Origin of the sequence: Microbacterium enclense, from assembly GCF_001456955.1 — a bacterium.
GTDB classification, from domain to species: domain Bacteria; phylum Actinomycetota; class Actinomycetes; order Actinomycetales; family Microbacteriaceae; genus Microbacterium; species Microbacterium enclense.
In genome coordinates, this window is sequence record NZ_KQ758473.1 from 1 (window position 1) to 115343 (window position 115343).

Genomic DNA, 115343 nt, shown 5'->3' on the forward strand with positions numbered 1-115343 from the left:
CCGATGACTTGATAACACACCTGTTTTTGGTGCTTGCGTCCACTGAGTGGTTCTCGATGTACGGTCGAGAACAACAACAATGAAACAATCGTTGTTGGTTTACGAACACATCAATAGTGTTTCGGCGGCCATAGCGAGAGGGAAACGCCCGGTCACATTCCGAACCCGGAAGCTAAGCCTCTCAGCGCCGATGGTACTGCAGGGGGGACCCTGTGGGAGAGTAGGACACCGCCGGACTTCCTTTAACGAAATGGCCACCCAACGCTGGGTGGCCATTTCGCATTTACGGACACAATCGCCGGGCAGCGGACACCCGGCACAACCCCCGCGCGCGAGGGTGGGTGGGCCCTCCGCCCCACCCGCCGCGAAGTACTGTCGAACGGTGAGCGACTTCTCTGGACACCTCCCGGGGAGCCGCGCATACCGGCGACTGCTGATCGGACTCTTCTTCGGCGGTGTCGCGACTTTCGCGCAGCTGTACGCGACCCAGGCCGTGCTGCCGGTCATCGCCGCAGACGTCGGAGCCTCTCCGTCGGGCGCGGCGCTGACGGTGTCGGCATCCACCCTCGGTCTGGCCGTGGCCGTCATCCCCTGGTCGATCGTCGCCGACCGGGTCGGCCGGGTGCCGGCCATGGCCATCGGCCTGATAGCCGCGACCCTTCTCGGCGGCATCACGCCGTTCGCGCACGATCTCGGCATCCTGCTCGCCCTTCGTCTGCTCGAGGGCGCGGCGCTCGGGGCGGTACCCGCCGTCGCGCTCGCGTATCTGAGCGAAGAGGTCGACGCGCGCCACGTCGCCGCGGCCGCGGGGTCCTACATCGCGGGCACCACGGTGGGCGGGCTGACCGGCCGCGTCGTCTCGGGGTGGGTCGCGGAGCTGGCCGGATGGCGGTGGGGCGTGGCATCCGTCGTCTTCGTGTGCGTGGTGGCGGCGGCGCTCTTCCTGGCGCTCGTGCCGGCCGCCCGGGGTTTCGTGCCGGGCAGACTCCAGTCCGCACCGGGACCGTCGGTGCGGCGTCGGCTGTGGCTGAACCTCCGGTCACCGGTGCAGCTCGCTCTCTACGCGCAGGGCTTCCTGCTCATGGGGGCGTTCGTCGCGGTCTACAACTACCTCGGCTTCCATCTGAGCGAACCGCCCTTCTCCCTTCCGCCCGTGGTGATCACGCTGCTGTTCCTGGCCTACCTGGCGGGAACGGTGTCCTCCCCGCGCGCGGGAGCGCTGGCGGTCAGGCACGGTCGGCTCCCGGTCCTGCTGGCCTGCGCTGGGGTGATGACGGGTGGTGTCGCTCTGATGTTCGTCCCGGCCACGGCGGCGGCGGTCGTGGGACTGGTCGCCTTCACGGCGGGATTCTTCGGCGCGCACGCCGTGGCATCCGGATGGACGCCGGTCGCGGCGGACCCGCGGGCTCGCGCCCAGGCGTCGTCGCTGTACTACTTGGGCTACTACGCCGGTTCGAGCGTCTTCGGGTGGGCGCTGGGCCTGGTCTTCGGCGCGGCGGGGTGGGGATGGTTCCTCGGGGCTGTGCTCGCGATGTGCGTCGTGGCGATGGGGCTCGCCTTCGCCGCCCTGCGGCCCGTCTCACCCTGAGCGGAACAGTCCCGGTTTTCGTCGTTCAGGTCAATGCCTCCGTGCGTTGTCGGTGCGACCGACTAGCGTCGATGAAGACGTGAGGGAGGTCGGGAGTGGACGATGCCGGCGAGCGCAGCATGACGGACGACGAGAGGGCGGAGTCGGTAGCGGTCGATGCCGAAGAGGCGGTCGAGACGGTGACCGAGATCAGTTACGACGAGCAGCGCTATCCGGCACGTCCGCGGCGATTGCGCCCGCGCGACCAGTTCCGCGGCGGCACGCTGCGTCGTTTTCTCACCGACCCGCGCAATGCCAACGGTCTGAACCCGTCGTACGTCGAGTGGCTCGTCCGGCAGTCGATGCTGAAGGACGCCGACGTCTTGAGCCGGCAGTTGTCGGGGCAGCCGTCGATGTGGCGGAACCCGTACGCGCGTCCCGATGCCCGGCGGGCGATCGAATCCACCGACGTGTGGTTCACCGCGTACCCCATCTCGCTCATCACCCGGCCGGGAGAGTCCTTCCTCGACGCCCTCGGTGACGAGGCGCTGTGGGAGGCTTTCGAGTGGGTCGGCATCAACGGCATCCACACCGGTCCGGTCAAGCGGGCGGGCGGGATCACGGGATGGCAGGAGACTCCGAGCGTCGACGGGCACTTCGACCGCATCAGCACCCAGATCGACCCCGAGTTCGGCGACGAGAATGCCTTCCGGCGCGTGGCGGATATGGCGGAGGCGCACGGTGGCAGCGTGATCGACGACATCGTGCCCGGTCACACGGGCAAGGGGGCGGACTTCCGCCTCGCGGAGATGGCCTTTAAGGATTACCCCGGCATCTACCACATGGTCGAGATCCCTCGCGAGGACTGGGAGTTGCTGCCCGACGTGCCCGCGGGACGAGACTCGGTCAACCTCGATGCCGAGACCGAGCGTGAGCTCAGCGCCCGTGGGTACATCATCGGCGAGTTGCAGCGCGTGATCTTCTACACGCCCGGGGTGAAAGAGACCAACTGGAGCGTGACGGCGCCCGTCGTCGGTGTCGACGGTCTCGAGCGCCGGTGGGTCTACCTGCACTACTTCAAGGAGGGTCAGCCGTCGATCAACTGGCTCGACCCGACCTTCGCGGGCATGCGTCTCGTCATCGGCGACGCCTTGCACTCCCTCGGCGATCTGGGGACGAGTGCACTCCGCCTGGACGCGAACGGCTTCCTCGGGGTGGAGAAGAGCGCGGAGGGGCTGCCGGCGTGGTCGGAGGGTCACCCCCTCTCGCACGCCGCGAATCACATCATCGCGGGCATGGTGAGAAAGGTCGGCGGCTTCACGTTCCAGGAGCTCAACCTGACGATGGAGGACATCCGCGACACCGGTGCGGTCGGGGCCGATCTGTCGTACGACTTCGTCACGCGTCCGGGCTATCACCACGCTCTCGCCACGGCGAACACGGAGTTCCTGCGGCTCGCGCTGAACACCGCGCTCGAGACCGGGGTCGAGCCCGTGCAACTCGTGCACGGCATGCAGAACCACGACGAGCTGACCTACGAGCTCGTGCACTGGGCGACGACGCACCGCGACACGGTCTATCCCTTCCGTCACGCCGAGCACACGGGAGGGGAGATCGCCGAGATGGTGCGCGCGGACCTGACCGAGAAGCTCACCGTCGAGGCCGATTACAACCTCGTCTTTACACAGAACGGGATCGCCTGCACGACGGCATCCCTCATCGCCGCCACCCAGGGGAAGGCGACGCTCGGCGACATCACCGACGCCGACGTCCCCGCCATCCGCGACGCGCACCTGCTGCTGGCGAAGTACAACTCGTGGCAGCCCGGGGTGTTCGCCCTGTCGGGGTGGGATCTCACCGGCTCGCTGACGCTTCCCGCCGACGAGGTGCGCCACCTCATCTCGTCGGGTGACACGCGTTGGATCGAGCGAGGCGCCCACGACCTGCTCGACGTCGCTCCCGAGGCGGCGTCATCGGTCTCGGGGATGCCGCGTGCGCGGTCGCTCTACGGATCTCTCGGTGATCAGCAGGCGGACCCGGAATCGTTCCTGTCGGGGCTGCGGGACGTGCTCCGCATCCGCGGCGAGCACGGTATCGCCATCGCCTCGCAGGTCGACATCCCGCAGGTGGGTCACCCCAGCATGCTCGTTCTGGTGCACCGACTCGACGGAGGCGATCGTCGCGCGGACGACGCGCCGCTGCAGATCACGGTGCTGAATTTCTCGGGCGAGACCATCGAGGGCACGGTGCGCTCGGAGTATCTCGTGCCGCAGAGCACCGCGGTGGATGCCGCGACGCGCGAGGTCGTCGGTCGTGTCGACGAGCTGCAGAGCTTCTCGCTCGAACTCGGCCCGTACGCGGGACTGTTCCTTCTGCTGGAGGCCCCCGAGAGCGACGACTGAGCCGATGTCGGGGGTCGGGCGTAGCGTGAACGCATGCCCGCCCCCGTCTGTCTCGTCGACGAGTGCGCCGGAGCGGTGATGCCCTTCGCGCCCGTGGCGCTGTGCGCGTGGCACGCTGCGGTGAGCGCGGACTGGGTGACCGCGCACGACGGGGTGACCGACGTCCTCCCGGCACCCTGCCGACTGTGCGGATCGCGGCTGGGGGTGCGATGGCCGAGCGGGTGGCTCTGCGCGGTCTGCGAGTGGCGGATCGGCGACCCGGTCGACGACGAACTGCCCCCGCCCCGCGTCGATGTCGTGTACTACCTCCGGTACGGCGACCGTATCAAAATCGGCACGACGGCGCAGCCCCGCCGGCGACTCGCCGCCATCTGGCACGATGAGCTGCTCGCCTTCGAACGCGGCGACCGCATGGTCGAGAGGCGACGGCATGCGCTCTTCGCCGAAGAACGGTTCGAGCGCACGGAATGGTTCCGGCGATCGCCGGCCCTCGACGCGCACGTGGCTTCCCTGGCTGCCGGAGTCGATGATCCGTGGGCGCTCTTCGCCCGATGGACGAGTGAGGCGATCGCGAGGCGGGGCTGAGGAACACTCCCTCCCACCGGCGGCAAGCCCCCGTCCCCGGTCCCGCGTCGCGTCTACCGTGGGAGGACACGACGCGGAAGGTGATGCAGCATGGGCTTTCTCGACCGACTCTTCGGCTCCGGTGACGACACGCCGCCGCGCACGTCGGCGGCACCTCGACCGACCGCGAGCGACTCGCGCGACGCCGACGGGCGCTACGCGCCGCCGCCGGCCGGGGGCGGTGCGCCCGTGGCATCCGGGTCGGACGAGGACCGGCAGGCGGTCGAGCGCTATCGGTACCTCTTGCGGACGGCCCCGCCGGAGACCGTGGAGCAGGTGCACGCCGAGGCGTTCGGCAAGCTGACGCCGGCACAGCGTCAGCAGGTGCTCCAGGATCTGTCATCGGGGCTGGCGCCGTCCGAGCGCCCCGCGAACGACGATCCCGCGACGCTCGCCCGCGCGGCGACCCGCGCGGAGTACTCGCAGCCGGGCTTCATGGAGCGCACGTTCGGCGGGAGATCCTTCGCGGGCGGCCCGGGCTTCGGTTCGGTGCTGGGCGCGTCGATGCTCGGCACCATCGGCGGCTACGTGGTCGGATCGGCGCTGGTCGGGGCGATGTTCGACCCCGGCTACGACGCCGGCTACGCCGACGGCGCGGCGGCCGAGGCCGGGGCGGGGGACATGGGGGCGACGGATGCCGGCGCGGTCGACCCGGGCGCCGGCGGCGACGTCGGGGCGGACTTCGGCGGCGATTTCGGCGGGGACTTCGGGTTCTGATCCGCCGGGAGCGCCCGTGCGGGGTCCGCCGCGGACGGGCGGGGATGTGGCATCCTCGACGGGTGCCTCTTCTCGCGCTGACGGGTGGGATCGCCTCGGGCAAGTCCACCATCGCGACCGCCCTCGCCGACCACGGAGCCGTCGTCGTCGACGCCGACGCCATCGTGCGGGAGGTGCAGTCGCCCGGATCGGATGTCCTCGAGGCGATCGCCGGCGAGTTCGGTGCCGACGTCGTCCGCGCCGACGGTTCGCTCGACCGACCCGCGCTCGGCGCACGGGTCTTCGGCCGGCCCGACCGGCTCGCGGCGCTGAACGCCCTCGTGCACCCCGCCGTCCGGACGGAGTCGCAGCGGCGCTTCGACGCCGCGCTCGCCGCGAATCCGGATGCCGTCGTCGTGTACGACGTGCCCCTGCTCGCCGAAGCGCGTGCCGGTGACGCGTGGGACCTCGTCGTGGTCGCGCATGCGCCCGTCGAGGAGCGCGTGCGACGGCTCGTCTCGATCCGTGGCCTCAGCGAGGCCGACGCGCGCGCTCGCATCGGCTCTCAGGCGAGCGACGAGGAGCGCCTGGCGCTCGCCGACGTCGTGATCGACACGAGCACGACACTGGAGGCCACGCGGCGGCAGGTCGACGAGCTCTGGGAGCGTGTCGCCCGCTCGTCGTGAGGCTGCCCGGGCGCCTTCCGCTCGCGCACGGCGAACGCAACCCGACCCCGATGTCGGAGGCCCCGCCTACGCTGGAATCATGCAGGCAACGCGTTCCGTCCGCCCCTTCGAGGTCGTCAGCGAATACTCGCCGTCCGGCGATCAACCCCAGGCGATCGCCGATCTCGCGGCGCGCATCAACGCCGGTGAGACCGACGTGGTTCTGCTCGGCGCGACCGGTACCGGAAAGTCGGCGACGACGGCCTGGCTGGTCGAGCAGGTGCAGCGCCCCACGCTCGTGCTCGCGCACAACAAGACCCTCGCCGCCCAGCTGGCGAACGAGTTCCGCGAGCTGATGCCGAACAACGCGGTGGAGTACTTCGTCTCGTACTACGACTACTACCAACCCGAGGCGTACGTGCCGCAGACCGACACCTTCATCGAGAAGGACTCCTCGATCAACGCCGAGGTCGAGCGCCTGCGCCACTCGACCACGAACTCGCTGCTGTCGCGGCGCGACGTCGTGGTGGTGTCGACGGTGTCGTGCATCTACGGTCTCGGTGCGCCCGAAGAGTACCTGCGCGCCATGGTCGCCCTGCAGGTGGGGGAGCGCTACGACCGCGACGCGCTCATCCGCAAGTTCATCTCGATGCAGTACAACCGCAACGACGTCGACTTCTCGCGCGGCAACTTCCGCGTGCGCGGCGACACGATCGAGATCATCCCCGTGTACGAGGAGTACGCGATCCGCATCGAGATGTTCGGCGACGAGATCGAGGCGCTGTACACGCTGCATCCTCTGACCGGAGACGTCATCGAGAAGATGGACTCCGTGCCGATCTTCCCGGCCTCTCACTACGTCGCCGGCACAGAGACGGTGCAGCGCGCCATCGGCACCATCGAGCACGAGCTCGAGGAGCGCCTGAAGGAGTTCGAGTCGCAGGGCAAACTGCTCGAGGCGCAGCGCCTCCGCATGCGCACGACCTTCGACCTCGAGATGCTGCAGCAGCTCGGGTTCTGCTCGGGTATCGAGAACTACTCGCGGCACATGGACGGACGCATGCCCGGCGACCCCCCGCACACCCTGCTCGACTTCTTCCCCGACGACTTCCTGCTCGTGATCGACGAGTCGCACGTGACCGTCCCGCAGATCGGCGCGATGTACGAGGGAGACGCCTCGCGCAAGCGCACGCTGGTCGAGCACGGCTTCCGGCTGCCCAGCGCCATGGACAACCGCCCGCTGCGGTGGGACGAGTTCAAGGAGCGCGTCGGACAGACCGTCTACCTCTCGGCGACCCCGGGACGCTACGAGATGGGTATCGCAGACGGGGTGGTCGAGCAGATCATCCGCCCGACCGGCTTGGTCGATCCCGAGATCATCGTGAAGCCTTCCAAGGGGCAGATCGACGACCTGCTCGAGGAGATCCGCGTGCGCGTGGAGCGCGACGAGCGCGTGCTCGTCACGACCCTCACGAAGAAGATGGCCGAAGAGCTGACCGACTTCCTCGGCGAGCACGGTGTGCGCGTGCGCTACCTGCACTCCGACGTCGACACCCTGCGCCGCGTCGAGCTGCTGACCGAGCTGCGCGCGGGCGTCTACGACGTGCTCGTCGGCATCAACCTGCTGCGAGAAGGACTCGACCTGCCCGAGGTGTCGCTCGTGGCGATCCTGGATGCCGACAAAGAGGGGTTCCTGCGCAGCGGTACCTCTCTCATCCAGACCATCGGCCGCGCCGCGCGAAACGTGTCGGGTCAGGTGCACATGTACGCCGACAAGATCACCGACTCCATGCGCAACGCGATCGACGAGACCGAACGCCGCCGCGAGAAGCAGATCGCGTACAACACCGAGAACGGCATCGATCCGCAGCCCCTGCGCAAGAAGATCGCCGACATCACCGAGGTGCTGAACCGGGAAGCCACCGACACGAAGAAGCTCCTCGCTCGCAACGACAAGGCGAGCAAGGGCAAGGCGCCGACACCGTCGCTGCGGCGCACGGGCATCGCCGCCGAGGGCGCCGATCAGCTGGAGTCGACGATCGCCGATCTGACGCAGCAGATGCTGGCCGCGGCGGCCGAGCTCAAGTTCGAACTGGCCGGGCGGCTTCGCGACGAGGTGCAGGACATGAAGAAGGAACTGCGGGCGATGGAGCGGGCCGGGCACGCCTGAGCCGGGGCGCGATCATGGACCAGCGGCTGACTCTCGTCACCCTCGGCGTGCACGATCTCTCACGCGCGCTCGCGTTCTACGAAGCCCTCGGCTGGAAAGCGCACGCGGCATCCGTCGACGGCGAGGTGGCGTTCTTCGACACCGGGGGAATGGTGGTCGCGCTCTGGGGCCGCGCGAAGCTCGCCGACGACTCCGGCGTCGACGACCGCGGCGGGTGGGGTGGCGTGACGCTCGCGCACAACGTCGCAGAGCCCGCACAGGTCGACGCGATCCTGGCCGCCGCCCGCGCGGCGGGTGCAGTGGTGGCGCGGCCGGCGGCGCCGACCCCGTGGGGCGGATACTCGGGGGTCTTCCTCGACCCCGACGGGCACCCGTGGGAGGTCGCCGTCAATCCCGGGTGGCCTCTGGATGCGGACGGGCGGCCGCACCTGGGTTGAGGGCGCGCGTCGAGTGATGTGCCCGATTCGACCTGAGACGACCGGTGAACAAGCGCTCTCCGCGGGACCGCGAGACCGGCGAGGCGGGTCCGCTCAGGGGCAGTGCAGCAGCGGCTTGGGGCCGGACCGGTCGACGCTGTGCTCGGTCATCGGGTGACCGCACAGGGGGCAGGGGCGCCCCGTGCGCACGGGCTCGGGGGTCGTCTCGTAAGGGCCGACGGAGGCGGGGCCGGCCACGCGGATCAGTCGGGTGTTGAGGTACTGGTACCAGCCGCCGGCTTCGCGTACACGCTCTCGGAGCGGCGGGCGATCGGCATCCTTTCGTGTCATGATCATTAGTGTACTAACGATTTAGAGGAGGGGCGCATGCAGGATCCGCTCGCGCTCGAGAACCAGGTCTGCTTCGCCCTGGTCACCGCGGCGCGCAACGTCGTATCGATCTATCGACCCGTGCTGGAGCCGCTCGGCCTCACGCACCCGCAGTACCTCGTGATGCTCGCCCTCTGGGAGCGGTCGCCGCGATCGCTCAGCGCCCTCGCGACGGAGCTCGCCATGGAGCCCGCCACCCTGTCGCCGCTCGTCAAGCGCCTCGAAGCCCAGGGGCGAGTGGTCCGCTCCCGTCGCGCCGACGACGAGCGGGTGCTCGACATCGGCCTCACCGACGAGGGCCGCGCGCTGCGCGAGGCCGCACTCGCCGTGCCCGGACAGATCATGGCGCGGGTCGGCGTCGACGAGGCCGCGCTGATCGCCCTGCGAGACGGGCTCGCGCCGTTCGCGGGCAGCCTCCGCGCCGGGGAGTGACGCCGCTCTCGTGCGCCGCACTCTCGCACATCCGTGCGCTCGCGGCGAACCCGGGACCGATGTCGGAGGCCCGACCTAGACTTAACACGTGCCGATCGTTCCTGTTGATACCCCCTCGTCGTCCGCCGTTTCCGGTGCCAGCGCAAAGCCCGGCGCCAATGGAAAACTCACCGTGCGGGGTGCGCGCGTGCACAACCTCAAAGACGTCGATCTCGACATCCCGCGCGACTCTCTCGTCGTCTTCACGGGACTGTCGGGATCCGGCAAATCGAGTCTCGCGTTCGACACGATCTTCGCCGAGGGGCAGCGACGCTACGTCGAATCCCTCAGCGCGTACGCGCGCCAGTTCCTCGGGCAGGTCGACCGCCCCGACGTCGACTTCATCGAGGGACTGAGCCCCGCCGTCTCGATCGACCAGAAGTCGACGAACCGCAACCCGCGCTCGACGGTCGGCACGATCACCGAGATCCACGACTACATGCGTCTGCTGTGGGCACGCATCGGCGTACCGCACTGTCCCGACTGCGGCGCGCGCATCCAGCGACAGACGATCCAGCAGATCGCCGATCAGCTGATGGAGCTCCCCGAGCGCACCCGCTACCAGATCGTCGCTCCCGTCGTCACGCAGAAGAAGGGCGAGTTCGTCGACCTCTTCAAAGAGCTCAGCGCGAAGGGGTACGCCCGCGCGGTCGTCGACGGCGAGCTCATCCAGCTGGCCGAGCCGCCGACGCTGAAGAAGAGCTACAAGCACGACATCGCCGTGGTGGTCGACCGGCTGGTGGCATCCGGAGACAACCTCAGCCGCGTGACCGACTCCGTCGAGACGGCGATGGGTCTGGCCGGTGGGATCATGCAGGTCAACTACGTCGACGAAGAGGGCGACGACGCGTGGCAGTCCTTCTCCGAGAAATTGGCGTGCCCGAACGGTCACCCGCTCCAGCTCACCGAGATCGAGCCGCGCACCTTCTCGTTCAACGCCCCCTTCGGTGCCTGCCCGGTGTGCTCGGGCCTCGGAACGCGCATGTCGGTCGATGTCGACCTCATGCTCGGCGACGAAGAGCTGTCGATCCGCGACGGGGCGATCCTGCCCTGGACCACGCAGGGGAAGGGGCTGTTCCAGTACTACGAACGACTGCTCGAAGGACTCGCCCGCGACCTCGACTTCTCGCTCGACACACCGTGGAACAAGCTCTCGAAAGACGTTCAGCAGGCGGTGCTGCGCGGCGAGAACTACAAGGTCACGGTCAAGTGGAAGAACCGCTACGGCCGTGAGATGCGGTATTCCTCCGGCTTCGAGGGCGTCGTCCCGTACATCGAACGTCAGTACCTGCAGGCCGAGTCCGACACGCAGCGTCAGCGCTGGTCGGAGTACCTGCGCGAGGTTCCGTGCGCGGTGTGCGACGGAGACCGCCTCAAGCCCGAGGTGCTCGCCGTGCTGGTCGACGGCACCTCGATCGCCGCGGCCTCGCGCATGAGCCTGGCCGACGCGCGCGACTTCTTCTCGCAGCTCACCCTCACCGACCGCGAGGCGACCATCGCCGCGGCCGTGCTGCGCGAGATCCGCGCGCGCCTCGACTTCCTCCTGCAGGTCGGGCTGAACTACCTCAGCCTCGGGCGTGCGGCCGGAACGCTGTCGGGCGGTGAAGCCCAGCGCATCCGTCTCGCGACGCAGATCGGATCCGGCCTGACGGGCGTGCTCTACGTGCTCGACGAGCCGTCGATCGGACTCCACCAGCGTGACAACCGTCGTCTCATCCAGACGCTCGAGACGCTGCGCGACCTCGGCAACACGCTGATCGTCGTCGAGCACGACGAAGAGACCATCCACGCGGCCGACTGGATCGTCGACATCGGCCCCCGTGCCGGCGTCGACGGCGGGAACGTCGTGCACTCCGGACCTCTCGCCGAGCTTCTCGATGACGAGCGATCGCTCACCGGCGCCTACCTGTCGGGTCGTCGAGCGATCGAGGCGCCGAAGAAGCGACGCAAGATCGACAAGAAGCGACAGATCACGGTCGTCGGCGCGCGCGAGAACAACCTCCAGAACGTCACGGTCGACTTCCCCCTCGGCGTCCTGACGTCGGTGACCGGCGTGAGCGGGTCGGGCAAATCGACGCTGGTGAACGGCATCCTGTACGAAGTGCTCGCGTCGAAGCTGAACGGTGCGCGTCGCGTCCCGGGCAAGCACACGCGCGTGACCGGTCTCGACAACCTCGACAAGGTCGTGCACGTCGACCAGGCGCCCATCGGTCGCACCCCGCGCTCGAACCCCGCCACTTACACGGGCGTCTTCGACCGCATCCGCACCCTGTTCAGCGAGACGCCCGAGGCGAAGGTGCGCGGCTACCAGGCCGGCCGTTTCAGCTTCAACGTCAAGGGCGGCCGCTGCGAGGCCTGCTCCGGAGACGGCACGCTGAAGATCGAGATGAACTTCCTGCCCGACGTGTACGTCGACTGCGAGGTGTGCCACGGCAAGCGGTACAACCGCGACACCCTGTCGGTGCACTACAAGGGCAAGAACATCGCCGAGGTGCTCGAGATGCCGATCTCGGAGGCCGCGGAGTTCTTCGAACCCATCCAGGCGATCCACCGTTACCTCAAGACGCTGGTCGACGTGGGGCTCGGCTATGTGCGACTCGGTCAGTCGGCGACGACTCTCTCGGGCGGCGAGGCCCAGCGCGTCAAGCTCGCCACCGAGTTGCAGCGGCGAAGCAACGGCCGCTCGATCTACGTGCTCGACGAGCCGACGACGGGTCTGCACTTCGAGGACGTGTCGCTCCTGCTGAAGGTGCTCAACGGTCTCGTCGACAAGGGCAACTCGGTCATCGTCATCGAGCACAACCTCGACGTCATCAAGAGCAGCGACTGGGTGATCGACCTCGGGCCCGAGGGCGGCGCCGGCGGCGGCACGATCGTGGCCACCGGCACGCCGGAGCAGGTCGCGAAGGTCGAGGGCAGCCACACCGGCGCCTTCCTCGCCGAGCTGCTCGAGACCGGCCGCACGGGTACCCCGCGCAACGCGCCCCCGCTCGACGCGGACGACGCCGAGCGGGAGCTCGTGAGCGCGGCGGGCTGAGCCATGGCATCCCGAGAACGGATGTCGCAGCTTCCCTACCGCCCGAAGGCCGGCGAGATCCCCACCAACCCGGGGGTCTACCGGTTCCGCGACGCCGAGGGTCGAGTGCTGTACGTCGGCAAGGCGAAGAATCTGCGTGCGCGGCTGTCGAACTACTTCGCGCCGCTGTATTCGCTGCACGAGCGCACCCGTCGCATGGTGACCACGGCCGCCAGCGTGGAGTGGACGGTCGTCCCGAGCGACATCGACTCGCTGCAGCTGGAGTACATGTGGATCAAAGAGTTCGATCCACCCTTCAATGTGCGCTACAAAGACGACAAGTCGTACCCCTTCATGGCCATCACCCTGGCCGATGAGGCGCCGCGGGTCATCGTCACGCGCAACCCCAAGATCCGCGGGGCGAAATACTTCGGGCCGTATCCCAAGGTGTGGGCGGTGCACGACACGATCGACCTGATGATCAAGGTGTTCCCGATCCGCACGTGCAGCGATTCCTCGTACAAGAAGGCGATGGCATCGGGCCGTCCCTGCTTCCCGGGGCAGATCGGGCGCTGCGGCGGGCCGTGCTCGATGAAGGTCACGATCGAGGAGCATCGGGCGATCGTCAACGATTTCGTCGCCTTCATGTCGGGAGGCGACCAGCGCTTCGCGAAAGAACTGACCTCGCGCATGAAAGAGGCGTCCGCCGCGATGGACTACGAGTCGGCCGCGCACTACCGCGACCGCCTGCAGGCCATCGACGCGGTGTTGGGCAAGAGCGCCCTGGTGCTGGCTTCCGACACGGATGCCGACCTGTTCGGTATCGCCGAAGACGAGCTCGCCGCGACCGTGCAGCACTTCGTCGTGCGCGGGGGCCGCGTGCGCGGGGTGCGGGCCACGACCATCGAGAAGGAGATCGACATCTCGGGCGCCGAGCTCGTCGACCAGGTGCTGCAGCGCACGTACGGCGATGCGGATGCCGGCGACATCCCGCGTCAGGTGCTCGTGCCCGAACTGCCGGATGACGCCGACCAGCTGGAGGCGTGGCTGCGCGAGCGCCGCGGTCGCCCGGTGACCCTGCAGGTCGCCCAGCGCGGACGCAAGTCCGACCTGTTGAAGACGGCCACGTTGAACGCGCAGCAGGCGCTCATGCTCCACAAGACGCGCCGCACGAGCGACTACGTCGCCCGGTCGCAGGCCCTCACTGACCTGCAGGAAGCCCTCGGCATGACCGAGGCGCCGCTGCGCATCGAGTGCTTCGACGTCTCGCACCTCTCGGGCACCAACGTCGTGGCATCCATGGTCGTCTTCGAAGACGGACTGCCCCGCAAAGATCAGTACCGCTCTTTCGGCGTCGCGGAGACCACCGACGACACCGACTCGATGTATCAAGTGCTCACGCGGCGCCTGGCGTACCTCGACCGCCCCGACGAGATCGAGCCCGAGACCGTGGGCGGCGCCATCGTCGCGGCACCCGACTCCGACGAGGCCACGGCCGACGGCGAAGTCGTGACGGCACGGAAGCGTCCGCGTTTCGCGTATCGACCGCAACTCCTCGTCGTGGACGGCGGTCAGCCGCAGGTTGCGGCGGCAGCGCGCGCCCTCGCCGATGCGGGCCACGAGGAGATCGCGCTCTGCGGGATCGCCAAGCGCCTCGAAGAGGTCTGGTTGCCGGGGGAGGAGTACCCGGTGATCCTCCCGCGGACGTCGGAGGCGCTCTACCTGCTGCAGCGGCTCCGCGACGAGGCGCACCGGTTCGCCATCGTGCACCAGCGCAAGCGCCGGAAGCGCGACATCAACAGCGTGCTCGCCGAGGTCCCGGGGTTGGGCGACGCCCGTATCAAGGCTCTGCTGCGGCACTTCGGGTCGGTCTCGGCGCTGAAGGAGGCGAGCCCTGACGAGATCACGGCCCTGCCCGGCATCGGCCCGACCCTGGCCGAGGCCATCCACGCACACCTCGCTCGGTAGGCTGGCATGAGACGACGGGAGGCGAACGCTCATGGAGCCGGGACGCGACGAGCCAGGTGAGGTGTTGATCGTCACCGGCATGTCGGGGGCGGGCCGGTCCACGGTGGCCAACGCCCTCGAAGACCTCGACTGGTACGTCGTCGACAACCTCCCCCCGCAGATGCTGCGCCCCCTGCTCGAGCTCACCGAACTCGCCGGTGGGGCCGTGCCACGGGTCGCGGTGGTCGTCGACGTCCGCGGCCGTTCGCTGTTCAGCGACCTGCCCGAGGCCATGCGCACGCTGCAGGCGGGCCGTCAGGTGCGCGTCGTCTTCCTGGATGCCAGTGACGCGGTGCTCGTGCGCCGGTTCGAGGCCGTGCGCCGACCGCACCCGCTGCAGGGCGACGGCACCATCCTCGACGGCATCCGTCGGGAACGGGAGCGGCTCGCACCGCTGCGCGAGGCCGCCGACGTGGTCATTGACACCTCGGCGCTCAACGTGCACCAATTGTCGTTGCGCACCGTGGCGCTGTTCGGCGAAGAAGGCGCTGCCCGTCACACGATCACCCTGATGAGCTTCGGTTTCAAGTACGGCCTCCCGCCCGATGTCGACCTCGTCGCCGACATGCGGTTCCTGCCCAACCCGTTCTGGAACGAGGGGCTGCGCCCGCTCACCGGGGAGGACCCCCAGGTGCGGGAATACGTGCTGGGCCAGACGGGAGCGTCGGAGTTCCTCGACGCCTACGGCGCGGCCCTGCGACCGGTGCTCGAGGGCTATCAGCGCGAGAACAAGCGCCACTCCGTGGTGGCGGTGGGCTGCACGGGTGGCAAGCACCGTTCGGTCGTGATGGCACGCGAGCTCGCTGCACGTCTGGCCGATGTGCCGGGGGTGGCCGTGCGCGTGGCTCATCGCGACCTCGGTCGCGAGTAGGCTGTACCGTCGTCCCCGCCGCCCCCCACCCGAGGAGAACCGTGCCGCTGACCGCCGACGTGAAGGCCGAACTCATCACCGTTCGCGACCCGCGCCCGACCGCGCGCGTCGCCGAGCTCACGGCCCTCCTGCGCTTCTCCGGTGGTCTGCACTCCATCGCCAACCGTGTCGCCGTCGAGGCCGAACTCGACTCCGACATCCTCGCGCGCCGCGTCGCCCGCGACCTCGTCGAGCTGTACGGGGTGCGTCCCGAGCTGCACCACGTGCAGGGCTCCGGCGGTCGCACCGGCGGGCATTTCGCCGTGCGCGTGATCGAGGCCGGCGAGACCCTCGCCCGTCAGACGGGGTTGCTCGACCAGCGTCGCCGGCCCGTGCGGGGACTTCCCAACAAGCTCACGACCGGCTCGCGCCCCGACCTCAGCGCCATCTGGCGCGGGGCGTTCCTTGCGAGCGGATCGCTGAGCGACCCGGGTCGTTCGGCCGCGCTCGAGATCTCGTGCCCCTCGTCGGAGGCCGCGATGGCGCTCGTCGGGGCGGGGCACCGCATCGGCATCCCCGCCAAGGCCCGCGAGGTGCGCGGCGTTCCGCGCGTCGTCGTGCGCGACGGCGAGGCCATCCGCGGAGCGCTGTACGAAATGGGCGCCCGTCGTACCGCGGGGGAGTGGGATCAGATGCGTCAGCGCCGCGAGGTGCGCGCCGGGGTCAACCGTCTCGTCAACTTCGACGACGCCAACCTCCGCCGCTCCGCGCAGGCCGCCGTGGCCGCCTGCGCCCGCGTCGAGCGCGCGCTCGAGATCCTCGGCGACGAGGTTCCCGACCACCTGCAGCAGGCCGGTGAGCTGCGTCTCGCGCACCGCGACGCCAGCCTCGACGAGCTCGGTCACCACGCCGACCCGCCCCTCACCAAGGACGCCGTCGCCGGCCGCATCCGCCGCCTGCTGGCCATGGCCGACAAGAAGGCCGAGGCCGAGGGCATCCCGGGTACCGAAGCCGCCGTGCCCGTGGGCGCGGAGGACTGACGTCCGAGGGGCGGGGCCGCCCGGCATCCTCCCGCCGTCGCGGAGCCCGCGGCGCGCCCGGATGATCTATCCACCGTCATGCGGGGAAGCAACCCCGCTGCGCCGTGGTTAGCCCTCAGTAGGATGAACTCGTCACCCTCGTTGCTCGATTCCTCGGCACGTCGTCACGGCGAAGAGGTCTCGGCAGCGCCCGATTCGGAAGTTGAGATCATGGCGAAGTACACGCTGCCCGAACTGCCCTACGACTACTCGGCGCTGGAGCCGCACATCAGTGCGACCATCATGGAGCTGCATCACAGCAAGCACCACCAGACCTACGTCAACGGCGCCAACACCACTCTCGACCTCCTCGCCGAAGCGCGGGAGAAGGGCGATTTCGCGAACATCAACCGCCTGCAGAAGGACCTCGCGTTCAACCTCGGCGGTCACACGAACCACTCGATCTTCTGGACGAACCTCTCGCCCAACGGTGGCGACAAGCCCACCGGCGACCTCGAGTCGGCCATCGACGACCAGTTCGGCTCGTTCGACGCGTTCCGCGCGCAGTTCACCGCCGCCGCCCTCGGCGTGCAGGGCTCGGGCTGGGCGGGTCTGTTCTGGGACTCGATCGGTGAGAACCTCGTCATCCAGCAGTTCTTCGACCAGCAGGGCCAGATCGTCGCGGGCACCGTGCCGATCCTGCTCCTCGACGTCTGGGAGCACGCGTACTACCTCGACTACAAGAACGTCCGCGCCGACTACGTCAAGGCGTTCTGGAACATCGCGAACTGGGACGACGCCCAGAAGCGCTTCGCCGCCGCCCGTGAGAAGACCGCGGGTCTGCTGGTACTGTCGTAAACGGTGCGGGCGTCCCGGTGGGGCCCCCACCGGGACGCCGTTGTCCGCCAGCGAACACCGCAATCACGCGCATATCGCGCACAACTGATTCAGGAGAAATTCCGTGACCGTCAAGATCGGAATCAACGGCTTCGGCCGTATCGGACGCAACTACCTCCGCGCGGCTCTCGCGCAGGGTGCCGACCTCGAAATCGTGGCGGTGAACGACCTCACCGACAACAAGTCGCTGGCGCACCTCCTCAAGTACGACTCCGTCGGCGGCGTGCTGACCGAGGACGTCTCGTACACCGCAGACTCCATCACCGTCGGCGACAAGACCATCAAGGTCTTCGAAGAGCGCGATCCGGCCAACCTCCCCTGGGGCGAGCTCGGTGTCGACATCGTCATCGAATCGACCGGTCGCTTCACCAAGGCCGAAGACGCCAAAAAGCACATCACGGGCGGCGCGAAGAAGGTCCTCATCTCCGCCCCCGCCACCGGTGACGACGCCACCATCGTCATGGGCGTCAACGAAGAGACCTACAACCCCGAGACCGACGTCATCATCTCGAACGCGTCGTGCACCACGAACTGCCTGGCGCCCCTCGCCCAGGTGTTCCACGAGGCCTTCGGCATCGAGCGCGGCTTCATGATGACCGCCCACGCCTACACCGCAGACCAGAACCTGCAGGACGGCCCGCACAGCGACCTGCGTCGTGCCCGCGGCGCGGCCATCAACATCGTTCCCGCCTCGACCGGCGCTGCCAAGGCCATCGGCCTCGTGCTGCCCGACCTCAACGGCAAGCTCAGCGGCTCGTCGTACCGCGTCCCGGTCCCCACCGGCTCGATCGTCGACCTCACCATCGTGACGCCGACCGACGGTCTGACCGCCGACCAGATCAACGAGGTCTACAAGAAGGCCGCCGCCGAGGGTCGCCTCAACGGCATCCTGCAGTACACCGAGGACCCGATCGTCTCGAGCGACATCCAGGGCAACCCGCACTCCTCGATCTTCGACGCCGAACTGACCAACGTCAGCGGCAACCTGGTCAAGGTGTCGTCGTGGTACGACAACGAGTGGGGCTACTCGAACCGCCTCGTCGACCTCACCGAGTACGTCGCCGAGCGCCTGTAACCCTCCATGGCTCTGCGCACCCTCGATTCGCTGGGGTCGCTGGCCGGCACGCGCGTCATCGTCCGTTGTGACCTGAACGTTCCTCTCAAGGACGGCGTCATCACGGACGATGGCCGCGTGCGCGCGTCGCTGCCGACTCTCAACGCACTGATCAACGCCGGCGCGCGCGTGGTCGTGTGCTCGCACCTGGGCCGTCCCGATGGGGCGCCCGACCCGAAGTACTCCCTCGAGCCGGTCGCGCAGCGCCTGTCCGAGCTGCTCGGCCAGCCGGTCGCGTTCGCGCGCGACACGGTGGGCGAGTCGGCTCAGGATGCCGTGGCCTCGCTCGAGAACGGTGAGGTCGCCGTCATCGAGAACCTCCGCTTCAACGCGGGGGAGACCTCGAAGGACGAGGGCGAGCGCCAGGCCTTCGCGCGGGAGCTCGCCGGCCTCGGCGACGCCCTCGTGTCGGACGGCTTCGGTGTCGTGCACCGCAAGCAGGCGAGCGTCTACGACCTCGCCCAGTTGGTGCCCTCCGCCGCGGGCCTGCTCATCCAGAAGGAGCTCGAGGTCCTCGATCGGCTGACCGAGAACCCCGAGCGTCCGTACACGGTCGTGCTCGGCGGCTCGAAGGTCAGCGACAAGCTCGGCGTCATCGAGCACCTGCTGCCCCGCGTCGACAAGCTCCTCGTCGGCGGCGGCATGATGTTCACCTTCCTCGTGGCCGAGGGTCACGAGGTGGGCTCGAGCCTGCTCGAGCAGGACCAGATCGACACCGTCAAGGGCTACCTCGCCACGGCGAAGGAGCGCGGCGTCGAGATCGTCCTCCCGGTGGATGCCGTCGTCGCGGCGTCGTTCTCGGCGGATGCCGACCACGTCGTCGCCGATGCCGACAAGCTGGAGGACACGTCCTTCGGTGCGTCCGGCCTGGGCCTCGACATCGGCCCCCGCACGGCGGAGCTGTTCGCCGAGGCGATCCGCGGTTCGCGCACCGTCTTCTGGAACGGCCCCATGGGCGTGTTCGAGATGAAGGCGTTCGAGGCCGGTACCAAGACGGTCGCGAAGGCGCTCACCGAGGTCGACGGGCTCAGCGTCGTCGGCGGCGGCGACTCCGCGGCGGCCGTTCGTCAGCTCGGCTTCGCCGACGACGAGTTCGGCCACATCTCCACCGGCGGCGGCGCCAGCCTGGAGTTCCTCGAAGGCAAGAAGCTCCCCGGACTGGAGGTCCTCGGATGGGCGTGAACAGAACCCCCCTGATCGCCGGCAACTGGAAGATGAACCTCGACCACCTGCAGGCGGTCGCGTTCGTCCAGAAGCTGCACTGGACGCTGAAAGAAGCCAAGCACGAGAACGGCAGCGTCGAGGTGGCGGTGTTCCCGCCCTACACCGACCTGCGCACCGTGCAGACGCTGCTCGATGCCGACAAGATCGAGTTCGCCCTCGGCGGGCAGGACCTCTCGGCGCACGACTCCGGTGCCTACACCGGGGAGATCTCGGGCCAGTTCCTCGCCAAGCTCGACGCGAAGTACGTCATCATCGGGCACTCGGAGCGTCGTCAGTTCCACCACGAGACCGACGAGGTCATCGCGGCGAAGACCCAGGCGGCGTTGCGTCACGGCCTCGTGCCCGTGATCTGTGTCGGCGAGACCAGCGAAGACCTCGAGAAGTTCGGCGCGAGCGCCGTTCCCGTGGGGCAGCTCGAGGTCGCCCTCGAGGGCGTGTCGGCGGATGCCGACATCGTCGTCGCGTACGAGCCCGTCTGGGCCATCGGGTCCGGTCAGGCCGCGACGCCCGACCAGGCCCAGGAGGTCTGCGCGAAGCTGCGCGCGGTCGTCGCCGACAAGCTCGGGGCCGATGCCGCGGCGCGCACGCGCGTGCTCTACGGCGGTTCGGTGAAGTCGAGCAACATCGCCGGCTTCATGCGCGAGCCCGATGTCGACGGCGCCCTGGTGGGTGGCGCGAGCCTCGTCGTCGACGAGTTCGCGGCGATCATCCGCTTCCAGAAGCACGTCGGCGTCTGACGCCACCGGATGCCCGCGGCGCCGAGCCGCGGGCATCCGTGCGTCGGGACCCCCGCCCCCTATACTTGACGCTTGTGCGGTCGACAGTGCCGCGCGCGAAAGGCTTTCGACAGTGCAGATTCTCGAGTTCGTCCTGCAGGTGATGCTGAGTCTCACCAGCCTGCTGCTGACCCTGCTCATCCTGCTCCACAAGGGTCGCGGTGGCGGTCTGTCCGACATGTTCGGCGGCGGCATGAGCTCCGCCCTCGGCTCGTCCGGACTCGCGGAGCGCAACCTCAACCGTTTCACGGTCGTCCTGGCTCTGGTGTGGTTCGTCACCATCGTCGGCCTCGGCCTGCTGACCAAGTTCGCGGAGCTCTGACATGGCCACTGGAGGCAATGCGATCCGCGGCTCGCGCGTCGGTGCGGGCCCCATGGGCGAGCAGGACCACGGCTTCCACGCCGACCGCGTCGCCGTGTCGTACTGGGACGCCCTCGGCAACGAGACGGTGCGCTACTTCGCGGCGGGGATCCCCGACGACGAGATCCCCGAGACCATCGACTCCCCGCACTCGGGCCTGCCCGCCGGTCGTGACAAGGCGAACCCGCCGGCTCTCGCCAAGGCGGAGCCGTACAAGACCCACCTGGCCTACGTGAAAGAGCGCCGAAGCGACGAAGAAGCCGCCTCACTGCTCGACGACGCGTTGCAGCAGCTACGCGAGCGCCGCGGTCAGTGACGTCGAAGAGGGCCGGATGCCATGGCATCCGGCCCTCTTCCTTTTCTGCCGTCCCCGGCGCGGGCTCACCGCGCGGGGCTGTCGGTGACCAGCTTCGTCCAGGGGCCCGGCGGGACGTCGCCGTCGTCGACGAACGCCCAGTCGACGCGGTCGCCGTCGCCGTCGAGGTCGGCGAAGCCGAGGCATCCGTTCAGCGCCGGTGAGACGTCCAGCCCCGCCCCGTTGAAGCGCGTGTTTGTGGGACGTCGATCGTCGTCGCCGAACACGTACGCGGCGTCACGGTACTCGCCGGGTCCGGCATCCTGGATCTGCCCGTAGCAGACCCGTCCGTCGCGGTGCAGCACGACCCAGCGGTTCTTCATGAGGCTGATGTCGGGGTCGTCGACCGCGGACGCGTAGAGCGGGTCGGCGGCCCAGGGCACGACCTCACCTCGGGTGGCGAAGCCGGTTTCGTCGTTGAGGTCGTCGAACGGCAGGTCGAGGTAGAAGGGGTTCTCGCGCGGGGTCATGCGCGTCGGGAAGTAGTCCGCCTCCGCCGTGCGCGGCTCCGTCCGGCATTCCCCGTCGGCCTCGATGCCGTCGCATCCGCCGTAAGAGCCCAGCCAGTCGGAATCGTAGGTCGAGACCCGCTGGCTGCCGTCGGGGGCGCCGGGGTCGAACACCTCGCCGACCCAGAACGTGGTGGCGACGATGTCGGTGTGCCAGGGATAGCCCGTGTCGGGACGGGGACGTGGCATCGCGGCGCAGGCGGGCAGCGCGACGGCGACGACCACCGCGAGGGTGATCGTCGCCGTCTGCCGGTGCCGCCGCGTCATCCGGAGACGGTGCTCTCGGTGGGTCGGAAGACCTCGACCGGGCCGGTGGGCGGCTCCGCCGAGGTGTCGGCGGTGGATCGCGTCACCGCGCCGGCCGCCGGCAACGGCGGGGCGCCGGCGCTGTCGTAGAGCTGCAGGTCGTCGGTGCGCAAGGTTCCGTCGGCGAAGATCGTCAGGGCGAAACTGATGCCGTCGTAGCCCGCCGGGATGGCGGGGGTCGTCCAATCCGCCTGCGTCCACGCGGTCGCCGAACCGAACCACGGGCTCGACGTCCAGTACGTCCACGCGCCGCTCGAGGAGCGGAGGTAGACCGCGAACTGGGTGACGCCGCTGGAGAGGTACCACTCGCGCAGGGTGTACGTCCGGCCGGCGGTCACGGTCGGCGCGCACTGCCCGAGATCGAACTGGGGCAGCAGCTTCGCGTCGCCGTCGACGTAGTCCGACATGGTGATGCCGCTGGCAATGGCCCCGGTATGCGCCGGAGACCCGGTGCCGAATGTGGGGGAGTTGCTGCCGTATCCGCCGCGCATCCAGCAGTCCGGCGCGCCGACCTCCAGGCTCGGGTTCACGATGCCGTTGGTCGCCCCGGTGGGCGCGGGGACGGCGGGCCCGCTCACGACCGGTTTCGCCGCGCCGCCGATGACGTCGCCGACGGTGCGCACGACCGTCCCCACCGCCTGGCGCGTCTTGAGCCACGTCAGGAAGCGCGAGAAGACGGCCGGCGTGACGGCCAGGTCGCTGCAGGCGTCGGCGCACACGTCGTGGAAGGTGTACTGCACCCACCCGCCGCCGTTGCGTTCTGCGTTCGTGACGCCCGCCTTGAGATCGTCGAGCGTCCAGGTGGCATCCACCTGATCGAGAGCCCGCAGGGCGAAACGATCGGCGGGCGGGGTCGACTCGGCGAAGGAGCATTCCGGGCAGCCGAAGCGGCTGCGGATGTCGCCGAGGAGCCGTGCGCTGCTGTAGCCGCAGGACGCGGCCGCCTTCTCGACCTCGGGGGTGCTGGATGCGAAGGGGTAGGCGAAGCTGCGTACGGCGAAACCCCACGAGGTCAGGTTCTTGCGGTCGGTGCAGATCTGCCGTTTCGCCTCGTCGACGCTGACCTGGGCGAGGTCGGGGTGGTTCACGGTGTGGCCGCCGATCTCGTGACCGGCGTTCTTCAGCGACGTGAGGTCGGCGCGCGTCATGTGACCCGCGGCACCGATGAAACCGGACGGCACGTAGAACGTGGCCTTCATGCCGTTCGACCGCAGCGCCGGGAGCGCCTGCAGCTGATTGGCGTTGGCATCGTCGAACGTGAGGCTCACGATCGTCCGGGTGGCGGCCGCCGCCGGCGGGGCCGGCGCGACCGCGACGAGACCGCCGAGGACTGCGCCGACCGCCGACACGACGGCCACGCCACGGCGGACGCGTCGCGCCGCGGCCGACATCGGGTGGTGCGGATCCCGGATGCGCATCACACCACGCCCCGGAACGTCGCCGCGCCCGCCAGGGGCATGGCATCCGACCCCAGCCGCTCACGCGAGAGCAGATCGGCGGCGACGCGCATGATCGTGGAGGTCAACGATGTGCGCGGTTCGTAGCCGACGAGCGCGTGGGCCTTGGTGTTGTCGGGGACCCGGCGGCGCATGTCTTCGAAGCCGGGCGCGTACGCGCGCTCGTACGGCACCAGCTCGACCGTGCTGCGACTGTCGAGCGTACGGATGATCTCGTGCGCGAGGTCGAGGATGGAGATCTCGCGGGCGCCCCCGAGGTTGTACGCCTCGCCGCGCGCTCGTGGGTCGCGCTCGATCGCGACCATCGCGGGGACGACGTCTTCGACGGCCGAGAAGCAGCGCGTCTGTCGCCCGTCGCCGAAGACGGTGAGCGGTTGATTGCGCAGGGCCTGACCGACGAGGTTGGGCAGCACCATGCCGTACCGCCCGGTCTGACGCGGGCCGACCGTGTTGAACAGTCGCACGATGGACACGTCGAGGCCCTCTTGATCGCAGTATGCCTTCGCGAAGGCTTCGTCGATCCCCTTCGCACCCGCGTACGTCCAGCGCGAGAGCAGCGGGTCGCCGAGCACCCGATCGGAGTCTTCGCGGAGGCGGTCGGCGGTGTTCTTGCCGTAGACCTCGCTGGTGGACACCAGCAGCACGGATGCCTGGTGCTCGATCGCGGCGGTCAGCACGTTCTCGGTGCCGTGGATGTTGATGCGAAGACCGCGCAGGGGCTGCTCGACGATCAACTTCACCCCGACGGCCGCAGCGAGGTGGAACACCCGGTCGCACGATCGGATCGCCTGCCCGACGGTGGTGGGGTTGAGGATGGAGCCGTGGATCATCGTCAGGCGCGGGTTGTCGGCGACGCCGGCGAGATTGCGCGCCGAGCCGGTGGAGAGGTCGTCGAGCACGACCACCTCGTCGCCGAGGTCGAGCAGATGCTCGACGAGATGGCTGCCGACGAACCCGGCGCCGCCGGTGACCAGGGACGTGCGGCCCGTCCCGCGGCCGGGGTAGATCGGCACGCTCACAGCAGCACCCGCCCCGCGATGTCGGCGCTGCGGTAGGTGCCGTCGACGACGACCGTGTCGGCATCCAGCCATCCGAGGTCGCTGTCGTGGTGCCGGGTGTGCACGAGCACGACGTCGGGGTGGAACGCGCCGGGATCGGCGAGCGAATCGCGCTCCCGCCCGGACACGAGGTGGATGTGCGGCGCGTGCGTGTCGACGTACTGCACCTCGGCGCCGAGGTCGGCGAGCAGATCGATGATCTCCAGCGCGGGGGACTCGCGCAGGTCGGCGACGTCGGGCTTGTACGTCACGCCCACGACGAGGACGCGCGCGCCCAGGGTCCCTTTCCCCGCCCGTCCGAGCACGTCGCGGATGCGCTCGACCACGCGTCGAGGGCGTGCGGCGATGCGCGTCATCGCCTCGGTGATGACGCCGGCATCCACGTGCAGGGCCTTCAACTGCCACAGCAGGTAGTGCGGGTCGCACGGGATGCAGTGGCCGCCCACGCCCGGACCCGGATAGAACGCCATGAACCCGTACGGCTTCGTGCTCGCCGCCTCGATGACCTCGGTGACGGGCACGTCGAGCGCGCCGCAGATGTCGGCGAATTCGTTCGCGAGGGCGATGTTCACCGCACGGAAGGTGTTCTCGAGCAGTTTGGTCATCTCCGCCGTCGCCAGGCTCGACACCCGGTGCACCCGGTCGGCGTAGCGGGCGAGCAGGCGCGCGCCCCGCTCCTCGCACTCCGCGGTGGCCCCGCCCACGACGCGGGGGACGACCTCTTGGGCGAAGCCGACGTTGCCGGGATCGATGCGCTCGGCGCTGAAGGCGACGAAGACGTCGACGCCGACCTCCATCCCCCGTTCGCGCAGCGGGCGTTCGACGAGATCGCGCGTGCAACCGACGTAGGTGGTCGAGGTGAGCATGACGAGTTGCCCGGGCCGCGCGGCGGCCACGACGGTGGCGCACGCCGCGCGGAGCGCCGTGAGATCGGGCACCTGCCGCGCGTCGACGGGTGTCGGGACGCAGACGACGACGGCCGCGGCGCGGGACAGCTCGGTGACGTCGCTCGTCAGGCGGAAGGCGGCGGGAGAGCGCAGGGCGGTGTCGAGCCGCTCGCGGTCGGAGTCGATGAGGTCGGCGCCGCGCGCAGCGATCGTGCGGAGGCGCCGCGATGACGCGTCCAGGGCGATCACCCGGGACCCGCCGGCGTGGTACGCGAGCGCCGTCGGGAGTCCGACGTACCCGAGGCCGACGATGGCGACGTCGTAGTCGAAGGCGGTGGCCGTGGGCCTCGGCGGGGCCGGGGCGTCCCACAGGTCGGTCCGGACATCGAGTGTGGACATCTTCATCCTCCAGAAGGCAGGTGCCGGTGACCCTAGCTGCGGGTGCCGGACGGTTCGGGTGCGGTGCGGGCGGCGCGTGCTGGTCGGCGCCGATCCACCGCCCACCCTCATCCCGCCTCTCTCCGACGGTCAAGGAAGCGGCGCCGATCATGCGGGTCACCGCGAGCGGAGACGTTCCGTGCGGCAAACCGCATCGCGCGTGCGGTTCACGTGGCAGCGCACGGGGAACGAGCCGCGTACGGTCGACATCGCGAACGGGAGGATGCCATGACTCACACCGCCGTAGGCGTACGCATGCCGCCGGCACCGCGGGCATCGCTCACCGTGCCGCCGCGCGAGCGGGGGAAGGGCGCGTGAACACGCTCGTCGTGCTCCTGATCGCGGCGTGCACGATCGGCGTCTCCACACTGGTGTGGGGGACGGCGGCACTGTGCCGTCTCGCCGCCGCGGGACGCGACGAGAGAGGGCTGCTGTCGCCGTCGATGTACTACCGGCCGGAGGAGGTCGCGGTGCTCATCGCCGCCCACGACGAGCAGCTCGTCATCGCGGACGCCGTCCGCGCCGCCCGCGCCCTCGTACCCGCCCGCAACGTCTTCGTGGTGTCGGACGGCTCCCGCGACGACACGGTGGGACGGGCGCGGGAGGCCGGCGCCACGGCGTGGGATCTCGTGCCCAACCGCGGCAAGGCGGGTGCGATCCGCGCAGGCCTCGCTCACTTCCGCATCGCCGAGCGCTTCCCGCTCCTGCTGCTGCTCGACGCCGACTCACGGCCTCGGCCCGATTACCTGCGCACGGGCCTGCCCCTGTTCACCGACGACGAGGTCGTGGCCGTGGCGGGGCGGGCGACCACCGCGACGGATGCCATGACGGGCGGCATGGGACGGTTCCTGACGTCGTACCGCGAGCGCACCTACGTCTTCACCCAGTACGTGCACAAGTTCGGTCAGGCCGCGCGTGCCGCCGACGCCGTGGCGATCGTGCCCGGATTCGCCAGCATGTACCGCACCGACGTGCTCGACCGCATCGACATCGATGCCCCCGGCCTGTCGATCGAGGACTTCAACATGACCTTCGAGGTGCACGCGAAGAGGCTGGGGCGCATCGCGTTCCGTCCGGACTGCGCCATCGCCGAGACCCAGGACCCGGCGATCTTCCGCGACTACTCGGCGCAGATGCGGCGCTGGAGTCTCGGCTTCTGGCAGACCGTCCGACGCCACGGCCCGCGGCGCGGACTGTTCTGGTCGTCGGTGGGCGTGTTCGCTCTCGAGACCGTGGTGTCCAGTCTCGTGCTCGCCGCGATCCTGCCCGTGCTGCTCGTCGGAGCGGTGGCGGCGCTGGCGAGTATCGTGCTCGCCGGCGAGGCGGCCGCGACGGCGGCAGCCGTCGCCGGCTCCCTGCCCGCCATCCCGCTCGCCATCGGCTTCCTGGCGGCGGATACGGCGATGACAATGTTCGTGTGCGCGGTGTCGCGCACGCGTCCGCGCGTCTGGATGCTGCTGTACCCGCTGATGCGCGTGTGGGACGCCCTGCTGTGCCTGCGTGCACTGCTCGCAGCGCTCGGACGTCCCTCCGACGGGCGGTGGCGGAGCCCCGATCGACGGGCGGCGCTGTCACCCGCCTCTCACTCCACCGCCGGCGGTCGCTGAGGCCGGGCGCACGGCATCCCGGCTCTCCACGCGTGACGCGCCGTGCAGAAGCGCGACCAGCTGGACGCGCGAGCTCACGCCCAGCTTGCGATAGATGCCGGTCAGGCGCAGCTCCACGGTGCGGAGCGAGATGAACAGGGATGCCGCGATCTCACGGTTGCGCATGCCACGCCCCACGAGGGCGACGACCTCGCGTTCCTGCGCCGTGAGGGCACGACTCTTCCCGGTCGGCCGCGACGGCGGGGCCGGGAGCGGGGGCTCGTCCGACGGCAGGCACCTCTCGCGCGCCGCCGCCAGGCGGATGCGCTCGTACGGCGCATCGTCGGTGCGCAGGAACGCCTGCGCCGCCCGGAACGCGGCAGCTCCCTCGACATCGCTGCGGCACACCGCTCGCGATCGGGAGACGGCGAGGGCCGTCCAGCGGCGGGGGCTGCGCTGCGACGCCGCCTCGAGACGGGCGAGCCTAGCGCGCGCCTCGCCGCGCATACCGCTCAGCCAGAGCGCCTCGATGAGGTCGGGGTCGGCGCGCAGCAGCGAGGGGTCGTCGCCGGGGACGGCGTCCTTCGCGGCGCGGAGGGCGGCGACGGCCTCGTCGAACCGGCCTTCCGCGAGTGCCGATCCGCCCTCGATCACCGCGAACCACGGCAACAGCGTCGGGGTCCCTTCGCGTCGACACAGGTCGCGCCCCTCTCTCACGAGATCGGTCGGGCCCGGACCGGCCGGATCGAGCGCGGCGGCACTCGCCAGCACGAGGATGTTCGCCAGGTCGGGTGCCCGCCCGGGAACCCATTCGCGCCGCCAGTCCGCGACGGCCTCGCGCGCGGCGGCCGGATCGCCGCCGCGTGCCTCCGTCGTCACGAGGAGGCACCCCAATTGGTCGCGCCAGAACGGCGCGAGACGCGGCGTCTGTTCGAGAAGCGCCCGGATGCGTCGGCGGACGAGCGCGTACTCCTCGCGCATGATGCCGACGCTCAGCTCGACCAGGGTCTCCTCGAGAGAGGCCGGACGAGCGCCGATCGCGGGACCGACCCCGGTGTCCACGGTCACGGGGAGCACGACGTCGGCTCCGAGCTCTTCGAGGAGCCGCGCGAACAGCGTGCTCTCGACGGAGGCCAGACCCTTCTCCAACGCCGATTCGAGCAGTGTCCGCGCTCGGGCCGCTTCGCCGCGCCAGAGATGCAGCCGTGCACTCTCGCAGATGATGCGTTCCGCGGCGCGAGGGTCCTCGAGCTCCGCGGCGACGTGCAGCATCGTCTCGTCGACGACGTGATCGGTGGCCGCCGTCGCGCGCAGCCAGGCGAGCGCCGCCCGCGCGCGCACGGTGGGCTCGCACGACGTTCCGGCACGCCGCAGGTAGTAGCGCGCCTGCACGTCGTCGCCCTGGAGCACGAGCGCTTCGCCGAGATCGACGAGGAGCCGGCAGCGCGCGCCGGCGTCGAGCGGGCCGGCCAGGGCGCGTTCGGCGAACTCGACCGCCGCGGACGGCTCTCCGCTCTGGGCCAGGTCGACCGCGGCGACGAGCAGACGCTCGCGGTCGGCGGTGGGGTCGGCGAAACTCTCATGCCAGAGCACGGTCGCCGGGTAGGCGCCCGCGTGCTCGGCCGCGGCGCGCGCGTGCAGCCGATGACGCTCGTCGACACTCAGGGCGCTGAGATGTCGCAGGCGGCGCGCGGGATCCGAGATGCGGGCGAGTTCGCCGTGGACGTCGACCAGACCGTCGTCGATGAGCGTCTCGACCTCGACACCGAAAGACGCCGCCGCCGCGCGCAAACGGTCATGGCCGAACACGGGAGCCACCGACAGCAGATCCATCACCGTCGCGATCGCCGGGTCGCGCAGGTGCGGCTCCCCGGGTGCACGCCCGCGGGCGTCGTCGTCAGTCAGGCGCAGGGGGAACGGAAGGGGAACGTCGCCCACGGTCTCGCAGGGCGTGAGGCGCACGCGGGAGAGGAGGCCGGGGTGACCTCCGGTGCTCGCCACGACGCTGCGGAGGACGGCGGGGGCTGTATGCGCGCCCAGCACCGCGCGGCCGAGTTCGAGGGATTCCTCGAACGACAGCCGTCCGATCACCTCCCGCCGCATCCCGGCGAAAGGGGCGCGCCCGCCCATCGACCCCGAGGTCGCGATCACGTGCAGACCCGTTCCGCGAAGGCGGCCCACGACATAGGAGATCACCGTGACGCTCGCGCCGTCGAGCTGGTCGATGTCGTCGATGACGACGACATCGGGCTCGTCGCGCACGAGGTGCAGCGTGCGGCTGAGCTGTTCCGCGAGGAGATGCTCGGGCCAATCCCGCCCGCGCTCCAGCAGGGCGTCGACGGCCACCCGGCGTTCTCCGCCCAAGCCCGCCGCAACGGCCGACAGCCCCGAGTACGGCCACATGCGTTCGCTCGGATTGGCCACCACGACGACGGCACCATGATCTTCGGCGATGCGGGAGGCCAGCGCCGACTTCCCCACACCCGGTTCGCCGATGAACAGGCAGGCGCCACCGTCCGCGGACCCGATCACGTCGTCGGCGATCCGGTTCTCGCGTGCGCGACCGAAAAATAGCATCCGGACGCTCCTCTTGCGTCAGCCGGAGCCGGGATACGCGATCCCTCCCCGGTCCAGATGCCCCCCATAGCCAACGTAAGCCGCGATTCCCGTGGTGACAAGGGTGCTGCCCCCGCTCCGCGCAGCACGACAGAGGGGGCCCGGATGCCGTCGGCATCCGGGCCCCCTGGGGATCACTCGATCAGTACTCCCGATCGATGAGTTGCGGTGGCACCTGATCGGCGGCGATCTCGTCGACGAAGAACGCCGTGCGACGGCGCCCCTTGGCGCCGGCGGCGGGCACGCTCTGATAGCTCGCCCCGGCGAGGGCGAGACCGAGGGCGGCGGCCTTGTCGGCACCGGCGATGACCATCCACACGCGCTTGGAACTGTTGATGACGGGGCGCGTCAGCGACACCCGCTCGCTCGGCGGTTTCGGCGACTCGCGCACCGGCACGGTCGCCCGGTCGGTCACCGAGATCTCGGGACGATCGGGGAACAGCGAGGCGATGTGCGCGTCCGGGCCGACGCCCAGGAAGCAGATGTCGAACGACGGCCACGGCCCGGTCTCGCTGCGGTCCGACGGCGCGAACTGCGCGAGTTCGTCGGCGTACGCGATCGCCGCGGCATCCAGGTCGACCCCGTCTTCGCTCGAGGCGACGGCGTGGACGTTCTCGGCGGGTACGGCGAGGTGGTCGAGGAACGCCTCGCGCGCCTGCTTCTCGTTGCGGTCGTCGCTGTCGCGCGGCACGAACCTCTCGTCACCGAACCAGAAGTGCACGAGCGACCAGTCGACGTCGTCGACGCGCTCGTCGCGCGCGGCCGCCCGCAGCACCGCGCCGCCCATCGTGCCGCCGGTGAGGCAGATGTGCATGCGCTTGCCCTCGGCGACCCGCTTGACGATGCGGTTCATGAACCGCGTCGCGACGTACTCGGCCAGCGTGTCCGCGTCGCGCTTGATGATGACGCGCTTGGCGGCGCCGCCGTCGCTCATGACCCGCTCTTCTCGCTCGCCGCGTGCAGCAGGTCGTGCCCGGCGGTGATGACGCGACCGTAGAGCAGGTCGGGGTCGAGCCGGCGCAGCTCCTCGGCCAGGCACTCGCGCAGCGTCCGCCGCGGGAAGGCGAGGTCGTGAGTGGGCTGACCGGGCTGGCTGAGGACCGCCACGCCCGCCTCGGGACGCTCGAGCAACGTGTCACCGCTCGCGCGGGTGAGACGCACCGACTTGATGCCGCTGGCCCACTCGTCAGCGGGGAGGTACGCGTAGTCGACGGGGGCTTCCAGCTTCATCCCGAGCCAGGCCGCCAGCAGCGCCGTCGAGGGCGAATCCGATGCGCCGCGCACCTCGATGGCGGTGACGGGCTCGTACGGCGGCTGATCGAGCACCGCCGCGAGCTGCTCGCGCCAGCGGGTCACGCGGGTCCACGCGAAATCGGTGTCGCCGGGGGAGTAGTGCTCTCCCAGCTGCGAGACCCACGCGGCCGGGTCGGCCTGCGACGAGGCGTCGGTGATGCGACGCTGGGCGATGCGGCCGATGGCGGAGCGCGCCGGGTCGGCCGGAGCCTCGGCGGGCCACCACGCGACGACCGGGGCGTCGGGCAGCAGGAGCCCCGTGACGAGGCTCTCGGCGTTGGAGCCCGCGGCGCCGTGGGCGCGCAGCACCACGACCTCGCTCGCGCCGGCGTCGCCGCCCACGCGGATCTGCGCGTCGAGTCGCGGCGCTTCGTCTTCGTCGCCGAACAGCACGGCGATGACGCGCATCGGGTGCTCGCGCGACGCGTCGTTCGCGGCTTCGATGACCTCTTCTTCGGCACCGTGGTGGGTGACGATGATGAGCGTCAGCACGCGCCCGAGGGCGACCGCGCCGCCCTCTTCGCGGACGCTGACGAGCTTCTTCGAGATCGCGCTGACGGTGGTGTCGGGCAGGTCGATGATCACGGGCGCCTCCACGTGCGGCCATCGCGGGCCAGGAGCTCGTCGGCGGATGCCGGCCCCCACGACCCGGGCGAATACTGTTCGAGCGGACCGCCCTCGGCGGCCCAGAACTCCTCGATCGGGTCGAGGATCTTCCAGCTGAGCTCGACCTCCTCGTGCCGCGGGAACAGCGGCGGGTCGCCGAGCAGCACGTCGAGGATGAGGCGCTCGTAGGCCTCGGGGCTGGCCTCGGTGAAGGCGTGCCCGTAGCCGAAGTCCATGGTCACGTCGCGCACCTGGGTGCCGTCGCCGGGGACCTTCGAGCCGAAGCGGATCGTCACGCCCTCGTCGGGCTGCACGCGGATGACGAGCGCGTTCTGCCCCAGCTCCTGCGTCTGGCTCTGCGAGAACAGCTGCTGCGGCGCACGCTTGAAGACCACGGCCACCTCGGTGACGCGGCGACCGAGGCGCTTTCCACTGCGCACGTAGAAAGGCACACCCGACCAGCGGCGCGTGTTGATCTCGAGCTTGATCGCCGCGTACGTCTCGGTGACCGACTCGGGGTTCATGCCGTCTTCCTCGAGGAAGCCGAGCACCTGCTCGCCGCCCTGCCAGCCGCCGGCGTACTGACCGCGAGCCGTCGCCTCGGCGAGGTTCTCGGGCACGCGTACCGCGGCGAGCACCTTCTCCTTCTCGGCGCGGAGGTCGGCGGCGTTGAAGCTGATGGGCTCCTCCATCGCCGTGAGAGCGAGCAGCTGCAGGAGGTGGTTCTGGATGACGTCGCGCGCCGCCCCGATCCCGTCGTAGTAGCCCGCGCGACCGCCCACGCCGATGTCTTCGGCCATCGTGATCTGCACGTGGTCGACGTAGTTGCGGTTCCAGATCGGCTCGTACAGCTCGTTGGCGAAACGCAGCGCGAGGATGTTCTGCACCGTCTCTTTGCCGAGGTAGTGGTCGATGCGGAAGATCGAGTCGGCGGGGAAGGCGCTCTCGACGACCTCGTTCAGCTCGCGGGCGGAGGCGAGGTCGTGACCGAACGGCTTCTCGATGACGACGCGGCGCCAGCCGGTCGTGTCGTCGGCCGAGTCGCCGACCAGCCCCGACGCCTTGAGCTGGGTCGTGACGAGCGGGAAGGCCTTCGGCGGGATCGACAGGTAGTACGCGTGGTTGCCCATCGTGCCGCGCTCGGTGTCGAGTTTGTCGACCGTGTCGCGCAGGCGCTGGAAGGCCTCGGGGTCGTCGAACTCGCCCTGCACGAAGCGGATGCCCTGCAGCAGCTCCTTCCACGTCTCCTCGCGGAATTCCGTGCGCGCGTACTTCTTGACCGAGTCGTACACGACCTCGGCGAAGTCCTGGTCCTCCCAGTCGCGGCGCGCGAAGCCGACCAGGGCGAACCCCGGGGGCAGCAGACCGCGGTTGGCGAGGTCGTAGACCGCCGGCATGAGCTTTTTGCGCGAGAGGTCGCCGGTGACGCCGAAGATCACGAGGGCGCTGGGCCCCGCGATCCGGCTCAAACGGCGATCCTCGGGATCGCGCAGGGGATTGTGACCCGGTGTGATCTCTACGACCATGTCTTACTGTGCCGCCTCGAAGAGTGAGAGCACCTCGGCCTGCGGGTCGGTCAGCGTCAGCGTGACGACGGGACGGCCGTGACCGTCCGCCAGCACGCTCGCGTCTCCCGCGGCCTGTGCCTGGATGAGTTGTCCGAACGTGAACGGTCGACCGGGGATCTCGAGGTCGACGTCGGTGCGTTCGAGGATCTGAAGGAAGACGCCGGTGGCGGGTCCTCCCTTGTGGTACTGGCCCGTGGAGTGCAGGAACCGGGGACCCCAACCGAAGGTGACGGGGCGACCGGCGTCAGCGGCCACGAGCTCGCGAAGGCCCGCGAGCTGAGGGAGCTCGAGGCGGTTCACGTAGGCCTGGATGCCGACGTAGCCATCGGCCGGGACCCGCGCGTACAGCGCCGCGAGCACGCTCGCGACGGTGCCGCCGGCGGCGAGGGACGGGTCGGATACGCGCACCTCGACGCCGTCGGCGACGAACGCCGGGGCGGTGGGGGCGGGTTGCGCGTCGAGGAGACCGCGGGCGGCCGCCTTCGCCGACTCGACGTCGGGCTGGTTGAAGGGGTCGATGCCGAGCAGTCGTCCCGCGATCGCGGTGGCGTACTCCCACACGACGAACTGCGCGCCCAGCGAACCGCTGACCAGCACCTCGTCGGTGTGACGCTCGAACAGGTGGAACGCGTGCGCGTCGTCGACGAAGCGCACGACCTGCAGGTCGTCGGGCTTCGCCTCCAGTTCGGGCGAGACCGGCAGCAGCACGACGGGCAGGATGCCGGAGCCGTCCTTGCCCGTCGACTCGGCGACGAGCTGTTCGATCCAGTCGGGCAGACCCACGATGTGGGTGCCGTCTGTAACGAGGCCGAGCTTGTCCCGACGCCGCGCACCCCCGCCGGCGATCGCGGCCGCCAAGACCAGCGCGGGGTTGTCCGGCGAATCGATCGCGACCTCGAGCAGGGTGGCATCCGCCTCGTCGAGCAGCTCGTCGATGTCGACGCCCGCGAGACCCGTGGGCACCAGGCCGAAGGCGGTGAGCGCCGAATAGCGGCCGCCCACCTCGGGGTCGGCCGTGAAGACGCGGTAGCCGTCGGCGCGCGCGGACGACTCGAGCGGCGAGCCGGGGTCGGTCACGACGACGATGCGGTCTGCGGGATCGATGCCGAGATCGCGGAACGCGGCCTCGAAGGCGCGCTTCGCGGAATCGGTTTCGATGGTCGAACCGGACTTGCTCGACACGACCAGCACGGTCTGCGCGAGCCCGCCGGTCTCGGCGTCGCCGTCGATTGCGGCGAGCACCTGCGCGGGGGCGGTCGAGTCGAGGATGACCAGCGGCACGCCGGCCGTCTGGGCGATGACCTCGGGCGCGAGCGACGAGCCGCCCATCCCCGCGAGAACGACGCGGGTCACGCCCTGCGCGACCAGCTGGTCGCGCAGGGCGGTGATCTCGGGCACGAGCGGGCGCGAGACGGAGACCGCCCGCACCCACCCGAGACGACGAGACGCCTCGTCTTCTGCGGCCGGGCCCCACAGGCTCGCGTCGCCGGCGGTGATGCCCGACGCGATCAGCGAGCCGGTCAGGCCCGGCAGCTCGGTCTCGACGACCGAGCCGACGTGGCCCGTGACCTTGACCGCGAAGCTCACTTCGCGGCCTGGGCGCTTCCGGCCTCGAGAGCGGTCTTGACCGTGTCCTGCAGCTCGTGCCACGAGGCGATGAACTTCTCGACGCCCTCGTCTTCGAGCGTCTGCGTCGCGTCGGCGACGTCGACGCCCGCGGCGGCGAGGCGGGCGAAGACCTGGTGCGCGTCGGCGTAGGCGCCGGTGACCGTGTCACCCGTGATGACAGCGTGGTCGAACGTGGCCTCGAGCGTCTTCTCCGGCATGGTGTTGACGGTGCCGGGGGCGACGAGCTCGGTCACGTAGAGCGTGTCGGGCAGCGCGGGGTCCTTGACACCGGTCGAGGCCCACAGCGGACGCTGGACGGTGGCGCCGGCATCCAGCAGCTTCTTGGCGCGGTCCTCACCGAACTTCTTCTCGTACAGCTCGTAGGCCAGGCGCGCGTTGGCGATGCCCGCCTTGCCCTTGAGCTCGGCGGCCTCGTCGGTGCCGAGGGCGGCGAGACGCTTGTCGATCTCGGTGTCGACGCGCGACACGAAGAACGAGGCGACCGACTGCAGGGTCGAGATGTCGTGACCGGCGGCCTGCGCCTTCTCGACACCCGCGAGGTACGCGTCGATGACCTCTTCGTAGCGCTCGAGGCTGAAGATGAGTGTGACGTTGACCGAGATGCCCGCACCGATCACCTCGGTGATCGCGGGCAGGCCGGCCTTGGTCGCGGGGATCTTGATGAGGACGTTCTTGCGGTCCACGCGGGCCGAGAGGTCCTTGGCCTGTGCGACGGTGCCCTCGGTGTCGTGCGCGAGGTCGGGGGAGACCTCGATCGACACGCGGCCGTCGACGCCGTTCGTCGCCTCGAAGACGGGCAGGAAGATGTCGCACGCGTCGCGGACGTCGTCGGTAGTGATCGAGAAGATCGCCTCGTCGACATCGGCGCCGGCGGCGGCCAGTTCCTTGACCTGGCCCTCATAGGCCTCGCCCTTCGACAGGGCACCGGCGAAGATCGTCGGGTTGGTGGTGACGCCCGAGACGTCGCGAGCCTCGATGAGCTCGGCGAGGTTGCCGGACTGGATGCGCTGACGCGACAGGTCGTCGAGCCAGATGCTGACGCCGGCGGCGGCGAGGTCGGCGGTGGGAGTGCTCATGTCGTTAATCTCCTCGGGTTACTTCTTCGCCGCGGCGAGCGAGTCGCGCGCAGCCTCGACGACGGCCTCGGCCGTGATGCCGAACTTCTGGAACAGGGTCTTGTAGTCGGCCGACGCACCGAAGTGGTCGATGGCGACCGAGCGGCCGGCGTCGCCGACGATGCCGGCCCAGCTGAGGGCGGAGCCCGCCTCGACCGACACGCGGGCCTTGACCGACGACGGCAGCACCGACTCGCGGTAGGCCTCGTCTTGCTCGGCGAACCACTCGAGCGACGGAGCCGACACCACGCGCGCCTGCACGCCCTCGGCGGCGAGGGTCTCGCGGGCCTGCACGGCCAGCTGCACCTCGGACCCGGTGGCGATCAGGATGACGTCGGGCTCGCCGCCCGCGGCCTCGGCCAGCACGTAGGCGCCCTTGACGGCGCCCTCGGCGGAGGCGAACTCGTCACCGGATGCCGCGCCCTCGCCGCGGGCGAAGACGGGGATGTTCTGACGGGTCAGTGCGATACCGGCGGGGCCGGCGGTGCGACGCAGCATCTCGAGCCACACGACGCTGGTCTCGTTGGCATCCGCGGGACGCACCAGGGCGAAGTTCGGGATGGCGCGGAGGGTGGCCAGCTGCTCGATGGGCTGGTGCGTGGGGCCGTCTTCGCCGAGGGCGACGGAGTCGTGCGTCCAGACGAAGATGGTCGGGATGTTCATCAGGGCGGCCAGACGCACCGGCGGGCGCATGTAGTCGCTGAAGATGAGGAACGTGCCGCCGAACGGACGGGTGGGTCCGTGCAGGACGATGCCGTTGAGGATCGCGCCCATCGCGTGCTCGCGGATGCCGAAGTGCAGCACGCGGCCGTAGGGGTCGCCGGACCACTCGTGCGTCGACCACGACGAGGGGATGAAGCTCTTGGCATCCTTGATCGTCGTGAGGTTCGACTCGGCGAGGTCGGCCGACCCGCCCCAGAGCTCGGGAAGCTCGGCGGCCAGGGCGTTGATGACGGTGCCGCTGGCGGCGCGAGTGGAGACGTCCTTGCCGGCCTCAAAGGCGGGGAGGGCGTCGGCGATGTCGGCGGGGAGCTCGCGGGCCTGCAGACGGTCCCACAGCTGCTTGCGCTCGGGGTGGGCCTCGGCCCACGCGTCGAACTTCTGCTGCCAGGCGGCCTTCTCGGCCTCGCCGCGCTCGACGAGCTGGCGGGTGTGGGCGATGACGTCGTCGGCGACGGCGAAGTGCTGCTCGGGGTCGAAGCCGAGCACCTCCTTGGTGGCCTTGAGCTCGTCGGCGCCGAGGGCGGAGCCGTGGATCTTGCCGGAGTTCTGCTTGCCGGGGGAGGGCCAGCCGATGATCGTCTTGAGGATGATGAGCGAGGGCTTGCTCGTCTCGCCCTTGGCCGCCTCGATCGCGGCGTGCAGCTCGGCGACGTCTTCGACGTACTCGCCGGTCTTCTTCCAGTCGACCGTCTGCACCTGCCAGCCGTACGACTCGTAGCGCTTGGCCACGTCTTCGGTGAAGGCGACGTTGGTGTCGTCTTCGATGGAGATCTGGTTGGAGTCGTAGATCGCGATGAGGTTGCCGAGCTCCTGGTGGCCCGCGAGCGAGGAGGCCTCGCTCGTCACACCCTCCTGGAGGTCGCCGTCACCGGCGATGACGTACACGAAGTGGTCGAACGGGCTCTCGCCGGCAGGGGTCTCGGCGTCGAAGAGGCCGCGCTCGTAGCGGGCGGCGTAGGCGAAGCCGACGGAGGAGGCCAGGCCCTGACCCAGCGGGCCGGTCGTGATCTCGACGCCGTCGGTGTGGCCGTACTCGGGGTGGCCGGGGGTGAGGGAGCCCCACGTGCGCAGCGCCTCGAGGTCCTTCAGCTCGAGGCCGAAGCCGCCGAGGTAGAGCTGGACGTACTGCGTCAGCGAGGAGTGACCCGCCGACAGGATGAAGCGGTCGCGGCCGGGCCAGTGCGTGTCGGCCGGGTCGTGGTGCAGCACCCGCTGGTACAGCAGGTACGCGGCGGGGGCCAGCGACATCGCCGTACCCGGGTGACCATTGCCCACCTTCTCGACGGCATCCGCCGCCAGAATGCGGGCGGTGTCCACCGCGCGCCGATCGATCTCATCCCATTCGAAGTCCGACAAAACGGTGCCTCTCTCGATCTGCGCCCGTTCACGTCCGACGTCCGCGCTCACCACCGTAGGAGTGGGAGGGGGGTGGGGGTGTCGTCGCGGGGCGCGCGTTCATCGTCAGCATAGCGAGATCGCCGCGGCCCCGTGGTGATCGTGACGGGGGTCGACAGGCGGCCGGGCGTGTGGTGCGGATGGCATAGAATCGGTGAGGATCTTTACGCGCTACCCCGGGGGACGATGGACATCTCGACGACGTCGCACGTCACTGCGACGACCGATCGCCGCTCCGTCGGACGCACCGTTCGGGCCTATGTCGCCCTGACGAAGCCGCGCGTCCTCGAACTGCTGCTGGTGACCACCGTTCCGGTGATGATCCTGGCGCAGGGCGGTCTGCCCGACCTGTGGCTCATCTTCGCCACGGTGATCGGCGGTTCGCTGAGCGCCGGTTCGGCGGCGGCGTTCAACATGTACCTCGACCGCGACATCGACGCGCACATGCAGCGCACCGAGAACCGCCCGCTGGTCACCGGCGAGGTCTCGCCGCGCGGCGCCCTCGTCTTCGCGTGGACGCTCGCCGCCGTCTCGACGGTGTGGCTCTGGGCCTTCACGAACCCGCTCGCCGCGGGCCTGTCGGCCGGGGCAATCTTCTTCTACGTCGTGATCTACACGATGATCCTCAAGCGCCGCACCGAGCAGAACATCGTGTGGGGCGGCATCGCGGGCTGCTTCCCGGTGCTCATCGGCTGGTCCGCCGTCACGGGGTCGCTCTCGTGGGCGCCGTTCATCCTCTTCGCGCTCGTCTTCCTGTGGACGCCGCCGCACTACTGGCCGCTGTCGATGAAGTACGCCGCACAGTACGAAGAGGTCGACGTGCCCATGCTCGGCGCGACCCGCAGCGGTTCGCAGGTCGGCCTGCAGGTCATCCTCTACGCGTGGGCGACGGTGGCCTGCTCGCTGCTGCTCATCCCGGTCGCGTCCATGGGCCTCGTGTACAGCGTGTCGGCCCTGGTGTTCGGCGGGTGGTTCATCTACGAATCGCACCGTCTCTATTCTCGCGCGGTGCGCGGTGGGGAGCCCCGCCCGATGCGCGTGTTCCATGCGTCCATCACGTACCTCACGCTGCTCTTCGTCGCGATCGCCGTCGACCCGCTGCTGCCGTTCTGAGCTGATCCGCGAGCGCCCGTCCCCTCCTCGGGGCGGGCGCTTTCCCGTTCGGCGTCGTTTCCTGGCGGTGAGGGTGGACGCCGTCGAGATTCCGGATGCCACGCGCCGCCGCGCGCCGCCTCGGGGAGCGGAGGAGATTTCGTGACGGGAGGGTCGGGGCCGCGGCATCCCTCCTCCGCTCCGCGATTACCCTCCCGCCGACACTGGGTGCGGCGGAACGAGCCTCGGGGCGGCTCGCGCAGAGCGGAGGAGATTTCGTGACGGGAGGACCGGGGCCGCGGCATCCCCCTCCGCTCCGCAGTTTCTCCTCCCGCCGGCCGGTGTCGCGACGCCCCGCGGGGGCACGCTCGGCAGCGGAGGAGATTTCGTGACGGGAGGACCGGGGCCGCGGCATCCCCCCTCCGCTTTGCGATTCCCCTCCCGCCGGAGGGCGCCGCGACCGACGAGCGGGAACGGGAAAGCGCCCGCCCCGACGGATCGGGGCGGGCGCTGTGGCATTCCGGATCAGCGACGCGTGGTGTCGTCTCCCGCGTCGAGCCGGGGCTCGTCGTGGCGCGCGGCGGCCGCCTGCGGCGGGGCCGTCGCGGTCGACGGGGTCTCGATGTCGGCATCCTCCACGGCCAGGGGAGCGGCGGGGGCGAACGGAGCCGCGACGGGCTCGGGAGCCGTCTCGTCGTCGCTGTTCCAGTCGATGGTCTCGACGGCGACGTCGGGGCGGTGGGTCAGCGCGCTGGCGGCGGCGAGGGCCAGCACGGCCACGATGCCGATGGCGCCGGCGCCGAGGACGGCGGCGCCGACGACGACCCAGGACTGGCCGACGTAGACCTGCACGACGGTGGCGTTCGGGTCGTTGAGGACCTGCTCCATCGCGTTGATCCCGTTCAGGACGATCGCGAGTCCGCCGACGATGGCAGCCAGGGATGCGACGACGAGCACCCAGAACGGGATGCTGGTCAGCAGACGGGGACGAGTCTTCATGGGGAGTACTCCTTGTCGTTCCGACCCGGGGGAGTCGGACAGCGTCACCCGACGCGGTGGCATCGGGTGGGTCACGGGCGGTGGTCACCCGGAACATCAGCTTGGCTCACCCGCCCTGACCGCTCCTAGGGGTCGCCGATGAATACTCTATGAGCGTATAAGGGCGTCGCGCGCCGTCCGGGCGCGGGACACGTCGCGTCGTCAGCCGCGGGCCGACGCCGTTTCCCGGGCACGAGCCTGCGTGCTCGCTGCGGTGGGCTGCTTCAGACGCAGCACCACCACGGTCATGGTCGCGGCGGCCAGCGCGGCGAGCACCATGTGCGTGCCGACGGCGATCTCGGGCAGTCCGTTGCGGGCCTGGTAGAGACCGACGGCGATCTGCACGAGCTCGACGGCCAGCAGTGCGGTCGCCCACCGGCGCACCTCGAGGCGAAGCCTCCAGGCCGCGATGACGACGACGAGGGTGAGGGCGAACAGCGCGTACCCGGGCCACGCGTGCACGTGCTCGAGCACCTCGGCATTGAAGCCGTTGCGCACCGACGCCTCGTCGCCGGAGTGGGGGCCGGCGCCCGTGGTGAGCACGCCGAACACGATGGTCAGCGCCAGCACGGCCGTGGTCGCGTGCACGAGACCGGCGAACCAGCGGGGAGCGGCGAGCGAGCGGGGCCCGGCGGGCTGATACATGCGCACAAGGAACGCGGCGCACACCGCCACGAGCGAGACCGAGGCGACGTAGTGGAAGCCGACGATGAAGGGGTTCAGGCCCGTCAGCACGGTGATGCCGCCGACGACGGCCTGCGCGACGATGCCCACCAGCACGACGAGCGAGAGCACGAAGAGCACGCGGCGCTCGTGACGCATGCGCCACACCAGCACGACGACGGCCAGGGCGAGGATGCCCACGAGCCCGGTCAAGGTGCGGTTGCCGAACTCGATGATGCCGTGGATGCCCATCTCGGGGGTGTTCACGAGCGAGTCGGGGGTGCAGCGGGGCCAGGTCGGGCATCCGAGCCCCGACCCGGTCAGACGCACGGCGCCGCCGGTGCCGATGATGAGCACCTCGGCGACGAACGACAGCCAGGCGAACACGCGCACGCGCCGGTCGACGTCGGCGGGCAGCCACGCGGTGACGCGCTGCAGGGGCGCCGGAACACGTGACGGGGCGGTGGGGGACGAGGCGGAGGGCATGCGTGCGGCTTCCTGGCGTCGAGGCGGCCCCGGCGTACCCGGCGTGCGGGGGAGCGGTGCTGCCATGCCGGGAGCGGGTGTTGCCTGTAGAATCGAAGGGTCCGGGTGCAGCGCTCACGCGATCCGCACCACAGACAGTCTAGGCGCGCAGCCAGCGCCTTCGAGCGGGCCCACCAGCGACATTCCTGGGACTTCGTCCGGAGTCCGGAATGCCGGGGCGGATGACACCGTTGGAGCCCGAGAAGGAGAGTGATCACCATGTCCGATGTCCTCATCGACCGACCCGAGCTCGAGAGCCTGGGGCAATACGAGTTCGGCTGGCACGACACCGATGCCGCCGGCGCGATCGCGCAGCGCGGGATCAACGAGGACGTCGTGCGCGGCATCTCCTCGCTGAAGTCCGAGCCGGAGTGGATGCTGAAGACGCGCCTCAAGGGCTACCAGCTCTTCGGCCGCAAGCCCATGCCGACCTGGGGCGCCGATCTCAGCGAGATCGACTTCGACAACATCAAGTACTTCGTGCGGTCCACCGAGAAGCAGGCGCAGACCTGGGAAGACCTCCCGGAAGAGATCCGCAACACCTACGAGAAGCTCGGAATCCCCGAGGCCGAGCGCCAGCGCCTCGTCGCCGGCGTCGCCGCGCAGTACGAGTCCGAGGTGGTCTACCACCAGATCCGCGAAGACCTCGAGCAGCAGGGTGTCATCTTCATGGACACCGACACGGCGCTGCGCGAGCACCCCGAGTTCTTCGAGGAGTACTTCGGCACCGTCATCCCCGCGGGCGACAACAAGTTCGCGGCGCTGAACACGGCGGTGTGGTCGGGCGGCTCGTTCGTCTACGTCCCCAAGGGCGTGCACGTCGAGATCCCGCTGCAGGCGTACTTCCGCATCAACACCGAGAACATGGGCCAGTTCGAGCGGACCCTGATCATCGCCGACGAAGACAGCTACGTGCACTACATCGAGGGCTGCACCGCCCCGATCTACAAGAGCGACTCGCTGCACTCGGCCGTTGTCGAGATCATCGTGAAGAAGAACGCCCGCGTGCGCTACACGACGATCCAGAACTGGTCGAACAACGTCTACAACCTCGTCACCAAGCGCGCGGTCGCCCACGAGGGCGCCACCATGGAGTGGGTCGACGGCAACATCGGCTCCAAGGTGACGATGAAGTACCCCTCCATCTACCTGATGGGCGAGCACGCCAAGGGCGAGACCCTGTCGGTCGCCTTCGCCGGCCCCGGTCAGCACCAGGACGCCGGCGCGAAGATGATCCACATGGCGCCGTACACGCAGTCGTCGATCGTGTCGAAGTCGATCGCCCGCGGCGGCGGTCGCGCCGGGTACCGCGGCGAGGTGCGAGTGGATGCCAACGCGCACCACTCCGCCAACACGGTGCGCTGCGACGCGCTGCTGGTCGACACCATCTCGCGCAGCGACACGTACCCCGCCATCGACATCCGCGTCGACGACGTGCAGCTCGGCCACGAAGCCACCGTCTCGAAGGTCAGCGAGGAGCAGCTCTTCTACCTGCAGTCGCGCGGCCTGCCCGAAGACGAGGCCATGGCCATGATCGTCCGCGGTTTCATCGAGCCCATCGCGCGGGAGCTCCCCATGGAGTACGCGCTCGAACTGAACAAGCTCATCGAGATGGGCATGGAAGGCAGTGTTGGTTAAGTGACGACTGCGACGCAGACCCCCGCAGCCGCCGAAGGTCATATCGACCCGGCCGCCCTCGTGGCATCCGTCGTTCCGGTGCAGACGCGCTCGGAGCGGGCGACCTCGTTCGATCCGGCCGACTTCGGCCTGCCGACCGGCCGTGAGGTCAACTGGAAGCTCAGCCCGATCGACCGGCTCGCGCCGTTGTTCGCCGACGAGGCCGGCCCGACCGGTGTCATGCGCGTCGAGGTCGAGGCCCCGGCCGAGCTCCAGCAGTCGCGCCTCGGCGCCGGTGACGCCCCGCGCGGCGAGCACTTCCGCCCCGAAGACCTGCCCGCCGCCCTGGCCTGGACCCACGAGAGCGAGGCGCCGCTGCTGCGGATCCCCGCGAACGTCGAGCTCGACGCACCCGTCGTCGTGCGGCTCACCGGTACCGGCGGCCTCGCGCACGCCCACGTGGTGATCGAGGCGCAGGCGAACTCGCGGGGCACCGTCGTGCTGCGTCACGAGGGCACGGCCCAGCACGCGCAGAACGTCGAGATCATCGTGCGCGACGGCGCCGACCTCACGGTCGTGTCGGTGCAGAAGTGGGACGACGACGCGATCCACGCCTCCGCCCACCAGGCCCGTGTCGACCGCGACGCCAAGCTGACGCACGTCGTGGTCAGCTTCGGCGGCGGCGTCGTGCGTGTCAACCCGTCGGTGGAGCTCGCGGGCGCCGGATCCGAGGGGCGCCTGTACGGCCTGTCGTTCTCCGACGCCGGCCAGCACCTCGAGTCGCAGGTGTACCTGCACCACAAGGGACCGCACACGGTCGGCGACGTGCTCTACAAGGGCGCCCTGCAGGGCGCCAGCGCGCGCAGCGTCTGGATCGGCGACGTGCTCATCGGGCCGGATGCCACGGGCACCGACTCCTACGAGGCCAACCGCAACCTCGTGCTCACCGACGGCGCTCGCGCCGACTCGATCCCGAACCTCGAGATCGAGACCGGCGACATCCAGGGAGCGGGTCACGCCAGCGCCACGGGGCGCTTCGACGACGAGCAGCTGTTCTACTTGCAGGCCCGCGGCATCGCCGAAGACGAGGCGCGACGCCTGGTTGTGCTCGGCTTCCTGAGCGAGATCGTGCAGCGCATCGGCATCCCCGAGCTCGAGACCGAGCTGACCGAGGCGATCGAGCGCGAGCTGGCCGAGGGGGCAGCCGCGTGAGCGCGTCCCGCGCCTGCGCGCTGAGCGACCTCGTGCAAGACGAAGCGCACCGCGTCGAGATCGACGGTGTTGCGATCGCCGTCGTGCTCGACGGCAACGGCGATGTGCACGCGATCGGCGACGTCTGCACGCACGGCGACATCTCGCTGTCGGACGGCTTCGTCGAGGGCGAGACGCTGGAGTGCTGGGCGCACGGCTCGGCGTTCTCGCTCAAGACCGGTCGCCCCCTCAACCTCCCGGCCTTCGAGCCGGTGCCCGTGTACGAGGTCGTGATCGACGGAGACGACGTGCTCATCGATCCGTCCGTCACCAAGGCGACGGCCTGAGCCTCGCCCCCACGACCCAGACTTACGTAAGGAACCCCATGTCTGTCCTCGAGATCCGCGACCTCCACGTGACGGTCGAGACGGAGAACGGTACGACCCCGATCCTCAACGGTGTGACGCTGACGCTGCGCACCGGCGAGACCCATGCCATCATGGGCCCCAACGGCTCCGGCAAGTCGACCCTGGCGTACACGATCGCCGGCCACCCCAAGTACACCGTCACGAGCGGCTCGATCACCCTCGACGGTGAAGACGTGCTCGAGATGAGCGTCGACGAGCGCGCCCGCGCCGGTCTCTTCCTCGCGATGCAGTACCCGGTCGAGATCCCCGGCGTCACCGTCACGAACTTCCTGCGCACGGCCAAGACGGCGATCGACGGCGAGGCGCCGGCGATCCGCAGCTGGACCAAGGACGTCAAGGGCGCCATGCAGAACCTGCGCATGGACGCGAAGTTCGCCGCGCGCAACGTCAACGAGGGCTTCTCGGGCGGCGAGAAGAAGCGCCACGAGATCCTGCAGCTCGAACTCCTCAAGCCGAAGATCGCCGTGCTCGACGAGACCGACTCGGGTCTCGACGTCGACGCGCTGAAGATCGTGTCGGAGGGCGTGAACCGCGCCAAGGAGCAGACCGACCTCGGTGTGCTGCTGATCACGCACTACACCCGCATCCTGCGCTACATCCGTCCCGACTTCGTTCACGTCGTGGTCAAGGGCAAGATCGTCGAAGAGGGCGGGCCCGAGCTCGCCGACCGTCTCGAGGAAGAGGGTTACGACCGTTTCCTCGAGGCCGGTACGCCGGTCGACGCGTAAGATCGTTACATGACCGCAACCCTCGCGCCCGAGAAGTACGACGAGGTCACCGAGGCCCTGAAAGACGTCATGGACCCCGAACTGGGGATCAACGTCGTCGATCTGGGACTCATCTACGACCTCGCGTGGGATGACGAGAACGACGCCCTCGTCATCCACATGACCTTGACGTCGGCCGGCTGCCCGCTGACCGACGTGCTCGAAGAGCAGACGGCTCAGGCCCTCGACAACGTCGTGGACCGCTTCCGCATCAACTGGGTGTGGATGCCGCCGTGGGGTCCCGAGCGGATCACCGACGACGGCCGCGACATGATGCGCGCCCTCGGCTTCGCGATCTGAGAGCTCTCACCGAACGCCCGCCCCTCGAGGGGCGGGCGTTGGTCGTCCACCGGCGGGGAGACGTGGCATTCTGCGGGGCGGTGACGCAGGGAGTGCCGCCACGTGGCTCTGTCGGGCGTGACTCGCCGCTCGTGTTTCGCTGTCTGACGCCATGATGCGGCGCCATCCGCGGCCCTCAATAGGCTTTGCGGATGAGCGTTTCCCCTCTGCAGGCCCTTCCGCTCGAGCTCCTCCGTCAGCGTACGAGCACGAAGTGGCGCTCGTACGGTGACGACGTCATCCCCATGTTCGTGGCCGAGACCGACTTCGCCCTCGCGCCCGCGATCACCGCGGCGCTGCAGCGCGCCGTCGAGATCGGCGACACGGGATACACCCCGCCGCGGCCGGGAATCGACCTCGACTTCGCCGACTACGCCCAGCGCCGGTGGGGCTGGCGGCCCGATCCGGCGAAGATCCGGTGGACGGGTGACGTCATGATGGGCGTCGTGGAAGTGCTGCGCGCGGTCACATCGCCCGGCGATCGTGTGGTCGTGACACCGCCCGTGTACCCGCCGTTCTACGACACGGTGGAGGAGGCGGGTGCCGTGGTCGAGCGGGTGCCGCTCCTCGACCACGGCGACCGGTGGAGTCTCGACCTCGACGGCATCGAACGGGCGTTGGCCGACGGCGCGCGGTCGGTGCTGCTGTGCAATCCGCACAACCCGACCGGCACGGTGCACGCCCGGGAGTCGCTCGCCGCCCTCGCGCGCCTCGCGCACCGTTACGGTGCCACGGTCGTCAGCGACGAGATCCACGCGCCCCTCACGCACGCGCCCGCCGTGTTCACCCCGTTCCTGGATGCCGCGCCCGAGGCGGCGGCGGTCGGGTACACCGTGACGAGCGCGAGCAAGACCTACAACCTCGCCGGCCTGAAGTGCGCCGTGATCGTGACCGGCTCCGAGGAGACGGCCGCGGTGGTGCGGGCCCTGCCGTGGGAGGTCGAGTGGCGCGCCGGGCTGTTCGGCGTCATCGCGAACCGCGCAGCGTTCGCACCCGACAGCGACCAGTGGCTCGAGGGGCTGCTGGCGGCGCTCGATCACAACCGCCGGTTGCTGGCCGACCTGCTGACCGAGCACCTGCCGCTCGCCCGGTACCGGATTCCGGATGCCGGCTTCCTCGCGTGGGTCGACGTCTCGGCGTACGGGTGGGGCGACAATCCCGCCCCGTTCATCCGCCGCGAGGCGAAGGTCGCGCTGCACCACGGACCGCTCTTCGGCGAAGAAGGCGTGGGACACGTGCGCATCAACGTCGGGTGCGACCCGGAGGTGCTGCGCGACGCGATCGAGCGGATCGGTCGTCTGGCGGTGGCCACCGATGCCGACGCGGGCGGATCGTCCATCGTCGAGACGTCGCTCGTGGCATCCGAAGATAGGTAAGGGTATCCTTATCGAGTGATCACCGCCACGCGCCCCGCCTACCGCCCGTACGTCGCGACGGTGAAGGCCGCGCAGCGGCTGTCGCCGCACTTCGTGCGCGTGACGTTCACGTCGCCCGACTTCGACGTCTTCGGCACCGATCGCCGTGATCAGCGCGTCAAGCTCGTGCTGCCCGGTGCCGACGGGCGCGTCTGCGACATCGGGCAGGACGATCCGGATGCCATCGCGAACGGCGAGTGGTACACCCGGTGGCGCGATCTACCCGATGAGGAGCGCATGCCGTTCCGCACCTACACCGTGCGACGCGTCGATCCCGAGGCCCTCGAGCTCGACATCGACTTCGTCGTGCACCATGACGCGGGTCCCGCGGGATCATGGGCGGAGGCGGCTGCCGCCGGCGATCATCTCGTCGTGGTCGGCCCCGACGCCCGCAGTCCCGAGTCGGCGCAGGGAATCGACTTCCACCCCGGCACGGCGCGCCGCATCCTGCTCGCCGGCGACGAGACCGCTGCTCCGGCGATCTGCGCCGTGCTCGAGGGGCTGGAGCCCGGCCTCGACGTCGATGCGTTCATCGAGGTGCCCACCGTCGACGACGCCCTGCCGGTTCGCAGCGGCGGAGGGCGCGTGCACTGGCTGGCACGTGAAGACCGGCCCCACGGCGAGGCGCTCATCGAGGCGGTCGAGGCGTGGACGACGGCATCCGCAGACGTGCTCGCGCGTGCGGCCGCGCCGCGTCCGCAGGTGCTCGAAGACATCGACCTCGATGTGGAGCTGCTCTGGGACAGCCCCGACGATGCAGAGGGCGAGTTCTACGCGTGGATCGCGGGGGAGTCCTCGACCGTCAAGCTGCTGCGCCGGATGCTGGTCTCGGGGTGCGGTGTCGACCGCGGTCGCGTGGCGTTCATGGGCTACTGGCGCGCGGGCCAGGTCGAACGCACGGCCTGACAGCGGCGCCCTGCAACGCATGACGAGAAGCCCCGGCCGCGGCCGGGGCTTCCGTCGTTGCTCGAGCGTGTCGGCTGGGGCTCCGCTGCGCGTGCAGGAGCGGCTGTGCACGCTCGTCTGGCCTGCGTGTGCACAGCCGTCCGTGCTCGCTCGTCACGGCTGCGTGTGCACAGCAGTCCGCGCTCGCTCGGTGGAGTTACCGGTGGGAGACCGTCTGCGCCTGCTCGGGCTCGGCGACGGTGTGATGGCGGCCGATGGGGATGACCATGGGTCGCCCGGTCAGCGGATCCGGAACCACGCGGCTGTCGAGGCCGAAGACGCGCCGCACCGTGTCTTCGGTGAGGACGTCGCCGGGGTCTCCGGCCGCGATGACCTGACCCTGCGCCATGGCGACGAGGTGGTCGGCGTAGCGGGCGGCGAGGTTGAGGTCGTGCAGCACCATCGCCACGGTGGTGCCCCGCTCGCGGTTGAGGTCGGTCAGCAGATCGAGCACGTCGATCTGGTGGCTGATGTCGAGGAACGTCGTGGGCTCGTCGAGGAGCAGCACGTCGGTCTCCTGCGCGAGCGCCATAGCGATCCACACGCGCTGTCGCTGTCCGCCGCTGAGTTCGTCGACCGGACGATCGGCCAGGTGCGTGACGTCGGTCGCCTCGAGGGCCCGGGCGACCGCGGCGTCGTCGGCGCTCGTCCACCGCGAGAGGGCGCCCTGATGCGGGTGGCGGCCGCGGCTGACGAGGTCGGACACGGCGATACCGTCGGGGGCGATCGGCGACTGCGGCAGCAGACCGAGCACACGGGCCACCTGCTTGGTGGGCAGGCGGTGGATGGCCTTGCCGTCGAGGAGCACCTGACCGGACGAGGGGGTGAGCAGCCGCGCCATCGCCTTCAACAGCGTCGACTTGCCGCAGGCGTTGGCGCCGACGATCGCCGTGACCCGGCCCGCGGGGACGCGGAGGTCGAGGGAGTCGACGATGGTTCGGTCGCCGTACCCGAGGGTGACGCCCTCGGCCGCCAGGGATCGCTCGATGGTCATAGCGTGGTACCTCCGGATCGACTGCTCCGCACGAGCAGGTAGATGAGATAGGGAGCGCCCAGCACGCCCGTGATGACGCCCACCGGCAGCCGCGTGCCGAAGGCGAACTGCGCGCAGTAGTCGGCCACGAGCACGAGGAGCGCTCCGACGAGGCCCGCCGGCAGCACGGGCGAGCCGACCGGGCCGAGAAGGCGCACGGCGATGGGGCCGGCGAGGAACGAGACGAAGGCGATGGGGCCGGCGGCGGCCGTGCCGAAGGCGAGCAGACCGACTGCCGCGACGATGAGCAGCACGCGACTGCGCTCGACCGGGAGGCCGACGGCCGCGGCGGTCTCGTCGCCCATGCGCAGGATCTCGAGGCGTCGGGCGAGCACCAGCAGGACGGGTGCGAGCACGATCACCGCTCCCGCCACGGGCAGGGCGCGGTCCCAGGTGGCGTCGTTGAGGTTGCCGGTGATCCAGCGCATCGCCGCGGGGAGGTCCCACTCGGCCGCGCGCGAGATCACGTACGAGACGACGGCCTGGCACATGGCGGCGACGCCGATGCCCACGAGGATGAGGCGTGCCCCGGAGCCGCCCTTGCGGTAGGCGAGCAGGTAGATGGACAGCGCCACGGTGAGGGCGGCGGCCATGGCCATGACCGACACCGCGGTCTCGCCGACGCCGAGCACGACGATGCCGATGACGGCCGCCGCGCTGGCGCCGGTGTTGATGCCGATGACGTCGGGGCTCGCTAGGGCGTTGCGGAGCATCGACTGGAAGACGACCCCGCCCATTCCGAAGCACAGACCCGTCAGCAGGCCCGTGACGGCGCGCGGCAGGCGCAGCTCGCCGACGGTGAAGGAGGCGCCGGGCACGCGTTGACCGGTCAGCACGCCCCAGACCTCGGCGGGGGAGTAGATGGTTTGCCCGAGCATGAGGGAGAGGGCGAAGGCGGTCACGACCGCCGCGGCCAGGATGCCGGTGACCGTCACCCATCGCGCACGACGGCGGCGGCGACCCGCGCGAACGAGCGCGAGAGCATCGACGGCAGACGTCGAGAGGATGCCGGCGCTCACAGGGCCCTCATCTTCTGACGGCGCACGAGGGCGATGAAGAAGGGCGCCCCGAGGAGCGCGGTGACGATGCCGACCTCGATCTCTTCGGGGCGCGCGATGACGCGGCCGACGACGTCGGAGATCGTCAGCAGGATGGCGCCGCCGGCGGCGGACACGGGCAGCAGCCAGCGGTGATCGACGCCGACGATGAGCCGGCAGATGTGGGGGACGACGAGACCGACGAAACCGATCGGACCGGCGACGGCGGTGGCCGCGCCGCACAGGACGACCGCTCCCGCCGATGCGGTCAGGCGTGCGGTGCGCACGCGGGCCCCCAGACCCGCGGCGAGCTCGTCGCCGAGGGCGAGGGTGTTCAGCGCCGAGGCGCTGAGCAGGCAGATCACGAAGCCCACCACGAGGAAGGGGAGCACCTGACCGATCGTGTCGGGGGTCGCCCCGCCGACGCCGCCCACCTGCCAGAAGCGGAAGACGCTCATCACGTTGATGCGGGGCAGCAGGATGGCGCTGATCAGCGAGCTGAACGCGACCGCGGTGACCGCGCCGGCCAGGGCGAGCCGAAGAGGCGTGGGCCCCCCGCGGCCGAGCGAGCCGATCGCGTAGACGAAGACGGCGGCGGCGCCCGCGCCGATCATGCCGGTCCAGATGTAGCCGGAGGCGGAGCTGAGACCGAAGAAGGCGATGCCGGTGACGATGGCGAGCGACGCCCCGCCGTTGATCCCGAGGATCTGCGGGTCGGCGAGCGGGTTGCGGGTGGCTCCCTGGAGCACGGCCCCGGCGACCGCGAGAGCGGCTCCGACCAGCATGGCCAGGATCGTGCGAGGCACGCGCTTTCCCACGGCCGCGGCCGACGCGGTGTCGGTGGACCCGGTCAGGCCCGCCCAGATGTCGGCCGGGCCGACGTCGCGGGCGCCGAAGGTCACCGAGAGCACTCCGGCCAGGAGGAGGGTGGCCACGAGCACCACGAGCCAGAGCACGCGTCGCCGCCCCCGGGCACGCGAGCGCGTGACGCCGGGGGCGGTCGAGGCCGGAGCGAGAACGGTCATCGCACCGAGGAGTGCCGCTGCGGCATCAGGAGCCGGCCTTCTCCGAGGCGGCGCCGACGAGGTCGATGTACTCGTCGCCGTAGGACGTGCCGATCGACAGCGGGCTGGGGTTGGCGGCCGCGGCGATGGTGGTGTCGTCGGTCAGGGTCGCGAAGGCCCCGGCCTTGATGGCGGGGATGCGCGACCACAGCGGGTCGGCCTGCAGCTGAGCGAGCAGCTCGGGCGTGCCGTAGCCCACGATGACGTCGACGTCGGAGAAGGTCTCGATGTTCTCGGTGCTCTGGGTGAACCAGAAGGTCGCGGCGTCCTTGCTGGACTCCTCGACGGCCGACGACGGGGCGAGCCCGAGCTCGGTGAGGTACGCGGCGCGCGGGTCGAGCGTCGAGTAGTAGCCCAGCGTGCTGAGGTCGGTCGGGTCGAGGTAGGTGAAGAGCGTCTTCTTGCCGGCGAGCGCGGGGTACTTCGCGGACGCGTCGGTGACGTGCTTCTCGAGGTCGGCGATGAGCTGCTCAGCCTGGTCTTCGCGGCCCAGGGCCTTGGCATCCGTCAGGGTCATCTCCTGCCACGAGGTGCCCCAGGCCACCTCGGGGAAGGCCACGACGGGAGCGATCTTGCTGAGGGTGTCGTACTGCTCCTGCGTCATGCCGGAGTAGGCGCCGAGGATGACGTCGGGCTGGGCGTCGGCGATGGCCTCGTAGTCGAAGCCGTCCGTCTCGTCCATGAGCGTGGGGGTCTCGGCGCCGAGCTCGTCGAGCTTGTCCTTGACCCAGGGGAGCAGGCCGTCGCCGTCTTCGTCGCCCCACGTGACCTTGGGCATGGCGACCGGCACGACGCCGAGGGCGAGGGCGGCCTCCTGGTTGCCCCAGCTGACGGTGACGACGCGCTCGGGCTGCGCCTCGATGGTGGTCTCGCCGAAGGCGTGGTCGATCGTCACCGGGAACGAACCCCCGGCGGCATCCGACGAGCCCTCCTGGGCGCCCGGGGCGGCGGAGGTGCCGGCGCAGCCGGTGAGGACGAGGGCGGAACCGACGGCGAGGGCCGCCAGAGCGCGGAATCGGGACACGAAGAGCCTCCTGCGTGTTAGGTAAGGATAGGCTTAGTTTAGGTCAGGCATCGGGTGAGAACGCAAACCCGGATGCTGACCGCCCGGGTGTTCGTCTCGACGCCGAGACAACGGCATCCGGGGTCTTCGGCGACCGTCGGAGGAGGACGAGGGGGCCGTCGAACGGCCCTCTGCGACGAGGCTGTCGGCCGGCTCGCAGGGGCGCCTCTTATACTGGGTGGCTGGCCTTCTGCGGCCGGTTCCCCTTCCCCGACTGAACGGACGTTCGCTGTGCTCGCCGTGCACGACCTCGAGATCCGCGTGGGCGCCCGCGTGCTCATGTCCGACGTGGCCTTCCGCGTCTCCGACGGCGACAAGATCGGCCTCGTCGGGCGCAACGGCGCCGGCAAGACGACCCTGACGAAGGTGCTCGCGGGCGACCTGCTGCCCTCCAACGGCGGCGTCGACCGCTCGGGTGAGCTCGGCTACCTGCCGCAGGACCCCCGCTCGGGCGACCCCGAGATGCTCGCGCGCACGCGCATCCTCGACGCCCGCGGGCTGGGCTCGCTCGCCCTCGGCATGCACGAGGCGTCGCTGGCGATGGCCGACGACGACGCCGCGGTCGCCGCGAAGGCGATGAAGAAGTACGCCAACCTCACCGAGCGCTTCGAGGCGGCCGGCGGCTATGCGGCCGAGGCCGAGGCGGCATCCATCGCCCACAACCTGTCGTTGCCCGACCGGATCCTCGACCAGCCGCTGAAGACCCTCTCGGGTGGTCAGCGGCGCCGCATCGAGCTCGCGCGCATCCTGTTCTCCGACGCGCAGACGATGATCCTCGACGAGCCGACCAACCACCTCGACGCCGACAGCGTCGTGTGGCTGCGCGAGTTCCTCAAGGGCTACAAGGGCGGGCTCATCGTGATCTCGCACGACGTGGAGCTCGTCGGCGAGACGGTCAACCGCGTCTTCTACCTGGATGCCAATCGCCAGGTCATCGACGTCTACAACATGAACTGGAAGAACTACCTGCGCCAGCGGGTGGCCGACGAGGAGCGTCGCAAGAAGGAGCGCGTCAACGTCGAGAAGAAGGCCACGGCGCTGCAGCTGCAGGCCGCGCGCTTCGGGGCGAAGGCGTCGAAGGCCGCCGCCGCGCACCAGATGGTCGCGCGCGCCGAGAAGATGCTCTCCGGTCTCGACGAGGTGCGTCAGGACGAGCGGGTCGCGAAGCTGCGCTTCCCCAAGCCCGCGCCCTGCGGCAAGACGCCTCTCATGGCATCCGGCCTGTCGAAGTCGTACGGGTCGCTCGAGATCTTCACCGACGTCGACCTGGCGATCGATCGCGGTTCGCGCGTCGTCATCCTGGGCCTCAACGGTGCGGGCAAGACGACGCTGCTGCGCATCCTCGCGGGTGTCGACAAGCCCGACACCGGACAACTCGAGCCCGGGCACGGCCTGAAGATCGGCTACTACGCCCAGGAGCACGAGAACCTCGACGTCTCGCGCTCGGTGCTCGACAACATGATGTCGGCCGCTCCCCACATCACCGCCACCGAGGCCCGTAAAGTGCTGGGGTCGTTCCTCTTCGTGGGCGACGACGTGCTGAAGCCCGCCGGGGTGCTCTCGGGTGGCGAGAAGACGCGTCTGTCACTCGCGACGCTCGTGGTGTCGTCGGCGAACATGCTGCTGCTGGACGAGCCGACGAACAACCTCGATCCCGCCTCGCGCGAGGAGATCCTCGGCGCGCTCGCGCACTACGAGGGTGCGGTCGTGCTCGTCTCGCACGACGAGGGCGCGGTGGAGGCCCTCAACCCCGAGCGCGTGCTGATCCTGCCCGACGGGGTGGAAGACATCTGGGGCCGCGACTACGCGGATCTCATCACGCTGGCCTGAGCGCGCGGCCCGGACCGAGCGCAGCCGAGACCGAGATCTCGCTCTGCCCTTGCGGATGATGGAGTCCTGGCATCCGCGAGACTCAGCGGGCGTCGAGCAGCGCGTCCTCGTCGTCGGCGTCGCGGTCGCGCGGGCGTTTGCGCGACCGGTGCAGGGCGACCGGGTCGACCCGTCGGCGCTCGGTCGGCGCCTTCTCGCGAGCCGGGGCCGGGAGCTCCTCATCGTCGTCGTCGCCTTCGCGGCGCAGACGGCGCTCGTTCACGATGACGTAGCCGATGAAGGCGAAGCCCATCACGGCGAACAGGATCCATTGGATCGCGTACGACAGGTACGGGCCCGGGTCGTCGCTGGGGGGATCGACGGGTTGGGGCGCCGTCGCGGGCGCGGGCGACTCGGACACGAGCAGACCGTAGGCGCCGGGCTCGATCGGGCCGGTCTGCTCGGCGACGAGCCCGAGGTTGATCGTGGGGACCTGCCCCGCCTCGGCGGAGCGGCCCGAGGTCGGCGCGGCCTCTTCGGGACGAAGGCGCACCTCGACCGTCACGTCGCCCGGCGGAGGCGCGGGGATCTCGTCGGGCAGGGACTGCCGGTCGCCGGGGGCGAGCCATCCGCGGTCGACGAGGAACGTGCGCCCGTCGTTCAGTTGGAAGGGCACGAGCTGCTCGTAGGCGGCCGATCCTCCGTGCGCGCGGTTGCGCACGAGCAGTTGGTCCTCCGGCAGGTAGCGGCCCTCGAGGCGCACCGGGCGCCATTCGTCGGCCGGGTCCAGCGTCGCCCCGGGGGCGAGCAGCGTCTCCAGCGGCACCGCGGGCTGGTCGTAGTTGTTCGCGACGAGCTCGAGCTGCTCGGTGCGTTCGGCGTTGCGCGAGAACTGCCAGTGCGAGAGGAACCCGCAGGCGATCGCGAAAAGGATCGCGACGCCGATGTACATCGCCCACCGCGCGGCTGCCGGGGTCTCGCGCGCGCTCACGGGCGGTCTGGCGTCGACGCGCGCTCCGCGATCGCTCACGTCGTCTGTCTTCGCCACGTCTTCCAGGGTACGTCGGTCAGGCTGTGCGCAGGCTCACGCCGGATCCGCCGCGAGGGCTCCGACCTCGACGGGGAAGTCGCGCGCCGTCAGGAACTCCCGGAGGTACACGACGTGCTCGTCGCACGCGACCCACGTCTTGCGCCGGTCGCCGGCGTGGATGCGGGGATTCCGCCACCGGAGCGCCCAGACGGCCTCGTCGCGGCATCCCGCGCGGGAGCACTCGGTCTGCTCGGGACTCACGCGTCGTTCTCGCGCGGCGGGTCGATCCGGGGCGTCTCGGCGATGCGGATGACGACGGGAGCATCGGATGCCGCGGGCGCGGTCGGCGCGGTGCGCGGCGCCTCGATGGCGCGCTCGGGGTCGATGCGCGTGGTCTCGGCGGCATCCTGACCCACGTTTGCGACGATCACGGCGATGTAGGGGAGGAAGATCGCACCAGCGGCGAAGACGAAGGTGTACCAGCCGTAGGGCGTGACGACGGCCATCGCGATGAAGCAGGCGATGCGGATGCCCATCATCAGCATGTACTTGGCGAAACGACCGTCGGCGTCCTCCCGAGGAGCGGTGGGGAGCGACGTCGCAGACTGGGCGCGGTTTGTCTTCACAGTGGTCTCAGGGTACGCCCGTCTCGGCGGGGTGCGGCGCGTTCGGGCGATCGTCTTCTCGACGTCATGACACCCCGACCGTAGACGGTGACGCGGGTGCCGCCCGGAGAGGCGACACCCGCGTCTTCACGCGGCGGGATCAGGCGCCGTAGCGCACGTCGGACCCGCCGGTGGTGGCGATGATGATCGCCGTGAGCACGATGAGCAGGATGCCGAGTCCGAGGCTGATGTAGCCGATGAGCACGCCCGACAGCGCCATGCCGCGTCCGCGTTCTCCGGTCGTCTTGACCTGCTTGAGCGAGATGTGGCCGGTGATGATGCCGACGATCTGGCCGATGACGGGGATGACGAACAGGCCCACCAGCGACGAGACGAGTGCCACGATCGCCAGCGGGTTCACCCGGGGAGCCGCGGTGTAGCCGTAGGCGGGGGCGTTGTACCTCTGCTGGCCGTACGGCTGGGGGTAGCCGTTCTGCTGGCCGTAGGGCGGCGCGGCGGCGTCCGACGCCGACGGAGCGGGGGGCGGGGAGGAGGGCGCACCGTACGGCGGAGCTGGCGGCGCGGGGGAGTACGACGGCGGGGTCGAGCTGCCGGAGGCCGTGGGAGCCGCGTACGGGGGCGCCGGGGGCACGCCGTCGTCCGCCGGGCGTGACGGCGCGTCGGAGCCGGTGGCCTCGGGCGTGTGGCCGTACGGAGAGGGGTCGTTGGTGCGGTCGTCGCTCATGGGATGCCTTTCGTCGCGCTCACATTCAGCGTTTCAGCGTCGATCGGCCGCTGTCAAACCGTTCGCCGCCCACCCGCTTCGGCCCGTCGAGGGAGCCGTCACCATCGACGCGCGAGGGCGGCTCGCTAGGCTGGGCCGGTTACGTCCCCCGCACGCACAGGAGTGTCACCATGTCCCAGGACCGCGTCGTCGTCGTCACCGGAGGAAACCGGGGCATCGGTCGTGCCATCGCCGAGCGTTTCGTCGCCGAAGGGTGGAAGGTCGCCGTCACCGCCCGTTCGGGCGAGGGTCCCGAGGGGACGCTGACCGTGCGCGCCGACGTGACCGACGCGGCCGCCGTGGACGCCGCGTTCTCGCAGGTCGAAGCGGAACTCGGACCGATCGCCGTCGTCGTCGCCAACGCCGGTGTGACCAAGGACACGCTTCTGCTGCGCATGAGCGAGGACGACTTCGACAGCGTCGTCAGCACGAACCTCGGAGGCACCTTCCGCGTCGTCAAGCGTGCCTCGAAGGGCATGCTCAAAGCCCGCTGGGGCCGTGTCATCCTCATCTCCAGCGTCGTGGGTCTCTACGGTTCGGCGGGGCAGGTCAATTACGCCGCATCCAAGAGCGCCCTGGTCGGTTTCGCCCGTTCTCTCACGCGCGAGCTCGGTGGCCGCGGGATCACGGCGAACGTCGTCGCCCCCGGCTTCATCGAGACCGACATGACCGCGGAGCTGCCCGCCGACACGCAGGCGGAGTACAAGAAGAACATCCCGGCCGGGCGCTTCGCGTCGCCCGACGAGGTCGCCGGCGTCGTGACCTGGCTGGCCGGAGACGGCGCGGCGTACATCTCGGGCGCCGTCATCCCCGTCGACGGCGGTCTCGGAATGGGCCACTGACCCGGCGGTGACTCCGCGCCGCGGTTCCGTCACGGGTCTCGCCCGGCGCGGCCCCGTTCACCTCACCGCGGCGACCAGCTTCGCCGAGAACTCCGCGGGCTGCGAGAACTGCGGCCAGTGCCCGGAGCCCAGGCGCACCACCTCGACGTCTTCGAGGCGGCCGAACTCGGCGGCGTAAGCACCCCAGTCGGCCAGCACGCGTGGGAGCGAGGCGGCGTCGAGCTGACCCGACAGGATCGTCACCGGTATCGCGAAGCGTCGGTCGTCGCCGAGGGTGACCGGAGACGTCGGCACCCGGCCCGGCACGTCGACCACCTGCGCGGCGGTGCGGTGACGGGTCTCGTCGTCGATGTCGGCGACGTCATCGGCATCGAAGAAGTCCCACCCCGGGAAACGGACGACGCCGTTCTCGACGGGGAACTCCGAGACCATGGCGCCCGGGTGCGGCACGATCGTGTCGACCAGGATGACACGCGCGACGCGGTCGGGTCGTCTGTCGGCCGCGCCCCAGGCGACGTTGCCTCCGCCGGAATGCCCGACGAGGACGACCGGGTGGTCGAACCGGTCGATCTCGGACACGACCGCGTCGACCCAGTCGTCGATCACGAGATCGCCGACCGCCGGGCCGGGCAGGGTGAGGGGGTGAGCACGGTGTCCTGCCGCCTCGAGGGCGGGGACGACGTCGTCCCACGACGACGCGGTGAGCCAGAGTCCGGGTACGAGGATGATGTCCATGCCGGGATGGTAGAGCGGGGTTCCGACATCGGGAAGCGGGGTGTGCGTCGAGACGCCGGCCCGCTTCGACGGGCTCAGGGACCGCGACGCGGGCGTGGGGTCGGGGCTCCCGGTCAGCGGGGGAGCAGCGGGATGACCTCGGCAAGATCGACGGCGCCGATGACGAGGTCGGCGCGCTCGCGCACGGAGGGCTTGGCGTTGAAGGCCAGCCCGAGACCCGCCACCGCCATCATCTCGAGGTCGTTCGCGCCGTCGCCGATCGCGAACGTCAGCTCCCGTGGCACGCCGTACCGGGCCGCCCACTCCCGCAGCGTCTCGGCCTTGGCCGTGGCATCCACGATCCCCCCGTCGACCTCGCCGGTGAGCACGTCTTCCGACGCGGCGAGGCGGTTGGCGCGCCAGAGGTCGACGCCCAGGTCGGGGGCGACGGTGTCGAGCACCTCATGGAAGCCGCCCGACACGACTCCGACGACTCCGCCGCGGTCGTGCACGGCCGCGATGAGCTCGCGCACCCCGGGAGTGGGCTCGATGCGCGCGATGGCGCGGGCGAAGGCGTCGGTGGGGACTCCGGCGAGGGCCTGCACGCGAGAGCGCAGACTGGTGGCGAAGTCGACCTCGCCGCGCATCGCGGCTTCGGTGGCCGCGGCCACCTCGGCGCCGCGACCGGCTTCGTCGGCGAGGAGCTCGATGACCTCGTTGCGGATCAGGGTGGAGTCGGCGTCGAGCACGACGAGGAAACGGGCGGGCGCAGGCACGCGCTCGACCCTAGCGGGTCGCGAGGAGCGACACCGCGCGTTCCCGCGTCGAGCGCGATCGCGGCGGGTGCCGATGACTTCCGAGGTCACCCGCGGCTCCCCCCTCCGTCGTCGCGCGTAGGCTCGTGCGGTACCCCCAGACCTTCAGAAGGGACCCCCTCCATGGCCGATGTCGAGAGCTTCACCCTGGACCACACCGCCGTGCTCGCGCCCTACGTCCGCCTGATCGGCACCGAGGCGGGGCCGCGCGGCGACGTCATCTCGAACTTCGATCTGCGTCTCGTGCAGCCGAACGAGGGCGAGATCCCGACCGCGGGTCTGCACACCATCGAGCACCTGCTCGCCAGCCTCGTGCGCGACCGCATCGACGGCCTGATCGACATCTCGCCCTTCGGATGCCGCACCGGCTTCCACGTCATCATGTGGGGCGAGCCCGACGTGGCAGCCCTCGTCGACGCCATCAGCGATTCGCTGCGCGCCATCGCGGAGGACGTGCAGTGGGAAGACGTGCCCGGAACCGACGCCTACAGCTGCGGCAACTACCGCGACCACAGCCTGCACAGCGCCCGCGAGTGGTCGAAGGCCGTGCTCGAGAAGGGGATCTCCCGCGACGCGTTCGCTCGCGTCGGCGTCTGACCCGCCCCCTCCCGCACGCGAGGCGTGATCGCTCACGTCTCAGGATGCCGAAGAGGCGGTGACCCATCCGGGCACCGCCTCTTCTGGCATCCGCGCATCCTGGCATCCAGGACCCGGCGCGATGTCACGCGTGGACGTGCACGTCCTTTCCGACGACGGTGATGCCCGTCTCGGTGACGGTGAAGCCACGGGCCACGTCGCGGTCACGGTCGACGCCGATGGTGGCGCCGGGCTCGAGCACGACGTTCTTGTCGAGGATCGCGCGGTGGATGCGCGCTCCCGCCCCGACCTGCACACTGTCGAACAGCACCGAGTCGGTGATGGTCGACCCGCCTCCGGCGAGGGCCCACGGGCCGACGACGCTGTGCTCGAGGTGTGTTCCCGAGAGCACCGAACCGAGCGACACGATGGAGTCGATCGCGTTGCCGATGCGACCGACGGAGTCGCGCACGAACTTGGCCGGCGGGGCGTTGAACGTCTGCGAGTAGATGGGCCAGTCGTTGTTGTAGAGGTTGAACACGGGCAGGGTCGAGATCAGGTCCATGTGCGCGTCGTAGAACGACTCGATCGTGCCGACGTCGCGCCAGTACGAGCGGTCTCGCGGCGTCGATCCGGGCACGTCGTTGCGCTGGAAGTCGTAGACGGCCGCCTCGCCGCGGTTCACGAAGTAGGGGACGATGTCGCCGCCCATGTCGTGCGCCGACGTCGGCAGTTCGCCGTCGTGCGTGACGGCCTCGACGAGGGCGTCGGCGTCGAAGATGTAGTTGCCCATCGATGCGAGCACCTCGTGCGGCGCGTCGGACAGGCCGGTGGGGTTCTGCGGCTTCTCGAGGAACTCGCGGATCTTCGTCGGGTCTTCCGGGTCGGTGTCGATGACACCGAACTGGTTGGCCAGACCGATGGGCTGACGGATGCCGGCTACGGTGGCCCGCGCGTCGGACGCGATGTGCGCGTCGAGCATCTGCTTGAAGTCCATGCGGTAGACGTGGTCGGCACCGATGACGACGACGATGTCGGGCTTCTCATCGCGGATGAGGTTCATCGACTGCAGGATCGCGTCGGCGGAGCCGGAGAACCAGCGCTTGCCGAGACGCTGCTGCGCCGGCACCGAGGCGACGTACGCACCGAGCATCGGCGACATGCGCCAGGTCTGCGAGATGTGGCGGTCGAGACTGTGCGACTTGTACTGCGTCAGGACGACCAGTTGTCGAAGCCCCGAGTTGATGAGGTTCGAGATCGCGAAGTCGATCAGGCGGTACTGACCGCCGAACGGGACGGCGGGTTTCGCGCGATCGGCCGTGAGGGGCATGAGTCGCTTTCCCTCGCCGCCGGCGAGGATGATTCCGAAGACCTTCGGCGCTGCAGGCATGGCACAACACTAGGGGTCACGAAGGCGTGCGGGAACACGTTCCCGGCGCGCCGTCCGCTGTACTACGGTTCGTCTCATGCGCGTCGACATCGTGACCAAGGAGTACCCGCCGGAGATCTACGGGGGAGCCGGGGTCCACGCCACCGAACTCGTCAAGGCGCTCCGCGCCGAGGGCACCGAGGTGCAGGTCCGCGCGTTCGGCGCGTCACGCGAGGAGGCCGACACCACGTCGTACGGCGTACCCGCCGAGCTGTCCTCCGCGAACGGCGCGATCCAGACGCTGGGCACCGACCTCGAGATCGTCTCCGATGTCGCGGGTGCCGACGTCGTGCACTCGCACACCTGGTACGCGAACTTCGCCGGGCACCTGGCATCCCTTCTCCACGGCATCCCGCACGTGGTCACCGCCCACAGCCTCGAACCGCTCCGTCCGTGGAAGGCCGAGCAGCTGGGCGGCGGCTACGCCGTGTCGAGCTACATCGAGAAGACCGCGTACGAGGGTGCCGCGGCGGTCGTGGCGGTGAGCTCGGGGATGCGCGACGACATCCTGCGCAGCTACCCGTCGCTGGATCCCGACAAGGTGCGGGTGATCTACAACGGCATCGACACCGCGTCGTGGCATCCGGTTTCGGATGACGCGTTCCTCGCGTCGCAGGGTATCGACCCGTCGCGCCCGTCCGTCGTCTTCGTCGGACGCATCACACGGCAGAAGGGGCTGCCGTACCTGCTGCGCGCCGCCGAGCTGCTGCCGCCGGAGGTGCAGCTCATCCTGTGCGCGGGCGCGCCCGACACTCCTCAGATCATGGCCGAGGTGCAGGAGCTCGTGCGCGGGCTGCAGGCGACCCGCGACGGTGTCGTGTGGATCGAGAAGCTGCTGCCGCGCGATGAACTGTGCGCGATCCTGACCTCGGCGACGACGTTCGTCTGCCCGTCGGTGTACGAGCCGCTCGGAATCGTCAACCTCGAGGCGATGGCGTGCGGTGCCGCCGTCGTCGGCACGGCCACCGGGGGCATCCCCGAGGTGGTCGTCGACGGCGTCACAGGTCGTCTCGTGCCGATCGAGCAGGTGCAGGACGGCACCGGCACGCCCGTCGACCCCGAGCAGTTCGTGTCGGACCTCGCCCGCGTGCTCACCGAGGTGGTGACGGATGCCGACACCGCCCGCGCGTATGGAGAGGCGGGGCGTCAGCGGGCCATCGACGATTTCAGCTGGGCGGCCATCGCGAAGGAGACGGCGGCGCTGTACGCGGAGGTCGCGGCGAAGTAGGCGCGCCGCGACGGTCCGGGGCGCCGGCGGCAACGCTGCCGATCGGTTCTCAGCCCTCCACAGCGGGCCGCGTGGCATCCGGTCGCCCGGGGTCGGGCCAGTAGGCTAGCCCCATGCCGCAGGTGCTCGAGTTCTCCGATGTCGTCGTCCGCCGCAACGGTCGGGACATCGTGTCCCACCTCGACTGGACGGTCTCGGATGACGAGCGCTGGGTCGTGCTCGGCCCGAACGGTGCCGGCAAGACCACCGTCCTGCAGCTGGCCGACACGCTGCTGCACCCCACGTCGGGCGCGGTGACGATCCTCGGTGAGCGTCTGGGCCGCACCGACGTGTTCGAGCTGCGTCCGCGGATCGGTTTCGCGTCGTCGGCGATGGCGCGGCGCGTGCCGCCCGAGGAGAGCGTGCTCGACGTGGTGCTGACGGCGGCGTACTCCGTCATGGGGCGTTGGCGCGAAGATTACGACGACATCGACGAGCGCCGCGCGCTGCGCGTGCTCGCCGAGTGGAAGCTCGACCACCTCGCCGACCGCACCTTCGGCACGCTCAGCGACGGCGAGCAGAAGCGCGTGCAGATCGCGCGTGCCGTGATGACCGACCCCGAACTGCTGCTGCTCGATGAGCCCACGGCCAGCCTCGACCTCGGCGCACGCGAAGAGCTGCTCGGGCTGCTGTCGGGCTATGCGCAGGCGCCGACGACGCCGGCGATGGTCATGGTGACCCACCACGTCGAGGAGATCCCCGTCGGCTTCACGCACGTGCTGCTGCTGCGTGACGGCGAGGTCGTGGCATCCGGTCCTCTCGACGAAGCGCTCACCGCCGAGAACCTGACGGCGACGTTCGGGCTCGAGATCACGCTGACGCACGAAGCCGGGCGCTACGCGGCGCGGGCGGTGTGAGGCTGCGCCGAGCGCTGCGTCTCCTGCTCGGAGCGCGCTGACCGGGGCTCTGCGCCGGGCCTGATAGACTCTCCCGTTGGTGCCTCCGGCGCCGCAGACTTTGACGTCCTGGCAGAATCCAGGGCACCACTTCTCAAAGGACCTCCCATGAAGACTGACATCCACCCCACGTACAAGGCCGTCGTGTTCCGCGACCTCGGCTCGGGCGACACGTTCCTCACCCGCTCGACCGTCTCGAGCGACAAGACGATCGAGCTCGACGGTGTCGAGTACCCCGTCATCGACGTGGAGATCTCGTCGGCTTCGCACCCGTTCTACACGGGCAAGCAGCGCATCATGGACTCGGCCGGTCGCGTCGAGAAGTTCAACCAGCGCTTCAAGAACTTCGGCGGTCGTTGATCCTCAGCGGATCCGCTTCGGGAGCCCCTCGTCTTTCGGGACGGGGGGCTTCGGTGTTTCGCGGGGTGCGCTCATTCGCGGCGGATCCGTTTCGCGCGCCCCTCGACTTGCGGGCGGGGGCTCGGGCGGTCACGAAGTCAGCTTGGCGGGGCCGCGCGGGCGGTCCCGGTGTCAGCTCGGTAGGGGCGGGGACGGGTGGTCCCCGTACTCAGAACGGCGGCGGGTCGGTGCCGTACCTGCCGCCCAGGGGAGAGACCCAGGCGGTGTCTGCGCTGGCGGAGTGGTCGAGATTCCACCGACTTTCGTGGCGCAGGCGGTGATGATGTCGACATTTCGGATCGAGATTGTCGTCGTCGGTGGTTCCGCCGTCGGCCCACGCGGTGCGGTGGTCGATGTCGCACTCGCGCGCGGCGCGGTTGCAGCCGGGGAAGACGCACGTGGGCGAGGTGATTCCGAGCCACCGACGAAGCGCCGCGGGGACGCGGTAGGTCTTGCGGTCGAGCACGAGCGGTGCGCCGGTCACGGGGTGGGTGAGGAGTCGGATCCACGACGTCGCGGAGCCCGCCAGTCGACGAGCCGTGTCGAGATCGATCGGTCCGTAGCCCTCGAGCGTGGCGGGCTCGGTGTCGTGGCCGAGGAGCGCGAGCGCGGGGACCGTGACGACGACGGTGGCCGGCGGAGCGGAGCGGAAGGTGCGAGGCGCGTCGGCTGGAGAAGGCGCGTGGCGAGCTTCGGATACATGAGGTGCGGGGCCAGCGGCGGTGTGGGAATCCGGGCTCGCAGGGCGGGCTCCGCCCGGCGTTCGTTCGCCCCCGCAGAGCGCAGGAGTCGTGGGACCGGCCGGATCGGAGGTGGCCCCGTTGCCGTCGGCGTTCAGCGATCGCGGCGTCGGACGGCGGAGGAGGCGCCGACGTATGGGTCGGCGGGGTCTCGGTCATCGTGACCAGGTCGGCGAAAGCGTCTGCCCGCAACTGCATGAGCGTGCGCTCTTCGTCGGGGGCCACGCGAAGATGCCGAGCGGCGCGGTCGAGTCGCGACATCACGGCGCGGGCGCGATCCGCCGGGAGCAGCGCATGGATCGACGCCATGCCGTCGAGCTCGGTCGTCATCCACACTGCGCGGTCGTGGGCTGCGCGGCGGTGACGCGCCTCGATCGACTCGGCGTGCACGCGCTCACGAATCACCCGGGCGGCCACCGCGAACTTCGCCGGGGGCAGGATGAGGGCCTGCGGGCAGGCGTGCTCGTCGAAGCGCTCGAACGCGTCGGTGTCGCCCGCGGGGAGGGTCGACGCAAGTCGGGCTGCGTCGACAGCGTGCTTCTCGGAGAGGCGTCCGTCGCCGAAGGCGGCCCACAACCGCGGGCAGCCCTCGGCCAGGGTGCGCGCATGCGCGGCGCGTGTACGGACGGTCTGCTCGGACAGGTGCAGGCGCACCGCGATCTCGGCAACGGCGGCGCGTTCGGCCAGGTCGATGCGGTCGCGACGCACGGCGCGCGGTGTACGACCGCGAGGATCTCGCCAGGCACGATCGACCGTGGGATCGGCACCGACCCAGGGCGTCGGGTCGAACGCGGCATCGTCGAGGATCGCCAGGATCAGGCGGTATTCATCGGCGGTCGCTCGCTGTCGGTCGCGCACGACGCACTCGAGATGTCCGAGCCGCGCGTCGAGGTCGGCGGCCCCAGCGACGGTGTCAGACAGCGGGTTCGCATAATCATCCGGATGCCACAGCCCGGCGTCGAGCGCATCCTGTTCGCTCGCGCGTTCACGGTCGAGACGCCCGTCGGCGGTGGATGGTGAGTCGGTGGACGCGAGCCCCGCAGCCCCGTGCTGTTCGTCGGCGCTCTCGCGAAAAGCCGCCCACTCCGCATCGAGATCCAACTCGTTCTCGGTCGGCCAGGGCGCTCCGTCGCACTCCCGGAACACCGGCAGCGGCCGGTCGGTGGAGCGTGCGGTGCGGGTCATGCAAGAACGCTATCGGCGACCTCCGACATCGAGCCGGGAGCGTGTGATTCGCGGAGCATGGCCGCTGGCGAGGGGGCGACCACCCGGTCTGCCGCCTGTCGCCGGGCGCAGAACTCCCGGCGGGGATGCCCGACTTCGGCGGGGGATGTTCAACCGGACACGGCCATCGGGCGTCCGGCGTCTCAGCGGCTGGGGCCACGCTGCCTCGAGCGGGGGTGCCGTGGCATCCAGGCGTCCGACGTCTCAGCGGATGGGCCAGGCTCCGTCGAGTGGGGGAGCCGTGGCATCCAGGCGTCCGATCTTGACGAAGTACTCGGTCAGACTCGCGGCCTGAGCCCGGGCCCACGCGATCTGGCGGGTGTGGAGTTCGTCGAGGGTGGGTGGCATCCATGGTCCGAACTTCTCGGCGAGGGCCAGGGCCACGCGGCCGGCTGCCACTGCGTCGGCGCAGGCCTCGTGCGCGGCGTCGAGCGAGACCGCGTAATGCTCGGCGACGACCGAAAGGGTGCGCTTGCCGCGACGGTAGCGGTCGTAGGTCTTGTCGACGACGAGGGGGTCGATGACGGGCGACGGCGCGTGGATGGGTGCGACGCCGTGACGCACGGCCTCGTTCTTGAGCAGGGAGAAGTCGAAGGGCGCGTTGTAGGCCACGACGGGGATGCCGGCGGCGAACAACGCCCCCAACGCCTCGACCACCTCGGCGACCACACGAGGCGCCGGAGCGCCCTCGGCGCGCGCCCGCTCGGTCGAGATGCCGTGGATCGCGGCGGCACCCGCCGGGATCTCGATGCCCGGATCGGCCAACCAATCCCGCGCGTCGACGATGTTGCCATCGGCATCGAGCACGCCGACGTGGGCGGAGACGATGCGGTCGGTCTCGACGTCGATCCCGGTCGTCTCGAGATCGAACACGCCGACGAGGCGCGCCCACTCCGGAGTCTGGAACAGGGGGAGCGGCTCGGCCTGCCACGTGGTCATGTCGTCACCGTAGAACGGGGCTCCGACATCGTCGTCGAGGCGCGCAGAACGGGGTGGATGCCGGGGGTGGGGAGAGGCGTGCGGGCACGCGCGGATCGGGGTGGAATCCGTGGCCACGAGCGGGTGCGGGCGAGGTGTGCGCAGACGGGCCGGGGGCCGGGACTGTGACGGAAGCGGGGTCGCGCGAGGACGGGACGGTGCTGGGCACGAGGGAAGGGGCACTCCGTGGCCGTGAGCACGTGAAAGGTCGCGAGGGGAGCAGGTTCAGGCGCGGGAGGGCGTGACAGGCGTGTGGCATCCTCCCGTCCACCGATCTCCTCCGTCGGGGCCCCGCCCACCGGCGACGCGGCCGCGCACGAGGCGATGTCGGAGGCCCCTTCTAGACTCGATCCCATGCCGAATCCCTACGCCGACCGCCTCGCCGCGATCCCCGTCGACCGCCGCGAGGTCGAGGTGCTGGGCGGCACGACGGCGTACTGGGTCTACGGCGACGACGATGCCGACACGACGATCGTGGCGGTGCACGGGTTCCGCGGCGAGCACCACGGGCTCGATCCGGTCGTGGCGCACCTGCCCGGCATCCGGGTCGTCTCGCCCGACCTGCCCGGCTTCGGCGAGACGGCGCCCCTGCCCCGACGCGCACATGACCTCGACACGTACGCGCGGTGGCTGCGTGCCTTCGTAGAGGCGGTTGCTCCGGATGCCGTCGTGCTCGGCCATTCGTTCGGCTCGATCGTCGCGTCGGCGGCCGTCGCGGGCGGGCTGTCGACGCCGAAGCTGATCCTCGTGAACCCGATCGGCGCTCCGGCGCTCGAGGGGCCTCGCGGCGTCCTCACCCGACTCGCGGTGTTCTACTACCTGGCCGGCGCGCGACTGCCGCGCGCACTGGGAGAGAGGCTGCTGCGCAACGGGTTGATCGTCCGGGTCATGAGCAACGCCATGGCCAAGACCCGCGACCCTGCCGTGCGACGTTTCGTGCACGAGCAGCACGACGAGTACTTCTCGCGCTTCGCCGACCGCGACGTGCTGCACGAGGCGTTCGTGACGAGCGTGTCGCACGACGTGCGCGAGTTCGCTCCGCGCATCGCGCAGCCGACGCTGCTCATCGCCGCCGAGAAAGACGACATCACGCCCATCGAGGCCGAGCGCCACCTCGCGACGCTGTTCCCGGATGCGCAGCTGGTCGAGATCCCCGCGGTCGGGCACCTGATCCACTACGAGACACCGCAGGCGGCGGCGGACGCGATTCGGGAGTTCCTCGGCTGACGCCGAGGATGCACCGCGACGTAGGGGGGCGCTCGACAGTCAGGCCGACGTGCCCGCCTTGCGCTTGCGGTACGCGTTGACGTTCATGCGGTTGCCGCAGTTGCCGGCGTCGCAGTAGCGCTTGGAGCCGTTCTTCGAGAAGTCGACGTAGACCCCGTCGCAATCGTCGGCGTCGCACACGCGGATGCGACCGTACTCATCGGCGCGGATCACGTCGACGAACGCCAGCGCCGACTCCACGAGGATGCGCGTCGCCAGCGGATCGTCGGGGTCGCTGGCGTGGATGTGCCAGTCGAGCCCGTCGTGCCGCACGAGCTGGGGCAGCGCCCGGCCGTCGGCGAGCATCGCATTCACCAGGGGCACGGCCCCGTCGCGATCGGTGCTCCACAGCTGCAGCAGGCGGGGGCGGATGCCGCGCACCGCGGCGAGCTCGCGAGCGTCACGGGTGCGCGAACCGGTGTACCCGTGCCGCTCGGTGAACGCCTCCAGATCGGCGACCTCGACGAGGGTGTCGGCACCGCTGACGTCGGTCTGCGGCAGCGTGTTCACCAGCTCGACGGCTGCTCGCAGCACCAATTCGGTGTCACGGATGAAGACCATGTTGACTCCTGACATTCCCAGGCCGTACTGTCACGAGTGTAAACGCTCTTCACTCCTGACAGCAGGCTTCGCATGACCACATCGTCCGTCACCCTTCCGCGCCCCACCCGTCACGGCTCCGGGGCCGTCACCGGTCTCGTCATCGCCGTCGCCTCGGCGCTGGCGTTCTCGTCGAGCGGACCGTTCGTCAAGCCGCTGCTCGACGGCGGCTGGTCGCTGGGAACGGTGCTGCTCGTGCGCATGGGCTGCGCCGCGCTCCTGCTGTCGCCCGCGTTGGTCATCGCCATCCGTCGTCAACCCGGGTTCCTTCGCCGCCACGGTCTGCTGATCGTCGCGTTCGGCCTCACCGCCGTCGCCGGGTGCCAGCTGTTCTACTTCGCCGCGATGCAACGGATGCCGGTGGCCGTGGCCCTGCTCATCCAGTACATCGCCCCGGTGCTCATCGTCATCGCCGTGTGGGCGCGCACGCGCCGCGCCCCGTCGAAAGCGGTGCTCATCGGCTCGGTGGTGGCCATGGCGGGACTCGTGCTCGTCGTCGACATCAGCGGCGCCCGCTTCGACCTGCTCGGGACCGTGTTCGCCCTGTGCGCCGCGGTGTGCGCCGCCGCGTACTTCGTCATCGCCGGCCGCGCGGGTGACGACCTCCCTCCGCTCGCCCTCGCCGCCGGCGGCCTGCTCACCGGCGCCCTGGTCATGGGAGTGCTCGTGGGCACCGGCATCCTGCCCTTCGCCGCACCCTCGATCACCGTGTCGCTCGCGGGCTTCGAGGTTCCCGGCATCCTGCCCCTGCTCTGGGTGGGCGCGGTCGCGACGACCCTCGGCTACGCGCTCGGTGTCATCGCCGTGCCGCTCATCGGGTCGCGCCTGGCGTCGTTCGTCGGACTCAGCGAGGTGCTTTTCGCCCTTGGTTTCGCCTGGTTGCTGCTCGGGGAGACCCCCGCACCGGTCCAGTTCGTGGGCGGCGCGCTGATCCTCGCGGGCGTGGTGCTCGTGAAGATGGATGCCGGCAGCCCCGCCGAACAGAAGACCGAGACGGCGAGCATCCCGGTGGTGCCGGCGCCGTAGCGTCGCGGCGCCCCGGTTGTGATCGACGGCTGCCGGCTGTGCACAACGGCAGGAGGCAGGGGTGACACGCCGCGGCTGTGCGCCGGGCAGCGGCGTGTTGCGGAAACGTCCCGCGGTTGTGTCCGGGGTGCTGCCGCGGCCGGGCCGCGGCCGTGTTCTCGGACGAGCGCGCCCGCTCAGCCAGCCGGTACGGGGCGCGTCGGTGGCGGGGCGATCCCTAGACGCCGTCGCGCGCCAGCTCCATGAGCGGGCCGACGCGATAGCCGATGACCTCGCCCATCACGAGCGACGTCTCGGTGCGCTCGACGCCCTCGATGGCGAGGATGCGCGCGTCGGTGTCGAACAGGTGCTGCGTGTCGCGGCAGGCGACCCGCACCAGCAGGTCGACCTGGCCGCTGAGGCCGTGCGCCTGCAGCACCTCGGGCACCTTCGCCAGGTCTTCGCGGATCGCCGGCAGCTCCGCCTGGCGCACCGTCACCTGCAGGAACGCCTCGATCGGAAAGCCCAGCGCCTCGGCCGACAGCGTGCGCTCGAACGAGAGGAAGACGCCCCCGCGCTCGAGGCGACTCATGCGCGCCTGGACGGTGTTGCGGGACAGGCCGAGTTTCTCGGCGAGCGCGACGACGGTGGCGCGCGGATCTGCGGACAGGGCGCGGAGGAGGTCGAGGTCGACCGCGTCGAGCTTGCTCATGGTGCGAAACATTAGCAGTGCCGATACCGAGCGCAATGGGCACTGTGCTCAATATGACGGCGAGGTCTTGAGCGGGCTGCATTCCGAGCGTACCGTCGCGCCTGTCGGCACTGCAGCCGGCACCCGGACCGTCGCGGCTCTCACGAGGAGCCCCGGCCGCACCTGGAGGGACGACGATGACCTACACCCAGACCTCGCCGGATCACGGAGCCGCCGCACACGCCGGCGACGTGGACGACGCCGCCCGAGTGCTCGAGCCCGACGGCACGCGCGTGCCCGACGCGGAGCTCGATCCGTGGATCGCCGACCTCTCGCCCCACGAGATGCGCGCCCTGCACCGCGACATGGTCCTCACCCGCCGACTGGATGCCGAGGGCGTCGCCCTGCAACGCCAGGGACAGCTCGCGCTGTGGGCTCCGTGCCGCGGTCAGGAGGCCGTGCAGGTCGGAACCGCGCACGCGCTCGCCCCCGGCGACTTCGTGTTCCCGAGCTACCGCGAGCACGGCGTGCTGCTCGGCCGGGGTGCCCAGCCGGCCGACTACGTGCTCGCGTGGCGCGGCGAGGAGCACTCGGCCTACGACCACACGACCATCAACGCGGCTCCTCCCCAGATCATCATCGGCGCGCAATCGCTGCACGCCACCGGCTGGGCGATGGGCGCCCAGCGCGACGGTTCCACCGACGTCGCGGTCGCGTACTACGGCGACGGTGCCACCAGCCAGGGCGACGTCAACGAGGCGATGGTGTTCGCCTCGTCGTTCCGCGCCCCGGTGGTGTTCGTCTGCTCGAACAACCAGTGGGCGATCTCGGAGCCCGTCACCGTGCAGGCGAAGTACCCCATCGCGGGCCGGGCGCCGGGGTTCGGCATCCCGAGCATGCGCATCGACGGCAACGACGCCCTCGCCTGCGTGGCCGCGATGCGCTGGGCGCTCGATCGCGCCCGTCGGGGTGAAGGGCCGTCGTTCATCGAGGCGGTGACCTACCGGATGGGACCGCACACCACCAGCGACGACCCGACCCGCTACCGCGATGCCGACGAGGTCGAGGCGTGGACGCGGCGCGACCCGATCGAGCGTCTCGAGGCGTACCTGCGCGCCGAGGGGATGCTCGACGACTCCGGGCTCGACGAGGTCGCGCGGGCCGCCGACGCGCTCGCCGCCGACGTGCGCGCGGCGTGCATCGGTGCGACCACGCGGGATCCCGCGACCCTGTTCGACCACGTGTACGCCGAACCGCACGGTCCGCTGGAGAGACAGAAGGCGGAGTACGTGCAGTACCTCGCGGGGTTTGAGAAATGACCGCGTCGACTCTCCGCGCGGCTCGGGCCGCCGGCCGCCCCGGCACTCACGGACTCGAGAAGGAGGTCGTGCGATGACCACTCTCACCCTCGGCGCCGCCATCAACGCCGGCCTGTCGAAGGCACTCGAGACCGACGACAGGGTCCTGCTCATGGGCGAGGACATCGGCAAGCTCGGCGGCGTCTTCCGCGTCACCGACGGCCTGCAGCAGCGCTTCGGCGCGCAGCGGGTCGTCGACACCCCGCTCGCCGAGGCCGGCATCGTCGGAACCGCTGTCGGGCTCGCGCTCCGCGGTTATCGCCCGGTCGTCGAGATCCAGTTCGACGGCTTCGTCTACCCCGCCTTCGACCAGATCGTCTGCCAGGTCGCGAAGCTCCACTACCGCAGCAGCGGACGGATCCGGATGCCGCTGGTCATCCGCATCCCCTGGGCCGGTGGCGTCGGTGCGGCGGAGCATCACTCGGAGTCGCCCGAGGCGTATTTCGTGCACACCGCCGGACTCCGCGTCGTGGCGGCGTCGAACCCGCAGGACGCCTACGTCATGCTGCGGCAGGCCGTGGCATCCGATGACCCCGTCATCTTCTTCGAACCCAAGCGGCTCTATCACGCGAAGGGCGAGGTCGATCTGGAGGCCGACCTCGCCGACGCCCCGCCCATGCACCTCGCCCGCGTCGCTCAGGAGGGCACCGACGCCACGATCGTCACGTACGGCGCCCAGGTGCGGACGGCTCTGGATGCCGCGCTCGCCGCGGAGGACGAGGGGCTGTCGCTCGAAGTCATCGACCTGCGTTCGCTCTCGCCGATCGACATGAACACGGTCGCGGCGTCGGTCCGCAAGACCGGGCGCGTCGTCGTCACCCACGAGGCCGCCCGCGAGGCGGGGGTGGGGGCCGAGCTCGTCGCGAGCATCACCGAGCAGTGCTTCGAGTACCTCGAGGCGCCGCCGCAGCGCGTCACCGGGCACGACATCCCGTACCCGCCGTCGAAGCTCGAGAAACACCACGTGCCGGACCTCGATCGGATCCTCTTCGCGGTGGACCGGGTGATGGAGCGCGGGACGGGCTCCTCGGCGGCGAGCGCGGCCGCGATCGAGGGAGGCGTCCGATGATCGCGGAGCGCGGCTCCGGCCCATCGTGCGTCTCCTCGACGGAAAGGGTTGTTCGATGATCGCCGAATTTCTCCTTCCCGACCTCGGCGAGGGGCTTCCCGAGGCCGAGATCGTGCAGTGGCACGTGGCCGAGGGCGACGACGTCACCCTCAACCAGACGATCGCCGAGGTCGAGACGGCCAAGGCCATCGTCGAGATCCCCTCGCCGTATGCGGGGACCGTGCAGGGCCTGCACGCCGCCGCCGGCGACGTCGTCGCGGTCGGATCGCCGCTGGTGTCGTTCGCCGTGGAGGGGGCGGATGCCGCGAGCGCGGCGCCCGCGGGACGGGGCGAGGGGGACACGGGGGAGCCGGCTACGGGCTCGACCCCACGTCCTGCGGAAATCCCTTCCGACGCGCCCCGGCCCGGTACCGCCGAGGCGCGTGGCGCGGCTGCGGAGCGTGGCACGGCCGGAGCGCGCGGCACGGCCGCGGTGCGGGGCGCGGCGGCGGTGCATGACGCAGCCGAGGGGCAGGAGGCGGTGCATGGCGCGGCCGAGGGGCGTGGCACCGCCGACGTCCGCCGCCCGACGGCGCCGGCAGCGCAGAAGGACGAGCGCGCCACGCCGAACCTCGTCGGCTACGGCGCGGCGCCGTCGTCGGGGAGTCGACCCCGGCGTCGCCCGCGCGGCGGCGGAACCGCTGTGCTCGACAGCGACCACGCCGTGCGCGAAGCAGCGCCCCACGACGTGCTGCACACCGGACCGATCGAGGTGCCGGTGGAGCGTCCCCGGTCCACGCCGCCCGTGCGCAAGCTCGCGAAAGACCTCGGCATCGACCTCGTGCTCGTCGCCGCGGTCCATCCCGGAGAGCCGGTGACCCGCGCGCACGTCGAGGAGTTCGCGTCGCGCGAGCCCGCGGCATCCGGTGTCTCTTCGCAGACGTCGGAGGGCCGCCCGACGGAGGGGAATACGTCTTCCCCCGCATCGACGATCGGCCCGGTGGAGGCCCGGTCGTTCTCTGCTTCCGCGTCGACGGTCCCCCCGGCCGTACCCGCCGCGTCACTTCGGACCGGTCAGGCCCCCGACGCGCGCGTCACGCGGACGCCGATCCGCGGCGTGCGCAAGCACACGGCGGCGGCGATGGTGCGCAGTGCGTTCACCGCTCCGCACGCGACGACCTTCCTGACCGTCGACGTGACCGCGACGACGGAGCTGCTGGCATCCCTGAAATCCGATCGATCCCTCGACGGGCACAGGATCGGAGTGCTCGCGATCGTCGCGAAGGCGGTGTGCCTCGCCCTCGGACGCACGCCCGCGCTGAACGCGACATGGGACGACGCGGCGGGCGAGATCGTCGAGTACCACGACGTCAATCTCGGCATCGCCGCGGCGACCGAGCGCGGGCTGGTGGTGCCCGTGATCCGGTGTGCCGGCGCCCTTCCGCTCGTCGACCTCGCCGACGCGATCGCCGACCTGGCCGCCACCGCCCGCGCGGGACGCACCGCTCCCGCCGCGATGACCGGCGGAACGTTCTCGATCACCAACGTGGGAGTGTTCGGGGTGGATGCCGGGACGCCCATCCTCAACCCGGGCGAGGCCGGGATCCTCGCCGTCGGCGCCGTACGCCGCACGCCGTGGGAGCACCATGGCGAGATCGCGCTGCGCGACGTGCTCACCCTCAGCCTCTCGTTCGACCACCGGCTGGTCGACGGAGCCGAGGCGGCGCGCTTCCTCACCGACGTGGCCGCCGTGCTGCGCGAACCGGGGAGGGCCATGCTGTTGCGTTGAGTCGTTCCGCGCGGCGTGCGCGACGAGGGCCGGGTGCCGGGGGAGTGGTCGCCCTCGGCACTTGTCCTTCGTACCGTCGGGGTGTCCTGGAAACCCGGCGGCGGCACCGGGAGCCGGAAGCCAGCTCGGAGCCTCCGGCTGTTCCGGGAACCCGGACGCATGTGGGGGTGCGCCCGGGTTTCTCGGAGGCCGGGACGGGCGCAAGCGGGGCCGAACGCCCGCGCACCGCGCGGTGTCCGGGAGGCGGGGATGCCGTCACGCCGTCAGCGCGGCCAGCGCCATGCGCGCCAGGGTGGGGCGCACGCGCGATGCCGGGACGCCGCGGACGCTGTGCGGTGTGGAGTTGATGAGCCCGAAGCACGCCAGCGCCCGAACGCGGCGTTCGGCCGGGGTCTCGGCATCCGGGAACGCGGCGGCGAGGGCGTCGGTCCACACGGTGACATAGGCGTTCTGCAGGCGCCGGACCGTGCGACGGTCGGCGTCGGAGAGGCGGTCGAGGTCGTGGTCCTGCACGCGGATGACGTCGGCTTCGGCGAGCGCGAAGGCGACGTGGAAGTCGACGAGCGCGCGCAGGACGGCATCCCGGGTGTCGGGACCGTCGGGGAGGGATGTCGTCTGCGCACGGCTGCGGGAGTCGTCGACGACACGCCGGTCACGGGCGGTCGGAGGCGGCGTGTCGTCAGGAATGTCCGCCGTCGTGCTCGCGTCGCGGGCATGGTCGGCGGTGTTCAGGTCGCGTGCGTCGACGTGTGGCGGCGGTGCGGGGGCGGATGCCGTGCGTGCACGGCTGCGGGGGCTGTCGGCGACACGCCGGTCACGGGCGGTCGGAGGCGGATTGTCGTCAGGAATCTCCGCCGTTGTGCTCGCGGTCACCGCGTGACCGCCGTCCAATAATCGCTCGCTGACGTCGACGAGGATCGCGCCGAGCAGCGCCTGCTTGCTCGAGACGTGCCGATAGACGGCGGGGCCGCTCACCCCCGCCGCTTCGCCGATGTCGCCGAGGGTCACGCCGTCGAACCCGCGCTCGGCGAACAGGCGCGCGGCGGCGGCGAGCAGCGCCGCACGCCGGTCGGCCTTGGCGCGATCGCGGGCGGTGCCGGCGGGGGTCGGCGAGGTCGCTGCGTCGCGATGCACCGGGCCGGTGCCCGTTCGCGGGTCGCGGCCGGTGCGCTCTCGGAGCGCGTGGCCGGCGTCCGGCACGGGATCCCCGCCGGCGCGCGCTCGGGGCTTCTCGTTCGCTCTTGTCATCGGCATCCGCTCGGGCTAGCCTGGCATCTCAGTTAGCCAACATTAACTGAAGCCCCACCCCGCGGGAACCATCCCGACGGAAACGACGGTGCCGTCGACGACGCGGCACCGAGACGGAGCCGCCATGAGCACAGCACCGGTCATCGAGACAGCGTCCGCCGCGCCCCCGCGCGCCGATACCGCCACGACACAGCGCGAGCTCGCCGACCAGCTGCGCTCCCTCCTCGCCCGCACCGCCCGCGGCGGTTCGGACGCCGCCCGCGAGCGCCACACGGCCCGCGGCAAGCTCCCGGCGCGCGAGCGTGTCGACCGGCTGCTCGACGAGGCGAGCCCGTTCCTCGAAGTCGCTCCGCTCGCCGCTCACGGCCTCTACGACGGGCAGGCTCCCGGCGCCGGGGTCGTCGCGGGGATCGGGCTCGTGCACGGGCGTCACGTCATGGTGATCGCCAACGACGCGACCGTGAAGGGCGGGGCGTACTTCCCCCTCACCGTGAAGAAGCACCTGCGCGCCCAGGAGATCGCGCGCGAGAACCGCCTGCCCTGCGTCTGCCTCGTCGACTCCGGCGGCGCCTATCTGCCGATGCAGGACGAGGTGTTCCCCGACCGCGATCACTTCGGCCGGATCTTCCGCAACCAGGCGCAGATGTCGGCCCTCGGCATCCCGCAGATCGCCGCCGTCATGGGCTCGTGCACCGCGGGCGGCGCCTACGTCCCGGCGATGAGCGACGAGAGCGTGATCGTGCGCAACCAGGGCACGGTGTTCCTCGGCGGGCCTCCTTTGGTGAAGGCCGCGATCGGCGAGGACGTCACCGCCGAACAGCTCGGCGGCGGCGATCTGCACGCCCGCCGCTCGGGCGTGGTCGACCACCTCGCCGACGATGACGAGCACGCGCTCGAGATCGTCCGTGACATCGTCGCCACCCTGCCGCCCGCCCCGGCGCCGGTCTGGCCGGTCGAACCCGAGAACGACCCCGTCCGCCCCGCGGAAGACCTCTACGACATCGTTCCCGCCGACGTCTCGCAGCCCCTCGACATGCGCGCGGTCATCGACACCCTCGTCGACGCCGACTCTCTGCACGAGTTCAAGGCGCTCTACGGCGAGAGCGTCATCACCACCTTCGCCCGCCTGCACGGCCACCCCGTCGGCATCATCGCCAACGACGGCGTGCTCTTCAGCGAATCCGCCCTCAAGGCCGCGCACTTCATCGAGCTGGCCGACCAGCGCGGCATCCCCCTGCTGTTCCTCCAGAACATCACCGGGTTCATGGTGGGCCGCGACGCCGAAGCCGGTGGCATCGCGAAGGACGGCGCCAAGATGGTCACCGCCGTCGCCTCGACCCGCGTTCCCAAGCTCACCGTGATCGTCGGAGGTTCGTACGGCGCCGGCAATTACGCCATGTGCGGGCGGGCCTACGACCCGCGGTTCCTCTGGACCTGGCCGTCGAGCCGCATCTCGGTGATGGGCGGCTCGCAGGCGGCATCCGTGCTCTCGACCGTGACGCGCGATCAGCGCACGGCGCGCGGACAGGAGTGGACGGATGCCGACGACCAGGCGTTCCAAGCGCCGATCCGCGAGCGCTACGAAGAGCAGGGCAATCCGTACTACGCCACGGCCCGGCTCTGGGACGACGGCGTGATCGACCCCGCCGACACCCGCACGGTGCTCGGTCTCGCCCTCGACGTCGTCAGCCGCGTGCCCCTCGCAGACCGGGGCTTCGGCCTCTTCCGGATGTGAGCGGGGTGAGGGAGATGTCCGAAGCCGCCGTACCCGGTTCCGTCGCCGCTCCGCGCGCGGGGGCCGACGGGCCGACCCCGGGCGCCCGTGGCGGCGCGGGTGACGACGCAGCGCCCCGCCCGTTCTCGTGCGTGCTCGTCGCCAACCGCGGCGAGATCGCGCGCCGGGTGTTCCGCACGCTCCGGCGTCTCGGCATCCGTTCCGTCGCCGTCCACACCGACGCGGATGCCGCGGCTCCCCACGCCCGCGAGGCCGATCACGCCGTGCGGGTGCCGTCGTACCTCGACGTCGACGCGGTGGTCGCCGCCGCGGTGACGACAGGGGCGGATGCCGTGCACCCGGGCTACGGCTTCCTCAGCGAGAACGCCGGTTTCGCTCGGGCGTGCGCCGCGTCCGGGATCGTGTTCGTCGGCCCGGGCGTCGAGGCGCTCGAGGTGATGGGCGACAAGATCCGCGCGAAGGAGCACGTCGCGCGCCACGACGTGCCGACCGTACCGGGGTTCTCGGCGGCGGGCCTCACCGATGCCGAGATCGCCGCCGCGGCCGACCGCGCGGGGTATCCGCTGCTCGTGAAGCCCTCTGCGGGCGGTGGGGGAAAGGGGATGACGGTCGCCGGCGGTCCCGACGACCTCGCCGACGCGCTCGCCACCGCCCGTCGCGTCGCCGCCGCGGCCTTCGGCGACGATACGCTGCTGCTGGAGCGTCTGCTGGAGCGCCCGCGCCACATCGAGGTGCAGGTGCTCGCCGATGCGCACGGCACGACGATCTCGCTCGGCGAGCGCGAGTGCACGCTGCAACGGCGCCACCAGAAGGTCATCGAGGAGGCGCCCTCGCCCGTGGTGGACGCGCAGACCCGCCGGCGGTTGGGCGACGCCGCGGTGGCGGCCGCCCGCAGCGTGGGCTATCTCGGCGCGGGGACGGTGGAGTTCCTCGTCGCCGGCGATCGTCTCGACGAGCCGTTCTTCATCGAGATGAACACGCGCCTGCAGGTCGAGCACCCCGTGACCGAGCTGGTCACGGGCATCGACCTGGTGGAGCAGCAGCTGCGAGTCGCCGCGGGCTTCGCGCTCGACCTGCCGGAGGTGCGGCTCGACGGGCACGCGATCGAGGCCCGGGTGTACGCCGAGACGCCCGCGCGCGGATACCTCCCCGCCACCGGCACGGTGAGCCTCTGGCACCCGGGAACCGCCCGCGTCGACAGCGCCGTCGAGACCGGCAGTGTGATCAGCGCTCTGTACGACCCCCTGATCGCGAAGGTCATCGCGCACGGGCGCGACCGCCAGACCGCGCTCGCCCGCCTCGACGCAGCCCTCGCCGACACCGTCGTGCTCGGCGTCGACACGAACATCGCCGACCTCCGGGCCCTGCTGGCGGACCCCGCCGTGCGTGCCGGGCATCTCGACACCGGACTGCTCGACCGCCGCGGCACGCCGGAGCCCCCGACGCCGACGCCGGGCGCGCTCGCCGCGGTGGCGCAGAGGGTCGTGGATGCCGGAGCCCCGGCCGACGGTACGGTCTGGGGCCGCGTCGGGGCGTGGCGTTCCGGGGGAGCGCGGGCCCACCGCACGGTGTGGCTCGAGGACGACGCGGGGCGCGTGCACCCGGCCCAGCCGGCAGCCGGCGACGCCGTGGTCGTGGGCGGCCCCGGAGAATTCTGGGTGCACGCCGACGGCGGAGCACACCGCCTGCGTGTGGTGTCGCGGCGCGACGCCGCCGCCCGGCGACGGGCCGCCGCGGGCCGCGCGCCCGGCGTCGTCGATCCCGACCTCGTGGCGCCGCTGCCCGGAACCGTCGTGGCCGTGCACGTCTCCGACGGCGACGCCGTCGACGCGGGAGCCCGTCTCGTCACGATCGAGGCGATGAAGATGGAGCACACCGTCACCGCGCCCCACGCCGGCACCGTGCGGCTGCGCACGGTGGCGGGTGCGCAGGTCGCCCGCGACGCGGTCGTCGCGACGGTGACGCCCGGAGCCCAGGCCACTGAGCCCGAGGTCCCTGAGCCCGAGGTCCCTGAGCCTGTCGAAGGGATCGGTACCCACGGTGTTCCCGCAACGGGGGCTTCGACGGGCTCAGCCACCGCCGCTCGCCCTGCCGCCCCATCCGCCACCCACCCCGGACCCCACGATCTCGCCGTCACCCCGGCATCCATCCCTCCCTCATCCCCCAAGGAGACCCTCTCGTGAGCATCGACAGCCAGCAGGCCTTCACCGACGACGAGCGCGAGCTCGGCGCGATGGTGCGCGAGTTCGCCGACGAGGTGATCGCGCCGCGCTCGTACGACGCCGACCGCGCCCACGAACTGCCGCTCGACATCGTGAAGCAGATGGGAGAGATCGGCCTGTTCGGCCTGCCCTTCCCCGAGGAGGTGGGCGGGCAGGGCGGCGACTACGCCAGCCTCTGCGTCGCCATCGAGGGCGTCGCCCGCGTCGACCAGTCGATGGCGATCACCCTCGAGGCCGGGGTGGGGCTCGGCGCCATGCCGATCTACCGCTACGGCAGCGAGCAGCAGAAGGCCGAATACCTGCCCGACCTCGTCGCCGGTCGCGCGCTCGCCGGATTCGGACTCACCGAGGCCGAGGCCGGCAGCGACGCCGGCGCCACCCGCACCACCGCGCGGCTCGAGGGTGGCGAGTGGGTGATCGACGGGTCGAAGCAGTTCATCACCAACTCCGGCACCGACATCACCCGGTTCGTCACCGTCACCGCGGTCACGGGGCGCACCGGCGACCGCCCCGAGATCTCGACCATCATCGTGCCCAACGGCACGCCCGGCTTCACCGTGGGTCCCGCGTACGACAAGGTCGGCTGGAACGCCTCCGACACCCATCCGCTCACCTTCGACGGCGTGCGCGTCCCGGAGGCCAACCTGCTCGGCGAGCGCGGGCACGGCTTCAAGAACTTCCTCCGCACGCTCGACGAGGGCCGCGTCGCCATCGCCGCCCTCGCCACGGGAGCCGCCGAGGGCTGCCTCGAGGCCGCCGTCGACTACGCGCGAAGCCGCACCGTCTTCGGAGAACGCCTGTCGACGCGGCAGAGCATGCAGTTCCTGCTCGCGCGCATGCACGCCCGCGTGCACACCGCCCGCCTCGCCTGGGTGCACGCCGCCCGCCTGTGCGACGCCGGCAAGCCGTTCTCGGTGGATGCCGCGGTCGCCAAGATGACCGCCAGCGACGCGGCCATGGCCAACGCGCGGGATGCGACGCAGGTGTTCGGCGGCAACGGGTTCATCAACGAATACCCGGTCGCCCGGCACTATCGCGACTCGAAGATCCTCGAGATCGGCGAGGGGACGACCGAGGTGCAGCTCATGGTGATCTCGCGCGCGCTCGGGCTCACCGGTACCGTTGCCGCATGATCGAGCAGCGCGGCCTTTTCCTCGAGGAGTTCGTCGTCGGCGAGAAGTACGCGCACCGCCCCGGGCGCACGGTCACCGACGCCGACAACGTGCTGTTCACCACCCTCACGATGAACACGCAGGCGCTTCACCTCGATGCCGCGTTCTCGGCGACCCAGCCCTTCGGCCGTCCGCTCGTGAACTCGATGTGGACGCTGTCGACCCTCATCGGCCTGTCGGTCGCGCAGCTCACGCAGGGCACGCTCGTCGCCCAGCTCGGCCTCACCGACGTGAGCTTCCCCGCGCCGCTGTTCGTCGGCGACACCCTCACGGCCGAGACCGAGGTCGTGTCGGTGCGGCCCTCGGCATCCCGTCCCGGACAGGGGGTCGTCGTGCTCGCGCACACCGGCTGCTCGCAGAACGACGAGGTGGTGGTCACGGCCACCCGAACGGTGCTCGTGTGGACGAAGGACGGCGCGGCATGAGCGGGGCGCACCCCGATGCGCGCCCCTTCGCTCCGGGGCCCGCGCTGCTGTTCGTCCCGGGTGACCGGCCCGAGAGGCTTCCCAAGGCCCTCGACCGGGCGGATGCCGCGATCCTCGACCTCGAAGACGCCGTCGCCGGGCACGCCAAGACCGTCGCGCGCGAGGCGATGATCGCGGCCGATCCCGACCCCGACCGTGTCATCGTGCGCGTGAACGGGCCCGAGACCCCGGACTTCGCGCACGATCTCGCGGCGCTTGCCGAGACCCGCGTCCGCACCGTGATGGTCGCCAAGGCCGAGGATCCGGCATCCCTCGCCCCCCTCGAGGGCTACGACGTGGTCGCGCTGTGTGAGACCGCCCGCGGAGTGGTGAACGCCGAGCACCTCGCCGCGCTTGCGCAGGTCGTCGCCCTCATGTGGGGCGCCGAAGACCTCGTCGCAAGCCTCGGGGGCACCTCCAGCCGGTTCGCCGACGGCACCTACCGCGATGTCGCCCGCCTCGCTCGATCGCGGGTGCTGCTGGCGGCCGGCGCCTTCGGCAAGCGCGCGATCGACGCCGTCCACGTCGACATCGGCGACCTCGACGGGCTCGCCCTCGAAGCTCAGGATGCCGCGGCCTCGGGGTTCGTCGCCAGCGCGTGCATCCACCCGGGGCAGGTGGAGACGATTCGTGCGGCCTACGCCCCGACGCCGGAGCAGCTGCGGTGGGCGCGCGGCGTGCTCGCGCAGGCCGAGGAGGGCGCGTTCCGCTTCGAGGGGCGCATGATCGACGAGCCCATCCTGCGCCACGCGCGCTCCCTGGTGGCGCGGGCGGGGAAGTAGCGGGCCAGCGGGGGAGGTGGCTGAGCCTGTCGAAGCCCCCGGGAAGCCGTGTCGGCCTAGCTCGCGACGCCCGCGTAGGCGAGCATCTCCCACGCGTCGCCGTCGAGGCGGAACGTCGTCGCCGAGCAGTTCGGCAGCCGTTCGCCCTCGCGGGGGAACTCCCCGGCGGTGGCGAACATGATGACCTCGCGGATCAACGCGCCGTGCGCGACCGCGATGACGTCGACGCCGTCGGGCGTCTCGGCGACGACCTCGGCCAGCGCGGCGAGCGCGCGCTCGCGCACGACCGGCCACGACTCGGCGTTCGGCACGTCGGCGGCGTGCCACGGCCCGTACGTCTCGTAGAAGGTGGGGGCGTCCATGCCCTCGGCGTCGCCGTAGGAGCGCTCCTGGAGTCCCGGCATCCGTCGGCTCACCGTCGTTCCGAGCGCCGCGGCGATCACGTCGGCGGTCTCGGCCGCGCGGGAGAGGTCGCTCGAGACGATGACGACCTCGCGCCCCGCGTACTCGGCGGCGAGACGCTCGGCGAGCTCGCGCGCCTGTGCGCGACCGGTGTCGTTGAGGGGGATGTCGGTCGAGCCCTGGATGCGGCCCCCCGAGTTCCAGTCGGTCTCACCGTGTCGCACGAGGGTCAGGATCGTCACGGTTTGAGCCTAACCGAGCGCGGCGCGCGAGGCGTGGGGCGGCGCACAGGCGGTGGCGCGAGCCCGTCGGGGGTCGACGCCGGCTCGGCAGACGGGAGGGAATTCGCGGGAGGAAGGATGCCGCGGCGGTTTCCGGTCCTCCGCGCGCAGCTCCCCCGCTGACGGACCGCGCCCGCGGCGATGTCGTGGCTCGAAGAGGGGCGCCGGACTACAGCAGCCCCGGCAGCCGCTCTGCGAACGCCCGCAGAGCGTGGCTGGTGCCGCCGTCGACCTTGACCGTCGCGCGCTGGTCGGCGCGGGTCTCGCCGCGGTTGATGATGACGACCGGGAGTCGCTTCCGGCGTGCGCGCTCGACGAGGCGGATGCCGGAGTTGACCACGAGCGACGATCCCGCGACCACCAGCGCGTCGCTGGTGTGCACGAGCTGCTCGGCCTCACGGAACTTCTCGACCGGGATGTACTCGCCGAAGAACACGACGTCGGGCTTCAGGGTGCCCCCGCACACCGAGCACACGGGCACGACGAAGCCGTCGGCCGACGCGGGCGTCACGTCGCCGTCGGGCCCGAGTTCGACGTTCTCGGGCAGGGAGATCCACGGGTTGTCGGCCTCGACCCGCTCGGCGAGGTCGCGCCGGTCGAACACCTGGCCGCACTGCAGGCAGCCCACCCGGCGCATGGTGCCGTGCAGCTCCACGACGCGCCCGCTGCCGGCGCGCACGTGCAGACCGTCGACGTTCTGCGTGACGACGCCGTTCGCGACGCCCGCGGCTTCGAGCTCGGCGAGGGCGCGGTGGCCGTCGTTCGGCTCGGCGGCGGCGAACACCTTCCACCCGAGATGGCTGCCGACCCAGTAGCGTCGGCGCGCGTCGGCACTGGCGAGGAACTGCTGCGCCGTCATGGGCGTGCGCGTCGGCGCACCCTTGCCGCGATAGTCGGGGATGCCCGAATCGGTGGACACGCCCGCGCCCGTCAGCACCGCGATCCGGCGGCCGGCGAGCACCTCGAGAGCCCGATCGATGGATGCCGAGGACCCGGCATCCTTCGTCGTGTCGGTCATGCACACCTCCGTCGCACCGAGTCTAGAGCGGGGCGCCGACACCCGGCTCCCGCGAGGGACGACGGGCGAACGCTCAGAACGCCCGGACGACTTGACACCCCCCGCCCCGGAATGCTCGGGCGGGGCCCGGGGGTGGCGCGGCTGGCACGATGGGACGATGCCCGTCATCCCGCTCGACACCGTCGACGACCCGCGCCTCACCGACTACCGCGACCTCACCGACGTGTCGTTGCGCCGCGTATCGGAGCCCGCGGGAGGGCTCTACATCGCGGAGTCGTCCAAGGTGCTCGCCCGGGCGCTGAGCGCCGGCCACCGCCCCCGCTCGGTGCTCGTCCAGGAGAAGTTCCTCGCCGACGCCCTCTCCCTCGTCGGTGACGATGGCGAGATTTACGTCGTCTCTGCCGAGATCGCCGAGCAGGTCACCGGATACACCGTGCACCGGGGGCTCCTGGCATCCATGCACCGTCCCGCGCTGGCATCCGTCGAGGAGGTCGTGCGCGACGCGCGGCTCGTCGTCGTGCTCGAGGACATCGTCGACCACACCAACATCGGCGCCGCGTTCCGTTCCGCAGCGGCTCTCGGCGCGGACGCCGTGCTCGTCACCCCGCGCTGCGCCGATCCGCTCTACCGGCGGAGCGTGCGGGTGAGCATGGGCACGGTGTTCCAGGTGCCGTGGACGCGGCTGCCCGAGTGGTCGGAGGCGACGCCGCTGCTGCACGACGCGGGCTTGCACCTGGCCGCCCTCGCCCTCTCCGACGATGCCGTCACCCTCGACGACTTCTCGGCCGCGGGGCACGAGCGGGTCGCCCTGCTGCTCGGCGCGGAGGGAGACGGCCTCTCGCGCCGTGCGTTGGAAGCCGCCGACACGGTGGTGACGATTCCGATGGCCGGCGGAGTCGACTCGCTCAACGTCGCCGCGGCGAGCGCCGTCGCGCTGTGGGAGCTGGGGCGCGGGCGGCGCTGAGCTCGACGGGCAGCGCGGGTTCACGCTCGCTGCGCCGCGGTCCGACACCGGCGGCCGCGCCTTCGCGTGCCGGCGCCGCGCCGTCACATCGGGGTCTCGCGCGAGGCGAGCTTGTCGCGCGCGGGCGTGGTGCCGTCACATCGGCGTCTCGCGCGAAGCTAGCTTGTCGCGTGCCGGCGTCGTGCCGTCACATCGGCGTCTCGCGCGAGCCGCGCCTGTCGCGCGCGGGCGTGGTGCCGTCACATCGGCGTCTCGCGCGAAGCGGCGGCATCCCGGCCCGGTGCGAGCGTGACAACGGGGAGCGGCTCGGGGCGTTTGGCGGCGATGTGATCGCCCGACGACTGATGGCGCAGGCGTCGCAGCACCCACGGCACGAGGTACGACCGAGCCCAGACCAGGTCTTTCTCGCGCGCGGCACGCCAGGTGGTGGCCGCGAGGGCCTCGGGCTGCCGGGGCTGCAGATCGTTCGGCACGTTCAACGAGCGCAAGACCATGCGCGCCACCTCGTGGTGACCGAGCGCGTTGTAGTGCAGGCGGTCGTCGTCGAAGAACCGCATGTCCTGCACCTCTTTCAAGCCCCACTGGTCGGCGACGACGCAGTCGTGGGCGTCGGCGATCGCGCGGATGTTCTCGTTGTAGATCGCGACCTTGCCCCGGATGCCACGGAACACGGGCGTGAACTCCGTGTCGACGGCCGTGAACACGACGACGGTGGCATTGTCGCGGCGCAGGCGTACCACGGCGTCTTCGAACTGCCTCGCGACGGCGTCGGGATCGCTGCCGGGACGGATGACGTCGTTACCCCCGGCCGAGAAAGTGATGAGGTCGGGCTTGAGGGCGAGAGCGGGCTCGATCTGGTCGGCGACGATCTGCCCGATCAGCTTCCCTCGGACCGCGAGGTTGGCGTACGCGAAGTCGTCGACCTGCGCGGCGAGCACCTCGGCGACGCGATCGGCCCAGCCGCGGTGGCCGCCGTCGGGCAGCGGGTCGCCGATGCCCTCGGTGAACGAATCGCCGAGGGCGACATAGCGGCGCCAGGGATGCGGGCCGGGGTTGTCGGGCGAGGGCGAGGTGCGGGGCGAGTGCGGATCGAGTGTCATCGAAACCTCCACCTCCAGGCTAACCCCGGCCTCCGACATCGCGAGGGCGCGGTCTCGGCCGGCGGTCGTCGGTCCGTCGCGGCACCGCTCGGAGGCCGCGCGCGTCGCGCTACAGCCGTGCACGACGCAGGAGTTCCGGACGGGCCCGACACGCCGCGCCCCCGAATCCGATGCCGAGCCGGGGCTGGGGTGTCGAATGTCCTGCGTTGTGCACGCCCCGCGGTCGCCGACCGGGAGAGCGGCGACGGCCGACGGTCCACACCCCGCGTCGGGGAGCGTGCGGGTGACCTATCGTTGATGTTCGCGCTCGCGAGGAAAGGAGGGTCGATGCTGGAAGAAGAAGCCCGCACCTCGAACCTCCCGCATCCGGATGCCGCGACCTCGGCACCGCGCATCGCCAGTCCCGGCCCGGTCGCGAGTCCCGGCCCGGTCGCGAGTCCCGGCCCGGTCGCGAGCCCCGGCCCGGTGGCGAGCCTTGGCCGGGTCGCCAGTCCCCGCCCGGTCGCGAGCCCCGGACCCGCGGCATCCGTCTCCGCCGCCTCGGCAATCCCGCCCGCTCCCGTGGCATCCTCGCCCGCCCCCGCGGCATCCACCCCGCCCGCACCGGCGAGCCCCGCCCCCGCGGCATCCATCCCCCTCGATCCGGCCCACGCCACCGCCCCCGTGGCCGACCACCCCGTCCCGGGCGACGCCCCGTCGCCCGTCGACGGCGTCGAACCCCACTTCGGCTCGTTCGCCGCCGAGCACCTCTCGCCGTCGTTCCCGCAGCGCGCGCCGTGGGGAACCGCCCAGCGCCTCCGCGCCTGGCAGGCCGAGGCGCTCGACCTCTACTTCGGCCTCGACGGACCCGACGGCGAGGGCAAGGGTCCGCGCGACTTCCTCGCCGCCGCCACCCCGGGCGCCGGCAAGACGACGTTCGCCCTGCGCCTGGCATCCGAGCTCATGCGCCGCCGCGTCGTCGACCGCATCGTCGTCGTCGCCCCCACCGAGCACCTCAAGACCCAGTGGGCCGAGGCGGCCGCGCGCGTCGGCATCCGTCTCGATCCGTTCTTCTCCAACCGCCACGCCACGCCCTCGCGGCAGTACCACGGCGTCGCGGTCACCTACGCCCAGGTCGCGGTCAAGGCCGAGGTGCACCAGCGCCTGACGATGGATGCCAGAACCCTCGTCATCCTCGACGAGGTGCACCACGGCGGCGACGCCCTCAGCTGGGGCGATGCGCTGCGCGAGGCCTACAGCCGTGCCACCCGCCGCCTGCTGCTGTCGGGAACGCCGTTCCGCAGCGACACCGCGCCGATCCCGTTCGTGGAATACCACCCGAACGCCAAGGGCATCCGCCTCTCCCGCACCGACTACGCCTACGGCTACAAACGGGCCCTCGAAGACGGCGTCGTGCGCCCTGTGTTCTTCCTCGTCTACGCCGGTCAGATGCGCTGGCGCACCAAGGCGGGCGAAGAGATGGAGGCCCAGCTCGGGCAGGACAACACCAAGGACATCACCTCGCAGGCCTGGCGCACCGCGCTCGATCCGAACGGCGATTGGATCCCGGCCGTCCTCCGCTCCGCCGACCGTCGACTCACCGAGGTGCGCGAGACGGTTCCGGATGCCGGGGGCCTGGTCATCGCGACCGATCAGACCGCCGCGCGGGCGTACGCGGCCATCCTCGAAGACATCAGCGGCGAGAAGGTCACCGTCGTGCTCTCCGACGAGGCCGAGGCCTCGGGCCGTATCGAGACGTTCTCGAAGGGCACGAGCCGCTGGATGGTCGCCGTCCGCATGGTGTCGGAGGGCGTCGACGTTCCGCGCCTCGCCGTCGGGGTCTATGCGACGAGCGCCTCGACGCCGCTCTTCTTCGCCCAGGCCATCGGGCGTTTCGTGCGCGCTCGCCGCCGCGGCGAGACGGCCAGCGTGTTCCTGCCGAACGTGCCGCAGCTACTCGCGCTCGCCGGCGAGATGGAGGCGCAGCGCGAGCACGCCCTCGACCGCGACAGCGACGCGGACGATCAGTGGAACGCCGAAGAAGATTTGATGGATGCCGCCGAGCGCGAGGACAAGGCCTCCGATGCGCTCGAGCAGGAGTTCGAGTACCAGGCTCTCGGCTCGCTCGCCCACTTCGACCGCGTGATGTTCGACGGGCAGGAGTTCGGTCAGCTCGCCGTGCCGGGAACCATCGAGGAGGAGGAGTTCCTCGGCATCCCGGGTCTGCTCGAACCCGAGCAGGTGCACGAGGTGCTGATGTCGCGCGCGACCCGGCAGTCGCGGCACCGCTCCACCCGCGAGGCGACCGAGAAGGAGAACGGCGTCGAACCGCCCAGCGTCGACGACGGCGGGCTCCCGGCGCCGCTGCACCGCACGCTGAAAGAGCAGCGGCAGCTGCTGAACACGATGGTCGGCCTGTACGCGCGTCAGAGCGGCGAGCCGCACGGTCTCGTGCACGCCGAGCTCCGGCGCATCTGCGGCGGTCCCGCCGTGTCGCACGCGACCGTCGCGCAGCTGCAGGCGCGCATCGACGTGCTGCGCAAGCGCGTGCACTCCTGACCCCGGCGCAGCTGATCTGCGGTGCGGTTGATGCGCGGCGCGGCGTCTACCCGCGGCGCGGCGTCGACCCGCAGCGCGGCCTGCTCGCGGCGCTGCCGACCCGCGGCGCGGTTGACCCCGGCGCACGTCTCGCAGCGTCGCCCGGCATCCCTGTTTCGCGGACCCGAAACCCTGGCATCCACCCCTCACGTTCCGCGGGAACGCGGGCTTCGGAAGCCCGAAATGCTGTCAGTTTGGATCGACGCGCCCGGGGGAGCGCGGTCGCCTCATTACGGTTGTGGGCGACCCGAAGGAGCCCGCGTGACGACCCTCGCCACACCCACCGCCCGTGACCGCCGCCGCTGGGCGCGCTATCTCGTCGACGAGCGCGCCGAGGCCCGTGTGTACCGCGAGTTGGCGTCCCGCCGCACGGGCGAGGAGCGCGACATCCTGCTCGCCCTCGCCGAGGCGGAGGGGCGTCACGAGCAGCATTGGATCGACCTGCTCGGCGAGCAGCCGCAGCGCCTGCCGCACCCCGGGGTCGGAACGCGGATGCTGTCGTGGATGGCCCGCCGCTTCGGCTCGATCTTCGTGCTCGCCCTCGCCCAGAACGCCGAGGCCCGTTCGCCCTACGCCGACGAGCCCTACGCCACCGCCGCGATGGCCGCCGACGAGCGCGTGCACCATGAGGTCGTGCGCGGCCTCGCCGCCCGCGGCCGCCGACGCCTCTCGGGCACCTTCCGCGCCGCGGTGTTCGGCGCCAACGACGGCCTGGTGTCGAACCTCGCCCTGGTGATGGGCGTCGGGGCGACCGGCGTCGCCCCGAGCTTCGTGCTGTTCAGCGGGATCGCGGGCCTGCTGGCGGGAGCCCTGTCGATGGGCGCGGGCGAGTTCGTCTCGGTCCGCTCGCAGCGGGAGCTGCTCGAAGCCACGGAAGAGAGCGACTTCGCCGACGCGGCCCTGCCGCACCTCGATCTGGATGCCAACGAGCTCGCCCTCGTGTACCGCACGCGCGGCATGGATCCGGATGCCGCACTGACCAAGGCCCGCGAGGTCGTCACGGCCGCGCAATCCGGCACCGCCCCGGCAGCCGCCGCACCGGGGAAGAGCGCGCACGACGTCGTCGGCAGCGCGTGGGGCGCGTCGATCTCGAGCTTCCTGTTCTTCGCCTCGGGTGCGATCATCCCGGTGCTGCCCTGGATCTTCGGCATGAGCGGCCTCGGTGCGGTCGTGCTCGCTCTCGTGCTCGTCGGCATCGCGCTCATGGCCACCGGTGCCATGGTGGGGCTGCTCTCGGGTGCGTCGCCGCTCAAGCGCGGGCTGCGCCAACTCGCGATCGGCTTCGGTGCCGCCGCCATCACGTACGTGCTCGGCCTGCTGTTCGGAGTCTCCGCGGCCTGACGAGCGCCGCCGCCGCGGCTGGGCCGGTGACGTCGACTCGCGGCGGCGACTCGACCGGTGCCGCCGCCTCGACCGGCTGCGCCGCCTCGACCGGCGCAGCCGCCTCGACCGGCGCAGCCGCCGAGAAACGCTGTTTGCGTCGAGACACGCGGTGTTGTGGCGTTTCTCAGGGCAGACGGCGTTTCTCGCGCGGGGGCAGCGACTCGACCGGCGGCGTCGGCGCCACGGCGGGGCCGGCGACAGCGGCTCGACCGGTGTCGCCGTCGAGAAAACGCCACTCGCGTCGAGACACACGACATCGTGGCGTTTGTCAGAGCGGATAGCGTTTCTCGCGCGGGGCGGCTCGGCCGGTGCGGCCGACAAACGGAGTTTGCGTCGAGACACGCGGCGTCGTGGCGTTTCTCAGCGCGAACGGCGTTTCTCGCGCGGGGTAGCGCCGCCGCCGCGGCGGGGCCGGCGACAGCGGCTCGGTCGCGCCGCCGCCGAGAAACGCTGTTGGCAACGAGACACGCGTCGTTGTGGCGTTTCTCGCCGCGAATAGCGTTTCTCGCGGAGGGCTGCGGCTCCGCTGCCGCGCCGCCGCCGGCGACGGAGCGCAGGAACGGGCGGAGCGCGGGGTCGGCGTCAGCCGCGCGTCGCCGCCGCCACCCGCGCGGCCTCGCGCACCGCACCGACGTTTTTGCGCCCCGCGCGGGATCCGGCGAGCTTGGCCGTGATGTGCTCGCGCACCGTCACGGGGTCGTACACCGCCGGCGCCTCGGGCGTCACGAAGTGCGGCAGCGGTGCGATGACGGCATCCGCGTTGCCGTCGTGGAAGAAAGCCGCCGACCGCCGCCGCTCGATCGTGCCGTCGATGACGGGCGGCTTCACCCGGTGCAGCGTCGACAGCCACTTGTCGTTGGTCAGCCGCGCGGCCACGTCGCCGAGGTTGACCAGCAGCGCGCCCTCGGCGGGTGCGACGTCGTTCCACGAGCCGTCCAGGCCGAGCACCTGCAGGCCCGCGACCCGATCCGCCCACAGCACCGTGACGAGGCCGAAGTCGGTGTGCTCGCCCATCCCCGTCAGCTCGGCGCCGAGCTCGATCGACCCCGGCGGCAGGGCGTAGTTGTTCATGCGCAGCACGTCGATCGAGTGCCCCGTGATGCCCTCGAAGAAGTCGTCGGGCACACGCAGCGCCGCCGCGAACACGCGCGTCAGCGTCCGGGCCACGCGCCGTGCTTCGTCGTAGTAGGCGGTGACGGCCGGCTCGAAGGCCGGGGCCTCATCGGGCCACGTGTTCTCGGCGTAGTCCGCGGGCGTCGCTGACGTCTCCGGATACTCCCGCCACGACGTCCCCACGTTGAACGCCTCGAAGAAGTCGTTCATGCGCGTGACGGGGTCGACGCCGAGGCTGTAGCTCAGCGACTCGCTCTTCGGCGGGCTGTATCCGCGGTTCTCGGACCCCGGACGCACATACCGCTTCTTCTCGTCCAGCGGCAGCGCGAAGAACGCGTCGAGCGCGCCCGTGAAGTCATTCAGCACCGCATTCGGGATGCCGTGCCCCACCACCTGCATGAACCCGACGGTGCGGCACGCGTGGTCGACGGCGGCGACCACCGCCGCGCGCGCATCGGGCGAGCCGGGACCCACCCACGCGGAGATGTCGATCGTGGGCACGCGGAAAGCAGGCATGTCTCGACGCTAAGCGCGACGTGTCACACCCGTGTTTCGGGGGAGTCACGCACGCGTGGATGCCGGGACGCGAGGCGCGAGGGGGACTTTTCCCCACCGCCCCTCCACCCGCCGCTACGCGGCGCGCGGAGCCTCCGGCGGCGTGGGCCCAACCCAGAACGGGTTCGCGGCCGACCCTTCCGCAGACAACGAAGAAGGCCCCGGGATGAACCCGGGGCCTTCTTCGTTCTGTGCGCGAGGGGGGACTTGAACCCCCACGCCCGTTAAAGGGCACTAGCACCTCAAGCTAGCGCGTCTACCTATTCCGCCACCCGCGCATCTGGGTGAATTGTCGCTTGCGCAACGAGGAACGACATTACCACGCCGCGAAGCCCCACTCGAACCGGCGACGCAGCCCGGGCGCGTCCGAGCGCGCCGCCCACAGGGGGCCGCGTCGTCCACCGGCCGGCCGCCCGTCCTCCCCAGGGTGCCGCGGCGAGCGAACCGAGGGACACGCGACGGGAGTCGTCCTCGCGTCCCGGTACGGTAGTGCGCATGTCCGAGCCCGAAAACGTCGTCCCCGAGGTCGCGCGCATCGCGTCCGATCTCATCCGGTTCGACACCTCGAACTACGGCGGAGGCCGGTCGAACGGCGAGCGCGAGGCGGCCGAGTACGCCGGCGCCTACCTCGAAGCACTCGGTCTCGACACCGATTACTACGAGCCCGTCGAGCGCCGCACGAATGTCTGCGCCCGCGTTCCCGGCCGCAACCCCGACAAGCCCGCGCTCGTGCTGCACGGCCACCTCGACGTCGTGCCCGCCGTCGCCGACGACTGGAGCGTCGACCCCTTCGCCGGCGAGATCCGCGACGGCATCCTATGGGGCCGCGGAGCGGTCGACATGAAGAACATGGATGCCATGATCCTCACCGCCGTCGCCGACCTGCTGCGGACGGGCGAACAGCCCGAGCGCGACGTGATCGTGACGTTCTTCGCCGATGAGGAGAACGGTGGCGTCGAGGGCTCGGGCCGGGTGGTGAAGGACCGTCCCGAATGGTTCGCCGGGGCCACCGAGGCCATCAGCGAGGTGGGCGGGTACTCCATCGCCGTCGGCGACCGGCGCGCCTACCTGCTGCAGGTCGGCGAGAAGGCGCTGCTGTGGATCAAGCTGGTCGCACGAGGTCGGGCCGGTCACGGCAGCCGCCTGCACCCCGACAACGCGGTCACCCGTCTCGCCGAAGCGGTCGCGGCTCTCGGACGCACGGAATGGCCCATCCGGCTCACCGACACCACGACCGCCCTGCTGGCGGGGCTGGCGCAGATCACTGGTGACGACGCGGACGACCCCGACGCGCTCGCGCAGCGCACCGGCGCGGCGGCGAGCTTCGTCCAGTCCACCCTGCGCACCACGACGAACCCGACGGGCCTGACCGCCGGCTACAAGCACAACGTGATCCCCGACCGCGCCGAAGCGCTCATCGACGTGCGGGTCCTGCCCGGCACCGAGGAGGCCGCTCTCGCCGACATCCAACGGATCGTCGGTGATGGCGTCGACATCGAGATCGTGCATCGCGACATCGGTCTCGAGGTGCCCTTCGCCGGAGGCCTGGTCGACGCGATGGTCGCGCAGCTCGGCCGCCACGACCCGGGCGTCCCCGTCATCCCGTACCTGCTGGGTGCGGGAACCGACAACAAGGCCCTCTCCACGCTCGGAATCTCCGGTTACGGATTCGCGCCGCTGCGACTTCCCGCCGATCTCGACTTCACCGGAATGTTCCACGGTGTCGACGAGCGCGTCCCCGTCGACGCGCTCGAGTTCGGTCGACGTGTTCTCGCCGACCTTCTCCGGACGTACTGAAGGACCGCATGCATATCTTCGAGGTCATCATCCTCGGGCTCGTTCAGGGCCTCACCGAATTCCTCCCCATCTCCTCCAGCGCGCACCTGCGCATCGTGGGCGAGTTCCTCCCGTCGCAGACCGACCCCGGCGCGACCTTCACCGCCATCACGCAGATCGGCACCGAGCTCGCCGTCCTGATCTACTTCCGCGCGAAGATCGCCCGCGTCATCTCGCGGTGGTTCCTCTCGCTCAGCGGCAAGGTGCCGCGCAACGACCCCGACGCCCGCATGGGCTGGCTCGTCATCATCGGCACCATCCCCATCGCCCTCCTCGGCGTGCTGCTGCAGAGCCTGATCCGCGACAACTTCCGCAGCCTCTGGATCACCGCTGTCGTGCTGATCGTCTTCGGCATCCTGCTGGGTCTCGCCGACCACTACGGCAAGCGCCGCCGCGACCTCGACGACCTCACCTACCCGCACGGCGTGGCGTACGGTTTCGCCCAGGCGCTCGCCCTCGTCCCCGGCGTCTCGCGCTCGGGCGCGACGACGACGCTGGGTCGGGCGCTCGGCTACAAGCGCACCGCCGCGGCCGAGTACTCGTTCCTCCTGGCCGTGCCCGCCGTGTTCGCCAGCGGGCTGTACGAGCTCTACAAGAGCTTCGACGAGGGCACCGGACCCTACAACCTGGGCGAGACGGCCATCGCGACGATCATCGCGTTCGTCGTCGGCTACCTCGTCATCGCCTTCCTCATGCAGTACCTCAAGCGCGGCAGCTTCCTGCCGTTCGTGATCTACCGCGTGGCGCTCGGCATCCTCATCATCGTGCTGCTGCTGCTCGGGGTGGTGCCGGCCGAGTCGGCCATCATGGCCGGCTGACCCGACCCCTTCCCTCCACCGGCGCCGAGCCTCGCGGAGACGGATGCCACGGCACCCGCCGCTCTGCAGGGCTCGGCGCTGTCGTTCCTGGCGAAGCGCGGAGACGCACGCCGCGGCGTCCGTCCTCCGCAGGGCTCGCCGTCGCTTCTGCTGAACGCGGAGACGCACTGCAGGGCATCCGCCGCTCCGCCAGGCTCGGCGCCGTCGTTCCTGCCGAAGGGCGAAGATGGATGCCACGGCCTCCGCGCCCCGCAGGGCTCGGCGCTGTTGCTCCGGCCGAACGCGGAGCTGGATGCCACGGCCTCCGCGCCCCGCAGAGCTCAGCACCGTCGTTCCTCCCGAGACGGCGGCTCAGCCCTCGCGCGAGCGATCAGGCGGGCGGGACGTGCTCGCGCTCGTTCGGCCCCGTCGGCCGTCGGCCGAGTCCGCCCCGACGACAAAGCGAAGGCCCGCCCCCGACACGGGGGCGGGCCTGTCTGCATCCGGGATCAGAACCCGATCGCGGCCCGGTAGCGCGGCTTGTGGCCGGTGCGGATACCGGTGACGCTCGGCTTGTTCTCGTACACGCCGGCGCCCCAGTTGCCCTCGACGAGCACGGGGCCGTCGGGGCCGACGACGATGTCCCAGCCGACGTACTGCACTTGGGGCACGACGCGCGCGACCTGGTCGACGAACGCCTTGACCTCGTCGATCATCGGCAGCTGGAAGTCGGCGATGCGCACGCCCGAGTCGGGGTGCACCTCGTGCACATGGCCGTGGGAGTCGTAGCCGGCGCCGAGGGCGCGGCCGTCGTCGTCGAGCATCGTGTAGAAGCCGCCGAAGGTCATCTGGTCGCTGACGGCGCCGCGGCCGAACTTCTGCGCCATCGCGAGGATATGGGTCTTCCGTCCGTCGAAGAACGCCGTCACGCGCGTGGTGTTGACGGTGCCGGGGCAGACGGCCGCCAGGTCGTCGTGCTGGCGGATGACCTCTTCGACGAGGATCTCGCCGCGCTCGAGCAGTCCGCGGTGGAAGGCCCCCCAATCCTCGACCTCGGCGGCGTGGTAGCGGTGCACGCCGGTGCCGGCCTGGCCCACCGGCTCCTTGGTGACGACGGTGCCGAGGCGCTCGGTGAACGCGCGCAGCTCGTCGGCGTTGTCGGCATCCACCACCATCCAGTCCCGGCGCAGGAACTCGCTGAAGCGGCGGTCGAAAGCCACCTTGTCCTGGAAGATGCCGCGGAAGTCGGGGTGGTCGTACTTCTGAGAGATCTGGTTCGACACCGGGTGCGTCATGTAAGTCGCACGCTCGGCCGGGGTGAGGATGGCGAAGTCGTAGTCGATGTAGTCCTGGAACCCGACGTTCTTCACACCCGCCTGGAAGAGCATGTCGGCGACGACCAGCGGCATGGCCTTGCCGTGCTGAGCCGAGGCCTCTTTGGCCCGTTCGATCACCGAGCCCACATCGATGCGGCGGGCGCGATCGGCGAGGTAGCGCAGACGGGTGACGGGGGAGAAGCCCTGGCTAGGCATGCACGCTCCGGGGTCGGGGATCACGGACCCCGTTAGTCTAGATGCGTGACCTTCACGCTCCCTGCCCGCACGCCCGGGGCCGGGGGAGTCGCCCCCGTGGCCCTCGTCTCCGAGGCCGCGCTGCGCCACAACGCTCCGCGGGCGGTGGGCGGCGACGACGACGTTCTCGCCGCCGACGGGTGGGGCCACGGCGCCCGGTGGGTGGCATCGGTGCTGTCCGATCTGGGGATGGATGCCGAGGGCCTCGACGCCGCGACGCTGTTCGGCCTGCCGGGCTCCGACGTTCGGCCGGTGCTGTCGTTGCGCGGGCGCGCGCTCGGAACGAAGCCGCTGCTGCGCGGCGAGGGCGTCTCGTACGGCTACACCCATCGCGCGGCGCGCGACAGCACCGTCGCGCTCGTGACGGGGGGCTACGCGCAGGGCGTCGTGCGCTCGCTCGGCAATGCCGCGACCGTCGCGATCGACGGGCGCCGCCACCCGATCGTGGGCCGAGTGGCCATGGACGTCTGCGTCGTCGATGTCGGCGACGCACCCGTGGCGCGCGGGGCGGAGGTCGTGTTCTTCGGCGATCCGCGGCGCGACGAGCCCTCCCTGGCGGAGTGGACGGATGCCACGGGCTGGACCGCGGCCGAGATCGTCGCCGCGGTGGGTGCGCGAGCCGATCGCCGGGTGTCCGCATGAGTGCCGAATACCGCGTCGACCTGGACGCCTTCCGTCGCAACCTCCGCCGTGTACGCGAGGCTGTCGCCCCGGCGGCGCACATGCTCGTCGTGAAAGACGATGCGTACGCCCACGGTCTCGAGACGCTGGTGCGCCGGGCGTGGGACGAGGGCGTCCGCTGGTTCGGGGCGTTCGACGTCGCCACCGGCGCGGCCGTCCGCGCGATCACCGGACCCGACGCGCGCATCTTCGTCTGGCTCATCGGCGGTGTCGACGACCTGCGCGCCGGCATCGCCGCCGACCTCGACCTCGGCATCGGCGACGAGGCGCTGCTCGACGACCTCGCGGGATCGCCGGCCGCGTCGGCCCGCGTGCACCTGAAGGTCGACACGGGCCTGCACCGCAACGGCATCCGCCCGGAGCGCTGGGATGCCGCGCTCGCGCGTACCGCCGAGCTCGTCGATCAGGGCCGAGCCGTTCTCGAGGGGATCTGGTCGCACATCTCCGAAGCGTCGGATGCCGACGACGACGACGCCCGCGCGCTCTTCCTCTCCGCGCGTGACGCGGCGCGCGCCGCCGGCCTCGAACCCCGTTTCTCGCACCTCGCCGCGAGTGCCGCCGGCTTCGCCCGCGGGGAGTTCCGCGAAGATCTCGTGCGCGTCGGCGCGTTCTCGTACGGCATCCGCCCCGCCGGCGGCCCGGGTGAGGTGGAGCTCGGCATCGAGCCCATCGCGGCTCTGGTCGCCACCGTCATCGCCGTCGACCCGGCGGGTGTGCATCTCGACGTCGGCAGCCTGCACGGTCTCCCGAGCGCCCTGAGCGGGCGGTTCGACGTCATCACTCCCGCGGGCCCGCGCCGCGTAGAGGCCATCGGTGCGACCTCGACGGCCCTCGCCCCGTGGGACGACGCGCGGGTCGGCGACGAGATCACCGTCTTCGGGCGGGGCGCCTTGCGAAGCGCGACCGATCTCGCCGAGCTGATCGATACCATCGGCGAAGAGATCGCGCTGCGCGTCTCGCCGTCGATACCCCGGGTGTACGCGGGCTGAGACGCAGAACGGGCCCCGCCTCACTCGCGAAGGAGTGAGCAGGACCCGTTGCTGACGGAGGGCTCAGTCGGTTGAGGTGAGTCGCGCCGTCTCGTCGTGCCATGAGGTCGCGACGCTGCGGAGCTTCTCCTCGTACTTGCGGCCGTGGTGGGCGCAGAACAGCAGCTCGCTGCCGTTCACCTCCGCGGCGATGTAGGCCTGTGCGCCGCAGGAGTCGCAGCGATCCGCCGCCGTCAGGCGGTGGTCGAGAACGGTCGCGTCGGGTGCAGTCGTGGTGGTCATCTCGGGTGCCCTCCTCATGTGGTCGTGGGCGAGTCTCCATATACAACCACGCGGATGTTTCCCCTATGCCGCGCCTTGATCACATTTCGCTGTGCGCGTACGGTAGCCCAGCCCCGCTGTGTGTCTGGCAGGCGATGTCGGTGGCCCCGATTACGCTGGCTAACCGTGACGTCCGAGTACTCCGCCCACCACCTGCAGGTCCTCGAGGGTCTCGAGGCCGTGCGCAAGCGCCCCGGCATGTACATCGGCTCCACGGACTCCCGCGGCCTCATGCACTGTCTGTGGGAGATCATCGACAATTCCGTCGACGAGGCGCTCGCCGGTCACGGCAGCCGCATCGACATCGTCCTCCACGCCGACGGCAGCGTCGAGGTGCGCGACCGCGCGCGCGGCATCCCCGTCGACGTCGAGCCGCGCACGGGCCTCACCGGCGTCGAGGTCGTCTTCACCAAGCTCCACGCCGGCGGCAAGTTCGGCGGCGGCTCGTACGCGGCATCCGGTGGTCTGCACGGTGTGGGCGCGTCGGTCGTGAACGCCCTGTCGGAGCGCCTCGACGTCGAGGTCGACCGCGGCGGCAAGACCTACGCGATGTCGTTCCACCGGGGTGAGCCCGGCCTCTTCGCGGGCTCCGGCCCCGATTCGCCCTTCACCCCGTTCGAGCGCAGCAGCGAGCTGCGGGTCGTGGGCAAGGCCCCTCGCGGGGTGACGGGCACCCGCATCCGCTACTGGGCCGACCGGCAGATCTTCACGAAAGACGCCGCCTTCGGTCACGACGAGCTGGTGCAGCGCGTGCGTCAGACGGCGTTCCTCGTGCCGGGGCTCGAGATCGTCGTGCTCGACGAGCGTGCCGACGAGCACGTCGAGACGAGCTACCGCTTCGACGGTGGTATCTCGGAGTTCGCCGACTTCCTGGCGCCCGACGCCGCGGTCACCGACACCTGGCGCCTGACCGGCACCGGAACTTTCACCGAGACCGTCCCGGTGCTGCAGGCGGGTGGGTCGATGGTTCCCACCGAGGTGCAGCGCGAGTGCGAGGTCGACATCGCCGTGCGGTGGGGCACCGGCTACGACACCACGACCCGTTCGTTCGTGAACATCATCGCCACGCCCAAGGGCGGCACGCACCAGCAGGGCTTTGAGCAGGGACTCATGAAGGTGCTGCGCGCCCAGGTCGAGCAGAACGCCCGCAAGCTCAAGGTCGGAAACGACAAGATCGAGAAAGACGACCTGCTCGCCGGGCTCACCGCGGTGCTGACGGTCCGCCTGCCGGAGCCGCAGTTCGAGGGCCAGACCAAAGAAGTGCTGGGCACCCCCGCGGTGCGGCAGATCGTGGCATCCGTCGTGCAGAAAGAGCTCGCGGCACGCTTCGCGTCGGTCAGGCGCGACGACAAGACGCAGACCGCGCAGCTGCTCGAGAAGATCGTCTCCGAGATGAAGGCGCGCATCTCGGCGCGCACGCACAAAGAGACGCAGCGGCGCAAGAACGCGCTCGAGTCGTCGTCGCTGCCGTCGAAGCTCGTCGATTGTCGCTCGAACGACGTCGACAACTCCGAGCTGTTCATCGTCGAAGGAAACTCGGCGCTCGGCACCGCGCGCGACGCCCGCAACAGCGAGTACCAGGCGCTGCTGCCGATCCGCGGCAAGATCCTGAACACGCAGAAGGCCTCGATCAGCGACATGCTGAGCAACGCCGAGTGCGCGTCGATCATCCAGGTCATCGGCGCGGGGTCGGGGCGCTCCTTCGATCTCAGCGCCGCGCGCTACGGCAAGATCATCCTCATGAGCGACGCCGATGTCGACGGCGCGCACATCCGCACCCTGCTGCTGACCCTGTTCTTCCGGTACATGCGGCCGCTCGTCGAGGCCGGTCGCGTGTTCGCCGCCGTCCCGCCGCTGCACCGCGTCATCGTGATGAACCCCGGGTCCAAGCCGAACGAAACGATCTACACCTACAGCGAGCAAGAGCTGCACGCCCTGCTCGCGCGCCTCAAGAAGGCGAACAAGCGCTGGCAGGAGCCCATCCAGCGGTACAAGGGCCTCGGAGAGATGGATGCCGATCAGCTCGCGACCACCACGATGGACCGCGCCGGGCGCACCCTGCGACGCGTCCAGGTGAAAGACATGGAGGGCGCCGCGCAGGTGTTCGACCTGCTGATGGGCAGCGAGGTCGCGCCCCGCCGCGAGTTCATCGTCGACTCGAGCGACCGGCTCGCGCGGGAGAGCATCGACGTGTGAGCCTCGCCCGCGGTGGCGCAAGCGGGCCCCGAACGCCCGTGAGGACGAACAGCCCGGCTGGGCGTGCGCGGGCGAGCCGCGGTCAGCGCACGGCGGTGCCGATCGCGCCGACCGCCGCGTCGAGGGGCTGACCCGAGGCATCGCGCTTCGCGCCCGTGTCCGGCAGCGTCCGCACCGATCCGTCGGCGCCCACGGCCCGCGGCTCGGTGCCGACCCACGCGAGCACGAGGGCGTCTTCGCCGCGCAGCAGGCGCTGCGCACGCACGCCGCCGGTGGCTCGACCCTTCGCGGGGAACTCGGTGAAGGCCGACACCTTGGCGCTGCCGGCGTCCGTTCCGGGCAGCGCCGCCGAGGAGCCGGCGATCGTCACCACGACGGCGTCGAAGGCCGAGGCCCCCACGACCGCGAAGGCGATCACGCGAGCACCGTCGGAGAGACGGATGCCGGCCATTCCGCCGGCCGAGCGTCCCTGCGGCCGAACGGACGAGGCGTCGAAGCGCAGCAGCTGAGCGTCGCTGGCCACGAACACCAGCTCGGCGTTGTCGCCGGCGAGAGCCGCGCCGACCACCCGGTCACCGTCGCGGAGCCCGATGATCTCGATCTCGTCCTTCGCGCCGAGCTCGCTCGCGGCGACCCTCTTCACGACCCCCTGCGCCGTGCCGAGGGCGATGATCGCCTGATCGCCGAGCGGAACGAGCGCGACGACCTCTTCGCCCTTGCCGAGGGTCAGGTACTGACCCACCCTCGTGCCCGCGGCCACCTGCACGGAGTTGGCGGGCACCGAGGGCAGGTCGACCGGCGAGAAGCGCACGAGACGGCCGGCCGAGGTGACCGCTCCGATGTCTCCGCGGGTGGTCGTGTCGACCGACGAGCGGATCGCGTCGTGCTTCGAGCGGCGCGTCGGAGCCACCACACCCCCGCCGGGTGCATCAGCGACGAGTTCGGCGCGCACCATGCGCCCGGTGGCCGAGAGGTACACGCGGCACGGGGCGTCGGCGATCTGCAGGTCGGCGGCGGCCGCGGCCTTCGCCGACCGCGGTTGCACCGGCCCGCCGTTCAGCAGCATCGTGCGCCGCGGGGTGCCGTACGCCTCCGCGGCGGCATCCAGTTCTCGGGCGACCTGCTGGCGCAGCAGCGTCTGGCTGCCGAGCAGCTCGACGAGCTCGGCGATCTCGGCGTTCAACTGGTCGCGCTCGGCTTCGAGCTCGATGCGGGAGAACTTCGTCAGGCGACGCAGTCGCAGCTCGAGGATGTACTCGGCCTGCGCGTGCGAGAGGTCGAACACCTCCTGCAGTCTCGTGCGCGCTGCCTCTCCGTCGTCGGAGGTGCGGATGACCTGGATGACCTCGTCGATGTCGAGGATCGCGATGAGCAGGCCCTCGACGAGGTGCAGGCGCTCGCGCTTGCGCGCCAGACGGTACTCGCTGCGCCGCGTGACGACGCGGATGCGGTGGTCGAGGTAGACGCGCAGCAGATCGCGGAGCCCGAGCGTCTGCGGCTGCCCGTCGACGAGCGCGACGTTGTTGATGCCGAACGAGTCCTCGAGCGGGGTCAGGCGGTAGAGGTGCTCGAGCACGGCCTTCGGGTCGAACCCGGTCTTGATGCCGATGACGAGGCGCAGACCGTGGTGGCGGTCGGACAGGTCGGTGACGTCGGCGATGCCCGTCAGCTTCTTGGCCTGAACGGCATCCTTGATCTTCTCGATGACGCGCTCGGCGCCGACGAGATAGGGCAGCTCGGTGATGACGATGCCGGTGCGCCGCGGGCCGAGCGACTCGATCGACGCCTTCGCGCGCGTCCGGAAGGTGCCGCGACCGCTGGTGTAGGCGTCTTTGATGCCGTCGAGGCCGACGATGATGCCGCCCGTCGGCAGGTCGGGGCCGGGGACGAACTCCATGAGCTCCTCCACCGTGGCATCCGGATGCTGGAGCAGATGCGTCGCCGCGGCCACGACCTCGATGAGGTTGTGCGGGGCCATGTTGGTGGCCATGCCGACCGCGATACCGGTCGCGCCGTTGACCAGCAGGTTGGGGAAGGCCGCGGGCAGCACCTCGGGCTGCTGGAACTGTCCGTCGTAGTTGGGGATGAAGTCGACGACGTCTTCGTCGAGGTTCTCGGTCAGGGCGAGGGCCGGGGGAGCGAGGCGGGCCTCGGTGTAGCGCGAGGCCGCGGGACCGTCGTCGAGCGACCCGAAGTTGCCGTGTCCGTCGACCAGCGGAACCCGCAGCGTGAAGTGCTGCGCGAGACGCACGAGTGCGTCGTAGATCGGGGCATCGCCGTGCGGGTGGAGCTTTCCCATCACCTCGCCGACGACGCGGGCGCTCTTGACGTGTCCGCGATCGGGGCGCAGGCCCATCTCGGCCATCTGGTAGAGGATGCGCCGCTGCACGGGCTTGAGTCCGTCCCGGGCGTCGGGAAGCGCGCGCGAGTAGATGACGGAGTAGGCGTACTCGAGGAACGACCCCTGCATCTCGGTCGAGACATCGACGTCTTCGATGCGCTCAGCGGTCGCGGAGGACGCGGAGGAGGAGGAACGGGAATCGGGCATGTGAACGGCCTCGGGTCGAGCGGGCGTCCGTGACGGACGGGGATCGGGTGTCGTGTGGAAGACTTGCCCCGATGTCACTCAGCCTACCGGCGGACCCGCCGCGTTCTCGGAGCCTCACCGGTGTGCTGGCGCAGTCCGTTGCCGCTCTCGAGGGCTCATCGGACTGGCTCCCGCCGGCCCGCAGTGTCATCGTCTTCCTCGTCGACGGCCTCGGTGCCCACAACCTGGCCGCCCGCCGCGGCCACGCGCGCTTCCTCGCGGCGGCCGGCGGTCGGCGCGACGTCGCGCGCACCGTCTTCCCCTCGACGACGGCCGCTGCCCTCACGAGCCTGCTGACCGGCGTCGACCCCGGCGTCCACGGCATCGTCGGGTACCGCACGCGGATCCCCGGCACTCTGATCGCGTCGAACCAGCTGCACGGGTGGGAGACCGACGGTTTGGATCCGCTCACCTGGCAGCGGGCGGAACCGCTCTTCGCCGCTCGTCCCGGTCGTGCCTTCGTGGTGTCGAAACCGAGCTACACCGGCACCGGCTTCACCGAGGCGACGCTGCGGGGGGCCGCGTTCTTTTCCTCCGACGACCTCGACGAGCGCGTGCGCATCGCCGCCGACCTGGCCGCGCGGCATCCGGGGTCCGTCACTTATCTCTACGCCCCCGAGCTCGACACCGCGGGGCATCGCGACGGCTGGGAGTCGGAGCGCTGGACCGACGCCCTCGAGCGCGTCGACGCCGCCGCGCGGCGACTCGCCGGACTCGTCGACGCCCGCACCGGCGTGCTCGTCACGGCCGATCACGGCATGGTCGACGTGCCCGCGCACAAGCACGTCCTGCTCCGCGGGGGCGATCACCTGCTCGACGATGTCGCCCTGCTCGGCGGGGAGCCCCGCATGCTCCACCTCTACACCCAAGAGGGGCGAGCGGATGCCGTGGCTGCGGCGTGGGCCGAGAGCGAGGCCGCGCGCGCCTGGGTCATGACGCGCGACGAGGCGATCGGCGCCGGGCTGTTCGGCGTGGTCGATGACGAGGTGCGACCCCGCATCGGCGACGTGCTCGTCGCCGCGCGCGGACGCACCGCGTACTACGACGACCGCGAGGCCGACAAGCGTCCGCAGAAAATGGTCGGCCAGCACGGTTCTCTCACCGACGAGGAGCGCACGGTTCCGCTCCTGCGCCTGGGGGCGTTCGCCTGAGGCGTGCGGATGCCGGGCACCCGGCATCCGTTCCGGTCACCGGTCCGCTGCGCGTCGATCAACCGGCCGCCGTCGGGCACCCGCTCGAGGGTGTCAGCTCTCGTCGGAGCGGGCGCCGAACACGATCTCGTCCCATGACGGCATGGACGGACGGCCCTTCGCGCGGCGCGCCGGATCGGGCTGCGTGCGCTCGGGCTCGGGGGCGGGCGTGTCGGGCTCGTCGACGTATCCCGGCTCGACGGCGTCGAACAGCGCCACGGGGGGACCGACCGGACGCAGCTCGGGCTCGACCTCGGTCGTGCCGGGCAGCGGCTCGCGCTGACCGCGACGACGGCGGAGCGCCTCGAGCAGGTCGGCCGTCTCGGACGACGTGACGGGGGCGTCGGGGGCGCGCTTGATCGCCGCGGCCTGCACGGCGGGGGCGACGGGGCCGGTGGCCTCGACACCCGGTTCGTCCTCGATGTCGAGGCGGCGCGGCCCGAACGAGCCGCTGTCGAAGCGGGACTCGTCTTTCTGCACGCTGTCGAGGGCGCGCAGACGCGGGATGAGCCCCTCGGGCAGCGAACCCTGGCGCGACAACTGGATCGCGTCGGCGTTCTGCGGCGAGAGCGTGCTGCGGCGCGGGTCGAAGCCCCACCGCGCGTCGTGATCGATGCCGTTGGCGGTGAACTCGAGCTTGACCATCCAGCTCGTGCCCTCCTTCCAACTCGTCCACCGCTCGGCCGAGGCGCCGGCCTCGGCGAGCTTGGCGCGGACCGCCGCGCCGAAGGTGATGGGGGCGTCGTGCTCGAGCGTGCCGCCGAGCAGCACCGGCACGGCGAGGGCTTGGCTGACGACGTGTTCGCGCTCGGCCAGCACCGGGCCCTCGAAACGCTCGACGTCTTCGACGCGCGCGTTCAACAGCGATGCGACCTCACGGGCCGACATGCCGGCCCGGATGTGCGCCTGGATCTCGCGAGGGCTGGGACGCGGGGCGCGGTCGTCGTCTTCGCGGTCCCGGCGGGCGCGGCGCGCTTCGGCGCGCAGCACCTCGTCGAGGGGGAGGGCGAAGCGCTCGCCCGCCTGGGTCGCCACGACGAGGACGTCATCCTCGGTTCCGATGACTTTGAGCTGTTCCATGCGAAACACCCCTCCGATCTGCGGTCAGCGCCCATGCTGACATGCGCGCGGCACGCTTCGGGGAATATCGCGGGCGCGCCGCGAGTTTCACGCCTGACCCGACACGCACACGCCTGCAAGAGCATTTGCTTATCGCAGACGTGTCATGCAAACTATGGCCGCCCGATCGGGCACCCGATGGGGCACGCACCACGAATTCCGGAAGTTGAGACCTGCACGCATGGCAACCGATTACGACGCACCGCGCAAGACCGAGGACGACAGCGAGTCGATCGAGGCCCTCAAGGAGCGCGTGCCCGACAAGGCGTCGGGGTCGATCGACAACGAGGATGCCGACAACCCCTCGGGCTTCGAACTGCCCGGCGCCGACCTCTCCGACATCGAGCTCGACGTCGTCGTCCTCCCCGCTCAGGAGGACGAGTTCACCTGCATGAGCTGCTTCCTCGTGAAGCACCGCTCGCAGATCGCAGAGGAGAGCGGCCCCGGCTTCATCTGCCTGGAGTGCGCAGCCTGACCTGAGCGCGCTGGATCGCCGCCACCAGGCGATCCGGCGTGCGGGTCGAGATGACCCACGACGGTGTCGGATCATCGGGGTCGGTGACCGGCACCACGACGATCCCGTCGATCCCACCCCGGATGACGTGCCACGCCCGGCGGTCGAGACCACTCCCGCGGGCCGTCCGGGCCTCCTCCGCGACGGCGCCGGTCGGGGTTCCGAGCAGTGCGACCGGGATGTGCGCCCGTCCCGCGCGCAACTCGCCGTCGCGCACCTCCACGACCGGCGACAGGGCGAGCAGGCCCGCCACGATCGCGACGGACACGATCAGGCCGATGAACAGGGCGAGAGTCGTGTCGAGCGGCGAGAACACCACGGCGGCCATCGGTCCGCACACGGCGGCGGCGACCAGGGCCCACAGAGACGGGCTGAGACGCTCGCGGTAGTCGGCTGCGGTGCGGATGCCGCACCCCCTCTTCTGCATTACCCTCGTGGGGTGACCGAAACGGTGGATGTCCTCATTGTCGCATCCGAGGCCCCGGTCTTCGCCCACCCGGGCGACGCCGGCGCCGACCTGACGGCTGCCGAAGCCGTCCGGCTGGAGCCCGGCCGCCGAGCACTCGTCTCGACCGGCGTACGCATCGCCCTCCCCGAGGGCTACGCCGCCTTCGTGGTGCCCCGCAGCGGCCTGGCGGCCAAGCACGGCATCACCATCGTCAACGCGCCGGGGACGATCGACGCCGGATACCGCGGCGAGATCAAGGTGGCGCTGCTGAACACCGACCTCGACGCCGCCTACGACATCGCGGTCGGAGACCGCATCGCCCAGCTCATCGTGATGCCCGTCCCGCCCGTGCGCTTCGTCCCCGTCGACGACCTGCCCGACAGCGTGCGCGGTGACGGCGGTTTCGGATCGAGCGGATACCAGAGCCTGCAAGGGAGCACCCGATGACCGACGACGAGACGCAGACCACCCCCGAGGTGGAACAGGCGGCCGCCCCTGCGGCACCGCCCGTCAAGAGCGCGCCCACCGACCGCGAGAGCGCGGGACCCTTCGACGAGTCCGAGGCGAACCCGGTGCGCCCCTACATCGACCTGGGCGGCATCAAGATCCTCCCGCGCGAGGGCCTCAACCTGCGCCTCGAGGTGGAGGAGCAGACCAAGCGCATCGTCGCCGTCGGTCTCGACTACGCCGACTCGACGCTGCAGGTGCAGCCCTTCGCCGCCCCCCGCACGAGCGGCCTCTGGGAAGAGACGCGCGAGCAGATCCGGCAGCAGGTGAAGCAGCAGGGCGGCCGTGTCGAGGAGCGCGAGGGTCCGCTCGGCCCCGAGCTGCTCGCCGAGGTCCCGGTTACGGGGGGCGCCGACGCCACCTCCAAGCGACTCGCCCGGTTCGTGGGCGTCGACGGTCCGCGATGGTTCCTGCGCGGCGTCGTCGGGGGAGCGGCGACAAGCGACATCGAGGCCGCGGCCGCGGTCGAAGACCTGTTCCGCTCCATCGTCGTCGTGCGGGGTACATCGCCGATGCCGCCGCGCGACCTGATCCCGCTCCGGATGCCGGCGACCCCCGGCACCGCATGAGCGACGATGCGACCAGGCCGGCGCCCGACGGCGACCGGGTACCGCTCGAGCCCCCCTCCGCCGCCGACAGCGTGGGTGCCGCCCTCGGCAACGCGGCGCGGCGCGCAGGGCTCGACCCCGCGGCGCACGGCTCCACCGGAGCAGCCGTGTGGTCGGCGATGGGCGGAGTGCGCGGCATCCTCGAATCGGTGCTGCCGTCGCTGGCGTTCGTCGTGCTGTTCACCCTCACGATCGACCCCGAGACGCGCCAGGGCAATCTGTGGCTGAGCCTCGGGGTGTCCGTGGGCCTCGCGGTCGTCTTCACGCTCGCGCGGCTGATCGCGAAGTCGCCGCCGAGCGCCGCGATCGGCGGGCTGCTCGCCACCGCCGGTGCCGCTGTGCTCGCGCTCGTGACGGGACGCGGGCAGGACAACTTCGTCTTCGGCTTCTTCACCAACGGCGCCTATGGCACCGCCTTCCTCGTCTCGGCTCTCATCGGCTGGCCGCTCATCGGGCTGGCCGCGGGTTACCTGCTGGGCGAGGGCACGCGGTGGCGGACGGACCGACGCAAGCGTCTGGCCTACACGTGGCTGTCGCTGGCGTGGGCGGCGCTGTTCGCGGCGCGGCTCATCGTGCAGCTTCCGCTGTATTTCGCGGGCGACGTCACCGCGCTGGGCACGCTGAAGATCGTCATGGGCCTGCCGCTGTTCGCCCCGATGCTCGCGGTGACCTGGCTCGTGGTGCGTTCTCTCTCGCCTCGGCGAGAGTCCTGATATTATCTTGACATCAAGATAAATCCGTCCTCCCGTACGGTTAGGTCGACCTTCCTGGAATCGGCCTCGCCACGCGGGGAAGATGGACGACAGCGGGCCGACGCCTGCGCATTCGCCGACGAAGGAGACGATCGTGTCCACGGTTGACAGCTTCGGTGCCAAGAGCACCCTGACAGTCGGCAGCACCGACTACGAGATCTTCCGTATCGACACGGTTGCCGGTCACGAGAAGCTCCCCTTCAGCCTCAAGGTGCTGCTGGAGAACCTGCTCCGCACCGAAGACGGCGCCAACGTCACCAAGGAGCAGATCGAGGCCCTCGGTTCGTGGGTGCCCACGGCAGACCCCGACACCGAGATCCAGTTCACGCCCGCGCGCGTGGTCATGCAGGACTTCACCGGTGTGCCGTGCATCGTCGACCTCGCCACCATGCGCGAGGCGGTCACCGCCCTCGGCGGAGACCCCAACAAGATCAACCCGCTCTCGCCCGCCGAGATGGTCATCGACCACTCGGTCATCGCCGACCTCTTCGGCAGCGAGAACGCCCTCGAGCGCAACGTCGAGATCGAGTACGAGCGCAACGGCGAGCGGTACCAGTTCCTCCGCTGGGGCCAGACCGCGTTCGACGACTTCAAGGTCGTCCCCCCGGGCACCGGCATCGTGCACCAGGTCAACATCGAGCACCTGGCCAAGGTCATCTACGACCGCACCGTCGACGGCGTGCTGCGCGCCTACCCCGACACCTGCGTCGGCACCGACTCGCACACCACGATGGTCAACGGCCTGGGCGTGCTCGGCTGGGGCGTCGGCGGCATCGAGGCCGAGGCGGCCATGCTCGGCCAGCCCGTGTCGATGCTCATCCCGCGCGTCGTCGGTTTCAAGCTCTCGGGTGAGATCCCCGCCGGCGTCACCGCCACCGACGTCGTGCTCACCATCACCGACATGCTGCGCAAGCACGGCGTGGTCGGCAAGTTCGTGGAGTTCTACGGCGAGGGCGTCGCGTCGGTGCCGCTGGCCAACCGCGCCACCATCGGCAACATGAGCCCCGAGTTCGGCTCGACCGCCGCGATGTTCCCCATCGACGACGTCACGCTCGACTACCTGCGTCTGACCGGCCGCGACGAGCAGACCGTCGCCCTCGTCGAGGCGTACGCCAAGGAGCAGAAGCTCTGGCACGACGCCGACCGTGAGCTCGTGTTCAGCGAGTACATGGAGCTCGACCTCTCGACGGTCGTCCCCTCGATCGCCGGTCCCAAGCGCCCCCAGGACCGCATCCTGCTGTCCGAGGCCAAGAACCAGTTCGAGAAGGACATCTTGAACTACGCCGGCGGCGCGGTGTCCGACTCGGTCGTCGACCTCGAGGTCGACGGCACGTTCCCGGCATCCGACCCGGGCTCCGTCCCCGGCGAGGAGCACGAGCACGTGACCGAGAGCGAGGTGCTGATCTCCTCCGGTCACCCCGCCAACGCGTCGAACCCCGTCAAGGTCACCACGCCCGAGGGCCAGTCCTACCTGCTCGACAACGGCGCGGTCACCCTCGCGGCGATCACGTCGTGCACGAACACGTCGAACCCCTCGGTCATGATCGCGGCGGGTCTGCTGGCCAAGAACGCCGTCGACAAGGGCCTGAAGCGCAAGCCGTGGGTCAAGACGACGCTCGGCCCGGGCTCCAAGGTCGTCACCGACTACTACGAGAAGTCCGGCCTCGACAAGGCGCTCGAGGGCCTCGACTTCTACACCGTCGGCTACGGCTGCACGATCTGCATCGGCAACTCCGGTCCGCTGATCGAAGAGGTCTCCGAGGCCATCAACGAGAACGACCTCGCCGTCACGGCCGTCCTCTCGGGCAACCGAAACTTCGAGGGTCGCATCAGCCCCGACGTCAAGATGAACTACCTGGCCTCGCCGCCGCTGGTGGTCGCCTACGCCCTCGCCGGGTCGATGAACTTCGACTTCGAGACCGACGCGCTCGGCAAGGACCAGAACGGCGACGACGTCTTCCTGAAGGACATCTGGCCCGCACCCGACCAGGTGCAGACCATCATCGACGCGTCGATCTCGCGCGAGCAGTTCATCCAGCAGTACGCCACCGTCTTCGAGGGCGACGAGCGCTGGAAGAACCTGCCCACCCCGACCGGTCCGGTCTTCGAGTGGGATGCCGACTCCACCTACGTGCGCAAGGCCCCGTACTTCGACGGCATGACCATGCAGCCCGATGCCGTGCGCGACATCACCGGCGCACGCGTGATGGCGACGCTGGGCGACTCGGTCACCACCGACCACATCAGCCCGGCCGGCAACATCAAGGCGGGCACCCCCGCCGCCCAGTACCTCACCGAGCACGGCGTCGCGCAGAAGGACTTCAACTCCTACGGCTCGCGCCGTGGCAACCACGAGGTCATGATCCGCGGCACGTTCGCCAACATCCGCCTGAAGAACGAGCTCACGGCGGCCGTCAACGACGGAACGGTCGTCGAGGGCGGCTACACCCGCGACTTCACCCAGGAGGGCGGCCCGCAGTCGTACATCTTCGACGCGAGCCAGAACTACCAGGCGCAGGGCACCCCGCTGGTCATCTTCGGCGGCAAGGAGTACGGCTCCGGTTCGTCGCGCGACTGGGCGGCCAAGGGCACCAACCTGCTGGGCGTGAAGGCCGTCATCACCGAGAGCTTCGAGCGCATCCACCGCTCGAACCTCATCGGCATGGGCGTCGTGCCGCTGCAGTTCCCCGCGGGCGAGAGCTGGAAGTCGCTGGGCCTCGACGGCACCGAGATCGTCTCGATCGAGGGCCTCGAGCAGCTCAACGAGGGCGTCACGCCCAAGACCGTGAAGGTCACCGCCGAGCCGAGCGAATTCTCGCCCGAGGGCAAGCAGACCGTCACGTTCGACGCCGTGGTCCGCATCGACACCCCCGGTGAGGCCGACTACTACCGCAACGGCGGCATCCTGCAGTACGTGCTGCGTTCGCTGGTCTGACCCACCGAACCGTTCGAGCGCCCGTCCCGACCCGTCGGGGCGGGCGCTCGCGCGTCGCCGGGTCGTGGCATCCCCTCGATAAACGCTCGTCGCGCGCAGAAACGCCCTCTGCCGGCGTTTGTCGATGCGAGGGGCGTTTCTCGGTGCGAGCGGCGTCTCTCGGTGCGGGTGATCGCTCCGGTGCGCGCGCATGAGTACGGCGGCGCTCCCCGCGACGGTTTGGGGATGCCGGTGCCCACCTCTGAGAGACCGGTGAACGCCCGTCGCCGCAAGCCGTTGCCGGGCCGTTGTCAGTCCCCGAGACTAGAATCGACAGACGCGCAGGCGTCTGCGCGCACCGCACGAGAGGAGTCGTATGGCTCTCCTGCCCGGCATTCACGGACCCCGCGATCTCGACGCGCTCACCCCCGACGAGCTGCGTCAGCTGGCCACCGAGGTGCGTTCGTTCCTCGTCGAGAACGTGGCGCGCACCGGCGGGCACCTCGGGCCGAACCTCGGCGTCGTCGAGCTGACGATCGCCCTGCACAAGGTCTTCGACTCGCCGTCCGACCCGATCATCTTCGACACCGGCCACCAGTCGTACGTGCACAAGATGCTCACCGGCCGCCAGGACTTCTCCGACCTCCGCTCGCGCGGCGGTCTCGCCGGCTACCCGCAGCGCTCCGAGAGCGAGCACGACGTCGTCGAGTCGTCGCACGCGTCGAGCTCGCTGAGCTGGGCAGACGGCGTCTCGCGCGCGTTCAGCCGTACGGGGCGTCGTGACCGTCATGTCGTCGCCGTCGTCGGTGACGGCGCTCTCACGGGCGGCATGACGTGGGAGGCGCTGAACAACATCAGCGACGACAACGACCGCAACCTCGTCATCGTCGTCAACGACAACGGCCGCTCCTACGCCCCCACGATCGGCGGCATGGCGCGTTACCTCAATCGCGTGCGCACCAATGACGCCTACCGCACGCTGCACCGCGGCTCCGACACGCTCTTCCGTCGTCTCGGGCCGGCCGCGCGAGCGGTCTATCGGGGTGTGCGCGGCGGAACGCACGGCTTCCTGTCGCGCTTCACCAACAACGAGGCGCTCTACAGCAACCTCGACATCAAGTACCTCGGCCCCATCGACGGACACGACTTCGAATCGCTCATCGAGACCTTGGAGCTGGCGAAATCGTACGGGGCTCCGGTGATCGTGCACGCGATCACCGACAAGGGCAGCGGGTACGCCCCGGCCATGAGCGACGAGGCCGACCAATTCCACGCCGTCGGCAAGATCGACCCGATCACGGGCGAAGCCCTCGGTGCGGGCGGTGGACTGCAGTGGACCGACGTCTTCGCCGAAGAACTCGTGACGGTCGGCGCCGAGCGCGACGACGTGATCGCGATGACCGCGGCGATGCTGCGTCCCACCGGTCTGCAGCAGTTCGCCGAGCGCTTCCCCGAGCGCGTGTACGACGTCGGCATCGCCGAGCAGCACGCCGTGGCATCCGCCGCCGGCCTCGCCTTCGGTGGCCTGCACCCGGTCGTCGCGATCTACGCGACCTTCATGAACCGCGCGTTCGACCAGGTGATGATGGATGTCGCGCTGCACAAGGCCGGCGTCACCTTCGTGCTCGACCGCGCCGGCGTCACCGGCCCCGACGGCCCGAGCCACCACGGCATCTGGGATCTGGCGATGCTGCAGCTCGTTCCCGGCATCCGGATCGCCGCCCCCCGCGACGCCGCGCGCCTGCGCGAGGAGTTCCGTGAGGCGACCGCCGTGGAAGACGCGCCCACGGTCGTGCGCTACCCCAAGGGCAAGGTGCCCGCCGACCTGGAGGCGATCGAACGCCTGTCCGACGGCGTCGATGTGCTCGCACGCGGCGGCGGAGAAGACGTCCTGCTCATCGGCATCGGCCCGATGGTGCACCTCGCGATGGACGTCGCCGAGCGGCTCCGCGCGCAGGGGATCGGGGCGACCGTCATCGACCCGCGCTGGGCGATCCCGGTGCAGCCGTCGATCGTCGACCTCGCCCGCGAGCACCGCCTCGTCATCACCATCGAAGACGGCATCCGCGTCGGCGGCGTCGGAACGCGCGTGCGCCAGGTGCTGCGCGAGGCCGGCGTCGACACGGCCGTCGACGAGCTCGGCATCCCCGACGAGTTCATCGACCACGCCACGCGCGAGCAGATCCTCGAAGACGCCGGACTGACGGCATCCAAGATCGCCCACGACGTCGTCGCCCAGGTGCTGGGTACCCGCATCCCCGTCGCGCGGCAGACGCCGACCGGCTCGATCCCCACGATCGAGGAATGGGAGAAGTCGCGCCCCTGAGCCGCTGACGATCGGGCCGGGATGCCGTCATCCCGGCCCGATCTTCGCGCGCGCCCGTCACCAGAAGTCATGAGAACAGGGGATGCCACGAAAACAGGCCGATGCGGCCGTTATCGCCCTGTTCTCGGTGCACCGGCCTGTTCTCGTGACCGGTCGAACCTTCCGCCCGTTTCTGCGGCCCCGCGACCAAAGCGGGGGACGCCACGAAACAGGCCGGATCAGCTGGCCTCGGCGCACCGTCCTGTTCTCGCGACGGGTCGAACCTTTCGCCCGCTCTGCGGCCCCGCGGCCGGGGCAGGGGGTGTCACCAGAACAGGGGATGCGACGAGAACAGGCCGAATGAGCTGGCGTCGCCCTGTTCTCGGCGCACCGGCCTGTTCTGGTGACCGGTCGAACCTCCGCCTGTTCTCGTGACCGGTCGAATCTTCCGCCCGTCTCCGCGGCCCCGCGACTAGAACAGGGGATGCCACGACAACAGGCCGAGGCAGCTGGCGTCGCCCTGTTCTCGGCGCACCGGCCTGTTCTCGTGACGAGGGCCGGGTGAACGACGGCGGCGCCGCCCCCGAAGGAGCGGCGCCGCGCGGCGAGCGGGGTCAGCCGCCGATGCCCCGAATGGGCGGGTGGTGGAAGGTGTCGCCGAAGGCGCGCTCCGACGCCCCCTCACGATCGAGGTAGGGCGAGGCCCCACCGTCGATGAAGGGCCAGCCCGCGCCGAGGATGAGGCACAGGTCGATGTCCTGCACCTCGGGGACCACGCCCTCGTCGAGCATGATCTTGATCTCCTGCGCGAGGCCGTCCTGCACGCGCGCGAGGATCGTCTCGGGAGCGACCGGCGTCTTGCCGGTCACGAGCACCTGCTGCGCGGCCTTGGTCCACCCGGTCACCCGGCCGCCCTTGTCCTTCTCGACGACCTCGGGCAGAGCGGCGAGCTCGTGGAAGTTCTCCGACGAGAAGAACCGGTCGGGGAACGCGCGCGCCATCGTGTCCTGCACGTGGGCGGCGACCTTCCAGCCGACCAGGTCGATGAGCTGGAACGGACCCATCGGCAGTCCGAGGGGCGCGAACGCCTTCTCCACCGTCGCGATCGGCGTCCCTTCGTACACAGCGCGCGCCGCCTCGCCCATGACCTTCGCCAGGAGACGGTTCACGACGAAGCCCGGGGCATCGGCGGTGAGCACCGCGTTCTTGCCCAGGCCCTTCGCGACGACGAAGGCGGTGGACAGGGCCGCGTCCGACGTGGCATCCGTCTTCACGACCTCGATGAGCGGCATGACCGCGACCGGGTTGAAGAAGTGGAAACCGACCAGGCGCTCCGGGTGTTGCAGCACCGAGCCGATCTCGGCGACCGAGAGCGACGAGGTGTTGGTCGCGAGGACCGCATCGTCGGCGACGATCTTCTCGATGGCCGAGAACACCTCCTGCTTGACCCCGACCTCTTCGAACACGGCCTCGATGACGAAGTCGCAGTCCGCGAACTCGTTGCGGTCGGTCGTGCCGTGCACGAGGGCGCGCAGCTGATTGGCGGTGTCGCCGTCCAGGCGGCCCTTCGCCTCGAGCTTGCCGATCTCCTCGTGGATGGATGCCACACCCTTGTCGACGCGGCCCTGATCGAGGTCGGTGATGATCACGGGCACGCGGAGCTTGCGAAGGAACAGCAGCGCGAATTGCGACGCCATGAGCCCCGCGCCGATCACGCCGACCTTGGTCACCTTCTTCGCGAGCGCCTTGTCGGGGGCGCCGACCGGACGCTTCGCGCGCTTTTGCACGAGGTCGAACGCGTACATGGATGCCGCGAACTGGTCGCCCGTGATGAGGTCGGCCAGCGCCTCGTCCTCGCGCGCGAAGCCCTCGGCCTTCGTGCCGCTCTTCGCCTTGTCGAGCAGGTCGAGGGCGACGTAGGGGGACCGGGGGACGGTGCCGATCTTCGACTCGAGCATGCCCCGGGCCATCTTGATGGCGATGGGCCATTTGGTGAGGCGCTCGAGCTTGCCCGGCACGTTCTTGCGCTCGACGCGGACGCGACCGGTCAGCACTCCGTCTGCCCACCGCAGCGAGTCCTCGAGGTAGCTGGCCGCCGGGAAGATGGCATCCATGATCCCGAGGTCGAATGCCTGCTGCGGCTTGAGCATGCGGTTCTGCTTGAGCGGGTTCGAGATCACGACCTCGAGCGCGTTCTCGATGCCGATGAGGTTCGGCAGCAGGTAGGCGCCGCCCCAGCCGGGAATGATGCCGAGGAACACCTCGGGTAGGGCGATCGCCGCGGCGGAGGCGTCGACCGTGCGGTAGGTCGAGTTCAGCGCGATCTCGAGGCCGCCGCCGAGGGCGAGGCCGTTCACGAACGCGAACGAGGGCACGCCCAGCTCCGACAGCGAGCCGATCACCTGGTGCCCGCGCTGCGCGATGAGCCGCGCAACCTCTTTCGACGGCAGCTTCGCCACGTCGGAGAGGTCGGCGCCCGCGGCCAGGATGTACTGCTTGCCGGTGACCGCGACCGCGTGGATCTCGCCCGCGGCCGCGCGCTGCTTCAGCGTCTCGAGCGTGCGCCCGAGCTCAGCGAGGGTCGCGGGTCCGAGGGTGTTGGGCCGCGTGTGGTCACGGCCGTTGTCGAGCGTGATGAGCGCGAGCACGTTGCCCGAGGGCAGCCGCACGTCGCGGACGGGGGAGTGGGTGACGACCTCGTCGC

98 protein-coding genes, 1 tRNA gene, 1 rRNA gene and 2 pseudogenes (1 of these 102 running past the window's edge) are annotated in these 115343 nt (G+C 70.6%); 59 read left to right on the forward strand and 43 right to left on the reverse strand.

Annotated features, from left to right (window positions below):
* Positions 1-120: 120 nt before the first annotated feature.
* The 8 genes from rrf to AS029_RS13400 all read left to right on the forward strand — a co-directional run bounded on the left by rrf (position 121) and on the right by AS029_RS13400 (position 8561).
* Positions 121-237 (forward strand): 5S ribosomal RNA (gene rrf, locus AS029_RS13365).
* Positions 238-382: 145 nt separating this feature from the next.
* The gene (locus AS029_RS13370) at positions 383-1588 is read left to right on the forward strand and encodes an MFS transporter (protein WP_058233108.1); all 1206 of its coding nucleotides are present in this window, start codon (positions 383-385) and stop codon (positions 1586-1588) included.
* A gap of 119 nt (positions 1589-1707) precedes the next feature.
* The gene (gene treS, locus AS029_RS13375; RefSeq protein WP_058233257.1) at positions 1708-3969 is read left to right on the forward strand and encodes a maltose alpha-D-glucosyltransferase; all 2262 of its coding nucleotides are present in this window, start codon (positions 1708-1710) and stop codon (positions 3967-3969) included.
* A 33-nt stretch (positions 3970-4002) separates the two neighbouring features.
* Positions 4003-4554, forward strand: a complete 552-nt coding sequence (locus AS029_RS13380) for a GIY-YIG nuclease family protein (RefSeq protein ID WP_082642312.1) — start codon at positions 4003-4005, stop codon at positions 4552-4554.
* 90 nt (positions 4555-4644) lie between these two features.
* Positions 4645-5310 (forward strand): hypothetical protein, encoded by a 666-nt coding sequence (locus AS029_RS13385; RefSeq protein WP_074615953.1) that lies wholly within the window; start codon positions 4645-4647, stop codon positions 5308-5310.
* Between the two features lie 62 nt (positions 5311-5372).
* The gene (gene coaE / locus AS029_RS13390) at positions 5373-5975 is read left to right on the forward strand and encodes a dephospho-CoA kinase (protein WP_058233109.1); all 603 of its coding nucleotides are present in this window, start codon (positions 5373-5375) and stop codon (positions 5973-5975) included.
* A gap of 79 nt (positions 5976-6054) precedes the next feature.
* Positions 6055-8124, forward strand: a complete 2070-nt coding sequence (gene uvrB / locus AS029_RS13395) for an excinuclease ABC subunit UvrB (protein ID WP_058233110.1) — start codon at positions 6055-6057, stop codon at positions 8122-8124.
* 14 nt (positions 8125-8138) lie between these two features.
* The gene (locus AS029_RS13400) at positions 8139-8561 is read left to right on the forward strand and encodes a VOC family protein (RefSeq protein ID WP_058233111.1); all 423 of its coding nucleotides are present in this window, start codon (positions 8139-8141) and stop codon (positions 8559-8561) included.
* A 93-nt stretch (positions 8562-8654) separates the two neighbouring features.
* Here the strand turns inward: AS029_RS13400 and AS029_RS13405 are convergent, their stop codons facing one another.
* Entirely contained in the window at positions 8655-8897 is a 243-nt protein-coding gene (locus tag AS029_RS13405; RefSeq protein WP_082642313.1) for a hypothetical protein, read from the reverse strand.
* 30 nt (positions 8898-8927) lie between these two features.
* On the opposite strand from AS029_RS13405, the gene AS029_RS13410 reads away from it, so the two are divergent.
* From AS029_RS13410 to AS029_RS13460, 11 genes are all read left to right on the forward strand, one after another.
* Complete coding sequence (locus AS029_RS13410; protein ID WP_058233112.1) at positions 8928-9362, forward strand: MarR family winged helix-turn-helix transcriptional regulator; 435 nt, start codon at positions 8928-8930, stop codon at positions 9360-9362.
* An 88-nt stretch (positions 9363-9450) separates the two neighbouring features.
* Positions 9451-12438, forward strand: coding sequence for an excinuclease ABC subunit UvrA (uvrA, locus tag AS029_RS13415; protein ID WP_058233113.1), 2988 nt, complete (start codon positions 9451-9453; stop codon positions 12436-12438).
* A 21-nt stretch (positions 12439-12459) separates the two neighbouring features.
* Entirely contained in the window at positions 12460-14385 is a 1926-nt protein-coding gene (gene uvrC / locus AS029_RS13420; RefSeq protein WP_058233114.1) for an excinuclease ABC subunit UvrC, read from the forward strand.
* A 31-nt stretch (positions 14386-14416) separates the two neighbouring features.
* Entirely contained in the window at positions 14417-15295 is an 879-nt protein-coding gene (gene rapZ / locus AS029_RS13425; protein ID WP_058233115.1) for an RNase adapter RapZ, read from the forward strand.
* A 41-nt stretch (positions 15296-15336) separates the two neighbouring features.
* Positions 15337-16314, forward strand: coding sequence for a DNA-binding protein WhiA (whiA, locus tag AS029_RS13430; RefSeq protein ID WP_058233116.1), 978 nt, complete (start codon positions 15337-15339; stop codon positions 16312-16314).
* Positions 16315-16524: 210 nt separating this feature from the next.
* A complete protein-coding gene (locus AS029_RS13435; protein WP_058233117.1) occupies positions 16525-17151 on the forward strand; it encodes a superoxide dismutase in 627 nt (208 codons plus the stop codon).
* A gap of 103 nt (positions 17152-17254) precedes the next feature.
* A complete protein-coding gene (gene gap, locus AS029_RS13440; RefSeq protein ID WP_058233118.1) occupies positions 17255-18265 on the forward strand; it encodes a type I glyceraldehyde-3-phosphate dehydrogenase in 1011 nt (336 codons plus the stop codon).
* Positions 18266-18271: 6 nt separating this feature from the next.
* Entirely contained in the window at positions 18272-19486 is a 1215-nt protein-coding gene (locus AS029_RS13445) for a phosphoglycerate kinase (protein WP_058233119.1), read from the forward strand.
* Complete coding sequence (tpiA, locus tag AS029_RS13450; protein ID WP_058233120.1) at positions 19477-20265, forward strand: triose-phosphate isomerase; 789 nt, start codon at positions 19477-19479, stop codon at positions 20263-20265. The genes AS029_RS13445 and tpiA overlap by 10 nt, the downstream gene beginning before the upstream one ends.
* A 112-nt stretch (positions 20266-20377) precedes the next feature.
* On the forward strand, positions 20378-20626 hold the full coding sequence (gene secG / locus AS029_RS13455) for a preprotein translocase subunit SecG (RefSeq protein WP_058233121.1): 249 nt from the start codon (positions 20378-20380) through the stop codon (positions 20624-20626).
* Between the two features lies 1 nt (position 20627).
* Positions 20628-20981 carry an RNA polymerase-binding protein RbpA gene (locus AS029_RS13460; protein ID WP_055955187.1) on the forward strand — a complete coding sequence of 118 codons (354 nt, stop codon included), beginning with the start codon at positions 20628-20630 and terminating at the stop codon, positions 20979-20981.
* Between the two features lie 65 nt (positions 20982-21046).
* On the opposite strand, the gene AS029_RS13465 is transcribed toward AS029_RS13460, so the two are convergent.
* Genes AS029_RS13465 through AS029_RS13480 form a run of 4 tightly spaced genes read right to left on the reverse strand, consistent with a single transcriptional unit; the run spans position 21047 to position 25636 of the window.
* Positions 21047-21796, reverse strand: a complete 750-nt coding sequence (locus AS029_RS13465; RefSeq protein ID WP_058233122.1) for a hypothetical protein — start codon at positions 21794-21796, stop codon at positions 21047-21049.
* A complete protein-coding gene (locus AS029_RS13470; protein WP_058233123.1) occupies positions 21793-23253 on the reverse strand; it encodes a polysaccharide deacetylase family protein in 1461 nt (486 codons plus the stop codon). The genes AS029_RS13465 and AS029_RS13470 overlap by 4 nt, the downstream gene beginning before the upstream one ends.
* The gene (locus tag AS029_RS13475; protein ID WP_228375955.1) at positions 23253-24311 is read right to left on the reverse strand and encodes an NAD-dependent epimerase/dehydratase family protein; all 1059 of its coding nucleotides are present in this window, start codon (positions 24309-24311) and stop codon (positions 23253-23255) included. Before AS029_RS13475 ends, AS029_RS13470 begins: the two co-directional genes overlap by 1 nt.
* On the reverse strand, positions 24308-25636 hold the full coding sequence (locus AS029_RS13480; protein WP_058233124.1) for a nucleotide sugar dehydrogenase: 1329 nt from the start codon (positions 25634-25636) through the stop codon (positions 24308-24310). Before AS029_RS13480 ends, AS029_RS13475 begins: the two co-directional genes overlap by 4 nt.
* Positions 25637-25989: 353 nt before the next feature.
* Here AS029_RS13480 and AS029_RS13485 point away from each other — a divergent pair, with 353 nt between their 5' ends.
* Positions 25990-27282: a glycosyltransferase family 2 protein gene (locus AS029_RS13485; protein WP_058233125.1), complete on the forward strand. Its 1293-nt coding sequence runs from the start codon at positions 25990-25992 to the stop codon at positions 27280-27282.
* On the opposite strand, the gene AS029_RS13490 is transcribed toward AS029_RS13485, so the two are convergent.
* From AS029_RS13490 to tkt, 7 genes are all read right to left on the reverse strand, one after another.
* Positions 27247-29838 carry a helix-turn-helix transcriptional regulator gene (locus tag AS029_RS13490; RefSeq protein ID WP_058233126.1) on the reverse strand — a complete coding sequence of 864 codons (2592 nt, stop codon included), beginning with the start codon at positions 29836-29838 and terminating at the stop codon, positions 27247-27249. The two genes, AS029_RS13485 and AS029_RS13490, sit on opposite strands and share 36 nt — an antisense overlap.
* Before the next feature lie 181 nt (positions 29839-30019).
* Positions 30020-30811, reverse strand: coding sequence for a 6-phosphogluconolactonase (gene pgl, locus AS029_RS13495; RefSeq protein ID WP_058233127.1), 792 nt, complete (start codon positions 30809-30811; stop codon positions 30020-30022).
* Positions 30808-31755 carry a glucose-6-phosphate dehydrogenase assembly protein OpcA gene (locus tag AS029_RS13500; RefSeq protein ID WP_058233261.1) on the reverse strand — a complete coding sequence of 316 codons (948 nt, stop codon included), beginning with the start codon at positions 31753-31755 and terminating at the stop codon, positions 30808-30810. The genes pgl and AS029_RS13500 overlap by 4 nt, the downstream gene beginning before the upstream one ends.
* On the reverse strand, positions 31752-33302 hold the full coding sequence (gene zwf / locus AS029_RS13505) for a glucose-6-phosphate dehydrogenase (RefSeq protein WP_058233128.1): 1551 nt from the start codon (positions 33300-33302) through the stop codon (positions 31752-31754). Before zwf ends, AS029_RS13500 begins: the two co-directional genes overlap by 4 nt.
* A 3-nt stretch (positions 33303-33305) precedes the next feature.
* Positions 33306-34931: a glucose-6-phosphate isomerase gene (locus AS029_RS13510; protein WP_058233129.1), complete on the reverse strand. Its 1626-nt coding sequence runs from the start codon at positions 34929-34931 to the stop codon at positions 33306-33308.
* Complete coding sequence (gene tal, locus AS029_RS13515) at positions 34928-36049, reverse strand: transaldolase (protein WP_058233130.1); 1122 nt, start codon at positions 36047-36049, stop codon at positions 34928-34930. The genes AS029_RS13510 and tal overlap by 4 nt, the downstream gene beginning before the upstream one ends.
* A gap of 18 nt (positions 36050-36067) precedes the next feature.
* Entirely contained in the window at positions 36068-38167 is a 2100-nt protein-coding gene (tkt, locus tag AS029_RS13520) for a transketolase (RefSeq protein WP_058233262.1), read from the reverse strand.
* Positions 38168-38392: 225 nt separating this feature from the next.
* On the opposite strand from tkt, the gene AS029_RS13525 reads away from it, so the two are divergent.
* Entirely contained in the window at positions 38393-39319 is a 927-nt protein-coding gene (locus AS029_RS13525; protein ID WP_058233131.1) for a heme o synthase, read from the forward strand.
* A 504-nt stretch (positions 39320-39823) separates the two neighbouring features.
* Here the strand turns inward: AS029_RS13525 and AS029_RS13530 are convergent.
* Both AS029_RS13530 and AS029_RS13535 read right to left on the reverse strand, forming a co-directional pair.
* A complete protein-coding gene (locus tag AS029_RS13530) occupies positions 39824-40297 on the reverse strand; it encodes a hypothetical protein (protein WP_058233132.1) in 474 nt (157 codons plus the stop codon).
* Positions 40298-40498: 201 nt separating this feature from the next.
* Positions 40499-41485 carry a COX15/CtaA family protein gene (locus tag AS029_RS13535; protein WP_058233133.1) on the reverse strand — a complete coding sequence of 329 codons (987 nt, stop codon included), beginning with the start codon at positions 41483-41485 and terminating at the stop codon, positions 40499-40501.
* 258 nt (positions 41486-41743) lie between these two features.
* On the opposite strand from AS029_RS13535, the gene sufB reads away from it, so the two are divergent.
* The 7 genes from sufB to AS029_RS13570 all read left to right on the forward strand — a co-directional run bounded on the left by sufB (position 41744) and on the right by AS029_RS13570 (position 48187).
* Positions 41744-43162: a Fe-S cluster assembly protein SufB gene (sufB, locus tag AS029_RS13540; RefSeq protein WP_058233263.1), complete on the forward strand. Its 1419-nt coding sequence runs from the start codon at positions 41744-41746 to the stop codon at positions 43160-43162.
* A complete protein-coding gene (sufD, locus tag AS029_RS13545) occupies positions 43163-44353 on the forward strand; it encodes a Fe-S cluster assembly protein SufD (RefSeq protein ID WP_058233134.1) in 1191 nt (396 codons plus the stop codon).
* Positions 44350-44679, forward strand: coding sequence for a non-heme iron oxygenase ferredoxin subunit (locus tag AS029_RS13550; protein ID WP_058233135.1), 330 nt, complete (start codon positions 44350-44352; stop codon positions 44677-44679). Before sufD ends, AS029_RS13550 begins: the two co-directional genes overlap by 4 nt.
* A gap of 38 nt (positions 44680-44717) precedes the next feature.
* Entirely contained in the window at positions 44718-45488 is a 771-nt protein-coding gene (gene sufC / locus AS029_RS13555) for a Fe-S cluster assembly ATPase SufC (protein WP_058233136.1), read from the forward strand.
* Between the two features lie 9 nt (positions 45489-45497).
* The gene (locus tag AS029_RS13560) at positions 45498-45827 is read left to right on the forward strand and encodes a metal-sulfur cluster assembly factor (RefSeq protein ID WP_013586729.1); all 330 of its coding nucleotides are present in this window, start codon (positions 45498-45500) and stop codon (positions 45825-45827) included.
* 191 nt (positions 45828-46018) lie between these two features.
* A complete protein-coding gene (locus AS029_RS13565; RefSeq protein ID WP_058233137.1) occupies positions 46019-47242 on the forward strand; it encodes a MalY/PatB family protein in 1224 nt (407 codons plus the stop codon).
* A gap of 15 nt (positions 47243-47257) precedes the next feature.
* Complete coding sequence (locus AS029_RS13570) at positions 47258-48187, forward strand: siderophore-interacting protein (RefSeq protein ID WP_058233138.1); 930 nt, start codon at positions 47258-47260, stop codon at positions 48185-48187.
* A gap of 196 nt (positions 48188-48383) precedes the next feature.
* Here the strand turns inward: AS029_RS13570 and AS029_RS13575 are convergent, their stop codons facing one another.
* From AS029_RS13575 to AS029_RS13590, 4 genes are read right to left on the reverse strand one after another with little or no spacing between them, the layout of a single operon-like run.
* Positions 48384-49220: an ABC transporter ATP-binding protein gene (locus AS029_RS13575; protein ID WP_058233139.1), complete on the reverse strand. Its 837-nt coding sequence runs from the start codon at positions 49218-49220 to the stop codon at positions 48384-48386.
* On the reverse strand, positions 49217-50278 hold the full coding sequence (locus AS029_RS13580; protein WP_058233140.1) for a FecCD family ABC transporter permease: 1062 nt from the start codon (positions 50276-50278) through the stop codon (positions 49217-49219). The genes AS029_RS13575 and AS029_RS13580 overlap by 4 nt, the downstream gene beginning before the upstream one ends.
* Positions 50275-51321, reverse strand: a complete 1047-nt coding sequence (locus AS029_RS13585) for a FecCD family ABC transporter permease (protein ID WP_058233141.1) — start codon at positions 51319-51321, stop codon at positions 50275-50277. The genes AS029_RS13580 and AS029_RS13585 overlap by 4 nt, the downstream gene beginning before the upstream one ends.
* Before the next feature lie 25 nt (positions 51322-51346).
* Entirely contained in the window at positions 51347-52384 is a 1038-nt protein-coding gene (locus AS029_RS13590) for an iron-siderophore ABC transporter substrate-binding protein (RefSeq protein WP_058233142.1), read from the reverse strand.
* A gap of 270 nt (positions 52385-52654) precedes the next feature.
* Here AS029_RS13590 and AS029_RS13595 point away from each other — a divergent pair, with 270 nt between their 5' ends.
* Positions 52655-54253 carry an ABC-F family ATP-binding cassette domain-containing protein gene (locus AS029_RS13595; RefSeq protein ID WP_058233143.1) on the forward strand — a complete coding sequence of 533 codons (1599 nt, stop codon included), beginning with the start codon at positions 52655-52657 and terminating at the stop codon, positions 54251-54253.
* 82 nt (positions 54254-54335) lie between these two features.
* Here AS029_RS13595 and AS029_RS13600 read toward each other — a convergent pair whose 3' ends face one another.
* The 4 genes from AS029_RS13600 to AS029_RS13615 form a co-directional block, all read right to left on the reverse strand.
* Positions 54336-55184, reverse strand: coding sequence for an SURF1 family cytochrome oxidase biogenesis protein (locus AS029_RS13600; RefSeq protein WP_058233264.1), 849 nt, complete (start codon positions 55182-55184; stop codon positions 54336-54338).
* Between the two features lie 132 nt (positions 55185-55316).
* Positions 55317-55523 (reverse strand): hypothetical protein, encoded by a 207-nt coding sequence (locus AS029_RS13605; RefSeq protein ID WP_058233144.1) that lies wholly within the window; start codon positions 55521-55523, stop codon positions 55317-55319.
* On the reverse strand, positions 55520-55888 hold the full coding sequence (locus tag AS029_RS13610) for a DUF3099 domain-containing protein (RefSeq protein ID WP_074615954.1): 369 nt from the start codon (positions 55886-55888) through the stop codon (positions 55520-55522). The genes AS029_RS13605 and AS029_RS13610 overlap by 4 nt, the downstream gene beginning before the upstream one ends.
* A 139-nt stretch (positions 55889-56027) precedes the next feature.
* Complete coding sequence (locus AS029_RS13615; protein ID WP_058233145.1) at positions 56028-56612, reverse strand: DUF4190 domain-containing protein; 585 nt, start codon at positions 56610-56612, stop codon at positions 56028-56030.
* A 170-nt stretch (positions 56613-56782) separates the two neighbouring features.
* Here AS029_RS13615 and fabG point away from each other — a divergent pair, with 170 nt between their 5' ends.
* Positions 56783-57493 carry a 3-oxoacyl-ACP reductase FabG gene (gene fabG, locus AS029_RS13620; protein WP_058233146.1) on the forward strand — a complete coding sequence of 237 codons (711 nt, stop codon included), beginning with the start codon at positions 56783-56785 and terminating at the stop codon, positions 57491-57493.
* 57 nt (positions 57494-57550) lie between these two features.
* On the opposite strand, the gene AS029_RS13625 is transcribed toward fabG, so the two are convergent.
* Both AS029_RS13625 and serB read right to left on the reverse strand, forming a co-directional pair.
* Complete coding sequence (locus AS029_RS13625) at positions 57551-58228, reverse strand: alpha/beta fold hydrolase (protein ID WP_058233147.1); 678 nt, start codon at positions 58226-58228, stop codon at positions 57551-57553.
* Positions 58229-58341: 113 nt separating this feature from the next.
* Positions 58342-58983, reverse strand: coding sequence for a phosphoserine phosphatase SerB (gene serB / locus AS029_RS13630; protein WP_058233148.1), 642 nt, complete (start codon positions 58981-58983; stop codon positions 58342-58344).
* A gap of 162 nt (positions 58984-59145) precedes the next feature.
* Between serB and AS029_RS13635 the strand changes: the two genes are divergently transcribed.
* Positions 59146-59619 carry an S-ribosylhomocysteine lyase gene (locus AS029_RS13635; RefSeq protein ID WP_058233149.1) on the forward strand — a complete coding sequence of 158 codons (474 nt, stop codon included), beginning with the start codon at positions 59146-59148 and terminating at the stop codon, positions 59617-59619.
* Between the two features lie 124 nt (positions 59620-59743).
* Here AS029_RS13635 and glgC read toward each other — a convergent pair whose 3' ends face one another.
* Positions 59744-60988, reverse strand: a complete 1245-nt coding sequence (gene glgC / locus AS029_RS13640) for a glucose-1-phosphate adenylyltransferase (protein WP_058233150.1) — start codon at positions 60986-60988, stop codon at positions 59744-59746.
* A gap of 76 nt (positions 60989-61064) precedes the next feature.
* Between glgC and glgA the strand changes: the two genes are divergently transcribed.
* From glgA to AS029_RS13655, 3 genes are all read left to right on the forward strand, one after another.
* Positions 61065-62255: a glycogen synthase gene (gene glgA, locus AS029_RS13645; RefSeq protein ID WP_058233151.1), complete on the forward strand. Its 1191-nt coding sequence runs from the start codon at positions 61065-61067 to the stop codon at positions 62253-62255.
* A gap of 113 nt (positions 62256-62368) precedes the next feature.
* On the forward strand, positions 62369-63151 hold the full coding sequence (locus AS029_RS13650) for an ABC transporter ATP-binding protein (protein WP_058233152.1): 783 nt from the start codon (positions 62369-62371) through the stop codon (positions 63149-63151).
* A gap of 147 nt (positions 63152-63298) precedes the next feature.
* Positions 63299-63550, forward strand: coding sequence for a type B 50S ribosomal protein L31 (locus tag AS029_RS13655; RefSeq protein ID WP_013586710.1), 252 nt, complete (start codon positions 63299-63301; stop codon positions 63548-63550).
* A 208-nt stretch (positions 63551-63758) separates the two neighbouring features.
* On the opposite strand, the gene AS029_RS17695 is transcribed toward AS029_RS13655, so the two are convergent.
* From AS029_RS17695 to AS029_RS13670, 3 genes and pseudogenes are all read right to left on the reverse strand, one after another.
* Positions 63759-64466, reverse strand: coding sequence for an HNH endonuclease signature motif containing protein (locus tag AS029_RS17695; RefSeq protein ID WP_167345281.1), 708 nt, complete (start codon positions 64464-64466; stop codon positions 63759-63761).
* An 82-nt stretch (positions 64467-64548) separates the two neighbouring features.
* Positions 64549-65514 (reverse strand): annotated as a pseudogene (locus AS029_RS17930) (DUF222 domain-containing protein); the annotation flags it as partial.
* A gap of 243 nt (positions 65515-65757) precedes the next feature.
* Positions 65758-66492 (reverse strand): 3'-5' exonuclease, encoded by a 735-nt coding sequence (locus tag AS029_RS13670; RefSeq protein WP_058233155.1) that lies wholly within the window; start codon positions 66490-66492, stop codon positions 65758-65760.
* Positions 66493-66885: 393 nt separating this feature from the next.
* Between AS029_RS13670 and AS029_RS13675 the strand changes: the two genes are divergently transcribed.
* Positions 66886-67758: an alpha/beta fold hydrolase gene (locus tag AS029_RS13675; protein WP_058233156.1), complete on the forward strand. Its 873-nt coding sequence runs from the start codon at positions 66886-66888 to the stop codon at positions 67756-67758.
* A 39-nt stretch (positions 67759-67797) separates the two neighbouring features.
* On the opposite strand, the gene AS029_RS13680 is transcribed toward AS029_RS13675, so the two are convergent.
* Positions 67798-68358, reverse strand: coding sequence for a CGNR zinc finger domain-containing protein (locus AS029_RS13680; protein ID WP_058233157.1), 561 nt, complete (start codon positions 68356-68358; stop codon positions 67798-67800).
* A gap of 72 nt (positions 68359-68430) precedes the next feature.
* Here AS029_RS13680 and AS029_RS13685 point away from each other — a divergent pair, with 72 nt between their 5' ends.
* Positions 68431-69423, forward strand: a complete 993-nt coding sequence (locus AS029_RS13685) for an EamA family transporter (protein ID WP_058233158.1) — start codon at positions 68431-68433, stop codon at positions 69421-69423.
* A 217-nt stretch (positions 69424-69640) separates the two neighbouring features.
* Here the strand turns inward: AS029_RS13685 and AS029_RS13690 are convergent, their stop codons facing one another.
* Positions 69641-70114 carry an Lrp/AsnC family transcriptional regulator gene (locus tag AS029_RS13690; protein WP_058233266.1) on the reverse strand — a complete coding sequence of 158 codons (474 nt, stop codon included), beginning with the start codon at positions 70112-70114 and terminating at the stop codon, positions 69641-69643.
* Positions 70115-70290: 176 nt separating this feature from the next.
* Between AS029_RS13690 and pdhA the strand changes: the two genes are divergently transcribed.
* The 3 genes from pdhA (at position 70291) to AS029_RS13705 (ending at position 74288) form a co-directional block, all read left to right on the forward strand.
* Complete coding sequence (gene pdhA, locus AS029_RS13695; protein ID WP_058233159.1) at positions 70291-71412, forward strand: pyruvate dehydrogenase (acetyl-transferring) E1 component subunit alpha; 1122 nt, start codon at positions 70291-70293, stop codon at positions 71410-71412.
* Between the two features lie 73 nt (positions 71413-71485).
* Positions 71486-72520: an alpha-ketoacid dehydrogenase subunit beta gene (locus AS029_RS13700; RefSeq protein ID WP_058233160.1), complete on the forward strand. Its 1035-nt coding sequence runs from the start codon at positions 71486-71488 to the stop codon at positions 72518-72520.
* 55 nt (positions 72521-72575) lie between these two features.
* Positions 72576-74288: a dihydrolipoamide acetyltransferase family protein gene (locus tag AS029_RS13705; RefSeq protein ID WP_058233161.1), complete on the forward strand. Its 1713-nt coding sequence runs from the start codon at positions 72576-72578 to the stop codon at positions 74286-74288.
* 255 nt (positions 74289-74543) lie between these two features.
* Here AS029_RS13705 and AS029_RS17705 read toward each other — a convergent pair whose 3' ends face one another.
* Together AS029_RS17705 and AS029_RS13710 are read right to left on the reverse strand one after the other, a co-directional pair.
* Positions 74544-75161 (reverse strand): TetR-type transcription factor C-terminal domain-containing protein, encoded by a 618-nt coding sequence (locus AS029_RS17705; protein WP_228375959.1) that lies wholly within the window; start codon positions 75159-75161, stop codon positions 74544-74546.
* Positions 75150-75344 (reverse strand): annotated as a pseudogene (locus AS029_RS13710) (helix-turn-helix domain-containing protein); the annotation flags it as partial. The gene AS029_RS17705 and the pseudogene AS029_RS13710, both read right to left, overlap by 12 nt.
* 316 nt (positions 75345-75660) lie before the next feature.
* Between AS029_RS13710 and AS029_RS13715 the strand changes: the two are divergent.
* The 5 genes from AS029_RS13715 to AS029_RS13735 are packed head-to-tail and all read left to right on the forward strand — an operon-like array spanning position 75661 to position 81911.
* Complete coding sequence (locus AS029_RS13715) at positions 75661-77271, forward strand: carboxyl transferase domain-containing protein (RefSeq protein ID WP_082642317.1); 1611 nt, start codon at positions 75661-75663, stop codon at positions 77269-77271.
* 14 nt (positions 77272-77285) lie between these two features.
* On the forward strand, positions 77286-79454 hold the full coding sequence (locus AS029_RS13720) for an ATP-binding protein (protein WP_074615955.1): 2169 nt from the start codon (positions 77286-77288) through the stop codon (positions 79452-79454).
* On the forward strand, positions 79451-80626 hold the full coding sequence (locus AS029_RS13725; protein WP_058233162.1) for an acyl-CoA dehydrogenase family protein: 1176 nt from the start codon (positions 79451-79453) through the stop codon (positions 80624-80626). Before AS029_RS13720 ends, AS029_RS13725 begins: the two co-directional genes overlap by 4 nt.
* Complete coding sequence (locus AS029_RS13730; protein ID WP_058233163.1) at positions 80623-81090, forward strand: MaoC family dehydratase; 468 nt, start codon at positions 80623-80625, stop codon at positions 81088-81090. Before AS029_RS13725 ends, AS029_RS13730 begins: the two co-directional genes overlap by 4 nt.
* The gene (locus AS029_RS13735; protein WP_058233164.1) at positions 81087-81911 is read left to right on the forward strand and encodes an HpcH/HpaI aldolase/citrate lyase family protein; all 825 of its coding nucleotides are present in this window, start codon (positions 81087-81089) and stop codon (positions 81909-81911) included. The genes AS029_RS13730 and AS029_RS13735 overlap by 4 nt, the downstream gene beginning before the upstream one ends.
* Before the next feature lie 56 nt (positions 81912-81967).
* On the opposite strand, the gene AS029_RS13740 is transcribed toward AS029_RS13735, so the two are convergent.
* Entirely contained in the window at positions 81968-82555 is a 588-nt protein-coding gene (locus AS029_RS13740) for a histidine phosphatase family protein (protein ID WP_058233165.1), read from the reverse strand.
* Positions 82556-82763: 208 nt separating this feature from the next.
* Positions 82764-83612 (reverse strand): Sir2 family NAD-dependent protein deacetylase, encoded by an 849-nt coding sequence (locus tag AS029_RS13745; RefSeq protein ID WP_058233166.1) that lies wholly within the window; start codon positions 83610-83612, stop codon positions 82764-82766.
* 157 nt (positions 83613-83769) lie between these two features.
* Here AS029_RS13745 and AS029_RS13750 point away from each other — a divergent pair, with 157 nt between their 5' ends.
* The gene (locus AS029_RS13750) at positions 83770-84576 is read left to right on the forward strand and encodes a TrmH family RNA methyltransferase (RefSeq protein ID WP_058233167.1); all 807 of its coding nucleotides are present in this window, start codon (positions 83770-83772) and stop codon (positions 84574-84576) included.
* A gap of 239 nt (positions 84577-84815) precedes the next feature.
* Here the strand turns inward: AS029_RS13750 and AS029_RS13755 are convergent, their stop codons facing one another.
* On the reverse strand, positions 84816-85676 hold the full coding sequence (locus tag AS029_RS13755) for an SGNH/GDSL hydrolase family protein (RefSeq protein ID WP_058233168.1): 861 nt from the start codon (positions 85674-85676) through the stop codon (positions 84816-84818).
* A gap of 327 nt (positions 85677-86003) precedes the next feature.
* On the opposite strand from AS029_RS13755, the gene AS029_RS13760 reads away from it, so the two are divergent.
* Together AS029_RS13760 and AS029_RS13765 are read left to right on the forward strand one after the other, a co-directional pair.
* Complete coding sequence (locus AS029_RS13760) at positions 86004-88214, forward strand: DEAD/DEAH box helicase family protein (RefSeq protein WP_228375956.1); 2211 nt, start codon at positions 86004-86006, stop codon at positions 88212-88214.
* A 300-nt stretch (positions 88215-88514) separates the two neighbouring features.
* Positions 88515-89594: a VIT1/CCC1 transporter family protein gene (locus tag AS029_RS13765; RefSeq protein WP_058233169.1), complete on the forward strand. Its 1080-nt coding sequence runs from the start codon at positions 88515-88517 to the stop codon at positions 89592-89594.
* 624 nt (positions 89595-90218) lie between these two features.
* On the opposite strand, the gene AS029_RS13770 is transcribed toward AS029_RS13765, so the two are convergent.
* Positions 90219-91265, reverse strand: a complete 1047-nt coding sequence (locus AS029_RS13770) for an isopenicillin N synthase family dioxygenase (RefSeq protein WP_058233170.1) — start codon at positions 91263-91265, stop codon at positions 90219-90221.
* Positions 91266-91496: 231 nt separating this feature from the next.
* A tRNA-Leu gene (locus tag AS029_RS13775) sits at positions 91497-91582 on the reverse strand.
* 217 nt (positions 91583-91799) lie between these two features.
* On the opposite strand from AS029_RS13775, the gene AS029_RS13780 reads away from it, so the two are divergent.
* Positions 91800-93101: a M20/M25/M40 family metallo-hydrolase gene (locus tag AS029_RS13780; RefSeq protein ID WP_058233171.1), complete on the forward strand. Its 1302-nt coding sequence runs from the start codon at positions 91800-91802 to the stop codon at positions 93099-93101.
* Positions 93102-93109: 8 nt separating this feature from the next.
* Positions 93110-93958: an undecaprenyl-diphosphate phosphatase gene (locus tag AS029_RS13785; protein ID WP_058233172.1), complete on the forward strand. Its 849-nt coding sequence runs from the start codon at positions 93110-93112 to the stop codon at positions 93956-93958.
* A 488-nt stretch (positions 93959-94446) separates the two neighbouring features.
* Here the strand turns inward: AS029_RS13785 and AS029_RS13790 are convergent, their stop codons facing one another.
* The gene (locus tag AS029_RS13790) at positions 94447-95469 is read right to left on the reverse strand and encodes a sugar-transfer associated ATP-grasp domain-containing protein (RefSeq protein ID WP_058233269.1); all 1023 of its coding nucleotides are present in this window, start codon (positions 95467-95469) and stop codon (positions 94447-94449) included.
* Positions 95470-95514: 45 nt separating this feature from the next.
* Here AS029_RS13790 and AS029_RS13795 point away from each other — a divergent pair, with 45 nt between their 5' ends.
* Together AS029_RS13795 and AS029_RS13800 are read left to right on the forward strand one after the other, a co-directional pair.
* Positions 95515-96150 carry an alanine racemase C-terminal domain-containing protein gene (locus AS029_RS13795; RefSeq protein ID WP_058233173.1) on the forward strand — a complete coding sequence of 212 codons (636 nt, stop codon included), beginning with the start codon at positions 95515-95517 and terminating at the stop codon, positions 96148-96150.
* A complete protein-coding gene (locus AS029_RS13800; protein WP_058233174.1) occupies positions 96147-97178 on the forward strand; it encodes an alanine racemase in 1032 nt (343 codons plus the stop codon). Before AS029_RS13795 ends, AS029_RS13800 begins: the two co-directional genes overlap by 4 nt.
* A 63-nt stretch (positions 97179-97241) precedes the next feature.
* On the opposite strand, the gene AS029_RS13805 is transcribed toward AS029_RS13800, so the two are convergent.
* Positions 97242-97460: a DUF7455 domain-containing protein gene (locus AS029_RS13805; RefSeq protein WP_058233175.1), complete on the reverse strand. Its 219-nt coding sequence runs from the start codon at positions 97458-97460 to the stop codon at positions 97242-97244.
* A 165-nt stretch (positions 97461-97625) separates the two neighbouring features.
* Between AS029_RS13805 and AS029_RS13810 the strand changes: the two genes are divergently transcribed.
* Entirely contained in the window at positions 97626-99695 is a 2070-nt protein-coding gene (locus AS029_RS13810) for a DNA gyrase/topoisomerase IV subunit B (RefSeq protein WP_058233176.1), read from the forward strand.
* 82 nt (positions 99696-99777) lie between these two features.
* Here AS029_RS13810 and AS029_RS13815 read toward each other — a convergent pair whose 3' ends face one another.
* The gene (locus tag AS029_RS13815) at positions 99778-102243 is read right to left on the reverse strand and encodes a DNA gyrase/topoisomerase IV subunit A (RefSeq protein WP_058233177.1); all 2466 of its coding nucleotides are present in this window, start codon (positions 102241-102243) and stop codon (positions 99778-99780) included.
* A gap of 71 nt (positions 102244-102314) precedes the next feature.
* On the opposite strand from AS029_RS13815, the gene AS029_RS13820 reads away from it, so the two are divergent.
* Positions 102315-103433 (forward strand): alkaline phosphatase family protein, encoded by a 1119-nt coding sequence (locus AS029_RS13820; protein ID WP_058233178.1) that lies wholly within the window; start codon positions 102315-102317, stop codon positions 103431-103433.
* A 93-nt stretch (positions 103434-103526) separates the two neighbouring features.
* Here AS029_RS13820 and sepH read toward each other — a convergent pair whose 3' ends face one another.
* A complete protein-coding gene (sepH, locus tag AS029_RS13825) occupies positions 103527-104552 on the reverse strand; it encodes a septation protein SepH (RefSeq protein ID WP_058233179.1) in 1026 nt (341 codons plus the stop codon).
* Positions 104553-104772: 220 nt separating this feature from the next.
* Here sepH and AS029_RS13830 point away from each other — a divergent pair, with 220 nt between their 5' ends.
* Positions 104773-105066, forward strand: coding sequence for a DUF4193 domain-containing protein (locus AS029_RS13830; protein WP_058233180.1), 294 nt, complete (start codon positions 104773-104775; stop codon positions 105064-105066).
* Here AS029_RS13830 and AS029_RS13835 read toward each other — a convergent pair.
* On the reverse strand, positions 105041-105532 hold the full coding sequence (locus AS029_RS13835) for a DUF3093 domain-containing protein (RefSeq protein ID WP_058233181.1): 492 nt from the start codon (positions 105530-105532) through the stop codon (positions 105041-105043). The genes AS029_RS13830 and AS029_RS13835 overlap by 26 nt on opposite strands.
* Before the next feature lie 12 nt (positions 105533-105544).
* Between AS029_RS13835 and dut the strand changes: the two genes are divergently transcribed.
* The 5 genes from dut to dxs all read left to right on the forward strand — a co-directional run bounded on the left by dut (position 105545) and on the right by dxs (position 112660).
* On the forward strand, positions 105545-106000 hold the full coding sequence (dut, locus tag AS029_RS13840; protein ID WP_058233182.1) for a dUTP diphosphatase: 456 nt from the start codon (positions 105545-105547) through the stop codon (positions 105998-106000).
* Entirely contained in the window at positions 105997-106629 is a 633-nt protein-coding gene (locus AS029_RS13845) for a DUF3710 domain-containing protein (RefSeq protein ID WP_058233183.1), read from the forward strand. Before dut ends, AS029_RS13845 begins: the two co-directional genes overlap by 4 nt.
* Entirely contained in the window at positions 106626-107381 is a 756-nt protein-coding gene (locus tag AS029_RS13850) for a DUF3159 domain-containing protein (RefSeq protein WP_058233184.1), read from the forward strand. Before AS029_RS13845 ends, AS029_RS13850 begins: the two co-directional genes overlap by 4 nt.
* 133 nt (positions 107382-107514) lie before the next feature.
* Positions 107515-110355: an aconitate hydratase AcnA gene (gene acnA / locus AS029_RS13855; protein WP_058233270.1), complete on the forward strand. Its 2841-nt coding sequence runs from the start codon at positions 107515-107517 to the stop codon at positions 110353-110355.
* A 355-nt stretch (positions 110356-110710) separates the two neighbouring features.
* Positions 110711-112660, forward strand: coding sequence for a 1-deoxy-D-xylulose-5-phosphate synthase (gene dxs, locus AS029_RS13860; protein ID WP_058233185.1), 1950 nt, complete (start codon positions 110711-110713; stop codon positions 112658-112660).
* A gap of 593 nt (positions 112661-113253) precedes the next feature.
* Here the strand turns inward: dxs and AS029_RS13865 are convergent.
* Positions 113254-115343, reverse strand: the 3' portion of a protein-coding gene (locus AS029_RS13865; protein ID WP_058233186.1) for a 3-hydroxyacyl-CoA dehydrogenase NAD-binding domain-containing protein. The gene runs 49 nt beyond the window's last position; 2090 of the gene's 2139 nt are visible here — the last part of the coding sequence; the start codon falls outside the window, past its right edge; the stop codon is at positions 113254-113256.

Coding starts and splice junctions, on each gene's coding strand:
- AS029_RS13820 (WP_058233178.1), top strand. CDS start 102,315: ATGTCACTCAGCCTACCGGCGGACCCGCCGCGTTCTCGGAGCCTCACC.
- AS029_RS13750 (WP_058233167.1), top strand. CDS start 83,770: ATGCCCGTCATCCCGCTCGACACCGTCGACGACCCGCGCCTCACCGAC.
- pgl (WP_058233127.1), bottom strand. CDS start 30,811: ATGAGCGACGGCGGCGCCGCCAAGCGCGTCATCATCAAGCGCGACGCG.
- AS029_RS13400 (WP_058233111.1), top strand. CDS start 8,139: ATGGACCAGCGGCTGACTCTCGTCACCCTCGGCGTGCACGATCTCTCA.
- AS029_RS13565 (WP_058233137.1), top strand. CDS start 46,019: ATGAGCGTTTCCCCTCTGCAGGCCCTTCCGCTCGAGCTCCTCCGTCAG.
- sufB (WP_058233263.1), top strand. CDS start 41,744: ATGTCCGATGTCCTCATCGACCGACCCGAGCTCGAGAGCCTGGGGCAA.
- AS029_RS13700 (WP_058233160.1), top strand. CDS start 71,486: ATGACCACTCTCACCCTCGGCGCCGCCATCAACGCCGGCCTGTCGAAG.
- AS029_RS13685 (WP_058233158.1), top strand. CDS start 68,431: ATGACCACATCGTCCGTCACCCTTCCGCGCCCCACCCGTCACGGCTCC.
- AS029_RS13745 (WP_058233166.1), bottom strand. CDS start 83,612: ATGACCGACACGACGAAGGATGCCGGGTCCTCGGCATCCATCGATCGG.
- fabG (WP_058233146.1), top strand. CDS start 56,783: ATGTCCCAGGACCGCGTCGTCGTCGTCACCGGAGGAAACCGGGGCATC.
- AS029_RS13465 (WP_058233122.1), bottom strand. CDS start 21,796: ATGACGCGGCGGCACCGGCAGACGGCGACGATCACCCTCGCGGTGGTC.
- AS029_RS13850 (WP_058233184.1), top strand. CDS start 106,626: ATGAGCGACGATGCGACCAGGCCGGCGCCCGACGGCGACCGGGTACCG.
- pdhA (WP_058233159.1), top strand. CDS start 70,291: ATGACCTACACCCAGACCTCGCCGGATCACGGAGCCGCCGCACACGCC.
- AS029_RS13805 (WP_058233175.1), bottom strand. CDS start 97,460: ATGACCACCACGACTGCACCCGACGCGACCGTTCTCGACCACCGCCTG.
- AS029_RS13600 (WP_058233264.1), bottom strand. CDS start 55,184: ATGTACATCGGCGTCGCGATCCTTTTCGCGATCGCCTGCGGGTTCCTC.
- AS029_RS13845 (WP_058233183.1), top strand. CDS start 105,997: ATGACCGACGACGAGACGCAGACCACCCCCGAGGTGGAACAGGCGGCC.
- AS029_RS13625 (WP_058233147.1), bottom strand. CDS start 58,228: ATGGACATCATCCTCGTACCCGGACTCTGGCTCACCGCGTCGTCGTGG.
- treS (WP_058233257.1), top strand. CDS start 1,708: ATGACGGACGACGAGAGGGCGGAGTCGGTAGCGGTCGATGCCGAAGAG.
- AS029_RS13755 (WP_058233168.1), bottom strand. CDS start 85,676: ATGACACTCGATCCGCACTCGCCCCGCACCTCGCCCTCGCCCGACAAC.
- dxs (WP_058233185.1), top strand. CDS start 110,711: ATGGCTCTCCTGCCCGGCATTCACGGACCCCGCGATCTCGACGCGCTC.
- AS029_RS13560 (WP_013586729.1), top strand. CDS start 45,498: ATGACCGCAACCCTCGCGCCCGAGAAGTACGACGAGGTCACCGAGGCC.
- AS029_RS13470 (WP_058233123.1), bottom strand. CDS start 23,253: ATGCGCATCCGGGATCCGCACCACCCGATGTCGGCCGCGGCGCGACGC.
- AS029_RS13460 (WP_055955187.1), top strand. CDS start 20,628: ATGGCCACTGGAGGCAATGCGATCCGCGGCTCGCGCGTCGGTGCGGGC.
- AS029_RS13445 (WP_058233119.1), top strand. CDS start 18,272: ATGGCTCTGCGCACCCTCGATTCGCTGGGGTCGCTGGCCGGCACGCGC.
- glgC (WP_058233150.1), bottom strand. CDS start 60,988: ATGCCTGCAGCGCCGAAGGTCTTCGGAATCATCCTCGCCGGCGGCGAG.
- AS029_RS13435 (WP_058233117.1), top strand. CDS start 16,525: ATGGCGAAGTACACGCTGCCCGAACTGCCCTACGACTACTCGGCGCTG.
- AS029_RS13525 (WP_058233131.1), top strand. CDS start 38,393: ATGGACATCTCGACGACGTCGCACGTCACTGCGACGACCGATCGCCGC.
- zwf (WP_058233128.1), bottom strand. CDS start 33,302: ATGGTCGTAGAGATCACACCGGGTCACAATCCCCTGCGCGATCCCGAG.
- AS029_RS13770 (WP_058233170.1), bottom strand. CDS start 91,265: ATGCCTGCTTTCCGCGTGCCCACGATCGACATCTCCGCGTGGGTGGGT.
- AS029_RS13575 (WP_058233139.1), bottom strand. CDS start 49,220: ATGACCATCGAGCGATCCCTGGCGGCCGAGGGCGTCACCCTCGGGTAC.
- sufC (WP_058233136.1), top strand. CDS start 44,718: ATGTCTGTCCTCGAGATCCGCGACCTCCACGTGACGGTCGAGACGGAG.
- AS029_RS13535 (WP_058233133.1), bottom strand. CDS start 41,485: ATGCCCTCCGCCTCGTCCCCCACCGCCCCGTCACGTGTTCCGGCGCCC.
- AS029_RS13785 (WP_058233172.1), top strand. CDS start 93,110: ATGCATATCTTCGAGGTCATCATCCTCGGGCTCGTTCAGGGCCTCACC.
- AS029_RS13410 (WP_058233112.1), top strand. CDS start 8,928: ATGCAGGATCCGCTCGCGCTCGAGAACCAGGTCTGCTTCGCCCTGGTC.
- AS029_RS13675 (WP_058233156.1), top strand. CDS start 66,886: ATGCCGAATCCCTACGCCGACCGCCTCGCCGCGATCCCCGTCGACCGC.
- AS029_RS13800 (WP_058233174.1), top strand. CDS start 96,147: ATGAGTGCCGAATACCGCGTCGACCTGGACGCCTTCCGTCGCAACCTC.
- uvrC (WP_058233114.1), top strand. CDS start 12,460: ATGTCGCAGCTTCCCTACCGCCCGAAGGCCGGCGAGATCCCCACCAAC.
- AS029_RS13405 (WP_082642313.1), bottom strand. CDS start 8,897: ATGATCATGACACGAAAGGATGCCGATCGCCCGCCGCTCCGAGAGCGT.
- AS029_RS13705 (WP_058233161.1), top strand. CDS start 72,576: ATGATCGCCGAATTTCTCCTTCCCGACCTCGGCGAGGGGCTTCCCGAG.
- AS029_RS13585 (WP_058233141.1), bottom strand. CDS start 51,321: ATGACCGTTCTCGCTCCGGCCTCGACCGCCCCCGGCGTCACGCGCTCG.
- AS029_RS13670 (WP_058233155.1), bottom strand. CDS start 66,492: ATGACCACGTGGCAGGCCGAGCCGCTCCCCCTGTTCCAGACTCCGGAG.
- AS029_RS13490 (WP_058233126.1), bottom strand. CDS start 29,838: ATGCTATTTTTCGGTCGCGCACGCGAGAACCGGATCGCCGACGACGTG.
- AS029_RS13690 (WP_058233266.1), bottom strand. CDS start 70,114: ATGAGCAAGCTCGACGCGGTCGACCTCGACCTCCTCCGCGCCCTGTCC.
- AS029_RS13615 (WP_058233145.1), bottom strand. CDS start 56,612: ATGAGCGACGACCGCACCAACGACCCCTCTCCGTACGGCCACACGCCC.
- AS029_RS13635 (WP_058233149.1), top strand. CDS start 59,146: ATGGCCGATGTCGAGAGCTTCACCCTGGACCACACCGCCGTGCTCGCG.
- uvrB (WP_058233110.1), top strand. CDS start 6,055: ATGCAGGCAACGCGTTCCGTCCGCCCCTTCGAGGTCGTCAGCGAATAC.
- tpiA (WP_058233120.1), top strand. CDS start 19,477: ATGGGCGTGAACAGAACCCCCCTGATCGCCGGCAACTGGAAGATGAAC.
- tal (WP_058233130.1), bottom strand. CDS start 36,049: ATGAGCACTCCCACCGCCGACCTCGCCGCCGCCGGCGTCAGCATCTGG.
- AS029_RS13730 (WP_058233163.1), top strand. CDS start 80,623: ATGATCGAGCAGCGCGGCCTTTTCCTCGAGGAGTTCGTCGTCGGCGAG.
- AS029_RS13480 (WP_058233124.1), bottom strand. CDS start 25,636: ATGTCCACACTCGATGTCCGGACCGACCTGTGGGACGCCCCGGCCCCG.
- AS029_RS13530 (WP_058233132.1), bottom strand. CDS start 40,297: ATGAAGACTCGTCCCCGTCTGCTGACCAGCATCCCGTTCTGGGTGCTC.
- AS029_RS13680 (WP_058233157.1), bottom strand. CDS start 68,358: ATGGTCTTCATCCGTGACACCGAATTGGTGCTGCGAGCAGCCGTCGAG.
- AS029_RS13815 (WP_058233177.1), bottom strand. CDS start 102,243: ATGCCCGATTCCCGTTCCTCCTCCTCCGCGTCCTCCGCGACCGCTGAG.
- AS029_RS13760 (WP_228375956.1), top strand. CDS start 86,004: ATGCTGGAAGAAGAAGCCCGCACCTCGAACCTCCCGCATCCGGATGCC.
- AS029_RS13780 (WP_058233171.1), top strand. CDS start 91,800: ATGTCCGAGCCCGAAAACGTCGTCCCCGAGGTCGCGCGCATCGCGTCC.
- rapZ (WP_058233115.1), top strand. CDS start 14,417: ATGGAGCCGGGACGCGACGAGCCAGGTGAGGTGTTGATCGTCACCGGC.
- AS029_RS13385 (WP_074615953.1), top strand. CDS start 4,645: ATGGGCTTTCTCGACCGACTCTTCGGCTCCGGTGACGACACGCCGCCG.
- AS029_RS13380 (WP_082642312.1), top strand. CDS start 4,003: ATGCCCGCCCCCGTCTGTCTCGTCGACGAGTGCGCCGGAGCGGTGATG.
- sepH (WP_058233179.1), bottom strand. CDS start 104,552: ATGGAACAGCTCAAAGTCATCGGAACCGAGGATGACGTCCTCGTCGTG.
- AS029_RS13715 (WP_082642317.1), top strand. CDS start 75,661: ATGAGCACAGCACCGGTCATCGAGACAGCGTCCGCCGCGCCCCCGCGC.
- AS029_RS13720 (WP_074615955.1), top strand. CDS start 77,286: ATGTCCGAAGCCGCCGTACCCGGTTCCGTCGCCGCTCCGCGCGCGGGG.
- AS029_RS13835 (WP_058233181.1), bottom strand. CDS start 105,532: ATGCAGAAGAGGGGGTGCGGCATCCGCACCGCAGCCGACTACCGCGAG.
- AS029_RS13650 (WP_058233152.1), top strand. CDS start 62,369: ATGCCGCAGGTGCTCGAGTTCTCCGATGTCGTCGTCCGCCGCAACGGT.
- glgA (WP_058233151.1), top strand. CDS start 61,065: ATGCGCGTCGACATCGTGACCAAGGAGTACCCGCCGGAGATCTACGGG.
- AS029_RS13735 (WP_058233164.1), top strand. CDS start 81,087: ATGAGCGGGGCGCACCCCGATGCGCGCCCCTTCGCTCCGGGGCCCGCG.
- AS029_RS13790 (WP_058233269.1), bottom strand. CDS start 95,469: ATGCCTAGCCAGGGCTTCTCCCCCGTCACCCGTCTGCGCTACCTCGCC.
- AS029_RS13830 (WP_058233180.1), top strand. CDS start 104,773: ATGGCAACCGATTACGACGCACCGCGCAAGACCGAGGACGACAGCGAG.
- AS029_RS13655 (WP_013586710.1), top strand. CDS start 63,299: ATGAAGACTGACATCCACCCCACGTACAAGGCCGTCGTGTTCCGCGAC.